Source organism: Methylobacterium sp. Leaf113 (assembly GCF_001423325.1).
Taxonomy (GTDB): domain Bacteria; phylum Pseudomonadota; class Alphaproteobacteria; order Rhizobiales; family Beijerinckiaceae; genus Methylobacterium.
Genome location: NZ_LMNJ01000002.1, coordinates 56,080 through 169,183, shown reverse-complemented (window position 1 = coordinate 169,183; position 113,104 = coordinate 56,080). Strand labels below are relative to the sequence as shown.

Sequence of the window (113,104 nt, the reverse complement as noted above, 5' to 3'; positions counted from 1 at the left end):
CAAACAGCTTGCCCGAGCGCTTCAGCGTCTCCAGCAACCGCTCGTGCACCGGCCGGAGCAGGAAGGCGGCGCGTCCGACCCAGTCGGCGAGCGTCGAACGGTCAAGGACGACACCCTGACGGGCGAAGATCTGCGCCTGGCGATAGAGCGGCAGATTGTCGGCGTATTTGGAGACGAGCACCTGCGCGACCAGCGCGTCGGTGGGCAGGCCGCCCTCGATCAGCCGGAGCGGTGCCGGGGCCTGCACGAACGCGTCCTCGCAGGCCCGGCAGGCGTAGCGCGGCCGGCGGATCACCAACACTCGGAACTGCGCCGGCACCACGTCGAGCCGCTCGGACACGTCCTCGCCAATCTTGTGCAGGGTGCCCGAGCAGCACGGGCAGGCGGTGCCGTCGATGTCGACGAGGGTCTCGACCCGCGGCAGATGAGCTGGGAGCGCCCCGCGGTTGGTGCGACGTTTGCCGACCCGGACCGCCTTCATGGCCGGCTCGGCCTCCTCGGCGGCAAAACCCGCGGCCTCGACCTGCTCGGCCTCTTCCAACCCGAGCAGGAGCTGGTCCTCGGGCAGGCTCTCGGCCCGGCGTCCGAAGCGGTGGCGCTGCATCGCCAAGATGATCTGGCGCAGCCGCTCGTTCTCGGCCTGCGCCTCGACGAGCTGCGCCTTGAGCGTCTCGGGATCGTCGGACAGGCGTGAAGCAGGCTTAGCCACGAAGCGGATTAAAGCATATCCGCCAGAAGCTTACCATCGTAATGGGGCCCGCGCCCTCGACCTTTTTGCTCACCCTGCGACCGCCGGAGCGATGACCGTGCGAGCCGCGTGAACACGCTTCCAGTCGAGCCCTTCGAGCAGGGCCGCGAGCTGCGCTGCCGTGAGGCGTACGACGCCATCCTCGATCTTCGGCCAGCAGAACTGACCGGCCTCCAGGCGCTTGGTCGCCAGAACCACCCCACTCCCGTCCCAGAACAGAAGCTTGGCCCTGTCCGCTCGCTTCGATCGGAACACGTAGACCGTGCCAGAGAACGGATCCGCGCCCATCGCATCCCGCACCAGGGCAGCCAACCCGTCCATGCCCTTGCGGAAGTCCACTGGCCGCGTCGCCATCATCACGCGCACCGCACCGGACGGTCCGATCATACCGTGGCCTTCAGCGCCCGGATCACCGCCGTGATCGTCGCTTCCCGCGCGCCCGCACCGATCCGAACGGTCACGCCAGCCAAGTCCAGCTCGATCTCGGCAGCAGGAGCGTCTCGATGCAAGGCCCGAGGCCGCGACCGTCGTGCCGCCGGAACCGGGACATTATCCTCGACCAGCGCCGGCACGAACGTCAGTGGCAGGGCGACAGGAAGCGAGGCTGCCGAACGCCGGGCCGCGCGAAGCCACGTGAACAGGTGCTGCGGGCTCATCCCATGCCGGCGCGCGATCACCGAGACCACCGCACCGGGGGCGGTCGCCTCAGCCAGGATGCGGTCACGCTCGGCCTCGGACCAGCGCCGACGACTGCCCACGCACGTGACAACCTCAAGCCGGCGGACCGACCGCGGCAACTCAACCATATCCTTAAGCATAGACACAAAACGATCCGAACCAGGGACCGTCAGCCTCCACCATCGTCAGTTCATCAAAAAGGGCGGATCCAGACACCGCTTACNCCATATCCTTAAGCATAGACACAAAACGATCCGAACCAGGGACCGTCAGCCTCCACCATCGTCAGTTCATCAAAAAGGGCGGATCCAGACACCGCTTACCGAAAGGCCGTCATATGCGAGAGTGGTCAAGGCTTAGGACCAGATCTGACTCGGAGCGGTGGTAAAGGATCGTTTCGCTTCGAGGTCTGCGACGAATTCATCCCATACAGTAGGCCCGAGCCGACGCGCACAGAACGAGCCAGCCATCGTTACAAACCCGGTCAGCACCGATGATAGATCGGCGATGTAGCCGTCCAATTGACTGGGTACCGTCGTGCCGTAACCCAGAAACACGGCATCCCTGTAATTGGCCTTACCCCTGTAGCGAATGGCTTCGTGCAGAAAGCTCACGTTACGTACGGCGAGCCGCCGGTCCCGCAACTCGCGGGCGGCGGCTGTGCGGAAATCTGCAACCTTGAGGTCTCGAAAGTCCCTACTGTCGCGAATGGACTCTTCCGTCTTCCACCGCCACCACTTCACGCAACCCGAGAGATAGGCGTGGACGGCTGCTTCAGCTTCGTCGCGATTGACCGGCGCGGCCGATGACAAGGAACGCTTCTCGACGGTCAGCATCTTCATGAGTTCCAGGTCGGCGTCCTTCCGGACCAGCGTAGACACGCGCATCTCAAACGGTGGCATGACGAGATCTCGCTGAGCAATCTGCCCGCTCCACTGGACGGCCGTACCCGTATGGTCATCTTGGAACGATCCGTCCTGCGCGGTCACCATTGCCGAGGCGGCTGCATAGATGCCGTAGTACCAGGCCACAATACCCACTCGTGCGATGTCGGCCTTGTTCTGCACATCTAGCATCGCCCGCAAGGCAGAGCACTGGTGTAGTGCGAAGAGAAGCTGCTCCAGAACAGTGTTCTGCTGATGTTCGGTGAGCTTGATTCTCTGGACCCCGGAGTAAAATGTGCGAGCGCTCGACGCACTCAGCCCATGATAGGTGGTCAGAAGAGCTAAGCCGCGCATCCAATTTATGGTCGACGGTAGAGCAAACAGGGAATCAGGATTCCCTTTTGGCTCCGAGATAGTGCCCGTGTTCGTTATCCGAGTATAGAGTGACATCACCGACCTCAACGCCTCGGCTCACTGTACCATGCCTAAAGCCCTTCGCAGCCCGCAGCCCAAGAGGCACCATACGATCCCGGAAATGCTCCAGAAGCGCTTCCTAGATTCCGACAAACGCATATGGTTTTATGATGAGAGGCGCCCTCATGAGGGCATACAGCGGACAGTCCGAGATAATCTTTTTGTCGAGACGCACGCCTATTCTACTATCGAAGAAGACGGATCCCGTAATGCCGATCAGGAGCTTATTTTCTCAAGACTAGAAGGACGAGCGGACCATTTGTTAGACAAAATCGTGGAAAACGCACGTCGCAACCATACGGCTGATCTTTCCGAAGAGGAGCGAGCGCTCGCGAACGAGTTCCTTATGTTCCAGATGAAGCGGGTGCCCGACTTCTTCAAGCAGGTGGCAGTCGACGCTGAGGGCCAGATCGAGACGTACATCGCCAAGTTCGAGGCTGACGGCGGGAAAATTTCAGAGTCCGAGAAGGCTTCTCTGAGGGACCCGGCGTTTGTGAAGAGGGCTGTACAGAACGCTCGGGTGTATGGAGTCGGACGTCAATCTGATCGCATTCTGTCCGCCTTCGCCGCGAAGGGTCTCACCGTCGCACACATCAGCCCGAATGAAGGAAGCTTCATCCTCGGAAGCCACCCCACGGCAAGGTACGCGGCCCCTGATGGCCGCAAGGATCTAGGGCATCCGGATGTGGAGTTGTGGCTTCCCGTCGCCAGCGACGTGGCTATCACGCTGTATGGCGAGTCAGGTACGGAGAGTCTCGTGAAGCTGAATAATGCGGGGGTCACAAAAATAAACAAGACGATTTTTGATCAGAGTACGGTTGTGGCTTCCGGTGCACGGAGCGTCCTAGATGCCCTTATTGGATCCTGAGGGTAGGCCGAACCCAGTTAAACAAAACCTTCATTGAGCGGCCGGAGATCGGAACCCCGATGGTAAGTGAGAGAACCAAGGTCGACGGGCCCAGCCCGATAGAACAAGTCCGGATCTACGCGAAAAGACAGCGTGAACGATTCCGATTCGATTCCAGCAAAATCGAACGCGCTGAGAATGTCTACGTCGCGTGGATCGACCTGATGGGTGCTGGGAATTTGATGTCGGTTTCGCTTGAAAAACCTGCAAATGCGCTGGTCCGACTACATATGGCCGTTGAACAAGCGACCCATCAACATACGTCCGCCTATACACTGCCTATTAACGACGGTGTATTCATAATATGTCCAAGTACATTTGAAATTCAGACTGTTGTGCAATCAATCATGATTGATCTTGCGGCGATATTCATTTCAACTCCAGACCCTCAAAACAAGTTTCTGCTCCGTGGTGCGATTGCTTACGGTCCAGTTTACCGAGGGGACGCGATCGCCGCAGGCCTCTCGCCCGCTAAACGGGTGAAACATCAACAGACGCTCAGTCGGGTCGCTTTCGGTCCAGCCATCATTCAGGCGTTTCGTAGTGAAAGTAATGCACCTCCTTATGGAATTGCAATACATGAGTCCGCACGTGCCTTTGCTCCTCCAAACAGTTCTCCTTTCCTCATGTCACACTGGCTCTGGTGGATAGCACATGCAGATCTCAAGCAGCCATCTGGAGCGCCGCCGCTATCCGTTTTGAAAGATGTTTTGTGCTCTGATATTCTATCACACTTTAAATGGTTGCGCTCGACGTTGATTATGCATGGTATAACCAACGAGAAAGTATCCCAGTGGGAACAGATGGTGCAGCAGTATTTTCGATATTGGCCGTCCAACAGCTGAGGGCATCCAGGTCGGCGCTCTAGTAGCGGCTGGACCCGCCTAAGGCCAATGAATGAGCGCGATGTGGATGTACTTTTCTGAGCGCACAGTCAGATTCGGCTTAGCACCCCGAGCCGAAGTTGCCGGACGGCTGACGAACGGCTGCTTTGGAGAAGCGCCGATAGCGGTCTGGACGGCTGGGTTGGGTCGATACCGGAAGGTCGCCTTGCTGAAACTGAATTATCCGCTGCCGGGCGGTAGGATGATTTCCGCTCATGATGTCAAGCAGACTTATGCCCCTTCTCTCATGGTGATGTACGGCCGACCACGAGCCGCAGCGGGTCACTCGGGCCACCCTCCAGCAGTACGGCTTGGGCCTCGATCGCGGAGAACCCGGCATGTCGCAGATAGAGGTCGATGAGTCGAGCGTGATCAGCCCCGCTCACGGCGCGCCAAATGGCGACCGCTTTGGTTGGAAAACAACGATTCGAAAAGGTTATGATCAGAGGCGCGCCGGGTACCAGCACACGCGCAACCTCACGCATCACAGCTACAGGGTTCTGCAGGTACTGCACCCCGACGCAGATGAGGGCGGCGTCGATGCTGTCCGTCTCAAGCGGCAGGATTGGATCGGTGTTGAGATCTTGGACGAAATGCTGCGTCAGGCGCGGGTTAGCGACAAGCTCTGAGTTGTTCAGGCCATGCCCGATCACCGCGCTATAGGCGACTTCCGCAGGCAGATGGCTGACCCAACTCGACATCAGATCGAGGACGCGTCCGCCGGGCGGCAGAAGCGTTCGATAAAGGTCGGTGACAGCTTCGATGGCCGGATCGTCGATATGCGTCACGAAGCGCGGCTGTGCGTAGAACAAGGCGTCGGGTGATTGATCCTGCTTGGCAAATGCACCGGGGGGTAATTCGGGGAGTGTGGTCATCGCCATTCCTGTTCACCCGTCACTCTGTCCGACCGACAGACAGATCGTTCGACGGTGCGGAACAACCGGGTTCCTAGCCCCAAGATATTGGGCCCGATCCTCTGCTTTGTCCTGGGGGTGATCGTCGCGCTCTGTCGTCGAGGGACCGTGAGCGATGAGCAACATGCGATCACCCGAGTGCGCGTCGCGCCCTCACCGGGCCTTGGTCACGATCCAGTCAATGATCGCGTCGGCCACCGCGCCGTTGTTCAGCTCCAGCATCATCATGTGCCCGTTGCCGTGAATGCCGTGCTCAGCAAGTGCAAGACGATCTGGCTTCGCACCGGCCTGGGCGAGAAATGCGCTCGTGCAATCGTCCATCGTTGCGCGGAACGAGGCTTCACCGGTGACGATGACGGCTGGCACCTTCGCAAGGTTCGGGAGCTGCCGGGCCGGCTCAGCCTGCAACCAGCAGCGGATCTGCCCCACTCGGGTCGGCTGCTCGGCCTGTACCACAGTTAAGTCGGCTGGCGAGCCCACAGTGGGCTCGAAGCGCAGCGGCAGGCGCGTAATGCCATAGGGCCGGGCTCGGGCCTCACCAACGCGCTCGTACCATTCGTCGCCGCCCTTGAACTTGATATCGAAAAAGGTTGGGCCGTTCGGCTCGACGGCGACGTGCGCCTTCACGAGGTCAGGCCGCTGGTCGGAAACAGCCCAGCCGAACACCCCAGCCTGTGAATGTGTGAGTAGGACCGAGGGGCCGATTTTCTCCAGCAGTGCGATCAGCGCCGGGTTAACCAGTTCCTCGCTCTTCAGCGCACTCGCGATGTAGGGCACCTGCGAGAGATAGAACTGATCGAAGGCGACGTTGCCTTTCACACCCGGGCCGCCCGGCCATTGGGTGTGAAGCATGGCCTGCGGGAACAGTGCGAACCGTTCCTGGCCCGTGAAGATGCTTTCCAGGTCACCCGGTGCGAGTCGGGCGTAGGGGCCGTAGACCTCCGGGTTGTCGCCTGACCGACCTCTGCCGACCTGATCGACGACGTAGACGGCAAAGCCGCGCTCGACGAAGTAATCCACCCATCCACGCCGGCCATCGGGCGTGGCAAGGAAGTTCACCCCAGTCTGGGCAGTACCGTGCACCATCACGACCGGGAAAGGCTGCGTGACATCGACTGGGGCATGGAACTGGACGAACATCTGTCCGGTAGCGAGGTCTTTCCCGCCGACAGTTTCGTACCGACCGCCAACGAAAAAGTAGCCCTCACGTTGGGTCGGTTTGAAGGTCGCCGGTACGTTGGGGGTAACCGGAGCAGGCTCGGTTTGGGCCGTCACTGTGAGCCCGAACAGGGCGCAAACCCCAAGTAGCGCTAACCTCCGCATCGACGTCCTCCCGTGGACGTCTGGCGCGCCCTTTGAAGAGTATCGACGGCGACTGTGCCTTGTGTCCATCCGTGAGGCTCGCGAAGCTCGACCACGCCCGCAGTTTCGATCACCTGCCCGCCAACGGAATTTCGTTAGAAAGCGTCGTTCAGGGCGCAAATCATTGTGGCAAGGTCGGCTATCGCCAAAGCCATCGCATCGCGCCTGTTAGGGTGGACTATCGCTGAAGCCGCCCTCAGTCCGCTGCCGACGGTACGTACGGGTTCAGCAAGGCGATGTGCGACCGCGTGCGAACCAGGATCGGCAACTCCGGCCAGTCGCGCCAGCGCAAGGTAAATAGGTCGTCGGCCTTGGCCTCGACGACCTCAGCCTCGAACCAACCATCCTCACCACCCCCATGTACCAGGACGGTACTTCCTGCAGTGATCTCGGACCAACTGACGGGTCGCTGCTCGGCGCTTTTCGAAGCTTCACAACCATCGCCTTCCGGCACGGCATCGGCATTAATGGGCGCGGTGTCGTCAGCCGCCGTAATGGCGGGGCCAGCCAATGCGCTCAGGCGCTCGTACAAGCCCTTTTTGACGAACGGCACGAAACCCTTGCCGCTTGCGAACACGCGCCCCAGCGGCAGCTGTGAGGCGATCGAACGATGCTCCTCGGTTTCGACTGCGAGGGTTCGCATGCCCATCAAGTCAGCCGCCTTGGTAGCGAGCGTAGCGTCGGCCTCGGCAAAGGCAGAAGCGTGCGGCTTGCCGTCCTTGTCTCGACCGAAGACAATCAGCGCGAGGCTGACTGCGGCTGTACCGGTTTCGGGCTTCTTCTCCATCGGTGATGACGTGTCGCTCATTTCATGCCCCTAAAATGCGAAAAAGGGCCCCGGATGGGACCCCCTTGCTGGTATCGGCGGATGTTGTTGTAGGCGCTAAACTGTACCGGGGTTCGTGGCATCCAGTGATGCACATGATGGTTCGGCACTTCAGTCATAGCCCCCATGCTGCAGGCAACATTGACCGCCCAAAATCATATTTATAGGAAAATATACTCTTCGTCAACGGCGTGTGATTTCTGCGCTGCGAGGTCTCAGAATATGCCGCCTGATGATCCAGCTATGAGCGCGAGCCAAGGCGATATCGCTTCAAGCGTCACGCTCACCTCAAAGCGATTCGGCATCCTTATCCCCGTTTCTCACAGGCTTGCGACAGGATCATTGACCTAGGAACCCAGATCCTGTGTTCTTGTTATGTTCTCATTAGGAGCAGCACGATGACAGCCTCGCAGATCGCCGAGATCGGAAGAATGACCGAGACCGAGTTGCTCGCTATCGCGTACGTCGAGGCCGCAGACGGCGACCTCGACATGGCCTTGCGGAATGCCCTGGAGGACCGCCTAGTTCTTGAGGAGGAACTCGTAGTCGCCAGGGGGTTAACGTCAACGAATGCCGCTTCGCCTTTTCAAGCGACCGTAACGCCGCGGCCGTGATCCATAAGCATTTGCGTCCAGAGTACCAGCGGCTACCGACCCGCCACTGATCTCTGTGGAGAGCTTCAACCGAAAGCCATCTAAAGCCCTTCATAAATACAGAAATTTTTTTGTGTCATGGGCTTCGAGAGGCAGCGGCTGGTCATGAATTGGGATGAAGAGCGGCGTCGCCTATCTGCGAATTGGCTAAACACAATTGCTTCAGGTGTTGTGACTGCTGGTACCTGTGGATCTTTTCTAGCCTTTGTCTTCGGAACCAACTCGGGCGCAACTGCTGTTCGCGTCATCGGTGTGTGGATCGGAGCACTTGTCGCAGGACTCATAATACATCTGGCTGCTCGTGCGGTACTACCACCGAAAGAGCGCTGATCACGTCAATAGCAAAGCATTCAATCCGTCGCCGGCAATTTCATCGATGATGCATGTGTCAGTTCGTTAACAAGCCACTCCCGCAGCTTCGTCCAGCGACGCTTCGTCTGACCGCTTTTGACGGCCATGCCGATGGCTTTGCGCTGCCCGATCAGCACCACGAGCTGCTTGCCCCGCGTTACGCCTGTGTACAGGAGGTTTCTGGCGAGCATGTTGAAGTGCTGCGTCACAATGGGGATCACCACGGCTGGGTACTCCGAGCCCTGGCTCTTATGGATCGTCGTCGCGAAGGCGGGCACCAGCGTGTCGAGCTCACCGAAAGGGTAGATCACCTCCCTTCCTTCAAAGGTGACGAGTACCGCCCCTTCCTCCTCGTCGATGCCGGTGACCATGCCAAGGTCGCCATTGAAGACGTCTCGGTCGTAGTCGTTCTGCGTCTCCATTACCCGGTCACCCGGCGCAAATCGCCAGCCGAAGCGCTCGACCTGTGCAGGCGGGTTGGGGTTCAGCACGCGCTGGAGTTCATGGTTCAGGTTGCGTGAGCCCAGCAAGCCGCGCAGCATGGGCGTCAGCACCTGCACATCGCGCACGGGATCAAGGCCGAAGGAGCGAGGAATGCGGTTGGTAACGACCTCGATCAGCTTGGCGACGCCGACCTCCGGGTCATCGATCTCGATGAGGTAGAAGTCCGCCTTCTCGCCTGGGCGGGGCCTCTCCGGCATCTGGCCGGAGTTGATCCGGTGCGCGTTGACGATGATCCGGCTCTCAGCCGCCTGCCGGAAGACCTCGGTCAGCCGTGCCACTGGTATCCGCCCGGAGGCGATCACGTCTGCTAGGACCTGCCCTGGTCCGACTGAGGGTAGCTGATCCACATCCCCAACGAGCAGCAGCCCAGCGTGGTCCGGCACCGCCTTCAGCAAGGCATTCATCAGCGGCACGTCCACCATCGAGGTCTCGTCAATGACGAGGAGATCGCAGTCGAGTGGGTTCTCTTCGTTGCGCGAGAAGCCGCCGTGCTTTGGATCAATCTCCAGCAGGCGATGGATGGTTTTCGCCTCCAGACCGGTCTGCTCGGTCATGCGCTTGGCCGCACGCCCTGTAGGGGCAGCGAGCAGCACCTGAGTGCCCTTAGCCCTGAGGATGCGTAGCACCGAATCGAGCGTGCTGGTCTTGCCCACGCCAGGGCCGCCTGTGATCACGCTGAGCTTGGAGCCCAGCATCAGCCGCACGGCCTCGATCTGCGAGGGTGAGAGAGCCTTACCGGTCTTCCCCTCCACCCAGGGCCTAGCCTTGTCGAGGTCGATCTCAGGCCACGGCGGCCTTCCCGACGCACGATCGATCAGGCGCTCGGCAATGATCCGCTCTGAGGAATGCAGCCCCATGAGGAAGATGCAGGTCTCGCCATCCACCGTGTCGGCGACTACGTCCTCACCGCGTAGCTCCAGCGCGATGGCGATGCGGATCAAGTCGGGTGCGACCTCCAGCAGCTTTTGGGCGAGCACGGCGAGGCGCACGGTGGGCAAGCCGCAATGCCCCTCGTCCATGGCAGTCTGGAGCGCGAACGAGACACCGGCTCGCAACCGCTGCGGCGCTTCCTTCTCTAGGCCGAGCTTCATCGCAATAGCATCGGCCGTTCGGAACCCGATGCCGCGAATGTCGCGTGCGAGCCTATAGGGGTCCTCAGTCATGACCTTGATGGAGTCCTGACCATAGGTCTTGAAGATGCGCACAGCCCTGGCGGTGCCCACACCGTGGGCGTGCAGGAAGATCATTATCTCCCGCACCGCCTTCTGCTCGGCCCAACCTTTCACGATCCGCTCGGCCCGCTTTGGTCCAATGCCGCCGACCTCCTTCAGGCGGTCAGGCTCAGCCTCGATGACCTCGAAGGTATTCTCTCCAAACAACGCCACGATGCGCTTGGCCATGGCTGGACCGATGCCACGCATGTAGCCGGATGCGAGGTACTTCTCGATGCCATCAACCCCAGTCGGTGGGGTCGCCTTGAGGGTGTCGGCCTTGAACTGCAGTCCGTGTTGTCGGTCCGAAAACCAGATGCCGGTTGCGGTGATCCATTCGCCTGCACCGATGGCAGGGGCATGCCCAATCACAGGCACGAGGTCGCGCTTGCCTCGGGCCTGAACCTTCAGGACACAGAAGCCGGTCTCGCTATTATGGAAGGTGACACGCTCCACCGTGCCCGCAAGCGTCTCTGACGGCGTGCCTCGCTCGAATTGTTTTTGCCCCGGCCTGGGGTTCATATCGTGGCTCCGGGTCGTCCGACACACACCACCCACGGCGCGGGTCAGCTTACCAGAGATCTATGTACTGATGTGCCGGATTGCTTCTATCCGAAGTTAGCGTTCAGACATGACGGCGCTGGGGCAGATCTAACGATGAGATCCGCTCCAGCTACACATCCTCAGGCCGGGGTGGCTTGAGCACCCTTCCGACGCTTGGCAGATTTGGGAGCTTCTGCTGACTTGTCGGCCGCTACTTTTTTGCGAGCAGGCTTGGGTTTGGAGGCGCTCGACACCGTCTCGTCAGCCGCGACATCCTTCGCCGCAGCCTTGCGACGCTGCTGACCGAGGCCGAGTGAGCGCGCCAACTCGGACCGCTGCGCTGAGTAGCTTGCGGAGGTCATCGGGTAGTCAGCAGGCAACCCGTGCTTTGCACGATAAGCCTCGGGCGTCAGACCACGAAGGGTAAGGTGACGGCGAAGGGTCTTATAGGGCTTGCCATCCTCGAAGCTGATGAGAGCGTCCGGCGTGACCGATTTTTTAATCTGCGCTGGGGTCTGCTTTTCGACCTTGGCGTCGTCGGTTTTAACCGCACCATTCGAGAGGCCGGCCAACGCGGTGTGAACGCCCGCGATTAGCGACGGCAGCTCAGAGATGGGAATTGAATTGTTAGACACATAAGCCGCCACGATGTCGGCTGCGAGTTCGAGATAAGCGGTCGAGATTGTTTCTGCATTTTCGGACATGAGAGTGCCTTTCTTCAAGCCTCTCTTCCGCAACTAGCTGACAGCTCGATAAACGCAAGCAGCGGCGGCAATTGATCTACAGAAATGAGAGGCGCTCACCGCACCCAAGCCATTTATTTTACCCTAAACACGATGCGGTCGCACGTGCTGTAGGCTGGGCAGTAGATCTGATCACAGCGCTGCCGATCGTCAATTTTGTTGCCGTTGCAGATGCCGTAGCCGCCCTCAGCACAGAAGGCCCAAATCGCAGCCTGCACGAAGCGCGAGAAATTGACGGGGTGGGCGGCGTTGAACTCGCGAGCATCGATGCGCCGGGCAAGGCCGCCAATGACGCTGGCGCACCCTGCAGGGCCATAACAGGCCGGACCGTAGGGGTGCTCGCACTCGAGCCGCCTGAGTATGCCGGTTCGATGCAGGAAGGCATGAACCAGCGAGTCGATCGCTATCATAGCGGCCCCGGTCGCAACCCAGCGTTCCCGACTAGGGTCGGCCCCAAGCAGCAGATCGGCCAGGAGCATCGACCAAACCTTCGGCCCCACCCCGTGAACTTCGCTTAGCGGGCTCAGGACGGCATCTTTCATAACGGCGGCACGGTCGGTCATCCCGAAACCCGGATCAGCATCAGCGAGCCTCCTATCGATCCATCCAACAAGGTCGCCGTGACAGGCATCTCGAATGAACAAGGCAAGCGAGTATGCAGCCTGGTTCAAGGTGCCCTTCCTCAACGGCAAAGCTGGCAGCGGACAGGAAGGCAGAAGATGAGGCTCGGCGCAGGTCCGTGCACTCTTCTGGTAGCCGCACCCCCTAAACTGCCAGTGCCCCTGCAGGTGGCTGCACGCAGGTCTTGTACGTAGACCTTCGCGAACACCTTCCCAGGTCGCTAACCCATGCTGGGCAGTGAAAGCGAACGCCACGCGATCCGAGATACCCTGCAGACCCACAAGGCTCATGACCCAATCATAAATCGGACCATTATCGTGGCGGCTAATGGCGTTCGAGACGCCATTACGAGCGAATCCATCTCGCAGACCGGCTAGGAAGGTCGTAGGAGCGAGCACCAGAGCGGGTCGAACCACGCTTAGTGCATGCAGCCAAGGGCCTTCAGTTTCGTCTTTCAAATCGAACACCTGGCTGCTGAAAAGCAGGTGGTAGCTCAGGGTTAATAAGCGGCGTCAACTCATCTAAATCAGTCCCAACAGTCATGCGTCTAATTGAGCGTTGACAGCACGGCACCATCTGCACAGCCATGCATGGCTGAAAGGCCAGTGCGTGACAGCTGTGACAGCAAAATTCATTAAGCCACAAAGGCATTCATCACCCTGGGGTTTTAATATAATTTGCTGCAACAGCTGCCACCAACCAATGGCCGGCCTACCTTGGGCAATCAGCCATCGAGACGTAGCTTCATCCCCTCCCAGACGCTGCCGGTGCGCTTTCGAGAATGTCTCAAATTCAGCCGCAGAAGTGCGGCCTTGAAGCCCTTGTCAGAGAGAATTGTCTCGCCGTGTTTCTCGCACCAGCGTTTGTAACGAGCGTAGACGTCACTCGCGGCTACAAAGTTCGCATGGTCTTGGATCAGTTCGTCGCCTAAGAACTTTGGCACATGATCGGCCTTCGCCATCCAGACATTGTTCGCCGCAACGATTGCTTCCGGCTTTCCAAGGCCCTCACGCTGCCAAGCTAAGCATCCCCTCACGGCCCATGCTAGAATACCAGAATACTCGAGCTTGAGCTTAGCTGTGAGATCGGGATCGCGCTCGTTTTCAGAAACGATCACGTTGAATGGAATCACCCTGACCCGCGCCCAGAATGCCGAGGCGGTTCCCCGCACCCCGGGCAAATCATTCGCAACGAACCACAGCTTAAACTCCGGTTGAAACTCGAAAAAATTTTGGCGCATGTAGCGGGCAGTGATTGGCTCACCACCTGTCATTGCCTTGAGTCGTGCCTCGTCGAGGGGGCGGTTCCAGTTCGCCTCTATCGCAGTCACCATCCGAGCGCCTGCCATTCGGGCTAAGTCGGCTGGAATCCCGTTGTCATACTGCTTTGCAAGGAGCGTTTCCGTGAGCGTGTGAAGGCCGTAGTCACCCAGCAGGTCGCGGAAGAGATTGACCAGAGTCGATTTGCCAGTTCGACCGGCTCCATAAGGGAAGAAGAAAACCTGCTCTGTGATGACGCCAGTTAAAGTAAGACCCAGCGCCTTTTGAACGTATGTTATTAGTTCTACGTCAGCACCGAGCGCTTGATCGAGAAATTCTTCGAAGCGAGGGCATTTTTCGCCCGCATCGAATTTAATAGGAACGATTTTCGTGACGAAATCGAACGGGTCGTGAGCTTTTAATAAGCCAGTGCGAAGGTCAATGGTGCCATTATCGACGTTTAACTGCAGAGGATCGGAGTCAAATTCCTTATCCTCGCGCATGAGGAGCGGCTTAGCTAGATCTAGCATTCGGTCAAGTGCGTTTCTGGATAAAGAAAACTTTGAAAAGCGTGTACGTAACGCACGCGCTTCATCTCGATCAAGATAACTTGCTTCAGCTGCAATGCGCCTCGCAGTCTCCTCAGAGAATCTCACCCGCTCCAGCCGAGTATCATGGTTCCAGCGCTTGCCATCGAACACAAGAAATCCTCGACCTGGCGTGTACACAAGGCGATGCTTGAACCGCTTTGCAAGACGCTGAGCATTGTCGGCATCGGTTTCACCTAGCGCTGCAAGTTCTTTGATATACAGATCCTCATCTTTTGGTGGGGAGGAGTCGAACGACAAAGCCGTGTCAGCTTGAACAGGACCTCGAGGATTGCTTTTCCCAGCTTCGATTCCGCTCCATATCGTTGCTGTGGCTTCGTCGCGAGCAAGCCCGATTGATAGGCTCACGTGTGTAAGCGCTGTACGCACCCCGTCCTCACTTAAGCAGTCGGAAGCAATCAGCTGCCCAAGCCGAAAAGCGGAGCGATTTAGTGCATCGTTACGCGTACCTGGTTGCGCCTGACGAAGTTTATAGAGCTCATCACAGAGCGCAGCTTCACCGTAAGAGCCGGGCGACTTTGCGCTTGCTGCTCCGCAGCCTCGGGAGCGATCCGGTTGGCAGTTTATCAGCTCCAGCAGGTACCCCGGAGCATCAGCGACAATTAAGCGTTGTCTTCGCCCTTGTAGTCCGCGTACGCGATATCGAGTGCCCAGATGGTGCAAACTACCAGCGGCAACTACATATCCGCGCTCGCCTCTTATATCGATCCCGTTCCCAATTTTTCTGACAGAATTTCTAATCTCATTAGTGCCCAGTCGAAAGTAATAATGCCTTCCATTTCCTGTATTTGCGGCTGAGCTTTTCGGCAAAGCTTGTTTGTCTTTCGTAATTTTTCTTAAGGTCTTAAACCCTTCGATGCCGTCAACATCTAATACGAATAAATCTGAGATCTTGCCTGTCGCAACACCTATATTGGCGTTCGGCCACATCTCCCACCAGGAAGAAATTGTTTGAAGATCTTTCGTAGCCTCGTGGACACCGCGTTTGAGTCTAGGATGCTTTCCCGAACGATCGCAGGTCACGCTCCCGCAGGAGCATCCACTGTCAGTCGGCTCGTAAAGGGGAAGCACAGCAAAGCCAGCGTTGGCATACAGAAGCGCTTGATGTTTGATTGGATTTATAACGTTTATTGGCATGACTCAAGATCCCACTTAGTAGGTTGTACCCAATTGGACATATACGACGACTATCCGACGCGTTGCGCCGACTTCTAGAACCGGGTTGGGCTAGTTTCTATTGTTCGGATTATAGCAGCGGTAAACCCTACTGCTTACCCGAAAGGAACAGCATTGCTCCCGCCTCTGTACATCCGCATCTTTGCAAAATGCTCAGATCTATTTCCGGAAATACTTCGATCAGCGACGAGTAGGCGCGGAATGCTGAACAGATGACTGATTGTTGTGAATATGTGTAGGGGCACCGTTCACACGTAACGATGCCTGCCCGAGTTGAACGTGCACCAAACAACTTTTACCGGTTTCAGGAACCTCAATGCTCACGCTGACGTCCATTCCTGTCGATTTGCCGGTGGGCATGACATCGTGTGTGATGGTGGAAGCTGCTTGAGGCCGCGGGATTCGAGGCCGATGTAACCGCTGTAAACTTTGTTCCGGTTGGCGGTCCGGTTCATCATCCATAGGAGCCGCCCCGGTTGCCACACCCCACCAAGCTTCGGTTGCTGCAATCACTGCGTCAGGCGGATCTAGCTTCCACCCTCGTTGCACCACTTGGCGTAAGCCTCTCAGCGCCCGATTCAAGACGCCGGAACGTTCGGATGCGTAGATACGGGCAAACAGGGTAGGGTCAGCTTCATGCTTCGTGAAGCTTCGACCGAACGGGATCACAGTTAGGCGACGCCGAAACCCATATGAAGTGTCGCGGAGGTGCGGAATCCGATTGCATAATAAAAGAGGCACGGTCCGGACCTCGAACTCAAAGGCATCGCGGTACTTCGGCTCGCCTGTCACGATCTTGGCTTCACTGATTGTTTTCAGCAGACCGTCAGGAAGCGTCGTACCAACTGCCACATCATCGTCGAGAAACAGAACCTTGTCAGCGAGATGGCTCATCATGAACGGATTACCAGCCAGCTTTCCAACCGGCATGGCTGCTACGCGATCACGGCCAAGAAGGCGGATAAGCATACCTGCAAGAGCGCTCTTTCCATCATTACCCGCACCCCAACCAACGAAAATGCGAGCATCGAGACGCGCCGGTTGAAGAACGTAACCGGTGAACTCGTCCCAGAACGCGGCAAGGGATGTCGGGTTTTCAGAGGCTGAGAAGATCTCGATCAGCGCGCGATCATAGAGTGGGCAGGTCGCCGCTGGATCGTAGACTACGTCGAGGCAGTAGCGGAGTCCTGAGGTTGGGCTGTGCGCCCGAAGCTCCACCGAGCCGTTCTCCCCAATCCACAGCTCCCCATTCGCGACGTTGATTATCGGTAGCGGCTCGTTGAGACGAGAGAGGTCGGGACTAGTTGCTCGGTGCATCTTCAAGAGGTCGATGACCTCGCGGATTGATGAGCGTGTGCGTTGGCCTCCCCACTTCGCTGCAGCGGGCAGATGGTGAAGGATCACTCCGCCGAGTTGGGCATCTGACAGCAGGGTCCATTGCGTTCCGGTGAAATAGCGAAATACGCCATCGGTATAGGTGAGGTAAGAGCCCCCTTTGTAAACCTTGCGGAGTACGTCCCGCATGAGGGCGACTAAGTCATCAGCCAGCGAGAAATGGGCAGTCGGGGTAAGATGAGGAAGCATGGCTACTTCACTCCCTGCTTTACCAGATTTTGAATCTCGCTTTGCCTCCAGGCAGTCATACGTGGACCGAGTTTGATCGGCTGAGGGTATATTCCTTTTTTTACTCCTGCCCACCAGCTGCTCGCGCTCACCGGGATCGGTCCGTCGGGATGGATTATTTGGCGAAGTCGGAGCGCTACATCGCCCTCAATACCTGTGCTCATGATGTCCTTCCGGTTCTAGTGGAATGACATCGCATTTAAGCGGACACGCTCGGCCGGTCGAGGATGTTGCTGTAAACAACATATGTTTCCACGTCGGACATATGTTCGTACGCGCAACATGTGTTTAGGAGCAGGGGACAAAGCCGGAGTTTGAAAGGTTGAGCAGGCATGGATGCTCTCGTGCCCGACGACCTCTGGCCGGTGATCTCACCGCTTCTGCCGCCCGAACCGGAGAAGCTGAAGGGCGGTCATCCGTGCTCCTCGGATCGCTCCGCGTTGGCCGGCATCATCCTGTTTCTACGCACAGGCATGCAGTGGAAGCACGTGCCCGGGAAACCCCTTGGCTGCACCGGCAAGACGAGCTCGCGGCGGCTTGGGGAGTGGCAGGCGGCGGGCGTATGGGCGAACCTGCATCGCGTGCTGCCGGAACAGCTTCAGGACGCGAACGCCTTGAACTGGTCACGGGCCGCTCTCGACATCGCCAGCGTGCCAGCCAAAAAAGGGGTGCAGCGAACAGCCCAAACCCAACCGACCGCGGCAAGCCCGGCACCAACCGTCACCTCATCCTGGACGCCCATGGGATATCACTTGGCCTAACTATGAAGGGGGCCAACTGCCACGATAGCCGCCCACAGGCTGCAAACCTCGACGCGGTGCCGGGCCTACGGATAGGCCGCCGCGGTCGCCCGCGTCGGAGGCCGGACAAACTGCACGCCGGAGAAGAGACTTTCTATTATTTAAATTAAATAAATTAGTTAAATATCGCGCAATCGAACATCGAAAGCATCTCTGACAATCTGTGTCTCTTCTCCGAATTCTGGCGGATCTATAAGGATCGGATCTATATTAGGCAAAAATTGGATTTGGTCGGCACTGCTTTCACGATAGTACATAGGTTCAATTATTGTATTGGCTGCATACACTGCTCGACCTAACCACGCCAACAAAACTGCTCCATGCTCCTTGAAGCTTATGTTTCCTTTACAAATCATCTGTAGAAAACTTTCATTTCCAATCGCTATAGAACTTGCTGCGTAAATCAGAGCAGCACTCCGAATATATGGTGCAGCTTTTTTTCTGCAGTTTACTGGATCAACGGTTTTTCGTGGCCTGTTATCCCGTAAAATTGGGTTGATACTAGTTCTACTTTCAATTTTTTTCAATAATCTCGATACTGCTACGCCCGATCTGGTGACGCCTGCTACTCTGAAACCAGCTGTATTTTGCAAGTACAGCGCATGATAATGACAGACGCGTACCATTTCTACTTCGAAGCCAATATTTTTGGAGGCAAAGCTAACGGCCTGCTGAAGTAAGTCTGGTGACCGCACATGTAAGATACGGTTCAACCCGCCCATGGGATAATAGAAGTCGCGGTAGAAATCGATACCAGGGCCACTGAGTCGCGCGACTATATCTGCAAGTAATGCGTCCTGTGGGAGTTGCGCCTTCCGATCTTCCTCAAGTTCAGCCATTCGTGAAATGCCCGCCAGGACCATGGCATCTTCAATGAGATGAACAGCGTATGGACACACCGTCCAGACGCACAATCCGGCGAACAGGATGTCCTTCAAAGCAAAGTAGGTCGGGTCAGGCTCGAGCAGGCGCTCTATCACCATCTTTGGATTGAAGTGGCCGAACGCATAATCGGAGAGCCTCGGCGTCTCCTCCTTGAGTGAAGAGCGAGCTTCAAGACCCGCCACCATCGTGCGCCAGGTGCCTGCGAGTTCTCGACTCCGGGATGAGGTTCTTTTCATCTAACCTCGTTTTCGTGGTCCGAAGGGTCCGAATCGCATCCCCGTTTTTGGAGATCGAACTCACAAGGAATTGCTTCGTATCATAAAAAATTTGCTGGAGTCGTTCATCTCCGTCCAGCCTCATGCAGGCTCGTCAACGGGACACGAACAGGACACAGGACATGTGGGAATGATGTAAGTGCTTGATATCGCTGGCGCGCCCTACGGGAATCGAACCCGTGTTTTCGCCGTGAAAGGGCGACGTCCTGGACCGCTAGACGAAGGGCGCTGCTGCGGTGAGCGGTTCTATAGGCGGCTTCGGCCGCGGGGGCAACGGGGGAGGCGACGCTAGTTTGCCGCTTGACGAAAACGGCCCCGGCCGGTTTGTCGAACCCCAGACGCGGCGCGCCTGTTTCAGGGGCGGCCGGAAAGCGGATCGACACCCCATGACGACGCGACGCGACGGCCCGCCGGGCCCGAGGACGAACAAGCCCGGCTTCTCGCGAGGCCCCTTCCGGCGTGGTCCCCCGCAGAACCAGCGCGGCGCCGCCAGCGTGGCGGCGGCGTCGGGCGACCACGTGGTGCTCTACGGCTGGCATCCGGTGGCGCAGGCGCTGGCCAATGAGGGGCGCAAGCTCCACCGTCTGCTCGCCACCGAGAACGCCATGACGCGGCTCGCCGAGGAGATCGGTCCCCTGCGGATCGATCCCGAGATGGTGCGGCCGAGCGCCATCAACGCCCTGCTCGGGCCGGACGCGGTACACCAGGGCCTGTACCTGGAGGCCGACCCGCTGCCGGGGCCGGACCTCGACGAACTCGGCGACGATGTGCTGCTGCTCGCCCTCGACCAGATCACCGATCCGCACAATGTCGGCGCCATCGTCCGCACCGCCGCCGCCTTCGGCGTGGCCGGCATCATCACCACGGCCCGGCACTCGCCCAACGCCACCGGCGTCCTGGCCAAATCCGCCTCGGGCGGGCTGGAGCACGTGCCGCTCATCGTGGTGCGCAACCTGTCGGACGCGCTGGTCGACCTCGGCAAGCGCGGCTTCACCCGGATCGGCCTCGATTCCGACGCCGAGACCGCCCTCGACAGCATCGGCCCCAAGCGGCCGGCGGTGATCGTGCTGGGGGCCGAGGGCAAGGGCCTGCGCCAGCGCACCCGCGACAATTGCGACGTGCTCGCGCGCATTCCGTTCAGCGGCGAAATCCGCAGCATCAACGTGTCGAACGCGGCCGCCATCACGCTCTACGCCCTGAGCCCGCGCGAGGCCTGACGCCCACCCGGGGCGCCCGGCCTCAGCGCCAGAACGGCTTGACGTCGAGCAGCTCGGCATGGGCCGCGGCGGCGGCCTTCAACAGGGCCTTGGCGCCGGCCTCGTTGTCGCCGGCGGCGAGGCCGGCCGCGAACACGGTCTCGCCGGGGATCTCCGACGGATCGGGGCCGGTGACCAGGCTGGACAGCACCATGTGGGCGGTGGCCTGGTCGTTCAGGGTGCCGAGGTGGTCCTGCAGGTCCGAGAGCGTCGAGACGAAGGCCTTGTGCCGCTTGTGGGCCTTCTTGCCGGCATAGAGGCTGCCGAAGAACTCGGCCCCGTAGCGCAGCTTCTTGGCCTCGATCCGTACCCGGTGCCGCTCCTCGGCCTCCAGGCGGGCGAGATGGCGGCCGCGCTTGCGGATGCGCCGCAGAACCTTGTCGAGGACCGTGGCGGCGAAGTCGCGGGCGGGCGCCTGCGGGTCGACGCCCTCCGGGACGGCTCCCTCCCGGCCGGCTCCCTCCGCCGCCGCATCCTCTGCCGCCTCGGCCTCGCGCCGGGTGCGCCAGGCCCCCGTCTCGAGCCAGGCGGCGATATCCAGGATGAGGCTGCGCCATTCCTGCGCCTCGAGGGTCGCGATCACGCCGTCATGGGCGCGGTCGCGCTCCGCCTCGAGGCGCCGGCGCAGGTCGTCCAGGCCAGCCTCGTCCGGGCGCCGGGCCATCTCGGCCGGCAGGGTCTCGGCCAGGAAGACGTCGAGGTTGCGGGCATGTCCGAACGGCTCGGAGATGCGCTTGATCTCCTCGCGCAGGGTCGCGGCCACCGGGTCGTTCGCCAGCATCGGCTTGAACAGGGTGAAGGCGGAGCGCAGGCGGCGCAGGGCGACGCGCAGCTGGTGCAGGGCCTCCACGTGCCGGTTGTGGAGGAAGACGTCCTCGTTGCGGCGCAGATGCGCGAGGCAGGCCTGCGCGATGGCCTGGAAGGCCTCACCCGTGGTGGCCTCCGGGGACAGCCGCACCGGCCGCGCCTTGCTCGGCCGCCGCAGGGTGCCGTCGAGGAGGCTGAAGCCGCGGGCCGACTTGCTGAGGGCGCCGAGGCGCAGCGGCACCGTCTCGGCCAGGGCTTGGGCCAGGGTGAACAGGTCGTCGGGGCGTCCCTCGATCAGTTCGAGTTCCAGCTCCCACAGGGGAGCGTCGCCGTTCCGGGTCTCGATCCGGCCCTCGTCGAATGCGGCCTCGATGCGCGAAGCCCCGTAGCGCACGATGCGGGTGCGCCGCTCGACGCGGGTGACGAAGGCGGGCGCGAGGTGGGCGTCGGAGGCGGCCTCCAGCACGGCGGGCACCGGCGTGTCGCCGAGAACCGCGAGATCCGGAGCTTCGTCCGCGACGGGCATCTCCCACTCGGCCCGGTCGAACAGCCCCGCTCCCGCCGAGGCGGCCTTCACGGTCTGGACGAATCGGTCGCCGTCGCGGCGCACGCGCAGGGTCAGGCCGGCGGCACGTAGGTCGCCCTCGGCCGTGTCGAAATAGGTCGAGGTGAGGAGAGCGGTCGCCGAGCGCGGCGCATCCTGGTCCGACGCGGCATCCTGAGGCGAATCCTGGAGGAACGGGTGCCGGCTCAGTTCGGCGAGGTCGCCCGCCTCGCACTGCAGCTTCAGCTCGATTTCCTGCGGCACATCCGATTCCTGCGGCACACCCATGACTCGTCCTATGTCTCGACCGAGATCCGGCGCGGATCGAATCCGTCGCCCGCGACGGACCGCTCGGCTCCTGCGTCCGGGCACAAACCCGGTCCAGCGCAACCGTTCCGCGCGCGACCTGAGTCGCATCCCCTCCACGTCTATGGCGCAGAGCGCCCCGGAAGGGCGACCGAAATCGTCACGAATTTCGTTCGCCCCCGGGATGTTGTGGTGTAGCGGGAAGCAACGGCCCGGAGGCCGGCGGGATGTCAGTGCGTTGGATGGGGTGATGAATCGGGACCGGCTGAGGGCCGACCGCCTGCTGGTCGAGCGGGGTGTGTTCGAGAGCCGGGCCCGGGCCCAGGCCGCCATCGCAGCCGGACTGGTGCGGGCGGACGACCAGCCGGTGGCGCGGGCTTCGGACCTGCTCGACCGCGACGCGCGGCTCGAGGCGACCGCCCCGCACCCCTTCGTTTCCCGCGGTGGCGTGAAGCTCGTCGCCGCCCTCGACGCCTTCGGGCTCGATCCGGCCGGCCGGGTCTGCCTCGATGTCGGCGCCTCCACGGGGGGCTTTACCGACGCGCTGCTGCGCGCCGGGGCCTCGCACGTCTACGCCGTCGATGTCGGGCGCGACCAGTTGCACGCGTCGCTGCGGACCGACCCGCGCGTCACCAGCCTGGAGGGCGTCGATATCCGCGCCCTCGACCGGACGTCGATCCCGCGCGCGCCCGAATTCTGTACGATCGATGTCAGCTTCATTTCCCTGCGCCTCGTGCTGCCGGCGATCCTGCCGCTGCTCGCCCCCGGCGCGGCGCTCGCAGCGCTGATCAAGCCGCAATTCGAGGCCGGTCGGGCGCGGGTCGGGCGCGGCGGGATCGTACGCGATCCGGCCATCCACGACGCCGTCTGCGCCGAGATCCAGGCCGTACTCGCCGCCGCCGGGATGCGTGTGCTGGGGCTGATCCCGTCCCCCGTCACCGGCGGCGACGGCAACCGCGAGTTCCTGATCGGGGCGAGACTGGGTCCGGAACCGCGCACTTCGAAGCGCCTGACTTCGGAAAACCCGGATTCGGAAAACCCGGCCTCGGACCCTCCGACCTTGAGACCCTTGGACCCAACTGCATGACCGAGTCCCCCGTGGAAACCCTCGAGATCCGCCGCCTCGGCGCGCGCGGCGACGGCCTGGCCGAGGACGGCACCGCCGTTGCCCTGGCCCTGCCGGGCGAGCGGGTCACGATCCGACGCGCCGGCACGCGCGGCGTCCTGGTGGCGGTGGAGCAGGCCTCGCCCGACCGGATCGCGCCGTTCTGCCCGTATTTCGGTGCCTGCGGCGGCTGCGCCGTCCAGCACCTGGCACCCGAGCCCTATCACGCCTGGAAGCGGGGGCATCTTCTCCAGGCCCTGTCGCAGGCGGGGCTGGCTGTCGCGCCGGAGCCGGTGGTCGACGCGCGGGGCGAGGGCCGGCGCCGCCTGACCCTGCATGTCCGCGCCGTCGAGGGGGCCGCCCAGGCCGGCCTCATGGCCGCCCGCAGCCACGACCTCGTCGCCATCGATCACTGCCCGATCACCGTCCCGGCCCTGCACCGGGCCCCGGCGGTCGCCATCGCCCTCAGCGCGCCGCTCGGCCACGGCCGCAAGCCCCTCGACGTCGCCTTCACCGCCACCGAAGCCGGCCTCGACGTGGATATCCGGGGCCACGGCCCGGCCGCCGAGGGGGTGCGCGCGGCCCTGGTGCGCCTCGCCGACGACCTCGATCTCGCGCGCCTGTCCCTGCACGGGGAGGTGCTGGTGGAACGCCGCGCGCCGGCGGTCGCCAGCGCGGGCCTGCGGCTGGTGCCGCCGGCGGGCGGCTTTCTCCAGGCCACGCAGGCGGGCGAGGCGGTCCTGACCGAAGCGGTGATCGCCGCCCTCGACAAGAAGACCAAGCGGGTGGTCGACCTGTTCTCCGGCAGCGGCCCCTTCAGCCTCGCCATGGCCCGGACCCGCGACGTCCACGCGGTCGAGGGCGATGCCGCCGCGCTGGCGAGCCTCGACCGGGCGGTCCGGGCGGTGCCGGGCCTGCGCCAGGTGACCACCGAGCGCCGCGACCTCTTCCGCCGTCCGCTGCTGCCCCTCGAACTCGACGCCTACGACGCGGCGGTGTTCGATCCGCCCCGCGCCGGAGCCGGTGCCCAGGCGGCCCGCCTCGCCGAATCGAAGGTGCCGCTGGTCATCGGCGTGGCCTGCGACGTCGGCACCTTCGCACGCGACGCCGCCACCCTGGTGGCGGGCGGCTACACCCTGGAGCGGGTCACCCCCGTCGATCAGTTCGCCTATTCCGGCCATCTCGAGGTGGTGGGGGTGTTCCGGCGTCCGCGTCCGCCGCGCAAGCGCCTGTGACATTCGCGGCCGGAGGCATCGGCGCGTGCGCGCTCGACAAGCCGCCGCTGGCCCTTAGATGGACGGACATGCGCGCCCCCATCTCCGCCTTCCTCCTCGTCCTCGTGCCCGCCCTGTTCCTGGCCGACCCCGCCGCGGCTGATTCCTGCGGCGACCTCATCGACCGGGTCGTGGCCGAGACCCAGGCGCGCCTGGTGAACCGGACGACGGATTTCGCCGAACTCGGCGCCGCCGACGGCATCGGCATGACCCTGGCGTGCGGCGACCTCTCGGCCACCGGCGTGCAGTACAAGGGCACGCCGCTGCCGGCCGGCTATTTCGCGCTGGTCGGACGGGCGGGACATGCCGTGACGGGGCTGGGCGCTGATTCGATCGCAGCAGCGGCCACCAAGGCCCACGAGGCGGCCACGACGACGCGCCACAGCAAGATCGACCTCGGGGCGGCCCTCGTGACCTGCTCGGTCTCGGAGATGGGCGGTCGCCCGGTCACGGCCTGCGCGGTGATCCAGAAGGGTGATCGCACCTGAGCGGCCGGCGACCGGGGGTTTCCCGCTCCGATCTACGACCGCATGGCGATGAGCATGTAGCCGGAATACGCCAGGGCGGCGGCCATCAGGAGATAGACGTTGGGTTCCATGGCGTCCTGTTAGGCCGTGGCTCCGGCGGGGGTCGAGCCGACGCGCTGCCGCTGCGGCATCCGGTTCCCTTCAGCACCTGTTAACCCTCTTCGGCGGAACCATGGGTCGGGCCCCGACGGTCTCCATCGCGCGCGGGTCCGATCCGTGCAGGTCCGATCCATGCAGGTCCAATCGAGGAGTCGATGCAGCTGAGCTTTCGCACCGCCCTGGCAATCACCGGTAGCCTCGCGACCCTCGCGCCTGCTATCGGGGTGGCGACGGCGGGCATGGCGCAGGCCCAGGAACCGCTGTTCCTGCGCATCCGTCCCGCCGGCGAGTCGCTTACCGGCCTCGGCGGCGCGGCGACCTCGGACGACGCGATCGCCCGGGCCGCGCGGGCCCGGAGCGAGGCGGTCTGGCAGCGGGCCGAGGCACGGTCCCGCATCGCCATCGCCTCCGTCTGCACGGGATGCCTCGCACCCCTGGGCCCGGCCACGCCGCCGATTCCGGTGCGCCCGGAGGCGGACGCACCGACTCCCATCGCGGCCGGTTTCGCGGCCGCGACCCCACCACCCCTCGCACAGGCAGACGTTCCATGACGCAGTCCCATCCGACCAGCGGCGCCGTTCCGGACCCGGATTGCCCGGTCTCCCTCGAACTCCTCGGACAGGTCTACCGGGCCGACGAGGACGACCTGCCCGAAATTCTCGACGCCATGTCGACCACCACGCGGGCGCGCCTCGCGGTCTACCTCTACGGCAAGAGCCACATGCACCAGCTCGGCCTGCGGGTGGCGCGGGCCTGCGAGCGCGAGGATCTGGTGCGGGTCGCCGACGAGATCGGCTCCGTGGTCTACGGCCAGTCCCGTCTGAAGCCGGCCCGCCCCGCCGTCCCGAGCCCGGCCGCCGCGCCGCCCAAGAAGATCAGCCTCGGCGGATCGGGCGCCAAGAAGATCAGCCTCGGCGGATCGGGCGCCAAGAACCGCCTGTTCGATTGATCCCCAGTCGACCGTCAGCGCGGCGGGAACGGATTGGCCCGACGGAAGCTTGACGCTGGCTTTGGGAGTGAGGCTGCATGTTCGGTTCGTGGTGGAAGCTCGGCATGGATGCGACCCTGCTGGCGATGGAATCGCAGCAGGTGATCGGTCTGCGCCTGGCGATGATGACTGCGGGCGGGGCGGCGGCTCAGATCGAGGCCGAGCGCATGGTCACGGAAAAGATCATGGCCGCCAACGAGGCGGTCCTGCTCATGGCGACCGGCGGCTCTCCCGCCCGGGTGGTCGCGGGCTACCGGCGCACGGTGCAGGCCAATGCCCGCCGCCTGTCCGAGCCCTCGGCCAAGGGACGCGGTTAACGCTGGCTTAACCATCCGGTTTCATCTTCGGCGGCACACGGGACCGCACGGATGAGGAAACCGCGATGAACCCCTTCGACCATCAGGTGCGCGAGCGCGCCTATTTCATCTGGGAGGACGAGGGCCGGACCTTCGGCCAGGCCGAGGCCCACTGGCTGCGCGCCGAGCGCGAGCTGCAGGCCGGCTTGCGTTCCGAGATCGCCGTGGTCCACAGCGTCGCCCCGGATCTGACCCTTTCGGCCAGCCCGGCCGAAGTTCTGTCAGGGACCCTGAAGGCCAAGGCGAGCCGGAGCCGCAGCGCCGGCGCCGCCGTCGAGGGCAAGGCCAAGGCGGCCGCCAAAGCCTCGGACAAGGCCTCGGCGAAGGATGCCGGCGCCGGAAAGTCCGCGTCGAAGAAGGCGGAGTCCAAGACTGCGTCGGCCAAAACTGCTGCGACCAAGACTGCTTCGTCAAAGGCTGCTGCATCCAAGACCCAGGCGGCCGACAAGGCCGGCACGACGAAGAGCGCTTCCACCAAGAGTGTCGCAACCCGGGCGCCCCGTGCATCCGCCCGTCACCTCGGTGCCGAGAGCGTCGCCACGGTGCACTGAGCTTCGCCCGAGGCTTCTCGGACTGCGATGAGAGCAAAAGCCCGCTTCCCCTGGGGGAGCGGGTTTTTTCGTATCCGTCGCGGCCCCGCCCCTGCGGCGGAACGAAGCGGAACCTTGACCGTTGACCGCGTCAAGACGGCGATGCGCCGGCCGGTTGCGCGCACCCTCCTGTCTCCACGAGGCATCATGAAGACCACCCTCTCGACCCTCCTGGCCCTCAGCATCGCGGGCCTTCCGATCGGCGCCGTGGCGGGTCCCGGCCCCCTGCGGGACGGCCCGGTGATCCTCGATGTCGACAGCACCGGCGGCGTCGGCGGCCGTGCCCCCTGGAGCCGGCCCTACGAGTACGATTCGGGCGGCGACAACGACCGGCGCCCGGAGTTGCCCTATTACCAGCAGGGCCGCGGCCAGCAGACCGGCGGTCCGGCCCGCAATCTCCTGCCCGACGACGGCCTGCACATCTTTCCGCGCTAGACCCGCCCGGCACGCCCCGGAAAACCGAGGCGACGGCGGAACAGTCGGGATCATCACCCGTTCGCCCCCGGTGCCTCGGCTGGTCGGCCGGAGGCCGGCTTCGGGACCGGGACGACGTGATGACCAAGACCGTGCGGGCGGTGATCTTCGATATCGACGGGACCTTGCTCGACAGCGTCGATCTCCACGCCCAGGCCTGGGTCGACGCCTTCGCGCATTTCGGCGTGACCGTCTCGCACGACCAAGCCCGGAGCCAGATCGGCAAGGGCGGCGACCAGCTCCTGCCGGTGTTCCTCGACGCGGAGCGGGTGGAGCGTGAAGGCGAGGCGATCGAGGCCTATCGCTCGGACCTGTTCAAGCGCGATTATCTGCCGAAGGTGAAGCCGTTTCCGGGCGTTCGCGCCCTCTTCCAGCACCTCAAGGGGGAAGGGATCACCCTGGCCCTGGCCTCGTCCGGCAAGGGCAGCGAGGTCGCGCATTATCAGTCGCTCCTCGAGATCGAGGATCTGACCGACGTCGTCGTCAGCTCCGACGACGTCGAGCGCTCGAAGCCCTTCCCCGACATCTTTCAGGCCGCCCTGACAAAGCTCGCGCCGCTCTCGGCCGAGGCGGCGATCGTCATCGGCGACACGCCCTACGATGCCGAGGCCGCGAATAAGGCCGGGTTGCGCACCGTCGGCGTGCTGTGCGGGGGATTTCCCGAGGCGGGTCTGAGCGCGGCGGGCTGCATCGCCCTCTACCGGGACCCGCAGGATCTCCTCGACGGCTACCGGGATTCTCCCCTGGCACGGTGAGGTCGATTCGCATCGCCTGAGCCGGCATCCGGGTCACAGGCGGTGCGGGATCTGCAGCGATCCACACATTTCCCACTTGATCCGTGTTTGTTCCGGTGCGCAGGACAGGATTGCGTGCCGGCTATGGATAGATGGCAAAAAACTCTGGCGCCCCGTCAAATGATGGCGTAGCGAGCCGGCCGTGATCGCGTCTGATCACGCCACGGATCCGCGGACCATGCCCCAGCCGGCCCAGACGAACCCGACCTCTCAGATGCCCTGCGAGCAGGCGCCCCTTCACTCCCTGATCGACGCGGCGGTCCAGGACCGGACCACGCCGATCAGCCGCCTGCTCCGCCTGATGTCGGCCCTGGATGCCGACACCACCGCCAACGAGAACCTTCGGCACGTCCTGCGCGCCCGCATCGGCGCCCCGCTCAGCGTGTGATTCCGACCCGCCGGGGCGCCATGAGGCCTCGGCGCTAGGTCCGGGGCCGTTCCCGCCGGCGCGGGGCGGCCGGATTCCGCTTCATGCAGGCGAAGTAGAGCTGACGACCGATCGCGTAGAGGCCGAGGCCCTTCGGATCGGGGGTGGAGAACACCTTGTCGCGGGCCTCGTCGCGGCAGGCTGCGTCCTGCGGGCTCTGGATCGGCGTCGAGGCGCCCTGGGCCAGCGCCCCCGTCGCCGCCACAGCCACCGCCATGGCAAGGCTCACGCAGCCCAAGATCCCCACACCGCGCGCTCGTATCGGTCCCGACATAAATCCCCTCATGGTCTGGTCTCGCGTCGTCCCGTCCGGACGCGCGGCCGGTTTCAACTTATGGCAGAATCCACGCGCACGCACTCGCCTGCTTGACGGCGAGGCATTCGAACGGGGCACCGCCGACCATGGCGCGATGCTCCGCCGCCCCGATCCGAGCCCGTGCGATCCGGCGACAGCCTGGATGGCCGGGAAGGGCGGCTTCGATCGCCGCGTGATCACCCCGCGCCATCAGAACCCGAAGCTCGACCAGGGTGTCGCAGCCGATGACATCGGTTGATTCGGCGGCCCGGGCCGGTGCCGCCACCCCGGTGGCTCCCAGAAAAAGGAAGCTTGCGAACAGACAGGGACGAATCATCGGCGGGCTTTCTCCAATGGCGCGGCTTTCTCCGGCGGTGCGGCTTTCTCCGGGGCACGCCCCTTGTCGCCGGATCGGGATTTGCCCGGCGTGGCGCCGGACGGCGCAACCGTGCCGGCGACCACCCATTGGCAGATGGCGGTGGTCCTCAGGGTCAGGCAATCGTAGGCGTTGCCGTTGAGCGAGAGGTGCTCCGAGATCCCCGAAACCGTCTCACGCGCGACGACGGCGCAGCCGAGGTGATCGGCCTTGTCGTCGGCCAGCATCGCGGCGGCCCCGCCGGCATCGTTCTTCGCCTGCCGCAGGAGCAGGCGTAGATTGGCCAGCGACGGGCAGCCGATGGCCGGGGGCGGCGCCACCGCCGCGGCCGGTGCGGCCGAGGCACCGGCCGGCACGACGGCGCCGAGGGCGAGGACGAGCAGGAGAAATCGCATCGGGTCTATCGGGCCGATCTGCGCGCGAGCCGCGCTCAACAGGGGGAAGGGGGCGCTCCGCTGCCGAGCGATAACGCATGGCGGCCGAATCCGAGCCATGATCGGCCTCAGGCACCGGCCCGGCGCAGCTTGGCGAAGCGCTTGATCGCGCGCTCGCGGCGCAAGCGGGACAGGCGCTCGATCCAGAAGACGCCGTCGAGCTGATCGATCTCGTGCTGCAGGCAGGCCGCCCGGAACCCCTCCGCCTCCTCTTCCCGCTCCGTCCCGTCGAGGTCGCGGTAGCGGACCCGGACCCGCACGGCGCGATCGACCACCTCCATCACCCCCGGCATCGACACGCTCCCCTCCGTTTGCGGGCCGCGCTCCGGCGAGGCCCAGACGATCTCGGGGTTGACGTAGGCGGTCACCGGCTCGCCCGGCTCCATCCGCAGCAGCACGAGGCGCTGCGGGCGACCGATATGCGGCAGGGTCAGCCCAAGGGCCGAAACCGCCAGCATCACCGCCTCGAGGTCGCGGGCGGCGGCCCGTAAGGCCGCGTCGACGTGCAGGACAGGCTCCGCGACACGGCGCAGGCCGGGATCCGGGTAGATCAGCAGGGATGCGGCGGTCACGGGATTGGGCGTGTCCTGACAGAGTGGGGGGACGGGCGAGCCGCAGCCTTCACGGTTGCGCGAGAGGCCGGCGAAAGCCGGGTCTCGAACACAGGCTGGCCCATGCCTTGCGGCGGGACACGTCAGATCAAACCCGCTCCGGAGACGCAATGGCCAACCGCGCGCACGATCCCGTTTCTCCCTCCATGTCCTCCTCCGTCGCCCGTCGCTTCCTGCGGCTGCACGAGTCCGGCGAGGTGATCCTGCTCGGCCTCACCACGCTTCTCGGCACGCTGTGGGCGATCGTTCTCGTCACCCATTTCCACGAGCCGATGAGCCGGTTCGGCCAGGCACTCTGGGTGATGCGCTGAGGCTGATGCGTTCGGGCTGATGCGCTGAAGCTCAGTATTCCCACTCGGCGCCGACACCCACCGCCGTGCGGCCGTCGCTGCCGGCCTCGCCCTGGATCTTGATGCGCCGGGTCACGTCGTAATCCACCGTCGCCGCCGTATCGGCCGGCTTGGCGCCGGCCTTCACGCCGACGCTGAGGCGGTCGCTGAGATAGCGCGAGGCGCCGAGCGCCGGTCCGCCGCTGGCGCCCGTGGAAACGTCGAGGCTGTCGAGCCCCAGGCCTTTGCGGGCCTGCTCGAACACGTCCACGCCGCCGGCCCCGCCGGAGAACTGCGCCACCGCCTGCGCCAGCTGCAGCGCCTGGAACGGCGACAGGCCGCCCGAGGCCTTCTTGAAGAGCAGGCGCGACAGCACCTCGTCCTGCGGCAGGCTCGGGTCCGAAGTGAGCAGGAAGCTCGGCTGGTTGGCCGGCCCGGTGACGGCGATGCGCGCCGTGACCTCGGCGGCCTTGGTCTCGGCGACGAAGTCGAGGTCGGGGGTAGCGATCTCGCCGCCGAAAACCAGGCGCCCGCGGGTGAAGTCGAGGCGCTGGCCGACCACGCTGAGGCGGCCGCGCCGCATCTCGAAATCGCCAGTGGCGACGGGGTCGCGCGAGGAGCCGGTCAGCCGGAGCGATCCGCCGAGTTCGGCATCGATGCCGCGGCCGCGCACGAAGATGCGGTTGGGCGCGTTCACCGCCACGTCGAGGGTGGCGTCGAAGGGCGCGGCGGCCTTGCCCTTGCGGCCCAAGGCCGCGATCTTGGCGCGGCGGTCGGCGCGCGCGGCGAGGCGGGCGCGGACGTCCGGCGGCGTATTGACCCGGCGGATCTCGGGCAGGGGCTGCACCGTGGCGGGCAGGCGGTCCGGCACCGAGACGTCGACCGAGACGAGGTCGATGCGGCCAGCCACCTTCGGCGTCCGGGCCAGCGGCCCCGTCAGCGCGAGATTGAGGCTCGCCACCGCCGTCATCAGCGGGCTGGAGACCAGTTCGGCGCGCTCGGCCATCACCCGGATGGAGCCGGGGAAGCCGGCGGCGGGATCGAGCGCCACCTTGCCGTCGCCGCGCAGGCTGCCGCCGTTGCGGGTCAGGGCGGTCAGGCGCTCCACCACCAGGGTGTCCCCGCGCCCGGTCACCCGGCCCTCGATGTTGGTGAGGCGGATGCCCTGGAGCGGGTCGGTGAAGGAACCACCCGTCAGGGTGGCGCTGCCCTCGGCCCGGGGGGCCGCGAGGGTGCCGGCCACGCCGGCATCGAGGGCGATGCGGCCGGCGACGCGCTGGCCGCCGACGCTGAGGAAGCTGTTGGCGAGCGCCGCGTCGAGGGTCCCGCGCAGCTTCACCGCCAGGGCCTCGCCCGGCGCCACCGGCAGCGAGCCCGTCACCGTCATCTCGGCCCCGCGTCCGGCGGACACCCGTCCGTCGATGCCGGCCCGTCCGTCGCTCACCGTGCCGCTCGCCCGCGCGTCGATGGGCGGGAGGCCGGCCTTGCGGGTCTCGGGCGTGACGAGGCGGGCGACCGTCAGGGCGTAGCGACCCTCGGGCCGGCTCGCCGAGCCGCGCAGGTCGGCCTCGCCGTCCAGGGTCCCGGTCAGGGCGAGGTTGGGCGAAGCGATCCGCGCCAGGGCCAGGGGCAGACTGCGGATACCGAGCTTGAGGTCGAGGGCCTGTCCGACCCGGCCCGACAGGCTGAGGCGGCCGCTGCCGGCGGCGACCACGAGATTGTCGATGACGGCCGAGCCCGCGTCGAGGGTCACGCTGGCGGGGCCGGCCAGGGCGAAACGGTCGCCGCCGCGCGCGGCGGAGAAGCGGGCCAGCTCGATGCGCGTGCGCTCGCCGGGCACGAGCCGGGCGGCGCCGTCGAGGTCGAAGCCCCGGGCTTTGGCCGTGAGGGTGATGTCGCTGGCGCTGGGCGAGCCCACAGCGACGAGCCGCACGGTGTCGAGGCTCTGGCCGGAGGCGAGGATGCGGTCGGCATTGACCCGCCCGTCGACGACCGGACGGCCGAGCAGGTCCCGCCCTTTCAGATCGGCGTCGAGGCGCGACAGGCCGAATTCGCCGAACCGGAGCGACGCCCCGTTCGCCAGGATGGCGGCATCCTGGCGCCCGCCCGCGCGGGACAGGGTGATGGCCGCTTCGACGTTGCCGCCCATGGGCGTCAGGGCCAGGGGCGCGAGATCGTCGAGGTTGCCGGCCTTGAGGGCCAGCGCCCCCTCGGTGAGAAGGGTGCGGGCATCGAGGGCGGCATGGCCGTCTAGGGAGACGGAGCCGAGGCCGAAGGCGAGGCGGTCGAGGATCCAGGCATCGGGCGACGGCCGGGCCACGTGGGCATCGCCGCGCAGGGCCTTGCCGCCCACCTCGCCGGACACCCGCAGGGTGCCGTCGAGGGCGCCGGTGACGTCCGTCAGCGCCGTCTCGACCCGGAGGTCGCGCAGGGGCCGCCCGAGGGCGCGGGCGTCGTCGGTGGTGAGCGTGGCTTTGAGGTCGGGCTTCTCCAGGGTGCCGGTGAGGCGTCCGTCGAGGAGCGCGCGGCCGGCGAGCTTCGGGTCGAGGGTCGAGAGGTCCTTCAGGTCGACCACCAGCTTGGCGTCGGCCAGGCGCGCGGTGGCGCGGCCCTCCAGGCGGCCGACGATCTCGGCTCCTTCGAAGCGGGCATTGTCGAAGGCATAGCCGTCATAGACCTGAGACAGGCGGCCGCTGAAGCGCGGCGAGGGACCGAGCGTGCGGTCGAGGGCCGGCAACGACAGGACGAGGCCCGAGGTGCGCAGATCCACATCGGCATTGACCGCCTTGCGGGCCGGATCGCCGCTCAGCGCCGCCCGCGCCGTCAGGGTGCCGGAGAGCGGCCGCCCGGCCACCTCCGAGAAGGCCGCGAGATCGGACAGGGCCGCGTCGAGCGTGCCCGTGAGGGTGTTCTGCCCGACCTTGCCGGCATAGGTCGCGCGGGCCGTCGGCCCGTCGAGCGTGAACGCGGCGACATCGACGACGCCGTCGGGCTGCAGCGTGCCGCGGAAGGTCAATCCGGCCCGCGATCCGATGGCCCGGCGCAGGGCCGGATCGGCGAGGCGCAGGCCGTCGACCTTGGCGTCGGCGGAAAGCGCGAAGCGCGCGGCCGCCGGGTCGGTGCCGGCCGGCACCATCGACAGAGCGGCGTCGATCCGCTCCAGGGCCGAGCCGCCGGCGCGCAGGCCCGCGGCCTTGAGGGTGCCGTTGACGATGGGACGCGCGATCGGTCCCTTCAGGCTGCCGTCGAACACCAGGGTGTCGAGTTCGGCATCCGCCGCCTTGGTGACGCCGCCCTCGGTGGGCACGGCGCGGGCGGAGACGAGGAAGTCGGCGACCCGATCGGCGGTCAGGGTACCCCGGGCCTCGAGGCGGGCCGTGCGCGAGGTGAGTTCCAGGCGGTCGATGCCGAAGGCGCCGCTGTCGGAAAAGCGCAGGCCACCGTCGAGCTTGGTCGTGCCGGAGAAGATCGCCGCGGCCGGGCCGGGCAGCAGCCCCTCGATCCGCGAGGCGAGGTCGAGGGCGAGCCGGCGCTCCGCACCGATGCGGGAGATGCGGGCGGTGCCCCGGGCGCCGAGATCGGGGCCGGCATCGAAGTCGAGGCGGGCATTCCAGGCGTCGAGGCTGCCACGCCCGTCGAGGTCGAGATTGATCGCCGGCGTCCCCGGCAGGTTGGCGGCCTTGGACAGGAGCCCACCGGCGGGCTCCACCAGGGTGGTTTTCAATTCCAGAATCTCGCCCTTCGGCACGAACAGCAACCGGGCGCCGAACCGGCCCTCGGCGTCGAGGCGGCGCACGGAGACGTCGAGGTCGAGGCCCTCGGACGGGGCACCGAGCTTGGCTCGGCCCTCGGCGGTGAGGCGGGCCGGCTGCCCGGCCAGAGCCTCGCCGAGGATCAGTTCGGCGAGCTTGAACGTCTTGACCTCGACCTTGACCGGCAGGTCGGGCAGCAGCGACCCGTCGGGCTCGGGCGTCGCCGAGACCGGAGCGGGAAGGGGGCGGCGCAGCACTTCGAGGCGCCCGACCTCCAGGCTCTCCACCTCCAGGCGGCCCGACAGCAGCGCCAGGCGGCGCCAGACCAGGCGCGCCCGGTCGAGCTTCAGCCAGACGCCGTTGGCGTCGCTGATCGCCACGTCGCGGATGGTGGCGTCCGACGACAGGGCACCGTCCACCGCCCCGATGGCGACCCGCGACCCCGGCGTCGACAGGGCCTTCGACAGCAGGCCGCCCAGCACGGTCTTCTCGCCGTCATCGGCACGGGTGAGGGTGGCGGGCGTCGCGGCGAAGACGGACAGGCACAGGGTGGCGGCGAGGAGGCGCGCTTTCCCGACCCTCCTTGCGGGGGAGGGTGACGCGCGTAGCGGGTCGGGAGAGGGGAGCGACGTGTCCGGACAGGGCGCCCCCTCTCCCGCCTGCTCCGCAGGCATCCTCGCCTGCAGAGGGGAGAGGGTCGCTATCCGCGCGATCGAGATCCCCGCATGGGAAGGCTTCCGAAATCCCATCAAAAGGACTGTCCCAGGCTGATGTACAGGGCCACGGGGCGCTCGCGGTTGCCCTTGATGCGGTCCATCGGGAAGGCGACGTCGACCCGGATCGGACCGATGCCGGTGTAGTAGCGCAGGCCCAGGCCGACCGCGTAGCGGATGCGCTCGTCGAAGTCGGGGACGCTGCCGGCGAAGGCCGTGCCGGCGTCGATGAACGGCACCACCCCGATCGTGTCGGTGACCTTGATGCGCGCCTCCACCGAGGCTTCGAGCAGGCTGCGGCCGCCGATCGGCAGGTTGAAGGGTCCGCGCGGCCCGAGCGTCCGGTAGGGGAAGCCGCGCACCGAGCCGCCGCCGCCGGCGAAGAAGCGGATATTGGCCGGGATATCCTCGAGGCTGGCCCCCGAGATCGAGCCGAAGCCGATGCGGCCGGCCAGGATGTAGCGGGCCTCGTCGTCGAAGGCGTAGTAGGTCGAGCCCTGCGCCTTGGCGACGAAGATCGACGGGTCGGAGCCGAGGATGCCCGCATAGGGCGTCGCCGAGGCGGTCAGGCGCACGCCCTCGGTCGGATCGAGCAGGTTGTCGGTGGAATCGTAGGACACCGAGACCGGCACGCCGATGAGGCGGTAATCGACCTTGCCGAGGGCATCCTGCGAGCGCCCCGCCTGTCCGTCGAGGCCGACCTGGGCGAAGAAGGTGTCGGAGAAGCGGTGGCGCAGGGCCACCGTGCCGCCGGCCGCATCGCTGACGTAGGATTGCTGCGCCTCGCGGCCCGCGAAGACGTTGGCGATGAAATCGTTGCGGGTGCCCCACAGGGCCGGCTTGACGAAGGTGGCCGAGAGCCGCCCGCCGAGGCCGTTCGAATCGATACCGGCGGCCTTGCGCTGCTTGGCGTAGAGATCGTTGCCAAGATAGTAGATGTCGGCATCGACCCGGAAGGTCTCGCCGCCGCCGAACAGGTTGCGGTTGGCGTAATAGGCCCGGATGCCCGGTCCATCGACGGTGGAGTAGCGGGCCGCGACGCCGATCAGGTTCTTCTCGCGTTCCGTGACGTCGACGAAGATCGGCAGGTTGCCGGAGGGGTCGAGGGTCTCGCCCTCGCGCACCCGGATCGAGCCGAGGCCCTCGACCTTGGCGACCGAGCGGCGAATGTCGGAAACCGCCTTGGGCGAGTAGGGATCGCCCGGCTCGGCGTAGATGAACGAGCGCACCACCGCCGGATCGATGTCCTTGGTGCCGCGCACCGCGACCTCGCCGAGGCCGGCGATCGGACCCGGATCGATGGTGTAGGTCACGTCCATGACGTGGGCGGCGTCGTCCACGACGGGATCGCGCGCGGCCGCCTTGGCGAAGGGATGGCCCAGTGCCCGGAAGCGGTCGACGATCTTCGCCTCGCGGGCCAGCACGGTGGCCGAGCGGGCCGGCACGTCGGCGCCGACACGGGTGAAGCGCTCCGGCAGGATCTCCTCGGGGAACGGGTTGCCCCGGAGGTCGCGAGCCGCGATCGAGCGCAGGGTGTAGAGCGGGCCGGGATCGACCACGATCTTGACCGGAACCAGGGCGCGGGCGCGCGACGCCTCCGCCGCGCGGGCGGCCGGGACGACGCTCGGCTCGCCGGCCAGCACCACGCCGTCGATGCGGATCGTCACCGTGCCCTGATAATAGCCGTAGCCGGACAGCACGTCGGCGAGGCGGCGCTGGTCGGCCTCCGCCCGGCGGACCAGGCCCTCGCCGTCCGGCGGCGCTTCCTGGCGCAGGCGATAGAGGGTTGAGGTGTCCTGCAGCGCCCGCAGGACGTCGTCATCGTCGATGCCGGAGATCTTCACCGTGTAGGGCAGGGCCGCGGCGCTCGGCGCCGGCGGCTCCTCCTCGGAGCCGAACAGCCCGAACAGGTCGAAGGCCGCCGCCGGCACGGCAGCGCCGCCCGCACCGGCGAGACCGGCGGCCAGCGGCCAGGCGGCGCGCGCCAGCCTCAGCAGCGTCACGTGTCGAACCCGCCCCCGAATCCGCGTCACGAATGGCTGTTCCCGACCGGGCCCGGCATCAGGCCCCGCGTTGAGCCCCGCGTCGGTCCCCGGATGCATCGTCGCTGACTCACGGACCCCGTCATTCCACCTCCGCCCCGACCGCACGGACCCAGGATCGGGCGCCGCCCTCTCCAAGCCGTTAAGGCCATGGCGGCCTTCGAAAGCCCGTTCGGGCCAGATCGTGAAAGCCGTCAACCTATCGATGCGGCGGCGTGGCAGCAACCGCGTCACCCCCCACCTCGCCCGGACGTGATGCCGCCGTCCCCGTCCTCCACCGGTTCGCAAACCCGGTCTGGCGAATCCCGTTCAGCAAGGCGCGATCGCGTAAGCCCCTGTGGCGGGATGCGCTTTCGTCGATCGGCGAGGGAACCCGATTCACGCCAGCGCCTTGTCCTCCCGTCGCAGGCTTCCGAATTTTGACCCCATCGCTCCATGGCCGGCTCCCACCGGGTAGCACATTCGTCATTGCGTCGAGCCTGCCCGCCAGGCCCGTCCACGGATGCCGCTGCGATCGCAATCCCATTCGAAGACCCTGCGCCTCGGGTGCCCGTGCGAGATCGCGCGGGTGCCGGGCAGCCGATGGCAGGCAAGATCACGCTCCACCCCAAAACGCTTCAGGAGGATTCCCATGAGCACGGGCACCGTGAAATGGTTCAACGAGACCAAGGGCTACGGCTTCATCCAGCCGGATGATGGCGGCAAGGACGTGTTCGTCCACATCTCGGCCGTGGAGCGCGCCGGCATGCGCAACCTCATCGAGGGACAGAAGGTGTCCTACGAGATCGAGAGCGACCGCCGCACCGGCAAGCAGTCGGCCGGCAACCTCCAGGCGGCGTGAGCCGCATCGACCGACTTGCGGCGTGAGCCGCATCGTTCAACTTGCGGCGTGAGCCGCATCGGTTGAATTTCGGCGCAGCGATGCCGAACTACTGAGGCATCGTTTCAACAAGCTGTCAGAAGCCGCTCGCCCACGGGCGGCTTCTGTTGATTCCCGCCAGTCCCTCAGGCATGGGGCTGCTGCGATTTGAACCACCCGAAACGATCATTCCCCCACGGCCCCATGCCGCGCGTGCACCACGCCGGATGCGGGCGACTCACCACATGAGAAAGGTCAGATGGGCGCTTTCGACTATCGGAATTTCGACGACCGCCGTAAGAACTCCCTCAGCGCCAAGCAGATGCTGCTGGAAAAATTCAAGGCCCGCCCCCCGGCCGACGATCCGGAGATGATCGCCAAGGCCCAGGCCCGCGCCGAGGTGGCTCGCGCCCGCGAGGAGCGCGCCCGAGAGCGGGAAGCCGCCCGGATCGCTGCCGAGAAGGCCGCAGCCGAGGCCAAGCGCGCGCGCGAGGAGGCGGAACTCGCCGCCCAGATCGCCCGCGAAGAGGCCGAGGCTCTGGCCGCCGCCGAGCGCAAGGCGGCGGAACTGGCCGAGAAGAAAGCGGCCCGCGATGCCCGCTATGCGGCCCGCAAGGCCAAAGCCCGCCGCTGACATCCGGCAACCGGCCGACATTTGGTTCCGGGCCGGCGCGCCGCTCCGGGCCGACATCACCCCGAAACGACAGAAGGGCCGGCGATCCCTCGCCGGCCCTTCTGTCGTTTCTGCACCGCCCGGCAGCGGGCGATGCGAACCGGTCGCGATCAGGCGTCCTTGTGATCTTCGGTCTCGCGGTCTTCGGTCTCCGAATCCGCAACCTCCGACTCTTCGACCTCCTGGCCCTCGTTGCCCTCGGTCTGCGGCTCGGCCTGCTCGCTGGTCTCTTCCTCGGGGCGCGGACCGGCCTTGAAGGTCCGGCGCGGCGCGTTTCCGCGCTTCATCTGGATCGGCTTCTCGATCGCACCCAGCCGCTCGGACAGCTGCTTGGCGCGCTCGTTGAAGTCATTGGTCGAGCGCGATTGCGACGCACCGCTCTTGAACGCGTTAGCCACTTGGGCCTCATGGAGTTGCCCAGGACACGGGGTCGTGCGGGGTTGGGTTCTTCTAGCACGCCCGCGTCGACACGTCGGCCTTTATCTTCGTGTGTCCAGGTTGAGACCAAGACCGGCGGAAGAAGGCCATCACAAGAGGGCCGTCAGAACCGGGCGGTCAGGAACAGCCTGACGTTGCGGCCCGGCAGCAGGATCTCGTCCTTCTTGAACGAGGCCGAGTTGCGGATGCGATCGTCGAGCAGGTTGCGGCCCTGGAGGCCGAGGGTCACCTCGCTCATGCCGTAGAGGCGCGGATCGAGGGGCTTGGTGTAGCTGACCTCCGCCCGCAGGTCGTCGTAGCCCGGCGTGACGGTCTCGATCGGGGCGATCTCGGTATGGGCGAAGGCATGGAGCAGGTTCACCCGGGCGAACCAGCCGTCGGCCCGCACGAACAGACCGCCGCCGAGGCGGTGGGGCGGGATGCGCGGCACGAAGGTGCCGTCGTCGAACTGGGCACGCACGAAATCATACTGCGCGTCGAGGCCGGCAAAGCCGTTGCCCACCCGGATCAGGTCGAGCTGCGCGCCGATCTCGGCGCCGTAGAAGGTGGCGTTGCGCTGAGAGTAGACGATCTGCTGCAATTCGTCGTCGCTGCCGCATGAGGCGAAATCGTCGCCGCAGCGAGTGCCGGTATCGCGCTTGTAGATGAACCCGGTGTATCGGGTGAAGTAGCCGGTCGCGTCGAGGCGCAGCGGCCCCTCGGCCCGGCGGATGCTGGCTTCCACCGTGCGGGCCAGCTCCTTCTTCAGAGTCGAGCTGCCGATCTCGAAGGTCTCGGTCGCGTCGTGCGCGCCGCGCGAATAGAGTTCGTAAGCGGTCGGCGCCCGCTCGACGAACGAGCCGTTGACGCTCGCCACGAAGCCGTAAGGCAGGTCCTGCAGGACGCCGAAGCTGGCGCTCTTCGGGGCGAACTTGCGGCGGCGCCCGAAGGCCAGGGGCTCTTCGCCCTCCACCGGCAGGTAGTCGCCGGGGAACGCCGTGGCGGTGCCGGTGGCGCGGTCGCCCTCGATGCGCCCGGCCGCCTGGAAGCGCAGGCCGCCGCCCACCGCCAGTTCCTCGAACAGGTAGACGGCATTGCTGCGGGAATCGGTCGGGGCCAGCAACCCGCCGGCCTCGCCGGCCGTCCCGAGGGTGCGCCGGCCGGCCTGAAGACCGAGGGCGCCCGTGAGTGTGCCGAACGGCAGGGCGACGGGCACGTGCTGGAGCTCGACGCGCCCCTCCGCCTCGCGGTTCTTGAAGGTGGCCTGGATGCCGTCGACCCCGTTCTCGCCGATACCGATCTCGTCATGGCGATAGACCGACCCGCCGAGCCAGAAGCGCACGGCCGCGATCGGTCCCTCGACGGGGCGGTACTCGCCCCGGGCCAGCAGGCGGTCCTGACGCGGATCGAGGCGGGTGCGGCTCTCGACGGCGTCGCCGCCGGGGATCTGATAGACCGCGTCGTAATGGCTGTAGGACAGGCCGACGAAGCCGCGCTCGCCGATGAACGACATGCCGACCGCGCCGCCCTGGCTCTCGTTGGCCGAGTTGCGCTGGATGCCGCCCGGAATGGCGTAGCTGTCGGCGGCGGTGCGGAAGCCGTCGGCATGGACCGCGACATTGCCCGACCCGCCATCCACCGTCACGGCGGCGAGGCGGCCATTGTCCACCGAGGAGTAGCCGGTGGTGGCCGAGCCCGACACGCCGTTGGCCGGAATGTAGGTCGGCACCCGGTTGTTCTCGGCGCTGACCACGCCGCCGATCGCCTGCGAGCCGAAGCGCAGGGAGGCCGGCCCGCGGATCACCTCGATGCGGTTGGCCACCAGCGGGTTGATCGGGACGCCGTGATCCTCGCCGAGTTCGGAGACGTCCTGGATGCCGACGCCGTTCTCCTGGATACGGACCCGGTTGTTGTCGAGGCCGCGGATGATCGGGCGGTTGGCCGCGCCGGGCGCGTAGCTCGTGCCCGAGATGCCGGGCCGGTCGAACAGCGCGTCGCCCAGGGTGCGCGGCTGGTCGCGGGCGATCTGCTCGGCCGTCACGACCGTGACCGGCGAGAAGGTGTTGGTGACGACGGGCAGCACGCCGATGGGCGGCCCGGAGATGGGACCCGTCACGGGACGGGTCACGATCGGGCTCGGCGAGGTGACGCTGAGTTCTTCCAGGGTCGCCTGCGCCTGCTGCGCGCCGGCCGGCTGAACCGTCATCCCGGCTCCCGCCAGCATCGCGCCGGCCAGAACTGTCCTTGATCGCTGAACGCGCATCTCGCCTCACACACAAACGTTATAATGTTTCGTGGCCGAAGTGTAATAGTATTACAATCGCGATGTCGCAGCCCGCCGCGCTTGATCGCTCGGTGTGGCACGGACGCATCATCGTGACGCATCGGTCTCTCGGATCACGGACGTCGTCCGACCGATCGCCGCGGACGGTTTGGTGTGCCGTGCCCGTTTCCCGTTCGGATGACCCGATCGACACGGTTCTGACGAGGCGACCGTCGATCAGGACAGTGGGATGGTGGTCATTTCCAGGTGATTTCGCGGTGCACCGGCTCCCCTTCTATGGGAAGGCTATTCTTTGAAGGCTACCGGATTGGCAACTCCGCGTCTTCAAGAGCTCGACGCGTCCCTCTCCCCCCTGTGGGGGAGGTTAGGAGTGGGGGTCGCTCCGCTGGCCTCGCCGGCTGTGAGACACCCATCCACCGCCTCCCCATAAGCTCGACGGATCTCAGGCTTGCCCCCAATCCACCGGGGAGGAGACCCCGCAGACATCCCAGCCCTTTTCGCCTGCACCCGCATCCGAGGCGTTCACGCGGAACCGGTATCGGCCCGGTCGCAGCCGGTTTCCTGCCGCATCGTGGCGATCGAGGGCCGTCCGCGAGCGCGGCCGATCTGCCCACTGCATTCCTGACCACCCACCGGGAGCCCGCGCGATGACGATCACGATCCGACCGGCCGGCCCCGCCGATGCCGACGCCGTCTGGGCGATCCTCGAACCGACGATCCGCGCCGGCGAGACCTACGCGCTGCCCCGCGACGGCAGCCGGGCGGCGATGCTGGCCTACTGGTTCGCACCCGCCCACCGGGTTCTGGTCGCCGAAGCGGAGGGCGATGTCCTCGGCACCTACACCCTGCGAGCGAATCAGGCGGGCGGGGGAGACCACGTGGCCAATGCGAGCTTCATGACCCGGCCCGACGCCACCGGGCGCGGCGTTGCCCGGACCATGGGCGCCCACGCCCTCGGCACCGCCCGGGCCGCCGGCTTTACCGCGATGCAGTTCAACTTCGTGGTGGCCACCAACACCCGCGCGGTCGCCCTGTGGACGAGCCTCGGCTTTGCCCAGGTCGGTCGCCTGCCGGGGGTGTTCCGGCACCCGGATCTCGGCCTGGTCGATGCCCTGGTGATGCACCGCGTCCTGTAACCACGCCCCGGGGGCGGAACCCCGGCCGGGTCGGGTCCATTGCGCAAGCATGACCGACGTTCCCGAACCCGCAGCCTCCCCGCCCGATGCCCGCCATTCCGCCGGCGGACTCCGGGTCACGGTCGACCTCAACCTCTGCCAGGCTTATGCCCAGTGCTGCTATGCGGCGCCGGACCATTTCGTGCTGAAGGGCCGCGAGGCCCTGCACTACGATCCCGCCCCGTCCGCCGGCGCCCGCGACGACATCGAGCGCGCCCGCATCGCCTGTCCGGTCCAGGCCATCCGCGTCGAGGATGCCGGGGCTGCCCGTCGATGAGCGATGCCGAGACGCGGGTCGTGGTGGTGGGCGCCTCGCTCGCCGGCCTTCGCGGCGCCGAGGCCCTGCGGGAGGCGGGCTTCGCCGGCCCCCTGACCATCGTGGGGGCCGAACCCCATCGCCCCTATGACCGGCCGCCCCTGTCGAAGGCCGTCCTCACCGGCGAGGTCGCCGCCGACGCCACGACCCTGCCGAACCTCGTCGCGCTGGAGGCCGACTGGCGCCTCGGGACTCCCGCCACGCATCTCGACCGGACCCGCCGGCTCCTCACCCTGGCGAGCGGCGAGACCCTGCCCTACGACCGTCTCCTGATCGCCACCGGGGCCTCGGCCCGGCCCTGGCGCGATTCCGCGCAGGCGGCGTTTCGGGGCGTCCACACCCTGCGGGGCCGCGACGAGGCAGAGGCCCTGCGGCGCGATCTCGCCGCCGGCCCCGGCCACGTCCTGATCATCGGCGGCGGCTTCATCGGCTGCGAGGTCGCGGCCGCGTGCCGGACCCTCGGCCTGCCGGTCACCCTGGCGGAGACCGGGCCGACCCTACTCGCCCGGGTGCTCGGCCGGCATCTCGGCGCGGTGGTGGGAGCCCTGCACGAGCGCCTCGGCACCACCCTGCGCAGCGGGGTGAAGGTCGAGGCCCTGGAGGATGACGGCACCGGCCGCGTCGTGCGCGCCCGCCTTGAGGACGGCAGCGTCATCGCGGCGGACGTGGTGGTGGTGGCCCTCGGGGCGGTGCGAAACACCGCCTGGCTCGAAGGCTCGGGCCTCGCCTTCGACGCGGGCGGGATCGATTGCGACGCGCAGGGCTACGTCCTCGACGCGGCAGACGCGCCCGATACCCGCATCGCGGCGGCGGGCGACGTCGCCCGCTTCCCCCACCCGCTCTATCCCGGCCGCCGCATCGCCCTCGAGCATTGGGGCCATGCCGTCGCGCAAGGGCGCCATGCCGGGCGCCTGCTCGCCGGGCTTGCGCCCGAGCCCTATCGCGACGTCCCCGCCTTCTGGTCGAGCCAGGGCGGGATCACGCTCAAGTCGGTGGGACTCACCGAGGGCGCCGACGGGTTCTGCATCGCCCGCGGCAGCCTGAAGGAGGGCCGCTTCCTGGCGGTCTACGGCCGCGAAGGCCGCTGCATCGCCGCCGTGGCGTTCGACTGCGCCCGCTGGCTCCCGGCCTATGCGGACCTGATCGCCGAGGGCGCGCCGTTCCCGCCGGAGCCCACCGGCGTCGATGCCGGCCCCTTCACCGTGCTGCCGCCCGACTTCCCGGAACCCGCCCGCAAGGATCGGTCATGACCGACGACACCCTGTTCGCGCGGATCAAGGATGAGGCCAACCGGCCCGACCCCTATCCGCTGTTCGCGCAGTTGCGCACCTGCCCGGTCTCGCGCCAGGAGGACGGCACCTACGTGGCCGCCACCCACGCGGCGATCACGCGCCTGTTGCACGATCCGCGGGTGAGTTCGGAGACGCTGCCGCCGGCCGACCGGCCCAGGACCGGCAACCCCCTCAAGGACTGGCTGGTCAAGCCGGTGCGCGACCACATCACCGACACCCACCGGCCCTTCATCTTCCGCGATCCGCCGGACCACGACTGCCTGCGGGCGGCGGTGATGCAGCAATTCACCCCGGAGCGGGTCCAGGCGATGCGGGCACGCTCGCATGTGCTGGTGGACGAGATCCTCGACAAGCTCGGCGACGCCACCAGCATCGATATCGTCGACGACCTCGCCTATCCGCTGCCCGTCACGGTGATCTGCGAACTTCTCGGCATCCCGCCCTCGGACGAGGAGCGCTTCCACGGCTGGGCGACGCAGCTCGCCACCGCTCTGGAGCCCGACACCCTCCAGGACGACGCATTGCGGGCCGAGAACAGCCGGACCTTCGATGCCATTTCCGAATACATGCAGGGCCTGATCGCCGAGAAGCGCAAGGACCCGCAGGACGACATGCTGTCGGGTTTGGCGACGGAAGGCGTCGACGGCCGCCCGCGCATGAGTGATTTCGACCTCATCGCCACCGCCATCCTGATGCTGGTCGCCGGCCACGAGACCACGGTGAACCTCATCACCAACGGCATGCTGACCCTGCTGCGCCACCCGGACGAGCTGCGCCGCCTGCGCGAGGACCCCGCCCGCGCGCCCCGCGTGGTCGAGGAGTTGCTGCGCTTCGAGCCCCCGGTCCAGTTCCGGACCCGCACGACCCTGTGCCCGATCACGCAGGACGGGGTCACCATCCCGGAAGGCGCGCCCCTGGTGCTGCTGCTCGCCTCCGGCAACCGCGACCCGGCGGTCTATGCCGAGCCGGAGCGCTTCGACCCGGACCGCACCGACAACCGCCATCTCGGCTTCGGCGGCAGCCTGCATTACTGCGTCGGCGCCCCGCTGGCCCGCTTCGAGGTCGAGGCCGCCCTGGTGGCGCTCGCCCGGCGCCTGAAGAACCCGCGCCTGACCGCCGACCCGCCGCCCTACCGGTCGGGCTCGGCCCTGCGCGGCCCGAAGCACCTGCGCCTCGCCATCGACGGTATCGCCCCCTAGGCGACACCGGGACGAAGCCATCGCGAAGATCAGGCGGGAACTATAGGCAATGGTCCGCGACATTTATGAGGCAATAGACTGATATTTTAACCGAATTTTACGAGCTATATTGTACGAAAGGTCTCACGGAAAAATCTTACCCAGCGAGACCCTGCAATGAAGTTTGGTATTCGCACCCGCCTGTATGCCGGCTTCGGCACGCTGATGGTCATCATCGCCGCCCTGGGCATTGCCTCGCGTCATCAGCTCGCCGAGCTTACCGACCAGTACGCGCGCCGCAATCGGGTCGAAACGAATACGCGCAACATCTACACTGTCACGGGCCTGACTGACCGGTTCATCGCCCAGTCGCTCGAATATAAGGCCACGGCCAAGCCGGACATCCTGGTCGCCCTCGAACAGACCCGCCGGAGCATCATCGAGACCGGCGACCTGGTGATGGGGAACACGATCTCGGAGGAGCGTCGAAAGCTCTATGCCCAGCTGCCCAACGGCGGCCGGAGCCTGGAGCAGGACGTCGTCCGGCTGGGGACGAGTGGTGCCACCCTGGTCGAGGCCCGCACCCGCCTGTTCGAGGGGGGCAACGTGCTGAGCCGCCTGAATCAGGACCTGCTGAAGGACATCCGGGCCAACGGCAGCGTGGCCCAGATCAGCCAGGCCCAGGCGTTCGAGAGCGCGGTCCTGCTGACGCGGATGTCGAACTGGCGCTTCCTGGCGACGCTCGACCCCAAGGGTCCGGCCACCTTCGCGGAGAACGCCCGGAAGGCCGTGGCCGCCGGCAAGGCGTTGCGGGGCCTCGATCCCGATCAGGCGTTCACCGTGGCGATCACCCGCAGCGAGGCCGCGCTCAACACCTATGTCGACGCCTTCCAGGAGGCCGCCACGGCCATGGAGGAGAGCCGGGTCGAGTTCGAGCAGAAGATCAAGCCCAAGATCGCCGCCATTGAGGCCGCCGGTATCCGGGCCCGCGCCATCACCGAGACGCGGATGAAGGAGATCGCAGCGATGACCGACTCGACCGTGGCCCTGTCCGAGCGGGTGCAGCAGGCCCTGATCGCCCTGGCGCTGGTTCTGGGCGGCGGAATGGCTTTCCTGATCACCCGGAGCCTGATCCGGCCGATTACCGGAATGACGCACGCCATGAGCCGCCTCGCCGCCGGCGAGACCGAGATCATCGTGCCGTCGCAGGACGCCACCGACGAGATGGGCGAGATGGCCAAGGCCGTCGACGTGTTCCGGCGGAACGCGATCGCCCGCCGCGACCTGGAAGCGCAGCAGGTCACCGAGCAATCCGCCCGCCAGCGCCGGGCCGACCGCGTCGACGAACTGGTGCAGGGCTTCGAGCGGACGATCGGCGATTCCATCGGCATCGTCACCGCCGCCTCCACCGAACTCGACGCCACCGCCCGGTCCATGACCACCGTGGCCGATGCGACCAGCACCCGGGCGATCGCCTCCAGCGCGGCGGCCGAGCAAACCTCCGCCAACGTGCAGACCGTCGCCTCCGCGGCCGAGGAGATGGTGGCCTCGCTGCAGGAGATCGATCGCCAGGTGAAGCAATCGAACGTGGTGGCCGCCGCAGCGACCCGGGACGCGCAGGCGACGGATGTGACGATGGCCCGGCTGACCGAGGCCGCAGACCGGATCGGCGAGGCCGTGACGATGATCTCGGGCATCGCTGGCCAGACCAACCTGCTGGCGCTGAACGCCACCATCGAGGCGGCCCGCGCCGGTGAGGCGGGACGCGGTTTCGCCGTGGTCGCCGCGGAGGTCAAGGAACTCGCCGGCCAGACCGCCCGAGCCACCAGCGAGATCGGCGGACACATCACGGCGATCCAGCAGGCGACTGGCGAGGCCGTCGCGGCGATCCGGCAGATCAGCCAGACCATCGTGTCGGTCAACACCATCACGGGCTCCATCGCGACGACCGTGGTCGAGCAGACCGCCGCCACGGGGGAGATCTCCCGCAACGCCATCGAAGCCGCCCGTGGCACTCAGGACGTCTCGATGAACGTGGCCGGGGTACTGGCCTCGGCCGGCGATACCGGCTCCGCCGCCCAGCAGGTTCTGATGGCGGCCGGGGAACTCTCGACGCAGTCGGTGAACGTCCAGCGCGAGGTCGCGACGTTCCTCCAGGCCATTCGGGCGGCCTGACCGGGACACGTCTCCATCGCACGCCGCGGCGCGAAAACGCTGCGGCGGCCCGGAAGCCCTGCGGCGGCATGCCGAGGAACCCACCCTTCGCCCCAGCCGAACCGCCGAGGTGGCGGCACGCCGGGGCCGTTCGGCCGTACCGATCCTAGTCCGAACGGGAACCCGATGGCCGGACGAACGGAGATGCGCGCGATCGATGCCGCCCCCCGCATCGCGTTGCCTGTCCTCGCGGGAGTTCGGACCGGTCCGACCCGTTCTTCACCGCAGCCGGCGTCGTTCATGCGCCATCCGCCGACATCTCGCAGGATCGTGCTGAAGCCGGACGAACCTGTCTTGGAGACGACGGCAGATCTCCTCTGACGGCGAGCAGGACATTGAACGTTACGGACCGTCAATCCCTGGGACGGGCGGTCGGGCAATCGGCTCCGCCCCTTCGTCCCAACTGATATGCGTTGTCCGCCGTATCGCCGGACGGGGAACGAACCCGGTCGCGCGAACGGCCGGACGGTTTCGCTCGGGTTTGGATGTTGGTTGCGGGGCAGGGAAGCTGGTGCGGGGCAGGGGAGCCGCATCAGGTCGGGATGCGGGACGTGTGAGCCACCCCGACCCGAGGAAGGCGGCAGACCGGGCGTCGACCCCTTCCACGGCGCCGGGCTGTCAATGGACCTGGGCTTCGATCCCGCTCCGATCCGGTCCCGCTCAGGGTTCCGAACGACCGAGGGCGGGTGCCGGTGCGGCGACGGGCGCGGGCTGCTCGATGATGCGGCGGGTGATGGTGCGGCCGAGGTCGATGGCGGGCGCTTCGATCCAGCGATAGACCAGGGCCGCCACCGCGACGGTGGCCAGAGCGGTCGCGCCCGCGAACAGGTGGATCGGGATCACCGCCTCATATCCGGCGAGCGCGTGCTCCAGCACGACCTGCACCACCGGCCCGAACAGGTAGATCGAATAGCTGATGGCGCCGAGATAGACGAAGACCCGGCCCTCGATCCGCAGCCCGACGCTCAGAAGCCAGAACAGCGCCATCGCGAGCCAATAGGTGATCGTGTACTTCATCCAGTTCTCCTGGAAGCCCATGTCCCGCCCGTAGGCGAGCACCGACACCAGGGGCACCGCGCAGACCAGCGCCCCCGTGACCAGGGCCAAGGCCCGGCCCCAGCCCGGGCGCCGCTCGAAGACATGGTAGCGCAGGCACAAACCCCACAGCATCACCGACAGGGCGAGGGGAACCGCCACCGGGACCTTGCGCTGGAAGTGATAGCGCAAGCCAGCCAGCACCACGGCGGCGGCGATCATCAGAAGGGTGGTGGCGACGACGCTGCCGCGCCGGTCGAGGTGACCCATGGCGAACAGGGCGACACACAGGCCGTAGAAGATCAGCTCGATCTGCAGGGTCCAATACAGGCCGATGATGTTCTCGACCCCGACGAATTGCTGCAGCATCGTGATGTTGGCCGGGACCAGCAGAGCCGGAATGTCCCGCCCGGCCCAGATGAACAGCACCAGCAGGCCGCACGGAATCGACAGCCAATAGGCGGGATAGAGGCGGAAGAACCGCGAGATCGCGAAGGCCAGGATCGGCCGGCGGCTCGGCTTGAACAGCGAGAACGGCACCACGAAGCCCGAGACCGCGAAGAACATCGTCACGGCGATCTTGCCGAGGTCGAGCCACTCCGTCAGCCCGGCCACGACGGCCTGCTCGGCGGGAAACGGCCCGAGCCGGGTCTTCAGCCCGAACTCGACGGTGTGCGCGTAGATCACAGCCAGCGCGGCCAGGCCGCGAATCGAATCGATGCTGTGGAGGCGGCGCATGGCGGACGCGAGTGTTGCGCCCCCGAGATTGAGGACCATCCGAGGCTTGCAGGTGGCGGCCGCGGAGACAAGGCGCATCCCTCCGCGTGGTAAATAGCGCACGGGATTCCGCGGTTCGTCCTGAGGCACGAGCGCCACACCGGGCGGCAAACGTCGGGCCGTCCCGGCAAAACCCGTGCTCGCCCCCTTCGGCGCCTTGCCGCCAGCGCAATTGACGGTGACGCAGGCCATAACGCGGGGCCTCGGCCCCGACCCAACTCCCCTTCGGATTTTGCCATCGATGCCGCGTTCGCTCCTGTCGACAGCCGCCATCCTCGCGCTCGCCGCCGGCCTCGGCGCCTGTGCCTCGCAGCGCCTCGAAGGCCCCGTGCGCGGCCGGGCCGCGCCCGGTCCCCAGGCCGCCCTCGAGCCGATCGCCCCGGCCATGCCGTCCGGACCCGTCACCTCCGAGCCGCTGGCCCCGCCGCCGGGCGCCTCCGCCTCCCCGGCCGACTTTCCGCCGCCGGTCGGCGCCAACGTCGCGGTCGCCCCCTCGACGCCGGTGATCGCGCCCGACCCGACGCCCGTCGCGCCACTGCCGCCGCCGGTGGTCGCCAGCGGCAGATCCTCGGTGGTCGGAACCTGGAACGCCAAGGACGCCACCGGCGCGAGCTGCAAGGTCTCGCTGTCGAGCGCCCCCGCTCTCGACCTCTACAAGGCCAGCGCCTCGGGCTGCCCGAACAAGGACCTGTCCAAGGTCACGGCCTGGGATTATCGCGACGGCGAGGTCTACCTGTACCAGCCGGGCGGCACCGTCGCGGCCCGTTTGCGCCAGGGTGGCGCAGCCCTCGACGGCGCACTTTCGAAATCCGGCGCCTCCCTCGCGATGGTGCGCTGACCGGCCGTGACCGCGACACGACCCTGTGGGTATTCCAAGGCCCGGAACACCCGTCAGGTCCGTCACCGCGACGCGTCGCTTCGGTATACCAAGGCCCGAAACGCGCGTCGCGTCCGTCACTCCGGACGCGGCACCGCCGCTAGGGATTGACCCGCAGGCCGAGCAGGAACGTGTTGGCGTGGAAGCTCGATCCCGCCGAGGAGCTGTCCAGGCGCTGATAGATGTAGCTGCCGCGCATCGCCAGCCAGCGATTGAAGCGATAGTCGAGGCGCGCCGTCGCCGAGAATCCGCGCTCGGTGATATTTACCCGGTCGTAGTCGTTCGACAGATACGTGACCCCGCCGATGAGCGAGAGATTGCGCAGGAGGTCGTGTTGGACTTCCAGGGTCGCGGTTTGTGTAAGAACTCCGCTCGAACCCGGTACCGACGTCTCGATGACGCCCGTGGCTGCATTGAGCCGCACCGTGGTGAGCGGGCTTGCGCTCCAGATCAGCGCCGCGTTCACGACCGGCGCCGTCAGGTCGCGCAGGGACGGGTCGACATAGGTCCGGTGCTGCAATCCGCCCGAGATTTCGCCGGTCACGAAACGGGTCAGCGCGAAGGTCGCGCCGCCCGCAAAAGTCACGCCATCGGAGTCGCGGCGAATTCCCGAGGAATCCACCCGTAGATCGTAGACGCGGGTATCGGCCAGGACATCGACGAACGGCGTGATGACTGGCGAGATCTCGTATCCGGCCCGGAGTTGCAGGCCGTACTGGTTCAAGTTGCGGTCGCTCTGACGCACGATGGTGCCGTCGGACAGTTGCGCATCCTCGAATTCGGACCGGTCGAGCAGGCCGCGCACCGACACCTGCACCCGGTTGAAGCGCTCGGTGACGCCGAGCGTGGTGCCGTAGCTCGCAATCAGCGGCCGGGTTGCCGTCGCGGCCGTTAGGTCGGGGGTGCCAGTGCGTTGTGTTTCCAGGAGAAAACGACCCTCGACATCGATCCGCGTATCGCGGTTCGCGTCGATCCGCAGCCGGGTCACGCCCGACCCGTTGGGGCGGCTCGCCCCCTCATTATCGGGGAAATCGACATAGCCCCCGCGCAAATCGCCGGTGAGTTCGCTCGACGACCAGTCGCTTCGGAAGCTCACCTCACCGTCCGTCCGCAGCGCCAGAGACGGCCTGGCCAGGCGGTTGGTGATCTGGTCGGGGTTGGTGTCGTAACCCATGCTCTGCTGCAGAGCGGGCAGGATCGTGAAAGTGCCGAACTTGATACCGAGCGGCGCGTAGGCCTCGTCGATGGTGATCGGCCGGCGCAAAGCCGTCGACAGGAAGAACCCCGGCGTCTGCACGCCGGCCAGGGGGAGCAGCGTCGGCAGCGGCACCCCGCTGACGGCGCTGCGCACCACTGGCGTCAGGCGCAGGTCGTAGCTCGGCACCTGCGTGATCGACCGGACCGGACGGACGGTGGCGCTTCCGAACCGGCGTGGCGGAATCGCTCGAAGTTTCAGGATGTTGGTCGGGCCGCGATTGTTGGCCCCATTGGTCCCGCCGGACGCGATGGCGCTGCCCGAACGGCTGCCGGCCAAGGCGCGCGTGGCGAGCCCGCCACTGCCGGCCCCGTCGTCGGTGGCGCTGCCGTTGCTGTTCAGGACGCCGCTACCCGAAATCGTGCTGCCGCGCAGGCCGGAATTGAGGGGCAGGACGTCGCCCACATTGGCCGTTCCGGACGCGCTGTCGGGGGCCCCCGACGGCAGGGTCTGCGCCGCAGCCGCCAAGGGGGGTAGTATCAGGAGGGCAGCCAGCGCGAAGCCCGAGCCTCGAACGCGCCATTCTGAAATCGGCCCTGCACCTGTCACGGATCGACGTCTTTCCGCTGACCTTCGCGCCGGATACGGCGCTTCGAGATGAGGACCGCCAGCGGGACCGTCTGGCGGGCAGTCCGTGGCCACGCTTGGCGTGAGCGGCCTGGCACCATGGTTAAAAGGGCTACAACGAGCACGGTTAATGGCCCGTCAACGCAGGCAGCCAGACCCGCATAGGCCCATCGGAGTCGCCTTCCGACCACAATCGCTGTTCATAGCCAGCCTACACCGTCGCGGCTCACGCGCGCGATCAGACCAGAAGGATACGGGCCGGGATGGCTCCAGCAGACACCGCCTTGGCCGCGCGCCATCCCATCGACGCCGCCGGGAATTCCCCGTCTGCCGCCGTGGCCTCCGCCCTGCGCACCATCGAGACAGAACGCGACGGTCTCGCCTGCCTGATGGACTCGATCGGCAATGGGCTCGGCGACGCCTTCACGGCGGCCGTCTCGCGGATCGCGCGGGCTCAGGGTCGCGCCATCCTGACGGGCATGGGCAAATCCGGCCATATTGGGCGCAAGATCGCCGCGACGCTGGCCTCCACGGGGACCCCGGCGCTCTACGTGCATCCAGCCGAGGCGAGCCACGGCGATCTCGGCATGATCCAGCCGGAGGATGTCGTCGTGGCCTTGTCGTGGTCGGGTGAAACCACGGAACTCGCCGACATCATCGGTTACGCGCGGCGATACCGGGTCGGCCTCGTCGCTATTACGGCCAATGCGGGATCCACCCTGGGCCGCGAAGCCGACGTTTGCCTGACGCTGCCGAAGGCGCGTGAGGCTTGCCCGAACGGCCTTGCCCCAACGACCTCCACGGCGATGCAACTGGCGCTCGGCGACGCGCTCGCGATCGCTCTTCTGGAGGCGCGCGGATTCTCGGCACGGGAATTCGGCATCTATCATCCGGGCGGACGCCTAGGCGCCTCCCTGCGACAAGTCCGGGAGGTGATGCACAGTGGCTCGCAGTTACCGGTGGTCGCACGCGGGACATCCATGCGCGCCGCCATTGCCGAGATCGACGCCAAGGGCTTTGGATCGGTGCTTGTGGTCGAGGCCGACGGTCGGCTCGCCGGGATCGTCACCGACGGCGACCTGCGCCGCAACGTGTTCCGCAGTGACCTCGACAGTCTTGCGGTCGAGGCCCTGATGAGCGGCAGGCCCCGCACCATCGCGCCCGAGACACTCCTGGCGAAGGCGCTCGAAATTCAGGAATCGATGAAGATCACCGCGCTGATCGTTGTTGAGAACGAGCGCCCGGTCGGCCTCGTGCACTACCACGACCTCCTGCGCTCGGGCGTTGCCTGACTGATCAGATCTGCCGCCGAAGCCAGCGCCCGACCCGCTGGAGGGGCGATACCCGTCCGGCATGCCGTCGGACCGCGTCCTCCTCCGCATCCCGGGTATCAAGGGTATCGAAGGCCCGCGCGCGTGCCAGCATTTCGACGGCGACGGCGGTCGGATCTGGCAGGGACCAGTCAAAGTGGAACCCAGCCTCTTCACCTGTTTCAGCGCCGATGGCGGAGTAGTAGCGCGCCTGGGTTCCGTTCAGGGCATCGAGGAGCAGGAAGTTGGCGTTGATATGCGCCGCCCAGTTCAGGCCGAGAATGCGCCGGCCCGGCGCAGCAAAGACAGCAGCGTGGAAGGCCGACCCTGCCGTCCCGAGCACCATGCGCCGCTCGGATAGCAGGCGCACGAGTTGGGACAGGCGCAGACTCTCCGGATAGACGATGTCGACGCCTCCGCGCTCCAGCGCCTCGCATAGGACCTGCTCGTTGCGAAGGCGCGAGATTCCGGTGCCCAGACGCGTTTTGGACAGGTAGACGGGTCGCGATTCTGTATCGACCAGGGCCGGGTCCCAGAAAGGCTGTCCGACGAAGCGCGCCAGGGTGCCGTGCACGTCGTGGACGAAGTCCTGCTCGCGTAAGCTCGGCCCAGGCACCATGAGGCGCGGAATGCGGGTCGGCCGCTCGAACGTCGCGAGATCGTCGAGCGTCATGTCGAACCGGGAGAGAATCTCGATCAGGAAGGGCAGCGCCGCCCAGGTCTCGCGCCGTATTTCAGGTGGCCCGAGCGGATGACACAGTAGGCGCGGCTTCGGGCCGTCCCAGGTGAGGAGCGGCCACAGTCGTGCAAAGGTGCCAAAGAGGAAGTGGCCATAATGGGTGATCAGCGGTCCGACGTAGAGAGTTGGTCGATCCTCCGCACAATCGGTGACCTCCGATACGACCGGTTCACCACTCGCCTCGATCGTGTTTCCGGCAGCATCGAGCAGGCCCCAGCGGCCGTCTGTGGTCACGGGTTGATACACGGCATCGGTGACGACCCGAACGCTGGGAAGGGCGTCACGATGCTCCGTCCGCCCCCAGACCCTACGGCAACGCTGAAGTGTCACACTCATGGATGGACCGGACCTTCCGGTTGAGACCTTGAAGGCATCGGTCCGGCAGCCTCGCCACGGTCCGACAGACGCTTCATGGTACCGAACAGCTATGTGGCACGAGGGCTCGGTTCAAAGACGACCTTTCGGGCAGGTCCTTGTACACCTATAGTTTCTCCCACATGTCCACGCCGCTTCGTCCTGTCCGCCGCCTCGATCCGATTCTCGTCGACCGCATCGCAGCGGGCGAAGTGGTCGAACGCCCTGCCTCGGCCGTCAAGGAACTCGTCGAGAATGCCATCGATGCTGGCGCGCGAAGCATCGAGGTGACGATTGAGGCCGGCGGACGGCGGCTCATCCGCGTCGTCGATGACGGCGCGGGGATGAGCGCCGACGACTTGGCTCTTGCGGTGGAGCGCCACGCCACATCAAAACTCCCGGGCGGCGATCTGACCCGTATCGAGACGCTCGGATTCCGCGGCGAAGCGCTGCCCTCGATCGGCGCCGTCGCCCGCCTGACGCTGACGAGTCGCACGGTCGAGGCCGAAACTGGCGCCACCCTGACGGTGGATGCCGGTGTGAAGGGCGAGGTTCGGCCGGCACCGAGCGCGCGCGGAACCCGCATCGAGGTGGTGGACCTATTTTCCGCCACCCCGGCGCGCCTGAAGTTCCTCAAATCCGACCGGGCCGAGACGACGGCGATCGGCGATATCCTACGCCGGCTTGCTGTGGCGCAGCCGCAGATCCGTCTGGCGTTGCGCTCGGAGTCTGGAACACCGGCGGTCTTCCCCGCGGAGGCCGAGACCGATCCGGCCGCGACTCTGCGGCGGCTGACCGCGGTGTTTGGGACTGATTTCGGCACGAATTCGCTGGTCCTCGACATGGCGCGCGAAGGCTTTGCCCTGTCGGGCCATATCGGCCTTCCGAGCTACCATCGCGGGGCGGCCAACCAGATCCACTTCACCGTCAACGGCCGCCCGGTTCGTGACCGACTCCTGCTTGGTGCCGTTCGGGGTGCCTACGCGGATACCATGAGTTCGGATCGGCATCCTGTCCTGGCACTTACGATCCGGTGCGATCCGGCCCTGGTCGACGTCAACGTGCATCCGGCTAAGACAGAGGTACGCTTTCGCGACCCAGGCCTGATCCGAGGACTGATCGTCAGCGCGATTCATGAGACGCTGCGGCAGGCAGGCCTACGCGGTTCGACCACAAGCGCCGCCCGAACCCTTGACGCGCTACGCCCGGCGAGCCTCCAGGTTCATACCGGCGCGAGCCCATATCCGGTACCCAGCCCGAGCCAAGCCCGAGGACTTCCATCCTTCGCGGCTCCGATCGGCTACCGCCAGGGCTCGTACCAGTCCGACGCCTTCACGGGGTTCGGGGAAACGCCCCAAACGCTGATCGACGAAGCGCCTGCGGCCCAACTCAGCGGCCTAACTCAGGCTCAGTTCGCCGAAGATTTCGCGGCGCCCTCGGCCGATCTTCACCGGGAGGCAGAGTTGCCCGAGACAGTCGGGCATCCGCTCGGCGCGGCGCGGGCGCAACTGCACGAAACTTACATCGTCGCCCAGACCGCCGACGGATTGGTGCTGGTGGATCAGCATGCGGCGCATGAGCGGCTCGTCTACGAGCGTCTGAAGCGCGAGCGGGCGCTTGGCGGCATTGCCCGCCAGGGCTTGCTTATTCCTGATGTGGTGGAGATGGCGCCGGGCGATGCGGAGCGTCTAGTTGCGGCGGCACCGGACCTGGACCGACTCGGCCTCACCCTGGAAGCTTTCGGTACCGGTGCGGTCTTGGTGCGCGAGGTGCCAGCGGCCCTGGCGAATGCCTCGATCCGCGGTCTTGTCACCGATATCCTCGATGCGATGACCGAGAGCGGGCTTGAAGACAGCAGTCCCGACGGAACCGATGGCAGCGGTGGCCCCCTCGGGCGGCGCCTCGACGCGATCCTGTCGCGCATGAGCTGTCACGGCTCGATCCGAGCCGGGCGCCGCCTCCGCCCTGAGGAGATGAACGCCCTGCTGCGCGAGATGGAGGCGACGCCGCTGGCAGGTACCTGCAATCATGGCCGCCCGACCCTTGTGGAGCTGAAGCTCCACGACATCGAGCGGCTGTTCGGCCGGCGTTAGTCGCGCGGTCTGTGTCCCTCAGGCCGCCGGCAGGTTGGCGGCGGCCTTCAGAGCTTCGGCGACCGCCTTTTCGCGGGCCTCCGGACCGAGCGCGATACCCTCGGCCACAATAATTTCCGGCTTGGTAACGCCGATGAAGCCAAGGACGGCGCGAAGATAGGTTTCGGCATGCTCCGCCGCCGCATTCGGGGTGCCGGACCCGTAGAGGCCGCCCCGCGCCACGGCGACGATGACCCGCTTTTCGGGTACGAGACCGACGGCGCCAGTCTCCGTGTATTTGAAGGTCCGGCCCGCCACGAGGATGCGGTCCACCCAGGCCTTGAGCTGCGAGGAAATCGTGAAGTTATAGAGCGGCGCACCGATCACCACGATGTCGGCAGCGAGGAATTCCTCAAGCACCTCGCGCCCCAGGGCGACGTCGTTCTGAATGTCGGGGGTGTTGCTCGCGTTCGGCTGCTGGCCGGCCAGGTAAGCACCCGACAGGTGCGGGATCGTGGTCGCCGCCACGTCGCGATAGGTGACGTCGAGATCCGGCGCCCCAGCCTTCAAGTGCGAAACGATCGCGGCCGAGACGGCGCGGCTGACGGAGTGATCCCCCAGGATGCTGCCGTCGACGTGCAGAAGCTTCATGTTCAATCCCCGGCATCAGAAGTGTACCGAGGCGCTATAGAGGACCAGACCCGCGCGAGCGCAAGGAGGCACATTCGTGAAACCCGGGCACATTGAGGATACCGCGACAGCGCGCGATCACCGCCCCGCCGACTGTCGAATCGTCGGGACCGTGCTGGCACGCATTGGTGACAAGTGGAGCATCCTCGTGGTGATGACGCTGACGGATGGACCGCGGCGCTTCAACGAGTTGAAGCGAACGATCGGCGGTATCTCGCAGCGGATGCTGACCTTTACTCTGCGCGGCCTGGAGCGGGACGGACTGGTATCGCGAACCGTACATCCGACGATCCCGCCGCGCGTGGATTACGAACTGACGGCGTTGGGTCGCTCGTTGCAGGACCCCGTTCAGGCCCTGGGAGCCTGGGCCTTCGCCAATCTGCCGGCAATCCAGGATGCGCGGACGCGCTTCGACGGCGAGCAGATCTCGTGACCGCCCCACTCCGTCAGGTCCAGTACAGCACCCGCGCACGTGACAATTCGCGTGCAACGGCAGCCGTGATTGTCTCGCGCATCTGTCGCATCAGGTCACGCGGGTAGACGTATTTCAGTGAACCGAACTTGGTCATCTTCCGGGTGCGTTCGTCCTCTCGCATCGGAAGGTCAGAGCCCGGATACCAACCCTGCAAAACGTCTTTCGAACCGGGAGTGAACCGATGCGTGATCAGTTCGACGGTCAGATCGACGTCGGGCAATCCGGCGAGGGCATCGGCAACGTCTCGCAGAAGCGCGGCATAGGCGTCCGGCCAGTTCGGCACGGGGAGGATCGGCGCGATCGTGAGCCCGACCGGGTAGCCGGCGCGCGCCACCGTCGCGAGAGCGCCGAGACGCTCATCGAGGCTGGCGGTGCCGCCCTCGTAGCGGGCTGCCGCGCGGGCATTGACCGAGAAGCGGATACGGGTGCGTCCGCGATGCGGCAGGTCCAGCAACGGCGCCACGGAAGCGAACTTGGTGGTGAAGCGTAGTTGTACCGGCGCGTCCCACGCACCGAAGTACTCAATCGCGGCGGAGAGTGATCCCGTCAGGTGTTCAATGCCGAGAGGGTCGGTATAGCACGAGGCCTCGAAAGTCGTTCCCTCCTGCGCGCGCTCTTCCTGGGCTGACGTTATCCCGCCTTGGCCGAGATAAGCCAGGAGGTTGCCGAGGATCGCGTCGAGATTGGCGTAGGCCCGGGTCACCGGCGGACCCGAGAGCGAACCCGCGAGGTAACAATACTGGCAATGCGCCGGGCAGCCTTCCGCGAGGTCGAAGCGCCAATCTGCGCTCGGCGGAATCGGCTGAAGTTTCAGCTTGGTGGGCGGGGCGACGACGATCGCGAGGGTCGCCTTGGCCTCGCGATAGGCGATGCGCGGATCCGGATTACGTAGGCCCGTCAATCGGTTGGCACTCAGATGCTCGACCGGCAGCCCGAACGCGGTGGCGCGTTCCACCATGGCACGGCCATGGGCGTGCTCAAGGGCGGCGGGGGTCACGAGGACGCGGCGCGGCCGCCAGAGGCGGGTCGGGCGCGGCGCGATAGGAGGTGCGGACGGAGCCCATTCCGCGGCGTCGGCTCGGGGTTCGGCGAGGACCATGCGGGGTGAACGCATCGGCCGCCTCAGGGGTCCGAACTGCGCAAAAGTGCCGCCGGTATACACCGAGGGTCACGTCGAGGTCGCGCTGGTATACGACGCAGAACGCGAAACGTCGTAGTCGCGTCTCAGCCGGTATAGCGCGCATAGGCAACGGCCGTGTCGCCGTAGACCCGGCGCTCCAGCTCGGTGAAGCCGGGTGGCAGAGCGACGTGCACGCTGGCCGCCTCCTCGACCACCGCGAGGGCGCCGGGCGCGAGCCAGCCGCCGGCCGCTGCGCCGGCCAAGGCCGACGGGGCGAGATCGCGCTGGTAGGGGGGGTCGCAGAACACGAGGGTGAAGGTGCCGCTGGTGCCGACCGGGCCGAGCCGGGTGGCGTCCCGCCGGAACAGGCGGGTCGACCCCTCCGCCCCGAAGGCCTCGATGTTCTCGCGAATCAGAGCCCGGGCCTCGGCACCCTCGTCGACCAGGAGCGCGTAGGCGGCGCCGCGCGACAGGGCCTCGAAACTCAGCGCGCCGGTGCCGGCGAACAGGTCGAGGACCCGGGCTCCGGCGACGGCATCGTCATACGCGTGGGCGAGGACGTTGAAGATCGCCTCGCGCAGACGATCCGAGGTCGGACGAATCGCGTCGGTCTTCGGCGTGGAGAGGCGGCGCCCGCGATGGTCGCCGCCGACGATCCTCACCGGCTCCCACCGCGGGGCGGACGACCGCCGCCGCCGGGCCTGCTCCCACCCGACTTGCTGCCGCCTGCGCCGCCCCGGCTAAAGCCACCCGGCTTGCCACCGCCGGGCTTAGCGAACCCGCCGGGCTTGCCGAACCCGCCTGGCTTGCCGAACCCGCCGGGCTTGCCACCGGCCTTGAAGCCACCGCCCGGCTTGCCGGCTCCCTGGAAGCCGCTGCGCTCGCCATCCTGGCGCGCGGAACCGCCCTTGAAGCCGCCGCGATCGCTGCGGTCGGCGCCCGAGCGGTCGTTACCCCGAAAACCGCTGGGCTTGTCGCTCTGGAAACTGCGGGGCTTGTCGCCCTGGAAGCCGCTGGGCTTGTCGCCTCGGAAACCGCTGGGCTTGTCGCCCCGGAAACCACTCGGCTTATCGTCCCGACGGTCGTCGCGGGCCGGCGCGCCACGGGAGGCCGGGCGGGCGCCGCGGGCGTCGTCGCCTTCGGAGCGGTTCGGATGGGTGCGGAAGGGGCCACGCGGGCGGTCCTCTCCGCCGCGTGGCGGGCCGCGACGCTCGGCGCCGTCCTGAGGCCGGAAATTCCCCCGTTGGCGGTCGTCCTCCCGGCGCGGCGGCCGGCCCTCACCGCCGAAACTGCGGGCGGGACGGTCGCCGGCGGAACGGTCCGAACGGTCTTCGGTCTGCCGGAACGGGCGGGCCTGCGCCTCGGCACGGGGGAAGCGGCCCTCGCGGGGCGCGGCCTCGTCACCCCGGCGTCGTCCGGCGCTGTCGCGGCGGTGCGGCTCGGCAGCGGATTCCTGCGGGCTCGACTTCAGCCGCTCCACGAGGACGCGGCGCTCGCCGGTGCTGATGGCGCCGACACGCTCGCGGCCGCGGACGGCTGCGGCTTCGCGCTCGGCCTTCGGATCGGCACCCCGACGCGGGATCTTCACCCGGCGCGGTGCGTCCTCGGCACGGGCCTCGTCCTCGGCCCGCCAGACCGAGCGGCGCGGACCGGCGCTGTTGCCGCCGGTGGGCACCCGGGCGGGCTTGGCCGGCGCCATCGGGCGATCGCCGCCGCGGGCGCCGCGCGGCGCCCCGTCGTCGCTGCCATAGGAGTCGCGGCGCTGGGCGGCCGAGGCGCTGCGGGCGGGCTGCTTGGCCTGCTGCTTCGGCGAGCCGAAGGGCGCGATCGGCTCCCGCACCGGGCTCTCGAAATCGACGCCGGCCTGCTCCGACAGGGCCGGACCGAGCTGTTCCTTCAGCACCTTGGTGCGAATTTCTTCCGCCAGGCCGGCTTCGAGGTCGCCGAGCTGGAACGGCCCGAACGAGAGCCGGATCAGCCGGTTCACCGCCAGTCCGAGATGCTCGAGGATGCGCTTGACCTCGCGATTCTTGCCCTCGCGCAGGCCGAGGGTGATCCACAGGTTGTCGCCGGACGACCGGTCGAGGGTCGCCTCCACCGGCCCGTAATCCATGCCGTCGATGGTCACGCCCCGGCGCAGCTTGTCCAGCTCGGCCTGGGTGGTGTCGCCGTGGGCGCGCACGCGGTAGCGGCGCAGCCAGCCGGTATCCGGGTGGGCGACGACCTTGGCGAGACCGCCATCGTTGGTCAGGAGCAGAAGCCCCTCGGTGTTGATGTCGAGGCGTCCGATCGCCACCACGCGGGGCAGGTCCTCGGGCAGGTTGTCGAAGACGGTCTGGCGGCCCTCGGGATCGCGCGCCGTGGTCACGAGACCGCGGGGCTTGTGGTAGATCCACAGGCGGGTGCGCTCGCGGGCCGGCAGCGGCTCGCCATCGACGGTGATCCGGTCGTCGGGCGTGACGTTCATCGCCGGCGAGGTCAGCACCCGGCCGTTGAGGGTGACGCGGCCCTGCTCGATCATCGCCTCGGCATCGCGACGCGAAGCGATGCCCGCACGGGCAATGGCCTTGGCGATGCGGTCGCCCTCGGGCGTCCCGGCGTCGCGGGACGGTCCATCGGCGGAGGCTGCCTCGGGCTTCGCGATCGGCGCCTTCACCAGCGGGGTCTTGCGGCGCAGGGGCGCGTCGCCGCCGCGCGGCATGGCGGCGTGCCGAACCTTGGGCTTTTCCTCGGCCGAAGGCCCGGGAATGCCCGCATCGGTCGCCGGCGCCCAGGCCTCGGCCTTCTCGGTGGATTTCGGTTCCGGGGCTTGCGGCGGGGTCACCGCGTCAGCGGCCTTCGCCTTGGCGCGCTTGGCTGTTTCGGGCTTGGCTGTTTCGGGCTTGGCTGTCTCGGGCTTGGCTGTTTCGGATTTGGCAGTCTCGGGCACGCTCGCCACCGGCTCAGCCGTCTGCGTTTCGGGCTGAGACGGCGCAGCTTTCGGCGCCTTGGATTTGGCGGCTTTGGATTTGGGGGATTCCGGTTTGGCCGCCTCGGAGGCGGGGGCCTCGGATTCGGGCGTCGCCCCCTCGCTCGACGGCGCCGCCTTCAGCTTCCGGGGCTTGGTCGTCGCGGACTCGTTCGCGCCGGGTTCATCCTTCGCCGCCTCCGACTTCGCCGACTTGGCTTTGTCGGACTTGACCACTTCGGACTTGGCCTTCTCGGACACTGCTTGGCCGGACACTGCCGTGTCGGATTTGGCCTTCGCCGGTACAGGGGCGACGATCTCAGGCGTCGAGGTATCGGCTGTTGCGTTGCCGGCCTTGGCAGACTTGCCGGCTGCAGCCTTGGTCTTGGAGGCTTTCGCTTCGGATGCGTCGGTCATCGAGGGGCCAGCCTTCGAGGAACCAGCCTTCGAGGAACCAGCCTTGGCATCGAAAACCTTGCCATCAGACGCCTTGCCGCCGGCCCCTTTGGCGTCAGACGCCTTGGCGCTCGAAGACTTCGTCTTCACGGGCTGGCTCGCGGAGGCCGCGGGTGGCGCAGCAACGGGCGGAGTCGCGCCGGTCTCGGGTGCTGCCTTCGTCGAGGCCTTGGCCTTCGAACGGGAAATCTTGGCAGGCGCGTCCTCGGACCCGCCCATCGTCTTATCAGTCTTGTCGGTCATGCCTGCCCCATAACAGAGCGGACGCGTTGTTGCGAGTGATCCCGCGCGCTTGAGCCGCGGGTTCGCGCTAAGACCGGGCCCCACACGCGAAAAGGCGGCTCGCGCCGCCTTTCCTGTCCCGCCTGACGGCGCCGCCCGCGTGAGGGGGCGCGCGGTCTGGAGGTGCTTAGAGCTTGCTCTTCACGGTGTCGGCAGCGTTCTTCACGCCGTCCTTGGCATCGCCGACCGTCTTCTGGGCTTCGCCCTTCAGCTCCTGGGCCTTACCCTCGGCCTTCAGCTTGTCGTTGTCGGTAACGTTGCCGATACCCTGCTTGACGTTGCCGACGGCCTCGTTGGCGAGACCCTTGATCTTGTCGGTGGTGCTGCTCATCGTGCGCTCCTCGTCTGTCGTTGGCAGCCGAACCATTCATCGATCCAGCCGCATCGGGCTTTCCAACGGCCACGTCACGGCGATGTTCCAAGGCGTAACATTCGCATGGGTTAACGTTGGTTTCCGTGGTTTGCCGAACGCGCTACGCTTTTCCAGATGTCCGAACCGATCCCCGTCGTACCCCCGACCCACCTCGACGCCGACGACCCCTTAAGCCTCGCCTTCGATGCCGCGCGAAAGGCGGCGGCGGAGGGCGAGGTCCCGGTCGGGGCCGTGGTGGTGAAGGACGGGGCGGTGATCGCGGTGGCGCACAATCGGCCGCTGGGCCTGCGCGATCCAACGGCCCATGCGGAGATCCTGGCGATCCGCGCGGCCTGTCTCGCCCTCGGTGACGAGCGCCTCAGCGGATGCGACCTCTACGTGACGCTCGAACCCTGCGCGATGTGCGCGGGGGCGATCTCCTTCGCCCGTATCCGGCGCCTGTATTTCGGGGCCTACGACGCCAAGGGCGGTGCGGTGGAGCACGGACCGCGCTTCTTCGCGCAGCCGACCTGCCATCACAGCCCCGAAATCTATGGCGGCTTCCGCGAGACGGAAGCCGCCGACCTGCTGCGCAGCTTCTTCGCAAACCGCCGCGAGCGCTGAACCCTCAACTTCCGCCGGCGCCCCCGCCGCCGCCGGTGTTGGCGATCGGCTTCTGGTTCTGCTCGGCATTGCCGGAGGCGGCCGAATTGTTCGAGATGCTCGACGCGCCGGTGGCTCCGGGCGCGATGGTCCCGACCGAACCCGGACCGCCATTGTCGATGCCGCCGGGCTTGACCACCGGGCCGCCCGCGACCCCGGGCGCCGTCAGGCGTGGCGGCCCGGGCTGCTTGATCTCGGCCGGCGCATTGCCCTGGGCGAGGGTGAAAGACGTGCTGGCCAGAACCAGCGCGAGCGTGGTGGGGATGATCCGCATGAGGTCCCTCCGAGCTGAGTGTGACACCATCAGTCTCAGACCAACACAGACCATCCCCGGCGGTTTCAAGCTTTGCCGGCGTCGGATGCGCCGGCGTCAGGCCGCTGCCAAAGGTTTCGAGACGTCCTCCAGGGATTTGCCTTCCGCCGCCGTGCCGAACAGGCCGCCGACAATAGCCGCCACCGCCATCAGGGCCGCGCCGATCAGGTAGCCGATCAGCACGTTGTCGCGTGAGCCGGTCTCCACCAGAGCGCCGAACAGGAGCGGACCGGAGACACCGCCGATGCCGGTGCCGAGCGCATAGAACACCGCGATGGCGAGCGCCCGGATCTCCAGCGGGAAGGTCTCGGCCACGGTGAGATAGGCCGCACTCGCCGCTGCCGAAGCGAAGAAGAACACCACCATCCAGGCCGCGGTCTGGCCCACCGGCCCGAACACCTCGATCTTGAACAGGTAGCCGGTGATCGTGAGCAGAACCGCCGAGATGCCGTAGGTGAAGGCGATCATCGGGCGTCGGCCGATCGTGTCGAACAGACGTCCGAGGAGCAGCGGACCGAGGAAGGAGCCCAGCGCGAACGGCAGCAGGTACCAGCCGACATGGTCGCCCGGCACGCCGTAGAACCGTTGCAGCACCAGCGCGTAGGTAAAGAACAGAGCGTTGTAGAAGAACGCCTGCGCCACCATCAGGGCCAGACCCACCAGGGTCTGTTTGCGATGGCCGACCAGCATGGTGCCGAACACCTCCTTGAGGGGGGTGTGGCTTCGGGTCCTCAGCTTCATGCGCTTGCCCTCGTCGATGGGCGGCAGGGTGTGGCCCTCGTCGGTGAAGCGCTTCTCGATGCCGGTGACGACGCGGTCGGCCTCGGCGACGTAGCCGTGAGTGGCGAGCCAGCGCGGGCTTTCCGGAATCCAGGTCCGCAGGAGGAGGATCACCAGGCCGATGCCGCCGCCGACGAAGAAGGCGATGCGCCAGCCCCAGGCCGGGTCGATCATGCCCGGACGCAGCACCACGATGGACAGGAACGAGCCCATCGCGGCGCCGATCCAGAAGGAGCCGTTGATCACGAGGTCGGTCCAGCCGCGCACGCGGGCCGGGACCAGTTCCTGGATGGTCGAGTTGATGGCGGTGTACTCGCCGCCGATGCCGGCCCCGGTCAGGAAGCGGAACAGGCAGAAGCTGTAGATATCCCACGACAGCCCCGTCGCGGCGGTCGCCGCGAGGTACAGCGCCAGGGTGATGAAGAAGAGTTTCTTGCGGCCGATGCGGTCGGTGAGCCAGCCGAAGCCCAGCGCGCCCGTGACGGCGCCGACGAGGTAGGAACTGGCCGCGAGCCCGATGTCGAATTCGGTGAAGCTCATGGGCTCGGCCCGCAGCGCCCCCACGAGGGAGCCCGCCAGTGTCACTTCGAGGCCGTCGAGCACCCAGGTGATGCCGAGCGCCACGATGACGAGGACGTGGAAGCGCCCCCAGGGCAGGCGGTCGAGCCGGGCGGAGATGTCGGTGTCGATCACGGTGCCCATCGGGACCCGTTCCGGCGCCGCGCCTTGCGCGCCACCCCGTTCCGCCACGGCTCTGGTTACCATCGAACCCTCATTAACCTTGTATCACGACAGTTGTTGGCAATCCGCGCCGCGCCCCGGGAGTTCCGCCAAGCTTCGCCCGAACGGTTAAAGACTTTTGGCTGAATTCGGGATGTTCGACCGGACGCCCCCGATGCCTTCCCGCTTCTTCCGCCGACCCTTCCACCTGATCCTCGCCCTCACCGCCTTCGGGGTCATGCCCGCCGCGGCGTCGGAAGCGGGGCGCGGTCCCACTTCGGGCAATCCCGATCCGTGGCGCCTGCGAACGAGCGACGTGGCCGTGGCGACCCTCGACGGGCGCGCCGGGAAAACCCGGCCGGCCTCCGCGATCCCGGAGGCGCGGCGCGTGGTCCGGGTGGTCTATCCCGGCCTTACCGAGCCGCGCTGAGACGCGGGTCGAGGGCATCGGCGAGGCCGTCGCCGAGGACGTTGAGCGCCACCAGCGTGGCGACCAGGAACCCCGCCGGGGCGGCGAGCATCCAGGGCGCCGATTCGATGGCGCGCGAGCCCTCGGCGATGAGGGCGCCCCAGCTCGTGGACGGCTCCTGCACGCCGAGGCCGAGAAAGGACAGGAAGCTCTCCAGCAGGATCACCCGGGGCACCAGGAGGGTCGCCGCCACGGTGACGGGTCCGAGGGTGTTCGGCACGATGTGCCGCCGCAGGATCGCCCCGGTGGAGAGACCGAGCGCCTCGGCCGCCCGCACGAAGTCGCGGTGGCGCAGCGACAGGGTCTGCGCCCGGGTGATGCGGGCCATGTCGAGCCATTCCACCGCCCCGATGGCGACCAGGATCAGCCCGAGCCCGGCCCGGAAGAACACCAGCAGCAGGATGACGAAGAACACGAATGGCAGGGCGTAGAGCCCGTCGACGAGCCGCATCATCGCGGCGTCGACCCGGCCGCCGGCATAGCCCGCCACCGCCCCGTAGGTGACGCCGATGAGAAGGGCGACGCCGGTGGCGACGAGGCCGATCAGGAGCGAGACCCGGCCGGCGACGAGGCTGCGGCTGAGGAGGTCGCGCCCGAGCATGTCGGTGCCGAGGGGAAACACCAGCCGCCGCACCGGCGCCTCGACCACGAGGCGGCGCCCCTCCGCCGCGCGCGAGACGACGGTGGCGGGGCCGAACAGGTCCGAGCGGGGCAGGTAGCTGAGCGCCCGCTCGTTGATCGGGGTCGCCGCCGACAGGGTGACGTGCAGGACCCCGTCCGCGACCTGGATGTCCTCGGCCGTCACCCGCATGCGGAAGGCGAGGCGCTCCACCGCGGGGGCGATCGTCTCAGGGCGCGGATGGGGCGAGAGCGACGGCGGGGTGCGCACGAGGTCGGGATAGATCCGCGCCGGATCGTGCCCGGTGAGCAACGGGCCGACGAGGCACGCGAGGGCGATCAGCACCAGGACCGCGAGGGCCGCGACGGCGCCCGGGTCGCGGACGAGGCGCCCGAGGGCGCGCCTCACCGGGCGGCCCTGTGGCGCGGGTCGAGGAGGCCGGAGAGGAGGTCGGCCACGAGGTTGAGAACGATGACGAACAGCGCCACCAGCACGACGGTGCCCATCACCAGGGTGTAGTCGCGGTTCAGGGCCCCATCGACGAAGTAGCGGCCGATGCCGGGCAGGCCGAAGATGGTCTCCACCACCACCGACCCGGTGAGCAGGGAGGCCGCCGTCGGCCCGAGGATCGCCACGACCGGCAGCAGGGCGCCGCGCAGGGCGTGGCGGGCGATGCGCCGGGGCGGCAGGCCCATGGCGCGCTGGGTGCGGATCGGCTGGGCCGCCAGGACCTCCGCCATCGACGCGCGGGTGAGCCGGGCGAGCGCCCCGATCTGGGGCAGCGCCAGGGTGATCACCGGCAGGACGAGGTTGGCCGGGGCGCCGTTCTCCCAGCTGCCCACCGGCAGCCAGCGTAAAGACAGGCCGAAGACGATCTGCAGCAGGGGCGCCACCACGAAGGTCGGCACCGCCAGGGTGAGACCGGCCAGCAGGCCGACCAAGCGGTCGACCAGGCTGCCCCGGCGGAAAGCCGCGAAGGCGCCGAGCCCGATGCCCAGCACGAGGGCGAGCGCCAGGGCGAGGGCGCCCAACGTCATCGAGACGGGCAGGCCACGGGCGAACAGGTCGCCGACGGTGAGATCGCGAAACGAGAATGACGGCCCGAAATCGCCGGTCAGCAGGGCGGCGAGGTAGCGCCCGTATTGGACGATCAGCGGCTGGTCGAGGCCGTAGACCCGGGCGAGGTTGGCCATGGCGGCCGGGGGCAGGGGGCGTTCGAGGTCGAAGGGGCCGCCGGGGGCGAGCCGGATCAGGAAGAAGCTCACGGTGACGACGGCGAGCAGGGTCGGGACCGTCTGAACCAGACGGCGCAGCACGAAACCGATCACGCGGTCAGCCTCAGGAAGCGCGTCGGCGACGCGTTGCGCAGGTTCGGGTGATACCCGGCAAGACGCGGGGCGATCAGCGCCTTGGAGCGGGTGTGCATCACCGGAATCCAGGGCAGCTCGGTGACCACGATGGCCTCGGCCGCGTAAAGGAGGTCGGCCCGCCGGCCGATGTCGCGCTCGGCGGCGGCCTGCCGCATCAGAGCATCATAGGCCGGGTTGCCGTAATGGCCGGGGTTGAGGCCGTCATTGCCGGTCTCCAGCAAGAACAGAAAGTTCTGGGGATCGGAATAGTCGGCGATCCAGGACATGCGCGCCACGTCGAAGTCGCCGCCGTCGCGCAGGTAGGCAAAGTGAGTCTTGGCGTCGGTGTAGACGAAGCGGGAGACCACCCCGATGCCGCGCCACATGTCGGCGATGGCGAGCGCGGTGTTGCGGTTGTTATCGCTGGTGTTGAAGCGATACTCGACGCGCAGGGGCTTGGCCTCACCGAAGCCGGCGGCGGCCAGGAGCGCCCTCGCCTCATCCTCGCGGTCGATCGGCAGGGCGTCGCGCCCGGCGGTCTCGGGCGGCTGGCGATAATGGTCGAGGCCGGGCGGGCAGAGGGAGTAGGCCGGGTCCATGGTCTCGCCCCAGAGTTTCTGGGCCAGGAACTCGCGGTCGATGACCAGCGAGAGGGCGCGCCGCACCCGGACGTCGTCGAACGGGGCCTTGCGGGTGTTCACCGCCAGCGCGTAGAGGCCGAGCGCCGGGCCGAGCACCACCTGATCGGCGAACCGGACCTTCAGCGAGGCGATCTGGTCGCCGGGCAGGTCGGCCAGCGAGTCGATCTCGCCCGCCGCGTAGCGCCGGACGGCGCTCGACAGATCCGGGGTCGGCAGGAAGGCGACCTGCGGGATCGCCACTCTGGCCGCCGCGTGGAAATGCGGGTTGCGCTCCAGGGTGATGCGATCGTTCGGCACCACGTCCCGCAGCCGGTAGGGGCCGTTGGTGACGCTGTTGCCGGGACGCGCGAAGGCGTCGCCGTGGCGCTCCAGGGAGGGCGGGTGCACCGGCAGGGCGGTCTGGTGGGTCAGCAATTCGAGCAGGTACGGCGTCGGCTGCTCCAGGGTCAGCACGAGGCGCCTTGCCTCCGGTGCGGCGGCCCCGAGAGCCTCGGGCGGCAGCGCGCCCCGGTTCACCGACCGGGCGTTCTTCAGGGGGAACAGGACCTCGGCGTATTTCGCCGCCGTGGCGGGGGACAGGATGCGCCGCAGGGCGAAGACGAAGTCGGAAGCCAGAACCGGATCGCCGTTCGACCAGCGCCCGTCCGGTCGGAGTTCGAAGTCGTAGGTGAGGCCGTCGTCGGAGACGGACCAGCGGATCGCGGCGCCCGGGATCAGGGCGCCGTGATTGTCGTAGGTCAGCAGGCCCTCGGAGAGGTCACGCAGGATATGCGCCTCGGCGACGGTCGAGGATTTGTGCGGGTCGAGGGTCTCGGGGTCCGCATCGTTGCCGCGCCGATACACGTCGGCCGGTGCGGCGGCGGCCCGGCCGACGCCTCCGGCGGCCAGGAGCGCCGCACCACCGACCAGCCATTGGCGCCGATGCGGGCGCATGCGCGGATCAGGCGCCGGTCTGCGCGATGAGGCCCGCCGCCTCGATGCCGGCCACCGCGCAGAGCTCGTCATTGTCGGAGGTGTCGCCCGAGATGCCGACCGCGCCGATCACCGCGTCGCCGGAGCGGATGAGGACGCCGCCCGGCACCGGCACGAGGGCGGCGGGGCCGACGAGATGGCTGACCGCGGCGACGAAGTAGGCCTGCTCCTCGGCGCGCTTGTGGATCGCGCGGCCGCCGAGGCCGAGAGCGAGGCAGCCATTGGCCTTGCCCATCGCCACCTCGGTCCGGCGCAGGGAGGTGCCATCCTCCGCGCCCAGCGCCTTCAGGGCACCGCGCGCATCGTAGACCACCACCGCCAAGGGCTTGAGCGCGTGGGCGCGGGCGGTCTCCAGGGCGGTGGCGACGATGGTCTGGGCAGCGGCGAGGGTGAGGTCGGACATCGGGGCTCCGGGTTGTTCTCAAACGGGCGTACCCCTCGACTAACCCGGAGCGACGCGAGCGACCAGGGGCTCAGCGCCCGAGCCGGGCCAGGAAGGCGTCGTAGCGGGCGGTGACCGCGTTCAGACGCTCGAAATGCGGGAAGGCGCCGGTCTCCAGCACCTCGACGGTCCAGCGCGGATCATCCCGGAAGCGGTCGGCATGACGGTAATCGACGAAGTCGCCGCGGGTGCCGTGGACCATCCAGACCGGCCGGTCGAGCCGGGGATAGACCTGGCCGGTCTCGGTGGCGAAGAGGTGGCCGGCGAGGAACGAGAAGGGTGCGAATTCGGCGCCCGGCTGGTGGGCCGAGACCTGGTCGTAGGCGAGCAGGCCCTCGTCGATGTCGCGCGAGCCCCAGGTCTTCTCGAGGAAGAAGCGCATGCTGGGGCGGCTGACCAGGAGGTCGAACAGGGCCCGGCCCCAGAGGGGACAGGCCGCCACCGCGCGGGCCGTGTCGCTGCCGGACGGGTTGCGGCGCGCATAGCGCTTGTCGAACCCGGTCGGGCTGATCAGGCCCAGGCTGCGGTAATCGTCCGGCCGCTCCAGGGCGGCGCGCGCGAGAAATTCCGCCGACAGCGACAAGGCCACCGCATCGATGGCCGTGCCGGGGTGGCGCCGCCGGATCTCCGCCGCCATGGCGTGGATCGCCTTCGTCATCAGCTCCGGCGTGTAGATCCGGTCGCTGCGCTCGGAGAAGCCGAAGCCGGGCAGGTCGAGGGCGTAGACCGGACGTTCCTTGGCGTAATGGCGGTAGAGCGGCCGGACCTCGTAGGCGTTGGCCGCCGCATTGACCGAGTGGATCAGCAGCAGCGGCACGCCCTCGGCGGGTCCGGCCGCAGAGAAGCTGAGGCCGCCGGCCGCGCTGGCCAGGCATTCCTGCCGGCCAGGGAGGGCCGGGTGCATGCGGCGGCGATGATCGATGCCGAGGCGACTATAGGCGATCCAGGCGCCGGCAGCACCGAGCGGCAGCAGCGCCAGCAGAGGCCCGATCCGGCGGCGGGGTCGATGGGGCATCGTCGGGTTCCCTCCGGTTGCACGCGGTCGGAAACGCCCCGGCGGCCGGGAATGTTGCCGGGCCGGAGGCGGGATGGAGGGGAAAACGCGCGGGTGTCTGCGGCAGCAGAACGCGTCCCTCTCCCCCTTGTGGGGAGAGGTTGGGAGTGGGAGTGGCTCCGCCGGCCTCAGCAGGTCGAAGGTCACCCGACCACCCCCGCCTCCAACGCCTCCCCGCAAGCTCGACGGATTCTGGGCAGGCCGGAGATCCACTGGGGCGGAGAGCCGCGTCACATCAAAGTATGAGCCATCGATCCTGTCGGGTGCGGTCACGCGGCGTGAGCACGGTGACGCGGGTGATCAGCCAGTGACCCGAGACGGATCGAGGAGATCCCAGGCGCAGGCGAGGGTGATTCGAACGCGGTTCCCCTCTCCTGGAAGGAGAGGGAGCGCGGTCGGCTCGCACGGTCCCGGGCGATTGACGGACCTCTGCGCCTTACGGGCTGCTCGATCCGTCGGCGGGCGGATCGGTGGCCCGCATGAGCGCGACACGGGCGGAGATGCGTGCGTCGGCGCCATCCCCAGAAAGGCGAAGGCCACCGCGCCGTCATTCCAGGGCTCCAGAGGCGAGACCGGCCCCGAAAGGGGCGCGGCAAGGGTCTGCAATCCCGAGCCGGCCACGGTGCAAAGTCCTACCCCCTGTGTTTCCGGCTCCCGGGCTCCGCTGCGCGGCCCCGGGATGACGCAGTGGAGCAAGCGGGTTTTCGAATGGGAAACATCCCACCCCGCAGGGAGCGGCGCGATTCCCGCTCAGGCCGTCGCGCCCTCGATCTCGCCGCTGAGTTCCAGCCACTCCTCCTCGGCCGCCTCCAGGGCGGCGGCGGCGTCCGAGCGCATCTTGGCGATTTCGCCGGCTTTGGCCGGGTTGGCCTGGAAGGCGGTGCCGTCGGCCAAGGCCGCGTCGATCTTGGCCATGGCGTCGGTGAGCTTCTTCATTCGCGCCTCGACGCCCTCGAGCTTCTTGCGCAGGGGCGCGAGGGCGACGCGGCGGTCGGCGTTGGAGCGCCGCTCCACCGCCTTGGCGCTGCCGGTCGACTCGGCCGTGCCCTTCTCGGCCTCGCGCTCCGGGCCGGCCAGCACGAAGCGGCGGTAATCGTCCATGTCGCCGTCGAAGGCCTTGACGCTGCCGTTCGAGACGAGCCAGAGCCGGTCGGCGCAGGCCTCCACCAGGAAGCGGTCGTGGCTGACCAGGATGACGGCGCCCTCGTAATCGTTGATCGCCTCGACCAGGGCCTGACGGCTCTCGATGTCGAGGTGGTTCGTCGGCTCGTCCAGGATGAGCAGGTGCGGGCCGCGGAAGGCCGCAAGGCCCATCAGCAGGCGCGCCTTCTCGCCGCCAGAGAGCTGAGATACCGGCGTCTCGGACTTGGTGCCCGAGAAGCCGAGGCGGGCGGCCGCCGCGCGGGCCTTCGATTCCGGCACGTCCGGCATCAGGTCTCGGACATGGGCATAGGCGCTCTCGGCCGGGCGCAATTCGTCGAGCTGGTGCTGGGCGAAGTACGCGACCTCCATCTTGGAGGAGCGCCGCATCTCGCCGCTCAGGGGCGGAAGCCGCCCGCCGATGAGCTTGCAGAAGGTCGACTTGCCGTTGCCGTTGGCGCCCAGCAGGGCGACCCGGTCGTCGGGGGCCAGGCTCAGGTTGAGGCCCGAGAGCACGATCCGGTCCGGGTAGCCGGCCTGCACCCGCTCCATGGCGACGATGGGCGGCGACAGCGGCCGCTCCGGGCTCGGCAGGCGGAAGGCCGGCACGTCGTCCTCGATCACCGAGGCGATGATCTCCATCTTGGCGAGCCGCTTGACCCGCGACTGGGCCTGCCGGGCCTTGGTGGCCTTGGCCTTGAAGCGGTCGACGAAGCTCTGGAGATGGGCCCGCTCGGCATCCTGCTTGGCTTTCGCCTTGGCCTGGAGCACGCGCTTCTCGGCCACCTGCCGGGCGAAGGACGTGTAGCCGCCCTTGTAGATGCTGAGCTTGCCGCGATCGAGGTGCAGGATGTGGTCGACGCACTCGTCGAGGAGGTCGCGGTCGTGGGAGATGATCACGGCCGTGCGCGGATAGCGCTCCAGGTAGTCGTAGAGCCAGATCGTGCCCTCGATGTCGAGGTAGTTGGTCGGCTCGTCGAGCAGCAGCAGGTCCGGCTCGGAGAACAGCACGGCGGCCAGCGCCACGCGCATGCGCCAGCCGCCGGAGAAATCGGCGCAGGGCCGCCCCTGCGCCTCCGCGTCGAAGCCGAGGCCGTGCAGGATCGCCGCCGCGCGGGCCGGCGCCGAATGCGCCTCGATGTCGACCAGCCGGGTTTCGATCTCGGCGCGCCGGAGGCCATCGGCCTGCTCGGCCTCCGCCATCAGGCGGGCGCGCTCGGTATCGGCGGCGAGCACCACGCTGTGCAGGGTTTCGGGGCCGGCGGGGGCCTCCTGCGCCACCGCGCCGATGCGCATGCCCTTGGGCATCGACACCGTACCGCCCTCGGTGGGCAATTCGCCGAGGATCGCCCGGAACAGGGTGGTCTTGCCCGCGCCGTTGCGGCCGACCAGCCCGACCCGGGCGCGGTCCGGAATGACGAAGGTGGCGCCGTCGAGGATCAGGCGCTCGCCGATGCGGTAGGTGAGATCGTTGACGCGGAGCATGGCGCGCTTTTGCGGGGTCGGGGCGTCAGTGGCAAGCGGGCGCCGCATCGCGCCCCGCTTCCGGCAGGGTTGGCGCCGTTGGCGCGCGTTTCGCAGAACTGGCGCGCGTTTGGCATCCACGCCTATTGGCAGGTGGGACGAGCCGGACAGCTTGACCCAGGAATTGCACGGCGTATCGATCAGGTCCGACAAACGAGGGGGCAGGACGCGTGACCACAGGACGGCTGACGACCATCCCGTTCTTCAAGGAGCCGGGAATCGAGCTGTCGGTCTACGAGACGCGCTGCCACTGGCGTCGCTTCGACGAGAACGAGGTGCTGGTCGATTACGACGACGTCTCCACCGACGTGTACTTCCTGGCCTCCGGCGAGGTCCGCATCCTCAACCGCTCGCAATCCGGCAAGGAAGTGATCCTCGGCGAGATGCGCGGCGGCGCCTTCTTCGGCGAGCTGGCGGCTTTGGACGGCATCGGCCGCTCGGCCAACGTCACGGCGCTGACCCGCGGCGAGGTCTGCGTCGTGCCCGCCCCGGTGTTCCGGCAGATCATCTTCGCCTCCGAGGCCATCGCCGACCGGTTGTTCCGGCTGCTGGCCAAGCGCGTGCGCGAACTGAACACCCGCCTGATGGAGCACGCGCTGCTCGATCTGCGCCACCGGCTCTATGCCGAGCTGCTGCGCCTGTCGGTGCCGCGCGCCGGCGGCGACGGCGAGCGGGTGGTGACGCCGCCGCCCTACCACCACGTGCTCGCCGCCCGCATCGGCTGCCGCCGCGAGCAGGTCACGCGGGAATTCACCGTGATGGCGGCCGACGGCCTGATCGACCGGACGCGCGGCGCCCTGGTGATCCGCCGGCCCGACCTGCTGGAGGCCCGCGTCGCGGAAGCGCTGCGCGAGGACGGCTGAGGCGCCGGCGCACGCGATGGCGTCGACGCCCGATCCCGCCGGCCGGCTGACCTGCACCGGCCTCGGCAAGCGCTTCGGCGCCCATGCGGCCCTGGCCGACCTCGACCTGACCCTGGAGCCCGGGGAGTTCGTGTGTCTGCTCGGACCCTCGGGCTGCGGCAAGAGCACCCTGCTGCGCCTGATCGCCGGCTTCGAGACCTCGACCGCGGGCACGATCCGCCTCGGCGGAGCCGACATCACCGCCGATCCGCCGCACCGGCGGCCGGTCAACATGATGTTTCAATCCTACGCCCTGTTTCCGCACCTCAGCGTCGCCGCCAACATCGCCTACGGGCTGAACGGGCTGGGGCGCGCGGCCCGTGCCGAGCGGGTGGCCGAATTGCTGCGCCTCGTGCGTCTCGACGGCTTCGCGGCCCGCCGGCCCGACACCCTGTCGGGCGGCCAGCGCCAGCGGGTGGCGCTGGCCCGGGCGCTGGCGCGGGAGCCACGGGTGCTGCTGCTCGACGAACCGCTCGGCGCCCTCGACCGCGCCCTGCGCGAGGAAACCCAGGGCGAATTGCGCGCCCTGCAGAAGCGCCTCGGCACGGGCTTCCTCGTGGTCACCCATGATCCGGCCGAGGCCCTGGCCCTGGCCGACCGGATCGGCGTGATGAAGGACGGCCGCCTCGTGCAGATCGGCGACGGCGCCAGCCTGTACGAGCGCCCGGCGAACCGCTTCGTCGCCGCCCTGCTGGGGGATGTGAACCTGATTCCCGGTCGGGTGCTGGCGCGGGAGCCCGGCGGGCTCGTCACCCTCGAGACCGCGCTCGGGCCGTTGCGGGCCTCGAGTGTTGCCTCGGATCTGGCCGTGGGGGAGGGGGTGATCGCCCTTCGGCCCGAGCGCATCGCCCTGGCCGGCGCCCCCTCCGGACACGATCCAGCACTGGCCGGACAGGTGGTCGAGACGACCTATCTGGGCGACCGGGTTCGGGTTCAGGTCCGCCTCGCCGACGGGTCGGTCTGGCGCGTCAGCGCACCCACGGGATCGGACACCCCCGCCATGGGGCAGACCGTCGCCGTGACCTACGCGCCGGAGCGGGCCTGGCTGATGCCGGCGGCGGGGTGAGTATGAAGCGCCTTCTGCCGGTCCTGCCCGCCCTGTGGCTCGCCGCCTTCGTGCTGCTTCCGGTGATCCTGACCCTGAAGATCAGCCTGTCGACCCCGGCCACCGCCCAGCCGCCCTACCTGCCGGTGCTCGACTGGAGCGCCGGGATCGAGGGCTGGGGCAGCTTCCTCGAAGCCCTCGACTTCACCAATTTCGAGACTCTGGCGAGCGATGCGCTCTACCGCGACGCCGCCCTGTCCTCCCTGACCCTGGCGGGCCTCGCCACCGCGATCCTGGCACTGGTCGGCACCCCGATCGCCCACGCCATGGCCCGCGCCCCCGCGCGCCGGCAGCCGCTCCTGGTGGCGCTGCTCATCGTGCCGTTCTGGACGAGCTTCCTCATCCGCATCTACGCCTGGATCGCGATCCTGAAGCCCGAGGGGCTGCTGAGCGCGGGCCTGATGAAGCTCGGGCTGATCGGCCAGCCCCTGGAAATCCTCAACACGCAAGGGGCGGTGCTGATCGGGCTCACCTATGCCTACCTGCCCTTCATGGTGCTGCCGCTCTACGCCGTGTTGGCAAAGAGCGATCCGCGCCTGCCCGAGGCCGCGGCCGATCTCGGCGCCGGGCCGGTGCGGGTGTTCTGGACCGTGACGCTGCCGCTGGCCCGCCCCGGGCTGGTGGCCGGGGCGCTGCTCTGCTTCGTACCGATGGTCGGCGAATTCATCATCCCGGACCTGCTCGGCGGCTCCGACACCCTGATGCTCGGACGCGTCCTGTGGAGCGAGTTCTTCTCCAACCGCGACTGGCCGCTCGCCTCCGCGGTGGCGGTCCTGGTCCTCATCCTGGTCGTCGGCCCGCTGATCCTGTTTCGCGATGGCGATGCCGCCACGGCGCAGGGTGGCGCGGAGGCGAGCCGATGAGGGCGCTCGACCGCATCGCCCTGATTCTCGGGCTCGGTTTCCTGTACGGCCCAATCCTGGTGCTGGTGGCGTACTCGTTCAACGCCTCGGCCCTGGTGACGGTCTGGGGCGGGTTCTCGACGCGCTGGTACGGCGTGCTGTTGGCCGACATCCCCTTGCGGGAGGCGGCCTTGGTCTCGCTCGTCGTGGCGCTGGCGGCCGCCAGCCTCGCGACCGTTTTCGGAACCCTGGCGGCCCTGGCCCTGGACCGGGGCGGCCGCTTCGCCGGCCGGCGCCTCTTCACCGGTTTGATCTACGCGCCGCTGGTGATGCCGGAGGTGATCACCGGGCTGTCCCTGCTGCTGCTGTTCGTGGGCTTCGGGCTCGACCGGGGCATCCTGACCCTGGTGGTGGCGCACGCGACCCTCGGCCTCGGCTTCGTGGCCGTGATCGTCGGCGCGCGGCTGCACGGGCTCGACGGCGCGCTCGAGGAGGCAGCGGCCGATCTCGGGGCGAGCCCGGCCCGCGTCTTCGCCACCATCACGCTGCCGCTGATCGCCCCGTCCCTGGCGGCGGGGTTCCTGCTCGCCTTCACCCTGTCCCTCGACGACCTCGTGATCGCGAGCTTCGTGTCCGGGCCGGGGGCCACCACCCTGCCGATGCGGCTCTACAGCCAGGTCCGGCTCGGGGTGAACCCGGAGATCAACGCGGCCTCGACGCTGCTCGTCGGTCTCGTCACCGCCGTCGTCCTCACCGCCTCGTGGCTCAGCGGTCGCAAGGGCCTCGCCTGACCGGCGGCTGGGTCGCCGCCCCGGCCCGTCACGGCGCGTAGGCGCGGGCTCCGGCCGGGAGCGCCCATCCGGCGGCGGGGCTGCGCGGGCCGTTCGGCGGCACCATGGCGCCGCCGCGCAGGTCGGGCTCGGTCTCCCGGGTCAGGCTCTGGACGTCGAGGCCACCGAACGGCCCGGCGATGCGGAAGCGCATCGGTGCCCGCTTGGCGCCCTCCGGTTGGCCGCCGCGCGCGGTGATCTCCGCCAGGGTGTCGCAGCGGCGGTCCGGCAGGGACACGGTCCCGCGCAGGGAGGCGGCCATCAGGACGCCCTCCATCGTGCCTTCGGTGATCTCGCCGACGCCGTCGCGGAAGCGCAGGCCGAGGACGGCGCGGTCGAAGGCCGTGCGCCCGACCTGCCGGACCGGCGTCCGATGGCGCAGGGCCGCCTCGGTCAGGTCGAACCCGACCAGGGTGCCCCCGTCGATCGCCAAGGTCGCTTGGCCGTCGAGTTGACCCAGGAAGGCCTGCAGATCGGCGCCGGAGGCCTCGGCCTGGAACTGACCCTGCGCGGCGCCGAGAATCCAGGGCTCCGGGCGCAGGTCCGCCGGGACGGCGGCGAGGTCGAGCCGATCGAAGGCGCCCTGCAACCGCGCATCGGTCGCGGCCGGGTTTCCAGGCACGGCGGCCAGGACGAGGCGCCCCTTCAGCGTGCCGCCGGCCAGGGTGGCGCGGCCGAGGGACGCCTCGATGTTTCCGGCGCGGACCAGGACGCTCGCCGCCAGATCCTCCGCCAGGACCGGTCCGAACCGGGCGGCCCCCGCCGAGATCCGAAGGTCGAGGTCGCCGCCGGTGTAGGGGCCGAGGGCGAGGGGACGCGTGCGCCAGTCCGGCGCGCCCTCGGGGACGGAGGTGATTCCGGCGGTCCGGAGCACGTCGGCCAGGGCCGGGGCGAGATTGAGCGTCTCGGCCGCCAGGGTCGCCTGCACCGCCGGCCGATCCGGGCCGAAGACGATGGAGCCGGCCCCTTCGAGCTGGTTGTCGCCGAACGACACCCGGACGTTGGGCAGGAGGAGGCGGCGCCCGTCCACCTCGAAGCTTCCCGATAGACCGAACGCCCCGACGAAGGGCGAGAGCGCAACGGTGCCGCCGGCCCAGGCCAGGGTCTCCGGCAGGGACCGCGTCTCGAACTGTCCGAGGCCGGTCAGCGTCAGGCCGTCGGCGCGGGCGAGGCCGTTGCCCTCGGCCGTCAGGGTTCCGGCGGACCAGGTCGCGGAGAGCGCAAAGGGGGTCACGCCGCCGTCGAGGAGGTCGACGACCCGCAGGCCCGAGAGGGTGAACCGGGTCGGCATCGCGCTCCACTGGAAGCTGCCGGACAGCTCGGCCTGTGCGCTCCAGAGCGGCCAGGACAGCGTGAGGTCGAGGTCGCGGGCGGTCTGGGGCGATCCGTCGCGCGGATCGAAGCCCGTGACGGTGGCGCGCGACAGGCTGATCCGGCGCGGATGCGCGGCGCCGTCGGCCGCGAGGCGGGCCTGAAGCAGGCGGATCGGCTCGGCCCAGCGTGAATCCCCGTCGCCGGCGGGCAGATGCACCGCCGCCCCGTCGAGCGTCAGGGTGTTCACGTCGAGGCGCCCGGTCAGCAGCGCGAGAAGGTTGAGCTGCAGCGACAGCGTACCGCCCTGCGCCAGGACCGGCCCGTCGCGGCCCCCCGACGCGAGGGTCACGTTCCGGAAGCCGAGGCGCGGCAGCGGCAGCAGCGTCACGTCGGTCGGACCTTCGGCCGTCAGGGCGAGCCCGTAGGCGCGCACGAAGTCCCGGGCCACGATGCCCTTCAGCCGCGGCGTCGAGACCGACCAGGGCAGGCAGGCCGCCACCAGGGCGGCTCCGAACGCCCCGAGGCTCAGTATCGATAGGATGCGGCGCAGCGGCATTCCACTCCATCCGGCGCCTGACCCGAGCGACGCGGTGCGCGATCGTCGCGGGGAAAGGCCCATCGGCCCCGGGCAGCCGCGACGCCGGATGAACCGGCGACCATCCCTGATAGTCCTCGACGGCCGGCTTGTCTCCCCGAGCCGGCCGGCTGCGGGAGTCTCATCCACTGCGCAGAAGGATGCACGCCGAAGACGCATGTACGTCGCCGAGGGGGTGAACACGCACATCGCCGGACACCGCTTGCCCGCCGGAGTTCGACGCGCTCAAAGGCCGGGCGGCATGCCGCGCCCTGTGAAATGTAACGGCGGCCTCGTCACAAGGGCTTGGCAGGACGCGACTTTCGCGTGACGGTCGCGCCGACGAAGAACAAACCCACCAGGAGGGCTTCCATGAAGAAGGTTTATCCGGACGCCACGGCGGCGCTCGCCGGCGTGCTGAAGGACGGCATGATGATCATGTGCGGGGGCTTCGGCCTCTGCGGCATTCCCGACGCCCTGATCGACGCGATCCGCGAGTCCGGCGTGAAGGGCCTGACCGTGGTGTCGAACAATGCCGGCATCGACGGCGTCGGCCTCGGCAAGCTCCTGGAGACCCGACAGGTCGCCAAGATGATCTCGTCCTATGTCGGCGAGAACAAGGAATTCGCCCGGCAATACCTCGGCGGCGAACTGGCGATCGAGTTCAACCCGCAGGGCACCCTGGCCGAGCGCATCCGCGCCGGCGGCGCCGGCATCCCGGCCTTCTACACCAAGACCGGCGTCGGCACCCTGATCGCCGAGGGCAAGGATGTCCGCGAATTCGACGGCGAAGACTACGTGATGGAGCGCGGCCTGTTCGCGGATCTGGCCATCGTGCATGCCTGGAAGGGCGACACCGAGGGCAACCTGATCTACCGGAAGACGGCGCGGAACTTCAATCCGATGATGGCCACCGCCGCCAAGGTCACGGTCGCGCAGGTCGAGCACCTGGTGCAGCCCGGCGAGATCGACCCCGACACCATCATCACCCCCGGCATCTTCGTGAAGCGCATGGTTCACGTGCCGGTGCGCGAGAAGCGCATTGAGCAGCGCACCACCCGCACGCGCGGCGAGCCCGCCGTGCCCGCCGCCGCCGTCTGAGAGTCGACAAGGAGACCACGATCATGGCCTGGACCCGCGAACAGATGGCGGCGCGCGCCGCCAGGGAGCTGCAGGACGGCTTCTACGTGAACCTCGGCATCGGCATCCCGACCCTCGTGTCGAACTACATTCCGGACGGCATGTCGGTGCAGCTGCAATCCGAGAACGGCATGCTCGGGATGGGGCCGTTCCCGTACGAGGGCGAGGAGGATGCCGACCTCATCAATGCCGGCAAGCAGACCATCACGGCGCTGCCGACCACCAGCTACTTCTCCTCGGCCGAATCCTTCGGGATGATCCGGGGCGGGCACATCAACCTGTCCATCCTCGGCGCCATGCAGGTGGCCGAGAACGGCGACCTCGCCAACTGGATGATCCCCGGCAAGATGGTGAAGGGCATGGGCGGCGCCATGGACCTCGTGGCCGGCGTCAAGAAGGTCGTGGTGGTGATGGAGCACACCGCCAAGGGCAAGGACGGGTCGGAGAGCCCGAAACTGCTCGAGGCTTGCGACCTGCCGCTCACCGGCACCCACGTGGTCGACATGGTCATCACCGATCTCGGCGTCTTCCTGATCGACAAGAAGGGCGACGGCGGCATGACGCTGGTCGAACTCGCCGACGGGGTCACCGAGGACGAAATCCGCAGCAAGACCACCGGGCGGTTCACCACCAAGCTCGCCTGATCGCCGCAGGCAGCCTCGCTCGCAAACAAGCCTCCAAACCCGCCCGACGCACCGTCGCGGCGGGTTTTTGCCGTCCGGCCGGTCCCCGCTCGTGCTCGGCGCCCTAGCTGACGCAGGACGACAACAGGGGAGCGAACCACATGGCGGCGATTTCGAAGCAGGTTCTGGACGAAGGCCGGGCGGCCAAGGCGGCGGGGCAGCCCGACGACGCGAATCCCTACCCGGCCGGCTCGCAGAATAGCGCGGATTGGCTCGAAGGCTATACCGTCGACGAGCCCGAGCAGAACACCGACCGGGCCGAGAGCGACACCTGAGCGGAGCCCAAGGAGCGGGGCGGTCCAAGCCGCCTCGCGCGCCCGTCGCCGGTGCCGGACCGGTGGCGCCAGCCGCCCCCCTCGGGGCACGATCTCGCGGCCGCGTCCACGGCCCGTCGAGACCGGATCATCGGGCCATGACCACAGCTCTGGATTGCACGCGAACCGGCCCAGGCTGAATAGTCCGCCGGTCAAACGGCACCTTACTGAGATGACGCTAAATGTTTGTCGCGCTCGGTGAAAATCATCGTGCCGGGATGAACAAATGAGACACGGCCGCGTTTGTCCACCACATACCAAGAACTCCACCACATACCAAGAACTTGGAGACAACGCAGCATGTCCATCAAGACCTTTGCCATCGCCAGCTCCCTTGCCCTCGCCCTGACGGGATCGGCCTTCGCCCAGACCGCCGCCGGCGGCGGGTCTGCGGAAGGCAACATGAACAACCCGGGCAGCGTGAAGAGCAACAGCGAGAAGTCGATGGAGCGCACCGGCGCGCCGGCGAGCACGGGCTCCACGATGGCGCCGGCCGGAACCTCGGGCGGCCCGAGCACCGCGACGGTGGGTGCGCCCGGCGGCAGCACCGGCGGCAACGGCGAGACCGGCAGCGGCGCGGCCCCGAGCGGCAAGTAAGCGCGCGATCAGCTCAGCGCTGAATCAACCGGCCCGGTCGTTCGCGACCGGGCCGCCTCGTGACATTCGGCCCCGCAGCCTGAACCGCTGTGGGGCCGTTTGTCGTCGGGCCGTCAGGCACCCGTGTAGCCGAGGGACGCGGCGGCCGCCTTCAGGCGACCGAAGGCCTCGGCATAGGCCGCGCGCCGCGCCTCGCCGCCCTTGAGGGTGCGGTCCGGGCTGAGATTGTCCTCGGTGTCGGACATCTTGATCAGGATCGCGCCGAGGTTGCCCTTGGCGATCAGCGCGGCGATGCGTGCGTCGTAGGGCATCGGCTCCGGCGGCTTGGTCAGCATCACGACCATCGCGATCACCGCATCCGGGAAACCTTTGGCGCGCAGGGCCACCGGCGTCGTCGGGGTGTCTTCCAGGACGTCGTGCAGGATCGCCGCCTGCATCACCTGCATCGGATCGAGGGCGAGGCGATCCACCGACTTGGCATGGCCCGCCCGCGCCACGGAGGCGTTGGCGACGCGCTCCAGGTGCCGGATATAGGGCTGCCCGCCCTTATCGATCTGTCCCGCATGCGCGACGATCGCGAAGCTGTGGGCCTCGAAGATGGATGCCATGACGCGTCCTTCCGCAGGGCCGCCGCCGGGCGCGGAAACGCCCGCCTTTGACCGCTTCCGCCGTGTCTGCCCCGATTCCGCGGGACCGTAAACCATCCCGCGCGCGGACGATCGCCGCATCGCGCGGGGCCTCTGGAACGCGATGGCCCGGAAACGGGACGCCGCCGTCCGGCAGCGTTAGCGGCCCATTAAGCGGAACCATCGAAATCAAGGGATCATCAGGGGGCGTTCCCCGGCCTTCGGGCACAGCGTGAGGACAGTGGCGTATGGGCAGCGTTCCGGCGACGATGGACAATGTGGTTCCCTTCCGACGCGCCCTTCGCACCCAGCACACGGAAGCGGCCGCACCCCGGGGTGGTCTGGCGGCACGCCGCAGCGAGCAGCGCGCGCTGATGGATTCGGTCTACGCCACCGGCAGCCTCCCGGTGGCGGCCGGCGACCGGGAGACGAAGCTCATCGCGGCCCGGCTCCAGGTCTACGGCTTCGTAACGATCGAGGAGATCGCGACCGACGGCACGGCGCGCCGCCTGCGTCCCTCCGAGGCCATCCGGGCTCGGACCGATTCGCCGTGGCGCCTCACCAAGGCGAGCTACGGCGCCGGGGCCGGCCTCGCCGTCACCATTCCGGCGATCGACGGCTTCCTGTTCGACCAGCCCTCCGGCGTTCCCGCCTGAGGCTCGACGGAGGTCGCCGGACCCGGCTGTGGCGGCCGGGAGACATCGGCAATTTCCTCGCCGGCACCGTAGTCGAGATCATCGAATTTTCAGGGCGGCCGTGACATGAGTGGGTTCGTTCCACACCCGGCCATACCGCCATGCTGTCCGCCTCTGAAAACCTCGTCATCCAGCACCGTGAGATCGTCGCCGTCCTGGCGACGTACGGGATCTTCTTCGCCGGCGTGATGGCGGTGGCCTGGCTGATCGCCTGAGGCCAGGCGTGCGGGTCGCGCCGTCGCGGGCGCGGAACCCGCGGGGTTTTGCCCCGGTTTCTCGCCCGACTTTTCGGGAGACGACACCATGGCCAAGGCCGACGACCACGCCGAAACCTTCGCGGCCTTCCACGAAGCCGTGAACATGACCCCGGCCAAGCTGGAAGCCTACCTGGAGACGGACGAGAGCCAGTCCGTCGGACAGAAGACGGGCGGCGGCGAAGCCACGGGCCATCGCGAGGGCCGGCGCATCGTCGCGCTGCTGAGGACCAAGAAAGCCGATCTCAGCGACGACGATTACGCCCACATGGCGAAGGTCGTCGGCTACGTCCACCGCCACCTGAAGCAGGGCGGCCCGGAGGACAAGAGCGCGGTGAAGGACTCGCCCTGGCGCCTGTCGCTGATGAACTGGGGCCACGATCCGCTCAAGCACGACTGACCGGACCGGATCGGCCGTCGCGATGTCTCGCGAGCAGGGTGTTGGAAAAAACCACCGGCAGCCCCCGCGCCTGGGGGTAACCTGGTGGAGCTGAGCGGGATCGAACCGCTGACCTCCGCAGTGCGATTGCGGCGCTCTCCCATCTGAGCTACAGCCCCGTTCCGGGGTGGCGGCCTTTTAGGCTTGCCCACGTCGACCTGTCAATTCCAGAAATCCTGCAGCTTTGCGTGCGCGTGATGCGTCCCGCGAGCGCGGGCCACGAGGACATCGTTTCCGCGCATGAACGCCTTCATCTGGCTCTTCGACACCGTCGTGCAGCTCTACATCTACGTCCTCATCGCCAGCGCGGTCCTGAGCTGGCTCGTCGCGTTCAACGTGGTGAACGTGCGCAATCCGATCGTGTCGCAGATCGGTGAGGTGCTCTACCGCCTCACCGAGCCGGTGCTGCGCCCGATCCGCAACATTCTCCCGAACCTCGGCGGCGTCGACCTCTCGCCGATCGTGCTGGTGCTGCTGCTGCTGTTCGCGAGCCGCCTGCTGCACGAGTTCGTGCCGACCCAGACCGTCGTCTATCCGGGCTGACCCGGCACCGTGGCGGCGAGCCGGTCCCGGCTCGCCGCCCAGCCCGACACAACAAGAAACGCGAGCCGCCGCGCCGTTCGAGGGACGCCCGAATCATGAAGACCAATCCCGGCCGCTTCTTCGAGGATTACCGCCTCGGCGAAACCATCCGCCATGCCACCCCGCGCACGGTGACCCTCGGCGACGTCGCGCTCTACACCGCGCTCTACGGCCCCCGCTTCGCCGTGCAATCCTCGGACGCCTTCGCGCGCGCCATCGGCTATCCGCAGAGCCCGCTCGACGACCTCCTCACCTTCCACGTGGTCTTCGGCAAGACCGTGCCGGACATCTCCCTCAACGCGCTGGCCAATCTCGGCTACGCCGAGGGCGGCTTCCGCCGGCCTGTCTATCCGGGCGAGACCCTCTCGACCGTGTCCGAAGTCATCGGCCTCAAGGAGAGCTCGAATCGCCAGACCGGCGTGGTCTACGTGCGCTCCACCGGCTCGGACGCCCAGGGCGAGACCGTGCTGAGCTATTGCCGCTGGGTGCTGGTGAAGAAGCGCGACCCCGAGGCGACGATCGCGCAGGAGCACGTGCCGACCTTCGCCAAGGTGGTGGACCCGGCCGACCTCGCGAGCGCCCTGCCGCCCCTGAATCCGGGCGCCTACGACGTCGAACTCGCCGGCTCGCCGCACCGCTTCGGCGACTACGTGGTGGGCGAGAAGATCGACCATGTCGACGGCATGACCGTGGAGGAGGCCGAGCACCAGATCGCCACACGCCTGTACCAGAACACCGCCAAGGTGCATTTTGACGGCTACGCGGCCAAGGACACCCGTTTCGGTCGGCGCCTGATCTACGGCGGCGTCGTGATCTCGCTCGCGCGCGCCCTCAGCTTCAACGGTTTGGGCAACGCCTTCGCGCTGGCGGGCATCAATGCCGGGCGCCACGTGGCCCCTCTGTTTGCCGGCGACACCGTCTATGCCTGGAGCGAGGTGCTGGAGACCGCCGACCTGCCCGGCCGCACCGACATCGGCGCCCTGCGCCTGCGCACCGTCGCCACCAAGAACCAGCCCTGCGGCAACCACCCCGACAAGACCGGCGACGGCTACGACCCGTCGGTCATCCTCGACCTGGATTACTGGGCCTTCATGCCGCGCTGATCCGCGTCGAAATTCGCGACCAGAAAGTCGACGAAGACGCGGAGCTTCGGCGACAGGTGGCGGTTCGAGGGCCAGACGAGCCAGAAATCGCCGCCCTCGGCCAGAGCCTCCGGAAGGACTTCCGTCAGCGCGTCCTGTGACAGCGCCTCGGCGGCCAGGAAGCGCGGCATCGCGGCGATCCCCAGACCCGCGATGGCGGCGGCGCGCAGGGCCTCCATGTTGCTGGCGACGAGGGGGGTCGGAAAGGCGTCGGCGGCCGTCGCGGCCATGCCGCGCAGGACCCAGGGCTGCGGGTTCGCCGCCGATGCCTGCCGGAAACGCAGGCAGGCATGGGCGCTCAGATCGTCGACGCCACGGGGGGTTCCGGCCCGCGCGAGGTAGGACGGCGCCGCGCACAGCACCATCCGGAAACCACCGATCCGGCGCGCCACCATGCGCGAATCCGCTGGCACGCCGCTGCGGATCGCGGCATCGAAGCCTTCCTCGACCAGATCCACCATCCGATCGCTGAAATCGAGATCGAGCCGGATGTCGGGATAGAGTCGGGCGAAGCCCGGCATCAGCGGCACCAGGAAGCGATACCCGATCGTCGGCAAGCTCAGTCGCAGCCGTCCGCGTGGGGACGACGCCAGCGCGCCGACGGCGAGATCCGCCTCGGCCAAGGCATCGAGCGCCCTGCGGCACGGTTCGAGGAACAGGGCGCCTTCCGCCGTGAGGCTGACGCTCCGGGTGGTGCGCTGGAGCAGGCGGACGCCCAATTCGGCTTCCAGCCTGGCGACGCTCTTGCCGATGGCCGACGGGGACAGCCCGAGGGTGCGGGCGGCGGCTGCGAAGCTGCGGGCATCGGCGGTGCGGACGAAGGCGGTGAGGGCGGCGAGGCGGTCCATGTGCGGAATCATAGCGTATCCGTCCGCAGTGCCAGTCCCAGGCGAGCCATTGTTTCCAAAGTTGCGGCGATGGACGTTGTGCGCCCGCATCCCGACCGGAAACAGCCATGGACCACGCGACGCCCCCCTACGCCTTCGTGGAGAACGTTCCCCATCCCGAGGATCTCGTGCGCCTTGAGGGAACCGCCTGGATCGTCGTCAGCAGCATGCCGTCGCCCCGGGGCGGCGGCGGCCGCCTCTCCGTCGTGGATACGGAGCATCCGGACCGCCCGCCTTTCGCCCTGTTTCCCTCGGCGGACATGCTGACGGGCGCCCCCGTCGCCGGCACGTTCTCACCCCACGGCATCAACACCCGGGCCACCGGCCCGGGCGCGTTCGAACTCTACGTCGTCGATCACGGCGCGGGCGAAGCGGTCGACATCTTCGATCTCGCGGTGACGCCCTCCGGCCCGCGCGGACGGGCCGTGCGCCGGGTGGCGATGCCGCCGGGCACCTGGGGCAACGGCATCGCGCCGACCCCGGAGGGCGGCTTCGTCGTGACCAGCATGTTCGATCCCGACGATCCGGACTTCCTCGCGAAGTTCGAGGCCGGCACGCCCACCGGCGGGGTCTGGCACTGGTCGCCCGAGGGCGGATGGGCTTCGATCGCCCCACGCCCGCTCTCCGGTGCCAACGGGATCGAACTCACCCGCGATGGTCGCTTCGTGATCGTGTCCGAATGGGCGACGCGCCGGCTCTGGCGCTTCCCGCTGACGGGGGAGGGCGGCATCACCGCTGTCGATCTCGACTTCCTTCCGGACAACCTGCGCTGGGGATCGGATGGACGCCTGCTGCTGGCAGGCCAGAACGCGACGCCGCGCGCGGTGTTCGGCTGCGAGGCCGCCGGACGGCCGTGCCCGATGGCCTTCACGGTGGTGGAGGTCGATCCCGAAACCCTGGCGACCCGTGTCGTCGTGCGCGGCGGGGATTCCCGCTTCGGCGGCGCGACCGGAGCCCTCGGGGTCGGCGGCGAGGTCTGGGTCGCCAGCTTCACCGGCCAGCGCGTCGCTCGCTACCTTCGGCCCGGCCGCCCGTGACCCGACCGGCTCCGTGCCATGGTTGCGAAGGCGGCAGGATGTGTTCAGGTTGGCTTGTTCACATTGAAGTCATCCGCCTGCACGCGAAGGACGACGCGCCGTGGCAACCGAGACGACCAAAGGTCCGGCCTCCTATTTCCCGTCGATCGAGAAGACGTATGGCCGGCCCATCGCCTTCTGGCAGCAGATCGTTCTCGACAGGCTTCCGGCGAGGCACATGGAACTCGTCGCGATGCTGAAGACCGAGCATGGCATGGGCCATGGACACGCCAACGCGATCGTGGCGCATGTCCTGGCGACGCGGAAAGCGTGACGCCATCCCGCCGAGACACCGACGTGCAGCGAAGCTCGCGAAGCCCTCGGCTTTACTGGCGACCGCGTTCGGCGATCACCCCCCGAACCATCCGGCCACGGCGCGGCGCAGCGGATTGGCCGGGTCGGACAGGAGGCGCAAGGCCATCAGGCACGCGATGGTGACGAGAAGGGGACGGATCAGGCGGGCGCCCATGCGGATCGCCAGGCGCGAGCCGATCTGCGCGCCGAGGAAGGCGCCCACCGCCATCACCAGACCGATGGCCCAGACCACGTGGCCGCCGAGCGCGAACAGGGCGAGGCTGCCGAGGTTGCTCGCCGCGTTGGCGAGCTTGGTGTGGGCGGTGCCCTTCACCACGCCGAGCCCCAGCAGGGTGACGAAGCCGATCATGTAGAAGGCCCCGGCACCGGGACCGAACACGCCGTCATAGAAGCCGACCGCCGGCGCCCAGGTCAGGGCGAACCAGTTCGGCGTGATGCGGGCGGTGGCGTCCTCGTTGCTCATGCGCTTGGCGGTGGCGAAATAGATCGCGATCGCCACCAGAAGGATGGGCACGGCCGCGTCGAGAACCGGCCGCGGCAGCAGGCTGACGCAGAGCGCGCCCGCGATGGAGGCGCAGCCGGCGCTCACCGCGATTTTCCAGGCGTCCGGCCAGTGGATCAGGCGGCGGCGGGCGAAGGCGAGGGTGGAGGAGACCGCGCCGGCGCTGCCCTGGAGCTTGTTGGTCGCGATGGCGGAGACGGGATCGAGACCGGCGAGCAGCAGAGCCGGCAGGGTCAGGAGGCCGCCGCCGCCCGCGATTGCGTCGACGCAGCCGGCCGCCAGCGCGACCGCGAACAGACCCGCGATCAGGCCGATATCGACTCCGAAGATCATCCCGTCCTCACGTCTCAGGTCCAGCGAGGCCGGCCGGCGGCGGTCTCGCCGGGGTGGTGGCCGTCCTCAGTTGCGGACGACGACCTTGGTGCCGACCTTGGCGCGATCGTAGAGGTCGACGATGTCCTTGTTCGTCATGCGGATGCAGCCGGACGAGACGGCGGCGCCCATCGTCTCGGGCTCGTTCGAGCCGTGGATGCGGTAGAGCGAGGAGCCGAGATAGAGGGCGCGGGCGCCGAGCGGGTTGTCCTGGCCGCCGGCCATGAAGCGCGGCAGGTCGGGCCGGCGCGCCAGCATCTGCGCCGGCGGGCGCCAATCCGGCCATTCCTTCTTCATCGTCACCGTCTTCTCGCCGGACCACGAGAAGCCCTGGCGGCCGACGCCGACGCCGTAGCGCACGGCCTGGCCGCCGCCGAGCACGTAGAAGAGCCGGCGCTGACTCGTGGAGACCACGATGGTGCCGGGCTTCTCGGCGCCCTTCCAGGCGACGGTCTCGCGCGGGATCGCCTGCTCCTTGAAGATGTTCATGAAGTCGGCGATCGGCCCGCTGTCGAACGGGTTGCCGGCGAAGGCCGGTCCGGTCGCAAGGGTCAGGGCCGCCGCCAGGGCGGATGCGGCGAGAGCGCGGCGCGTCTGCATGGTCTGTCCTCCAGCCGATAACCGGGGGAGCGCAGGCGCGAGCGCCCGGCGTGTCCGGAAGGCATGTGGTCGAGGGCGAGAGCCTTGGCGGGATGGAAGAGGGCGGTCAACCGAGCCGGGATCGAAGGCGCCGCCCCTGTGTGATCCCGGCAACGCCCGCGACTCGGGCTCTCCGCTCCGCCCGTCCGCCCTGACACAATGCCGCAGGAACTTGCGGCCAAGGCCCTTTGACCCCAGACTCGGAACCGTGAGTTCCGCAGATTTCCATACCGCGCGCGCCGCCGAACCGGCTTCGCCCGAGCGCGTCCCGGCTTCGCCCGGGCGTCTCCGGGCTTCGCCGATCCTGGCGCGCCCGGTCCTGCGGGCTCTCGGCGTGCTCGCGTCGGGTCTCCTCGCGATGCTGCTTCTGGTCTGCGCCGTGCTGCCGCTCCTGCGGATGGCGGGCGAGGTCCCGCGCGGTTTCGAGCGTCAGGCCGTGATGGCCTCTTCGACGCTGCCGCCGAATCGGGACACGAACCTGCGCATCTCGGCCGCGATGATCGACCTCGACGACAGCTACGGCAACGTCGCGGCCCTGCGCATCCCGCAGGCGACCGAGCACCGGATGGATCGCCTCGTCCTGCCGCGCGTCCTGCCGGCGCCCGCCACACGGGCGGTCGCGCCCCCCGATCGGCCCCCCAGGCTCGTGCTTCCGGCCTGAACCGTCTGCCGCTTTCCGGCGGACGCGGGATTCGACCTGACTTTTTCGTGTCGAATACAACCTGCGTCGTCGGAACGCCCAGATTGTGCGCCATCCCAGCCTCGTCATCGGACGATTCGGACCGGGTCCGGCCGATCCGCGCCCCCTGGGCACGGGCCAAGCCGCCGCACCTGTGACCGCCACCACCCCACGTCCGGCCATGCAGAATGGCCCGGCGCTTGCCATGGCCCCAGCCGCGCGCGGCGATCAGGGGGCCCGGACCTTGAACGCGGCGATGCCGGCCCGTGTCTGCGGGCCATCCGCCGGAATTGCGCAGGAGCGACGCGATCGTGACGTCTTTCAACCACCGCCTGTTCGGGGCCCGGCCGACCGCGCTCGCCGCGGGCATCGTCCTGGTCGCCCTATCGGCCTGCAATCAGAAACAGCAGGCGGCGGCCCCGGTCCCCGGACCGGTGCCCGAAGTCAGCATCGTCACCGTCCGCGAACAGCCGATCCCCTACGTGCGCGACCTGCCGGGCCGCGTCGCGCCGCTGCGCATCGCCGAGGTGCGCTCGCGCGTCTCCGGCCTCGTGGTGAAGCGCACCTTCGAGCAGGGCAGCTTGGTCAAGGAAGGCGACGTTCTCTACAAGATCGACCCGGCCCCGTTCGAGGTCGAGCTGCAGAGCGCCGAGGCCGCCTTGGCCCGGACCGAGGCCGCGCAGGTCCTCGCCGGACAGCAGGCCGACCGCCTGGAGCAGCTGCTCTCGCGCCAGACCGCGAGTCAGGCGCAGTACGACGCCGCCTATGCGGGCCTGAAGCAGGCCCAGGCCGAGGTCGCGGGCGCCAAGGCGACGCGCGACCGGGCCAAGCTCAATCTCGGCTACACCGATGTCCGCGCCCCGATCTCCGGCCGCATCGGCCGCGCGCTGCTCACCGAGGGCACCCTGGTGGAGCAGGGCGGCGCCGCCAACCTCGCCACCATCCAGCAGCTCGACCCGATCTACGTCGACATCACCCAGTCGGTCGGCGAGCTGAACAAGCTGCGCCGGGATCTCGCCAGCGGCGAACTCTCGCGCCTCTCGGCCGACACCGCCAACGTCCACCTCATCATGGATGACGGGACGCTCTACGGCTCGGCCGGCAAGCTGCTGTTCTCCGATGTCACCGCCGATCCGAGCACCGGGCAGGTGACCCTGCGCGTGCTGTTCCCGAACCCGCACGACGAGCTCTTCCCCGGCATGTACGTGCGTGCCCGCATCAAGCAGGGCATCGACACCGATGCGCTCGCGGTGCCGCAGCAGGCGATCCAGCGGACCAACGACGGCAAGGCCGAGGTCTGGGTGGTGCGCGACGACAGCAAGGTCATGCTTCAGCCGGTGGAGGTCGGCCCGGTGGTCGACAACCAGTGGGTCATCCGCTCCGGCCTGAAGGCCGGCGACCGCGTGGTCGTCGAGGGCGTGCAGAAGATCACCGCCGGCCAGCAGGTGAAGACCGTCGAGCTGCGGGTCGCCACCGCCGACGCCGAGCCGAAGCCCCGCGACACCGAAGTTCCGGAGCCCGAGGCCGCCGAGGTGCCGGGCGCGCCCAAGCCCGCGTCGCCCCAGACGGCGGCACCCAATACGGCTGCCCCCAAGCCCGTGTCGCAGGTGCGCTGAACCATGGCTCGCTTCTTCATCGACCGGCCGGTCTTCGCCTGGGTCGTCGCCCTCTTCATCATCCTGGGCGGCCTGCTCACGATCCCGCAATTGCCGGTGGCGCAGTATCCCGTGATCGCGCCGCCCTCCATCGCGCTCTCGACCGCCTATCCGGGCGCGTCGGTGGAGAACCTCTACACCGGCACCACCCGGCTCATCGAGGATGAGCTGAACGGTGCCGCCAACATCCTCAGCTTCGAATCGGCCAGCGACGCCTTCGGCGTGGTCGAGATCACCGCGCAATTCCAGCCCGGCACCGATTCGAGCCTCGCGGGCGTCGAGGTGCAGAACCGCCTCAAGCGCGTCGAGGCCCGCCTGCCGGCGGAGGTGCGCCAGCAGGGCACCCTGGTGGAGGAGGCCTCCGCCGCGACCCTGCAGATCATCACCCTGGTCTCGCCCGACAAATCGATGGACGAGATCGCCCTCGGCGACTTCCTGATCCGCAACGTCATCAACGAGATCCGCCGCATCCCGGGCGTCGGGCGCGCGACGCTGTATTCCACCGAGCGCAGCCTGCGCATCTGGATCGATTCCGACAAGCTGCGCGGCCTGTCGCTCAACGCCTCCGACGTGTCGAAGGCGATCTCCAACCAGAACGTCCAGATCGCGTCCGGCGCCGTCGGCGCGATGCCCAGCCCGCAGAGCAACCCGGTCAACTTCCCCATCATCGTGAAGGGCCAGATGACCGCGCCGGAGGAGTTCGGCGCCATCGTGCTGCGCGCCAATTCCGACGGCTCCAACGTGCGCCTGCGCGACGTCGCCCGGATCGAGCTCGGCGGCGAGGACTACAAATTCACCACCCGCCTCGACGGCGGCGAGGCCGCCGGCATCTCGGTGACCCTGGCCCCCGACGGCAACGCCCTCCAGACCGCCTCGGCCATCCGCGCCAAGATGGAGGAGCTGTCGCAGTTCTTCCCGTCGAACGTGAAATGGGACATCCCCTACGACATCACCCCGGCGGTCGAGGCCTCCATCGAGAAGGTTCTGCACACCCTGGTCGAGGCGGTGGTGCTGGTCTTCATCGTGATGTTCGTCTTCCTCCAGAACATCCGCTACACGCTCATCCCCACCATCGTGGTCCCGATCGCCCTGATGGGCACCTGCACGGTGATGCTGCTCGCCGGCTTCTCGGTGAACGTGCTCACCATGTTCGGCATGGTGCTGGCCATCGGCATCCTCGTCGACGACGCCATCGTGGTGGTCGAGAACGTCGAGCGCATCATGAACGAGGAGGGCCTCTCCCCGAAGGAGGCCACCCGCAAGGCGATGACCCAGATCACCGGCGCCATCATCGGCATCACGCTGGTTCTGATCGCGGTGTTCATCCCGATGGCGTTCTTCCCCGGCTCGGTCGGCATCATCTACCGCCAGTTCTCCATCGCGATGGTGACGTCGATCGCCTTCTCGGCGCTGCTGGCCCTGTCGCTGACCCCGGCCCTGTGCGCCACCCTGCTGAAGCCGATCGAGAAGGGCCACGGCCATTCCAAGGGCGGCATCTTCGGCTGGTTCAACCGGGTGGTGGACCGCGAGACCGCCCGCTATGGCCGCGGCGTCGCCGGCCTGATCAAGCGCTCCGGCCGGGTCATGCTGGTCTACCTCGCCCTGGTCATCGGCCTCGGCTACGCCTTCCTGCGCCTGCCGGAGGGCTTCCTGCCGGTGGAGGACCAGGGCTTCTTCACCGTCGACATCCAGACCCCGCCCGGCTCCTCTTTCAACCGCACCGAGGCGGCGGTGAAGAAGGTCGAGGAACACCTCCTGGCGCAGCCGGGCGTCGCCACCGTGACCGTGGTCAACGGCTTCTCGTTCTCGGGCCAGGGACAGGTCACCTCGCAGGCCTTCGTCACCCTGAAGCCCTGGGGCGAGCGCGATGCCGACAACTCGGCCGCCAAGCTGATCGAGGGCACCAACAAGGCGCTGGCATCCTACAAGGACGCGGTGATCCAGGCCCTCGAGCCGCCGCCGATCGACAACCTCGGCAACGCCTCCGGCTTCAGCTTCCGACTCCAGGACCGCGCGCAGAAGGGCTACTCGGCCCTGATGGCGGCCCAGGAGCAGTTGCTGTCGCTCGCCCGCAAGAGCCCCGTCCTGCAGAAAGTCTATGTCGAGGGCCTGCCCCCGGCGCCGCAGGCGGAACTCGTCATCGACCGCGAGAAGGCGGCCGCCCTCGGGGTCGATTTCGAGGAGATCAACAACACCATCCAGGTCAATCTCGGCTCGGTCTACACCAACGACTTCCCCAATCGGGGCAAGATGCAGCGCGTCATCGTCCAGGCGGAAGACGCGCAGCGCCTGAAGGCGGCCGACATCCTGAATTACGGGGTGAAGAACGCCTCCGGCACCATGGTGCCGATGTCCTCCTTCGCCGACCTGAAATGGGGCGTCGGCCCGGCCCAGATCATCGGCTTCAATGGCTACCAGTCGGTCCGCATTACCGGCGAGCCGGCCCCGGGCTACACCTCGGGCGACGCGCTCAACGAAATGGAGCGGCTGATGGAGCAGCTGCCGAAAGGCTTCGGCTACGCCTGGACCGGTCAGTCGCTGCAGGAGAAACAGGCGGGCTCGCAGGCCTCGCTGCTGCTCGGGCTGTCGATCCTGATCGTGTTCCTGTGCCTCGCCGCGCTCTACGAGAGCTGGTCGATCCCGTTCTCGGTGCTGCTGGTGATCCCGCTCGGGGTGATCGGCTCGGTGGCGGCGGTCTACCTGCGCGGTCTGCCCAACGACGTCTACTTCAAGATTGGCATCATCACGATCATCGGTCTCTCGGCCAAGAACGCGATCCTGATCGTGGAATTCGCCAAGGACCTGTGGAAGCCCGGGACCTCCCTGGTGGACGCGACCATCGAGGCGGCGACGCTGCGCTTCCGGCCGATCGTGATGACCTCGCTGGCCTTCATCTTCGGCGTGGTGCCGCTGGCGATCGCCACCGGCGCGGCCTCGAAGAGCCAGCAGGCGATCGGCACCGGCGTGCTCGGCGGCATGGTCTCGGCCACCGTGCTGGCCGTGCTGTTCGTGCCGGTGTTCTTCGTGGTGGTGATGCGGATCTTCCGGCGCAAGGACGCCACCGAGGGCATCCGGTCGGAGGCCGAGCCCGGTGCCGTGCACGTGCCGCACCACGCACCCGCCGAGTAGGACGGCGCCACCCTGAGGCCGCTGCGCGGCCTCAGGGCAGGCTACGAACATCGGGCAATGGACAATCAAAAAGGGCGCGCGGTTCAGAACCGCGCGCCCTTTTCAGTGGGTCTTACGAGGAAGGGGAAAAGCTACACCTCTCGGGCGATCATCATCTTCTTGATCTCCGCGATGGCCTTGGCCGGGTTCAGGCTCTTCGGGCAGGCGTTGGCGCAGTTCATGATCGTGTGGCAGCGATAGAGCCGGAACGGATCGTGCAGGGCGTCGAGGCGCTCGCCGGTGCTCTCGTCGCGGCTGTCGATCAACCAGCGATAGGCTTGGAGCAGGGCGGCCGGGCCGAGGAAGCGATCACCGTTCCACCAGTAGCTCGGGCACGAGGTGGTGCAGCAGGCGCAGAGGATGCACTCGTACAGGCCGTCGAGCTGCGCCCGGTCCTCGGGGGTCTGCTTCCACTCGCCCTCGGGCGCGGGCGTCTCGGTCTGGAGCCAGGGCTCGATCGAGGCGTGCTGAGCGAAGAAGTTGGTCAGGTCCGGAACGAGGTCCTTCAGCACCGGCATGTGCGGCAGCGGGTAGATCCGCACCGCGCCGGTCTTCTTGCCCTTGGCGTGCTCCTGGCACTCGTCGATGCCCATGGTGCAGGCCAGCGCGTTCTGGCCCTCGATGTTCATGGCGCAGGAGCCGCAGATGCCCTCGCGACAGGAGCGGCGGAACACCAGGGTCGAGTCGACCTTGCTCTTGATCCACAACAGGGCGTCGAGCACCATCGGCCCGCAATCGTCCCGGTCGACCTGGTAGACGTCGACGCGCGGGTTCTTCCCGTCGTCAGGATTCCAGCGATAGATCCGGAATTCCTGGAGGTTGTTGGCCCCCGCGGGCCGAGGCCAGGTCTTGCCCTCGGTGACCCTGGAGTTCTTGGGAAGGGTGAATTCAGCCATCAGGAACCCCTGTGCATATCTGGAGAGAATGGAGAGGCCCGGGCGCGTTCGAGACCTGCGGACAGGTAGCTGACGAGCGAGAGCACGTAATTCCGGTCCTCGGGGCCGATCAGGCGTTCCGCCTGCTCCCGGATGTCGATCCAATCACCACCGTCGAAGCCGCGTCCGAGCCAGCAGACAGTGACGAGATCTCGCAGATCCGAAATCGGCAGATCTGCAATCAGGCTTTTGAGTCGTAGGAAGTCCGGCGCCTCGACGGCAGGACCGGAAACGTTTGCCGGAACGAAAACGTAGCGCTCGGTCAATGCCGCGGACGACCCGCGTAGAGGTTCGAAGGTTGCAACGACCTGAGCGCTCAAGCTGACGATGCCGTCGATGCGATCCTGTGGAATCGCAACCCATGCCTGACTCCGTGATGCCGCCGACACGGCGTTCTCAAGGCCAAGCAGCAGATGGCCGAAATTGCGTTCGGTTGCTTTCTCGATCAGCTTCAGATCGGCGGTGACGACGCATGATCCCGCCTGTTCAGCACAGGCGAGGAAGATGCAGTCCTGAACGGGGTGGCTCATGGCCACGGCGATCTCCAGTGCCCTTTGGAACAGAACGAGGGTCGGGGAAATGGATACGAACAGGTGCGGAAGGGCCGCACAGCTTTCTTTGGCCACCTCCCAATCCGCCTCTCCGAGGCGAATCTTCTTTTGCAGCGCCCTGGCGAATTCCGTGAAGATCAGGTCGGGGGCCTGAAGCGTGGCCTCCGTCGCAAGCAGCGCCACGGCGGTGTCGTGCCCTGATTCCGGAAGGAACCACTTCACCGCCACCGACGTGTCGATCACGAACTTCACCTGTCGCGATCCTCCCGGATCAGGTCCACACTGTCGGTCTGCATGATCGATTTCGGAACCATCGCGGCAATCCGCGCGACGCGCGCCACCCGGTCCTGCAGTACCACCGCACGCTCCGCAGCGAGGCCGTCGCGCAGCAGGGTGAGAACCTCATGCTCGATCGAACGACCATGTCGCCTCGCCCGAGACGAGATCTGCTGGACAGTCTCGTCGTCGACGTTCCTGATCATCAGTTCGCCCATGGCGAGGGCCTCCAGTCCGTGGTCCTCAATACACCCGTGCCTTCGGCTCGATGTACTGGATCTCGTTCGACATCGTGTAGGTGTGAACCGGGCGGTAATCGATGCTGACCTGCTTCGACGTGTCGTCCATCCAGGCGAGCGTGTGCTTCATCCATTCCTTGTCGTCGCGGTCTGGGAAGTCCTCGCGGGCATGGGCGCCGCGGCTCTCCTTGCGGTTGGCCGCCGATTCCATGGTGACGACGGCCTGACCGATCAGGTTGTCGAATTCCAGGGTCTCGAGGAGGTCGGTGTTCCAGATCAGCGAGCGGTCGTTGACGTGGATGTCCGGAATGCCGTCGGCGACCTTGTGGATGAGGGTCTTGCCCTCCTCCAGAACCTCGCCGGTGCGGAACACCGCGCAGTTGTTCTGCATGGTCTTCTGCATCTCGGCACGCAGCTGCGCGGTCGGGGTGCCACCGTTGGCGTAGCGGAAGCGGTCGAGGCGGGCGAGCGCCTTGTCGGCGGAGTCCTTCGGCAGGTCCATCTGGCGGGCGCCCGGCTCGACGATCTCGGCGCAGCGCAGCCCGGCGGCCCGGCCGAACACCACGAGGTCGATCAGCGAGTTCGAGCCGAGCCGGTTGGCGCCGTGCACCGAGACGCAGGCCGCCTCGCCCAGCGCCATCAGGCCCGGCACCACCGTATCGGGGTTGCCGTTCTTCAGGGTCAGCACCTCGCCATGATAGTTCGTCGGGATGCCTCCCATGTTGTAGTGGACCGTCGGCAGCACCGGGATCGGCTCCTTGGTGACGTCGACGCCCGCGAAGATCTTGGCCGATTCGGAGATGCCCGGCAGGCGCTGGTGCAGGATGGCTGGGTCGAGATGGTCGAGGTGCAGGTAGATGTGGTCGTTGGACTTGCCGACGCCGCGCCCGGCCCGGATTTCCATGGTCATCGAGCGCGAGACCACATCGCGGGAGGCGAGGTCCTTGGCCGAGGGAGCGTAGCGCTCCATGAAGCGCTCGCCCTCGGAATTGGTCAGGTAGCCGCCCTCGCCGCGGGCGCCCTCGGTGATCAGGCAGCCGGCGCCGTAGATGCCGGTGGGGTGGAACTGCACGAATTCCATGTCCTGCAGCGGCAGGCCGGCGCGCAGCACCATGGCGTTGCCGTCGCCGGTGCAGGTATGGGCGGAGGTGGCCGAGAAGTACGAGCGGCCGTAGCCGCCGGTGGCCAGGATGGTCTGCTGGGCGCGGAAACGGTGGATCTCGCCGCTGGCCTGGTCGATGGCGATGACGCCGAGGCAGCGGCCCTCCTCGTCCATGATCAGGTCGAGGGCGAAGTACTCGATGAAGAAGTTGGTGTGGTTCTTCACCGCCTGCCCGTAGAGGGTGTGCAGCATGGCGTGGCCGGTGCGGTCGGCCGCCGCGCAGGTGCGCTGGGCGGTGCCCTTGCCGTAATCGGTGGTCATGCCGCCGAACGGGCGCTGATAGATCTTGCCCTCTTCGGTTCTGGAGAAGGGCACGCCCCAATGCTCCAGTTCGTAGACCGCCGCCGGGGCGTTGCGCACGAGGTACTCGATCGCGTCCTGGTCACCGAGCCAGTCCGACCCCTTCACGGTGTCGTACATGTGCCAGCGCCAGTCGTCCGGTCCCATGTTGCCGAGGGAGGCCGAGATGCCGCCCTGGGCCGCCACGGTGTGCGACCGGGTCGGAAACACCTTGGAGATGCAGGCGGTGCGCAGGCCGGCCTGGGAGCACCCCACGGTGGCGCGCAGGCCCGCGCCGCCGGCGCCGACCACCACCACGTCGAAGGTGTGGTCGTTGATGGTGTAGGCGGGGGCGCCGTTGCCGTTGGTGGCGGTTCCGTTGGTGGCCATGGGCAGATCCTTCGGGTTCGGGATGCGGGTCAGACGAGCGTGCCGGGCTAGACGAGCTTGCCGAGGCTGACGCGGAGGATCGCGTACAGGCAGGCGACGGCGACGATGACCGCGTAGAAATTGTTGGCGAAGAAGGCCGCGAGCTTCAGTCCCTTGTGGTGGACGTAATCCTCGATGACGACCTGCATGCCGATCCTCATGTGGAGCGTGACCGAGATCACGGCGAGGATCAGGATGAGCGCAACCGCCGGGTGCGACATCAGGGCGATCGCCTCGGGGTAGGGGCGATTGGCCATCAGCGCGACGATGACCACGAACGCGATCATCAGGGGAGCGTTGGAGGCGGCGGTGAGCCGCTGCAGCCACCAATGGCCGGCGCCGTGGCCGGAGGCGCCGAGGCCCTTCACGCGGGCGCGTGGCGTACGCATGGTGACGTTGGTGTTCTGGCGGTTATCGACCATCGGGACGGCTCCTCAGCGCAGCACGAGGGCGAGCGCCCAGATCAGGACAGTCAGGATCACGGAGCCGATGAGCGTGCCGCGAGCGAGCCACATGCGGCGCTCCCGGTCGAGGCCGTGGCCGAAATCCCAGATGAAGTGGCGCAGGCCCCCGAGCATGTGGTGCATCAGGATCCAGGTGTAGACGAACAGCACGAGGCGCCCGACGATCGAGCCGAAGAACCAGGCCACGGTGCCGTAGGCGCCCGGACCCGATGCGAGGGCCACCAGCCAGATCGCCACCAGGGCCGAGCCGCCATAGAGGGCGGTGCCGGTGATGCGATGGAACACCGACATCGCCATGGTCCAGGTCCAGCGGTAGATCTGGAGATGGGGCGAGAGCGGTTGGGCGACCGTGGGACGGACGGTGGGAGCCATCGTGCGGAAGGTCCTCGACTGGGCGACGCCATCCTTTTTTCAGATGGGCCACAAGAAAAATTTGGACTGTCTCTAAAGTGCTAGCGGGCACCCGCCAATGCGCAACCCCGGCTTGCTGCAGTGCACATGCGACACAGCCGCCGATTCGTCATTCGTCCATCGGACCCTCATGGCAGCCACCCGAGCGCACGCCACCAGAGATAATCCAGGGGTGCGACGACGACGAGCGAGGCGAAGCCCATGGCCAGGGTCAGCTTCGTCGCGGCCCGTAGCGGCACCGTTCCGAGATCGATCGCGAGGACGATGGGCGGCGCCTGATACGGCAGGAACAGGGTCGAGTAGCCCACGACCTGGATCATCACCACGGCCATCAGGTCGAGGCCGCCGGCCCGGGCCATCTCGCCAGCGAGCGCGGTGTAGAGCGCGGGCGCGCCGTTGGCCGTGACCGCGATGGCCAGGACCGACGCCAGCCCGGTCAGGATCGCGAAATTCGCGGCCGGGGCGTCGGGCGTCAGCGGCGCGACGTGGAGCAGGGCGTGGCCGAGGCGGGCGCCGAGCCCGGTCTCGTTGACGGTGGCGACGAGGCCGAGGAGCGCGGCGACGTAGAAGCAGGTCCGCAGATTGACCGCGCCGAAGGCCTCGGCCGGCAAAACGCCGATGCGCGGCATCAGGCACAGGATCGCCGCGACGAGGCCGACCCAGGCGGGGGCGATGTGGTGCAGGCTGTCGGTGACCCAGAAGGCCAGGGTGGCGGCCAGGATCACGGCGAGGCGCCGGGCCTCGGGGCGCAGGGGTTCAGGCGGTAAGGGCTCGGTCGCCGAGGCGGCGCCGGTCGAGCCCGGGTCGAGCCGATCCGGAAACAGCCAGAGAATGGCCAGGACGAGAAGGGCGCCCTTCGCCAGCGCCAGGACCGGTGCGTGCAGCAGCAGGTAGGGCAGGTAGGCGATGTGCAGCCCGTACTGCGTCTCCGCGGTGCCGGCCATCACGAGATTCGGCACGTTGGCGGGCAGGATCGCGGCCGAGAGGAGGGGGGTTGCGAGGCCCACCGCCAGCACGGCGCCGTGGCGGCCGGCCCGGCCGGCACCGAGGCCGAAGGCGTCGCAGAGGGCGAGGACGACCGGGACCAGCAGGGCGATGCGCCCGAGATTGGACGGCATCACGAAGGCGACGGCGAAGGACAGGGCGACGATGCCCGCGATGAAAGCCGGGTAGGAGGCCGAAAGATGGCCCGAGAGGCTTCGCGCCAGACGGTCGCCGAGGCCGGACCGCGTCATGGCGAGCCCCACCACCATGCCGCTCAGGACCAGCCAGAACGCCGAGGAGGCGAACCCCGAGAACACGGTCGCGGGGGGCGCCAGCCGGAACAGCATCGCGCCGGCGAAGAACAGCATCGCGGTGACGATCTCGGCGACGAGGCCGCTCGCCCACAGGCCCATGCAGAGCACGAGCAGGAGCGCGGTCACCGCGACCGTCGCCTCCCCGCCCATGAACGTCCCTGCCGGCATCGACCGCTGCCATCCCGATGATGAGCCGGGACACTGCTCCTACCTTGGAGCGGTTCGCAATTCGAGATTTTCCGATTCAGCCTTCGCGTGCGGCGAAGGCTCAGAAGCGCGCGGGATCGAGTTCGAAGGTCGGCGGCAGGGCTTCGAACCATTCGCCATAATAGGGATCGCGCGGGAGCTTCGCCGCCCAGCGATCCCGGAAGCGCCGGTGCTCGGCCGGGTCGACGATGCGTGCCCGGTTGCGACTCTCGTAATGGTAGAGGCTGGCCTGCGGGCAGTAGACGCTGCGCAGGTTACGCTCGCGCAGCCGAAGACACAGATCGACGTCGTTGTAATTGACCGCGAAGCCTGCATCGAACCCGCCGATGCTCTCGAAGTCGGCGCGGCGCACCATCACGCAGGCGCCCGTGACCGCGAGATAGTTGCGCGTTCCCACCGTGGAGAAGAAGTGCCCGGGATCGTCGCCCGGATAGCCGCGCCGGACATGGTCGGGCGTCGCGTCGACGATCGAGACGCCCGCGTGCTGGATCTCGCCGGTCTCGAACAGGAGCTTGGGGCCGACCGCGCCGACGCCGGGGATCTGCAGCTGCGCCAGCAGGGCCTCGATCCAGTCGGGGGTGATGACGGCGATGTCGTCGTTGAGGAAGACCAGGACTTCGCCGCTCGCCGCGGCGGCGCCGAGATTCATCTTGGCGGCCACGTTGAAGACCGGCTCCGCCCAGGTGACGCGCCGGGCGCCGTGGCGGGCGAGGGCCGCCTCGGTTGCCGGGCGCAGGTCGCCGTTGTCGACCACCACGAACTCGATGTCGGGGTAGGTGCTGAGGGCCGCCACGCTGTCGAGGCAGGCGGCGAGGAGATCGACCGCCTTGCCGCCGACGAGGCTGTCGCGCCCGGCGGTGGGAATCACGATCGAGACGCGGGGGCGCGCGGTCAGCCTGCGCCGCATCTCGAAACAGCCCTTGAACGCGCTCGGGCGGGCGAAGTCGAGCTCGCCCGTGCGCCGGGCACGGTCCTCCAGACCTCGGATCGCCGCGGCGATGACGTAGTCCTTGTTGTCCATGGTCTGGGCGGTGGAGCCCGGAATCGCGCGCCAGTGATAGAGCACCTTCGGCACGTGCACGACGTTGCGGACGTGCTCGGTGTAGCGCAGGGCGAAGTCGTAATCCTGCGCGCCGTTGCAGGCATCGCGAAAACCGCCGATCCGCCGGACGATGTCCATGCGGTAGAGCGCCAGATGCGCGGTGTACATGCAGGCTTCGAGGGCTTCCGGCGACCAGTCCGGCTTGAAGAACGGCTCGTAGCGCACGCCGTCGATCGAGATCTTGTCCTCGTCCGAGTAGATGAAATCGACCGTGTCGTCGGCGTTCAGGACGCGGGCGAACGCGTAGAGCGCGTTGTCGGGGATCAGGTCGTCGTGATCCATCAGCGTCATGTAGGCGCCGGTCGCCAGCGCCATGGCGTCGTTCGAAGCGCCCGAGATGCGGCCGTTGGTGGCGCGGCGATGGATCTTGATGCGCGGATCGGCGGCGGCGTAGGCCTGGAGCATCGGCCAGATATGCGGTGCCGGCGAGTTGTCGTCGCAGAGGCAGAGTTCCCAATCCTCGTACGCCTGCGCCTGCACCGACGCGATGGCGGCCTCCAGCCAGCGCTTCGGTGTATCGTAGACCGGCATGACGATCGAGATGCGCGGACGCAGGCGAAAGCCCGCGATCTCGGCGCGCATCGCCGCCACGCTGAGACGGGACGGGGTTTCGACCTTCTCGATCCAGGCGGTGTAGGAGGCCGGCACGGGGCGCGGCCGGGCGCTGGCGCGGAAGTCGCGCCAGAGGTCGCGCACCGGTCGTTTGCGCGCGGTGGCCCGGATCGCGGACACGATGCCGGTGGCCGTGCGCGCCTCCGCCGGCAGCCGGTCCAGAAGTCGACGGGCGGTCTCCAGTGTGGCGCCGACGACGCCGAGATGCGTCAGGCTGACATGGCCGAGGTGGAAGCGGCCGGCACCGCTCATCGGATCGAGGCGCAGGCCGCGGACGCGACGGGGCAAGTGCACCAGGTTGTCGATGCCGGCGGCATCGGCCTCGAGCGGGATGGTCAGCGTCTCGCGAAACCCCTTGCCGTCATCGACGTAGAGGATCGGGACGAGCTTGGTCCGGTCGAGGGCGGTGAGGTCGGCGCGGATGCGGACCCAGCCGCCGCGATGACGCCTGCGTCCGGCCGCCGGCCAGAGCCGGAAATGCGGGTCCGACCCGGTCGCGCGCCACGTGTCGGGGGAACCGTCCGCCTCGATCTGGCTGAACGGGTCGAGGCGACAGCGTAGAATGCGCGGCAAACCCGGATCCTCTTCGATGCGGGCTCAGGGCTGGCCGAGCCGGCCGGCAGGCCCTGAGCCCGCCGCGCCCGGGGTTTAGGGCATGCCCGCCGGCCCTCGCAAGGGCGGCCGGGGCCGCCTCAGGCCGACTCGGCCGCGAGGTAGGCGCGCCAGCCCCCGTGCCGGGTGATCTCGGGGGCGCCCGCCACCGCATGCGCCTCGCACAGGAAGCCCGAGACGGATTCGCCGTCGGCCAGGGTGATCTTGCCGATGCCGAGCGGCGCCGGGATCGCGGCGGCGAAATGCCCGAAAGCCGCCGGATCGAGGCCCCAGACCTCGACCTCCAGGCCAGGGCCATCGAAGCCGGGTGCGCGCACGAGGCCGGGCTTCGGCGGCACCGTGCCGGGCAGGGCGTAGAGCCGGTAATCGGACGCCGTCCGGGTGGCGCGCAGGAAAGTGGCGCCGAGATCCTGAAGTTGGTGGTTCAGCGCGAGCCCGGTGAGATGGGCGCCGACCACCACCAGGGGGATCTGCCCGGAGGCGACGGGCGGAACCCGGCTCGCCTCGGGTAGGGCGCGCCCGCGCTCGATGCCCATGCCCGCGCCCGCGCCCAGCGCGCGATGCAGCGCATCGGCCCAGGGTGCCAGGGCCTCGTCGCTGAAGCCCGGGCCGACCAGCATCACGCCGGCCGGCAGCCCGTCGCGGCGGAACCCGGCCGGGACCGCGATGGCGGCCATGCCGAGCAGGTTGGCGAAATTGGTGTAGCGGCCGAAATGACTGTTCCGCGCGATCGGCTCGGCCTGCATCTCGGCCACCGTGTAGATGGTCGGGGAGGTCGGCAGCAGCAGCACGTCGAGATCGGCCAGGATGGCGTCGGTGCGGCGTTTCAGGGCCTCGAAGGCGTAGCGGCCGCGGAAGGCGTCGACCGCGCTGTAGCGCTTCGCGGATTCGACGATGGCGCGCACGCTCGGGTCGAGGGCGTCGGGGTGGTCGGCGTAGAATTCGGCGATGGCCGCCAGCCGCTCGGCGACCCAGGGGCCGTCATAGAGCAGCGCGGCGATAGCGCGGAACGGCGCGTAGTCGAACGGCACCGCGACGCCGCCGAGGCGCTCGAGCCGGGCGATGGCGCCGTCGTAGAGCGCCGCCGTCTCGGCATCGCCGTAGAACTCCCGCTCGGCGGGGCCGAGCACCCCGAAGCGCAGGCCCGTGCCCGGGAGCGGATGCGGCCGCGCGGTCCGCGAATAGGGATCGGCCGGATCGAAGCCCTCGGCGATCCGTCGCACGGCGATGCCGTCGCCGACGGTGGCGGAGAAGATCGTGATGCAGTCGAGGCTGCGGCAGGCCGGGACGAGGCCGGTGGTGCTGAGCGCCCCCGGCGTCGGCTTGATGCCCACGAGATTGTTGAAGGCCGCCGGCACGCGGCCGGAGCCGGCGGTGTCGGTGCCGAGACTGAAACAGGCGAGCCCCGCCGCCACGGCCACGGCCGAACCGGAGCTCGATCCGCCGGAGACGAAGTCGGGGTTGAACACGCTGCGCGGGGCACCGTAGGGCGAGCGGGTGCCGTTCAGGCCGGTGGCGAACTGGTCGAGGTTGGTCTTGCCCGTCACCAGGGCGCCAGCGGCCTTCAGGCGCGCCACCACCGCGGCATCGCGCTCCGGCACGGAGGCGAAGGCCGGGCAGGCGGCGGTGGTGGGCAGGCCCGCCACATCGATGTTGTCCTTGACGGCGAAGGGCAGGCCCCAGAGCGGCAGGGAATTCGGCTCCGGGTGCGCCTGCATCAGGGCGCGGGCCGCCGCGATCAGGTCGGCGCGCGGCACCGGCGTGATGAAGATGGCCGGGTCGGACGCGGCCGCCATCCGCTCGGCGACGAGCTCGGCGAGACCGACCGGGTCGAGGCTCCGGTCGGCGAAGGCCGCGCGCAGACTCGCGATGTCCAGGATCGTGGGCAGCATGGGTTCAGATCTCCTCGATCACCGCGACCAGGTCGCCGCCGCGCAGGGTCCGGCCGGGCTGGGCCCGGATCTCCCGCACGGTCCCGGCCACGGGCGCGACCACGGCGATTTCCATCTTCATCGATTCCAGGATCGCCACGGTGTCACCCGCCGCGATCCCGTCGCCCGGGGCTACCAGAAGCTTCCAGACATTGCCCGGCACCGTCGTCGGCACGCCGACGCAGCCGGCCGGGATCGCATCCTCCGTGCCGTCCGAGATCGCCTCCTCGGCCACGAAGCTGTCGAGCCCCTCCGCCTTCCAGCGCTGGCGCTCGGCCTCGTAGGCTGCCTGCTGGCGCGCCTTGGCGGCCGTGATCTCGGGCGCGTTCGCCGCCAGTTCGGCGCGGTGCGCCGCGTAGGAGAACGTCCCGTCCTCGATCGTCACGGGATAGGCCCCGTGCGGGAAGGCGGCGCGCGCCTCGGTCAGTTCGGCCGGCTCGACCGGGAAGAACCGGATGCGATCGAAGGGGCGCAGCAGCCAGGGATGGCCCGGCACGAACTCCCGGGTGGTGCGCCAGGTGTTCCACATCTGGATGGTGCGGCCGAAGAGCTGGTACCCGCCCGGCCCCTCCATGCCGTAGATGCACATGTAGGCGCCGCCGATGCCGACGGCGTTTTCCGGCGTCCAGGTGCGGGCGGGATTGTACTTGGTGGTCACGAGGCGATGGCGCGGGTCGACCGGCGTCGCCACCGGTGCCCCGAGATAGACGTCGCCGAGCCCCATGACGAGGTACTGGGCGTCGAAGATGATGTCCTTTACCGCCTGCTCGTCGGCGAGCCCGTTGATCCGGCGGATGAACTCGATGTTCGAGGGGCACCACGGCGCATTGGGGCGCACCAGCTCCTGGTACTTGCGCATGGCCAGCGCCGCCTGCGGATCGTTCCAGGACAGCGGCAGGTGGACGATCCGGCTCTCGACCGTGACGTCCTCCACCCGCGGCAAGCCGGCCTCGATCTCCCGCAGGGCGCCGAGGAGGCGCTGCCGGGGCAGGGCCGCGCCGTCGTAGTGGATCTGCAGCGAGCGGATGCCGGGGGTCAGATCGATCAGCCCCGCCAGCCGCGCCTCGGCGACCGCCCGGGCCAGCAGGTGGACGCGCATCCGGATGCCGATGTCGAGGGCCATCGGCCCGTACTCGACGAGCAGGTTGTCGTCGCCCTGGCGGCGGTAGACCACCGGGACGGGACCGGATTCGTCCCGGGCCAGGACGGGCGAGCCGCGCCGGATCGCAGGCGTCGGGAGGGCGGCGGTTGGCTCCACCGCCGCGTCGTCCTCCGGCCGTGCCACGGCCTCGAACCGCACCCGGTCGCCGGGACGGAGCTGACCCATCTTCCACAAATCGTCGCGGGCGATCACCGCCGGGCAGACGAAGCCGCCGAGGCTAGGGCCGTCCGGCCCGAGCAGGATCGGCATGTCGCCGGTGAAGTCGATGGCCCCGATGGCGTAGGCGTTGTCGTGCAGGTTGGACGGGTGCAGGCCGGCCTCGCCGCCATCGGCCCGGGCCCAGCGCGGGGTCGGCCCCATCAGGCGGATGCCGGTGCGGGCGGAGTTGAAATGCACCTCGTAGGTCGCCGAAAACAGGTCGGCGATGTCGGCGTCCTGGAAGAAGTCCGGCGCCCCGTGCGGGCCGTAGACCACCCCGAGCGTCCAGTCGTGGGTCAGCGGCGCCGGCGCCGGGGTCTCGGCCGGGACTTCCGGGACTGCCCCGAGATGCAGCACGTCGCCGGCCTTCAGCACGCCGGTGGCGTGACCGCCGAAGGCCCCGAGGGCGAAGGTGGCGCGCGATCCGAGCACGATCGGCGCCGTGAGCCCGCCGCGCAGGGCGAGATAGCTGCGCTGTCCGGGGCCGGCGATCGCCCCGAGGACGAGGGTCTGGCCGGCCCGCACGGGGAAGGCGGCGTCGTGGGGCTGCGCGATGCCGTCGAGGGTCGCCGGCATCCGCGCCCCGCACAAAGCCGCGATCGTGTCGGCGTGGAAGCGCAGGGTCGCGCCGGAGACGGTGAGCTCGAGAGCACAGGTGTCGGGCGGGTTGCCCACCCGGGCATTGGCCGCGCGGAACGAGCGCGCATCCATCGGCCCGCTCGGGGGCACGCCGACGTGCCAGAGGCCGATGCGCCCGGGCAGCTCCTGCAGGCTCGACTGGGCACCGGGCAGCAGCACCTCGACGCTGCGCGGATGAAAGGCGAAGTCGCGCAGCGCGGTGGTGGCGACCCGGCCCTCGGCGAAGAAATCGGAGCCAGCGATGGCGCGCAGGTAGTCGCGGTTGGTCTCGATGCCGGACACCGCCGTTCCGTCGAGGGCCGCGCGGAGGGCCGCGAGCGCGGCCGGACGGTCGGCCCCGGTGACGATGATCTTGGCGAGCATCGGATCGTAGAACGGCGTCACCTCGGTGCCGGTCTCGATCCAACCGTCGATCCGGGGGCCTTCGGGAAAGCGCACCTCGGTGAGCAGGCCGGCGCTCGGGGCGAAGTTGGCGTGCGGGATCTCGGCATAGAGCCGCGCCTCCATGGCGGCGCCCCGCGGCACCAGCGGGCCGGCATCCGCCAGGACGTCCTCGCCGGCGGCCTGGCGGATCATCCACTCGACGAGGTCGATGCCGAACACCGCCTCGGTCACCGGATGCTCGACCTGGAGGCGGGTGTTGACCTCCAGGAAGGCGAAGTCCTCGCGCACCGGATCGTAGATGAACTCCACCGTTCCGGCCGAGGCGTAGGCCACGCTCGCCCCCAGGGCGACGGCCGCCGCGTGCAGGCGGGCGCGCACCGCATCGGGCAGGTTCGGCGCCGGGGTCTCCTCGATCACCTTCTGGTTTCGGCGCTGGAGCGAGCAGTCGCGCTCGCCGAGCGCCACCACGCGGCCGCGGCCGTCGCCGAAGATCTGCACCTCCACGTGCCGGGCCTCGCCGACGAAGCGCTCGAGATAGACCCGGGCGTCGCCGAAGCTGGCCCGCGCCGTCCGCTCGACGGCGGCGTAGTGCTCGGACAACTCCGCGGCGGAAGCGCAGAGGCGCATGCCGATGCCGCCGCCGCCGGCCGTGCTCTTCAGCATCACCGGATAGCCGATGGCCTCGGCCTCGCGCAGAGCCGTCGCGAGGTCGGGCAGCAGGCCGGTGCCGGCCAGGAGCGGCACTCCGCTGGCCCGGGCGAGGTCGCGCGCCGTGTGCTTGAGTCCGAAGGCGGAGAGGTGCTCGGGCTTGGGGCCGATGAAGACGATGCCCTCGTCCGCCAGCCGCTCGGCGAAGGCGACGTTCTCGGACAGGAAGCCGTAGCCCGGATGCACCGCCTGCGCGCCGGTGGCCCGGCAGGCGGCGATCACGGCCTCGACGTCGAGGTAGCTTTCGGCGGCGGGCGCCGGACCGAGACGGACTGCCCGGTCGGCCTCCAGCACGCCGCGGGTGAAGCGGTCGGCATCGGAATAGACCGCCACCGAGGCGATCCCCATGCGGCGGCAGGTTCGCACGATGCGGCGGGCGATCTCGCCCCGGTTGGCGATCAGGAGGGTGTCGAACATCAGGCCGCGTCCCGGATCGTGACCCGGATCGGCGTCGGGTTGAAGCCGTTGCAGGGGTTGTTGATCTGCGGGCAGTTCGAGATCACGCAGATCACGTCCATCTCGGCCGTGACCTCGACATAGTCGCCGGGCGCCGAGACGCCGTCGACGATGGCGAGATCGCCGTTCTGCTCGATCGGCACGTTCATGAAGAAGTTGATGTTCGGCGGGATGTCGCGCTTGGTCAGGCCGTACTTGGCGACCTCCAGAGCGAAGTTCTCGCGGCAGGCATGGAGGTACTGCGTGGCGTGGCCGAAGCGGACGGTGTTGCTCTCGCACGAGCAGGCCCCGGCCGAGGTGTCGTGCCGCCCGCAGGAATCGGCGGTGACCCGGGCCATGATCCGGCCCTCGCTGGACACCAGGGGCGTGCCGACGGTGACGTAGGCGGCGCCCTGCACCCGCACGGTGTCCTGGGAGGAATAGCGCTCGCCCATGTCGTCAGCCCGGTAGAACAGGGTGTCGACCGCCTGGCAGCCCTCGCTGTCGGTGATGCGGATCGTCTGGCCCCGGCGCACGAAACCGGACCAGGGTGCCTGGGCCGGCACGGTGACGTCGAGGATCACGGTGACGTCGAGGATGGTGGGTGCATCGGTCATCGTCGTCTCCCCTCAGAACCCGGCCCGGGCGTTGTTCTCGAAACCGCGCACGGCCTCCGGCGTGGCCGTGCGGCACAGGTCGTCGGCCCCCGGGATGGGCGCCCGGAAGCGCGTGACCTGGACCGGGTTCGGCGCATAGGTCGGAGCCGGATCGAGGGGATGCGGGCAGTTCGACAGGGTGACGGTCAGGTCCATCTCGGCACGCAGGTCGACGAAGTCGCCGGCCCTGCGTCCGGCCTCGTTCCACACGAGGCGGCCTTCCGGCCCGACGCCGACGGGCGCGAAGACGCTGACCAGGGCCGGGATGTCGCGCCGGTCGAGCCCAGCCTTCAGGGCGGCGAGGACGAGGTTGTCGCGGGTGTTGCGGTGGGGGCCGCCGGGATAGCGCGCGGCGTTGGACGCGGCGTTCGACCCCCCGGCCAGCGAATCGTGGGCGCCGCAGGAATCCTCCGTCAGCGCGAGCATCACCCGGCCCATGTCGGAGAACAGAACCCGGCCCTTCTGCAGGGCGGTGGTCCACTGCACCTTGACGGTGTCGGCGTAGTTCAACCGCTCGGACGGGTCGGCCGCGCTCCAGGCCACCAGGGCGACGCTTGCCGGGCCGTGCGCGAGGGCGATGCGCAGGGCTTCGCCGCGCGCCAGATGCGTCGTCCAGTACCAGCCTCCCGGGATGGTCTCCACATGGAAGGCCGCGCCGGGGAGCGGCAGCCCGTGCGGGGAGGGCGGCGGCAGGGCGCGGGGCGCCTGATCCTGCCCGGCGCGCTTCAGCGCTTCGTAGCGCTGCCGGTACGCGGCGATCGTCTGGTCTGTGGTGGTCATGCCCGTTCCTCAAACGTCCGCCGGGTCGTCCCGGCCGATGGTGAGCCCTGTTCGCGGGGCCGGGTCGTCCCGGCCGGGCAGGTGAGGGGGTTTCGGAGGGCGCCTAGAACAGGTGGCTGTAGCGCTCGATCTCCCAGGCGCTGACGGTCAGATGATAATCCTGCCACTCGGCGGTCTTGTAGCGGATGAACTCGTCGCGCAGGGCCTTGCCCAGGGTCCGTTCCACCAGGGGATCGGCCGCGAAGGCCTCCACCGCCTCCATCAGGGTCTGCGGCAGGAAATCGATGCCGCGGGCGGCGCGCTCGGCGTCGGAGAGATCGTAGAGATTGTCCTCGTTCGGCGCGCCGGGATCGATCCGCTCGCGCACGCCCTCCAGCCCGGCGGCGAGCACCAGGGCGGCGGCGAGGTAGGGGTTCACGGCACCGTCCGCGTTGCGGCTCTCGCAGCGCCCGCCGCCGGCCGGCACCCGCACCGAATTGGTGCGGTTGTTCGAGCCGTAGGAGTTGAACACCGGCGCCCAGGAGAAGCCCGCCATCGCGCCCTGGCGCACGAGGCGCTTGTAGCTGTTCACCGTCGGAGCGAAGGCGGCGCAGAGGGCGCGGCCGTGCTTCAGCACGCCGCCGATGAAGTGATAGCCGGTCTCGGTCAGACCGAGGCCGCGCGGATCGGCCGAAGGGTCGCACGCGAAGGCGTTGCGGCCGGTCTCGCGGTCGAACAGCGACATGTTGAAATGGGCGCCGTTGCCGGTGCGGTCGGCGAAGGGCTTCGGCATCATGGTGGCCAGCAGACCCTCCTCCTTGGCGTAGTGCTTCGCCATCATGCGGAAGAAGGTCAGCCGGTCGCACATGGTCAGCGCATCGGCGTAGTTGAAATCGAACTCGAACTGGCCGCAGGCATCCTCGTGGTCGAAGGAATACAGGTCCCAGCCGAGGTCGTTGATCGTGGTGGCGACCTTGTCGAGCCAGGAGAAGTTGTCGGTGAAGCCGCGGACGTCGTAGCAGGGCTTCACCAGCTTATCGTCCGGCACCGGCGTGTGCAGCGAGCCGTCCGCCGCCTGCCGCAGCAGGAAGATCTCGCACTCGATGCCGAGGTTGAAGCCGAAGCCCATCGCCTCCGCCTGGGCCAACACGGATTTCAGCGCGACACGGGTGGAGAGGGGGTAGGGCTTGCCCTGGAAGGTGAGGTCGGCCGGGGTCCAGGCCAGCTTCGGCTCCCAGGGCAGCTGGATCACGTGGGCGAGGTCCGGCACCGAGGCCAGTTCGTCCTCGTTGGGGGCCTGGCCGAGGCCGTCGAGGGCGTAGCCAGTGTAGCGCTCGGAGCCGGCGGCCATCTGGGGCAGGTGGTCGATGGGCACGACCTTGGCCTTCTGGGCCCCGTGGATGTCGACATAGGCGCCGATGACGTATTTCACGCCCTTTTCCCGCAGGTCGTCCTGCAGCGCGCGGATATGGGGGTCGATGTCAGTCGTGTGAGCCACGGGCTCGCTCCTCTGGACCGGATGGGTCGTCGGGTGGGGACAGGGGCGGTGTCTCGGCGAGGCCGCGCCGGACGAGAGCGGCGAGGTCCGCGACCATCCAGCCGAACAGGCGCTCGCCCTCGGCGAGGCTCGCCTGCGACGGACGGCCGGTGACGCCGTTGCGGCTGGTGCGGTTGACCGGGTGGGCGAACACTAGCCCCTCGGTCCGGTCGGGATCGTCGGCGGCCGTGATCCGGTCCGGGCGGACCAGGGCCGGGGCGGTCGCCATCATCAGCGCGGTCTCGGCGGCATTGGCGTGCCAGTCGGCGGCATCGGCAAAATGGGCCGCGCGCACCCGCTCGCTGATCGTCGCCGAGTTGACCAGGGCAACCATCAGGTCGTCATGGACGGCGCGCAGCATCTCCAGGGCACAGCGCAAGGGGGCCGCGTTGGTGACGTGGGCGTTGACCAGGAACAGGCGCCGGACGCCCGAATGATAGGCGGAGGTGCCGATCTGCGTCACCACCTGGGTCATCACCAGGGGATCGAGGGTGATGGTGCCGGGCCAGCGCCGGCTGTGGCCGAGCGAGCAGCCATAGGGCAGGGTCGGCAGCACCGGCACGCGGGTCTGCGCCGAGACCGCGTGGGCGAGGCGCTCGGCCAGCACGAAATCCATGCCGCAGCCGAGATGCGGTCCGTGCTGCTCGGTGGCGCCCACCGGCAGGATCGCGGCCTGCGACGCGGCCGCGAGGTCGCCCGGGATCTCCTCCCAGGTGCGGTCGGCCCAGAGCAGGGCGGAGGCGTCCATCACTCGACCTCGTCGCCGGCCGGCGCCATGCGGGTGACGAGGGCGGTGGCGGCGGGCTCGTCGGCATCGGCCTCCGCCTCGTCCTTCGCCGGGTGGATCAAGGCGTCGAGCCGGGCGCGGGTGGCGCGGAATTCCGGCCCCAGCATCTGGTCCGGGCTGCGCGGGCGCGGCACCGGCACCTCGATGAGTTCGGCCACCTCGCCCGGATGCGCCTTCAGCACCAGGATGCGGTCGGCGAGGTGCACGGCCTCGTCGAGGTCGTGGGTGATGAACACGATGGTGATGTCGATCTTGCGCCAGATCTCGATGAGGTAGGCCTGCATCCGGGCCCGCGACTGGGTGTCGAGGGCCGAGAACGGCTCGTCCATGAGGAGGATGCGCGGCCGGGTGGCGAGGGCGCGGGCGATGGCGACGCGCTGCTTCATCCCGCCCGAGAGCTGGTGCGGGTAGGCGTCCGCGAAGGCCTCGAGGCCGATCAGCGCCAGCCATTGCCGGGCCTCGCGCTCGGCCTCGCGCCGGGGGGTGCCGTTCTCCTCCAGGCCGAAGGCGACGTTGCGCAGGACGCTGAGCCAGGGGAACAGCGTGTAGCCCTGGAACACCATGCCACG

Annotated in this window: 104 protein-coding genes, 2 tRNA genes and 1 pseudogene (2 of these 107 running past the window's edge); 47 read left to right on the top strand and 60 right to left on the bottom strand. The window is 68.0% G+C overall.

Annotated elements, in window-relative coordinates; translation table 11 throughout:
* The 4 genes from tnpC to ASF60_RS03585 form a co-directional block, all read right to left on the bottom strand.
* A protein-coding gene (tnpC, locus tag ASF60_RS03600) for an IS66 family transposase (protein WP_056180492.1) crosses the window boundary here: on the bottom strand, positions 1-709 show its beginning. 815 nt of this gene lie to the left of the window's left edge; only the first 709 of its 1,524 coding nucleotides appear in the window; the start codon lies at positions 707-709; the stop codon falls past the left edge of the window.
* Between the two features lie 69 nt (positions 710-778).
* Positions 779-1,135 carry an IS66 family insertion sequence element accessory protein TnpB gene (gene tnpB, locus ASF60_RS03595; RefSeq protein ID WP_056180489.1) on the bottom strand — a complete coding sequence of 119 codons (357 nt, stop codon included), beginning with the start codon at positions 1,133-1,135 and terminating at the stop codon, positions 779-781.
* Complete coding sequence (tnpA, locus tag ASF60_RS03590) at positions 1,132-1,506, bottom strand: IS66-like element accessory protein TnpA (RefSeq protein ID WP_162241290.1); 375 nt, start codon at positions 1,504-1,506, stop codon at positions 1,132-1,134. The genes tnpB and tnpA overlap by 4 nt, the downstream gene beginning before the upstream one ends.
* A 276-nt stretch (positions 1,507-1,782) precedes the next feature.
* Complete coding sequence (locus ASF60_RS03585) at positions 1,783-2,664, bottom strand: hypothetical protein (RefSeq protein WP_056180484.1); 882 nt, start codon at positions 2,662-2,664, stop codon at positions 1,783-1,785.
* 127 nt (positions 2,665-2,791) lie between these two features.
* Between ASF60_RS03585 and ASF60_RS03580 the strand changes: the two genes are divergently transcribed.
* Both ASF60_RS03580 and ASF60_RS25455 read left to right on the top strand, forming a co-directional pair.
* Positions 2,792-3,652 carry a DUF4238 domain-containing protein gene (locus ASF60_RS03580; RefSeq protein ID WP_082507726.1) on the top strand — a complete coding sequence of 287 codons (861 nt, stop codon included), beginning with the start codon at positions 2,792-2,794 and terminating at the stop codon, positions 3,650-3,652.
* 203 nt (positions 3,653-3,855) lie between these two features.
* Positions 3,856-4,536, top strand: coding sequence for a hypothetical protein (locus tag ASF60_RS25455; RefSeq protein ID WP_244478312.1), 681 nt, complete (start codon positions 3,856-3,858; stop codon positions 4,534-4,536).
* Positions 4,537-4,820: 284 nt separating this feature from the next.
* On the opposite strand, the gene ASF60_RS03575 is transcribed toward ASF60_RS25455, so the two are convergent.
* The 3 genes from ASF60_RS03575 to ASF60_RS03565 form a co-directional block, all read right to left on the bottom strand.
* A complete protein-coding gene (locus tag ASF60_RS03575) occupies positions 4,821-5,450 on the bottom strand; it encodes a class I SAM-dependent methyltransferase (RefSeq protein ID WP_056180564.1) in 630 nt (209 codons plus the stop codon).
* Between the two features lie 192 nt (positions 5,451-5,642).
* Positions 5,643-6,812, bottom strand: a complete 1,170-nt coding sequence (locus tag ASF60_RS03570) for an alpha/beta hydrolase (RefSeq protein WP_082507724.1) — start codon at positions 6,810-6,812, stop codon at positions 5,643-5,645.
* Between the two features lie 235 nt (positions 6,813-7,047).
* A complete protein-coding gene (locus ASF60_RS03565; RefSeq protein ID WP_156633818.1) occupies positions 7,048-7,659 on the bottom strand; it encodes a hypothetical protein in 612 nt (203 codons plus the stop codon).
* Positions 7,660-8,075: 416 nt separating this feature from the next.
* On the opposite strand from ASF60_RS03565, the gene ASF60_RS03560 reads away from it, so the two are divergent.
* On the top strand, positions 8,076-8,291 hold the full coding sequence (locus ASF60_RS03560; protein WP_056180475.1) for a hypothetical protein: 216 nt from the start codon (positions 8,076-8,078) through the stop codon (positions 8,289-8,291).
* A 389-nt stretch (positions 8,292-8,680) separates the two neighbouring features.
* Here ASF60_RS03560 and recD2 read toward each other — a convergent pair whose 3' ends face one another.
* From recD2 to ASF60_RS23395, 6 genes are all read right to left on the bottom strand, one after another.
* On the bottom strand, positions 8,681-10,918 hold the full coding sequence (gene recD2 / locus ASF60_RS03555; RefSeq protein ID WP_056180472.1) for an SF1B family DNA helicase RecD2: 2,238 nt from the start codon (positions 10,916-10,918) through the stop codon (positions 8,681-8,683).
* Between the two features lie 161 nt (positions 10,919-11,079).
* Entirely contained in the window at positions 11,080-11,643 is a 564-nt protein-coding gene (locus ASF60_RS23405) for a MucR family transcriptional regulator (protein ID WP_082507723.1), read from the bottom strand.
* A gap of 113 nt (positions 11,644-11,756) precedes the next feature.
* A complete protein-coding gene (locus ASF60_RS24240; RefSeq protein WP_244478311.1) occupies positions 11,757-12,353 on the bottom strand; it encodes a hypothetical protein in 597 nt (198 codons plus the stop codon).
* A gap of 674 nt (positions 12,354-13,027) precedes the next feature.
* Positions 13,028-15,307, bottom strand: coding sequence for a phage/plasmid primase, P4 family (locus ASF60_RS23400; protein ID WP_082507722.1), 2,280 nt, complete (start codon positions 15,305-15,307; stop codon positions 13,028-13,030).
* A 219-nt stretch (positions 15,308-15,526) separates the two neighbouring features.
* The gene (locus tag ASF60_RS24235; protein ID WP_156633816.1) at positions 15,527-16,930 is read right to left on the bottom strand and encodes a DNA primase family protein; all 1,404 of its coding nucleotides are present in this window, start codon (positions 16,928-16,930) and stop codon (positions 15,527-15,529) included.
* 2 nt (positions 16,931-16,932) lie between these two features.
* Positions 16,933-17,133 (bottom strand): helix-turn-helix transcriptional regulator, encoded by a 201-nt coding sequence (locus tag ASF60_RS23395; protein WP_082507721.1) that lies wholly within the window; start codon positions 17,131-17,133, stop codon positions 16,933-16,935.
* 168 nt (positions 17,134-17,301) lie between these two features.
* On the opposite strand from ASF60_RS23395, the pseudogene ASF60_RS03540 reads away from it, so the two are divergent.
* A pseudogene (locus tag ASF60_RS03540) lies at positions 17,302-17,849 on the top strand (IS5 family transposase); the annotation flags it as partial.
* Between the two features lie 39 nt (positions 17,850-17,888).
* On the opposite strand, the gene ASF60_RS24230 reads toward ASF60_RS03540, so the two are convergent.
* Together ASF60_RS24230 and ASF60_RS03535 are read right to left on the bottom strand one after the other, a co-directional pair.
* Entirely contained in the window at positions 17,889-18,890 is a 1,002-nt protein-coding gene (locus ASF60_RS24230; RefSeq protein ID WP_156633814.1) for a hypothetical protein, read from the bottom strand.
* A 192-nt stretch (positions 18,891-19,082) separates the two neighbouring features.
* Positions 19,083-19,158, bottom strand: a tRNA-Glu gene (locus tag ASF60_RS03535).
* Between the two features lie 157 nt (positions 19,159-19,315).
* Between ASF60_RS03535 and rlmB the strand changes: the two genes are divergently transcribed.
* Positions 19,316-20,146 carry a 23S rRNA (guanosine(2251)-2'-O)-methyltransferase RlmB gene (gene rlmB, locus ASF60_RS03530; protein WP_244476781.1) on the top strand — a complete coding sequence of 277 codons (831 nt, stop codon included), beginning with the start codon at positions 19,316-19,318 and terminating at the stop codon, positions 20,144-20,146.
* A 22-nt stretch (positions 20,147-20,168) separates the two neighbouring features.
* Here the strand turns inward: rlmB and ASF60_RS03525 are convergent, their stop codons facing one another.
* Positions 20,169-21,824, bottom strand: a complete 1,656-nt coding sequence (locus tag ASF60_RS03525; protein ID WP_056180463.1) for a CYTH and CHAD domain-containing protein — start codon at positions 21,822-21,824, stop codon at positions 20,169-20,171.
* A 268-nt stretch (positions 21,825-22,092) separates the two neighbouring features.
* Between ASF60_RS03525 and ASF60_RS03520 the strand changes: the two genes are divergently transcribed.
* The 10 genes from ASF60_RS03520 (at position 22,093) to ASF60_RS03475 (ending at position 28,437) form a co-directional block, all read left to right on the top strand.
* Positions 22,093-22,929: a TlyA family RNA methyltransferase gene (locus ASF60_RS03520; protein WP_082507720.1), complete on the top strand. Its 837-nt coding sequence runs from the start codon at positions 22,093-22,095 to the stop codon at positions 22,927-22,929.
* Positions 22,926-24,182 carry a class I SAM-dependent RNA methyltransferase gene (locus tag ASF60_RS03515; RefSeq protein ID WP_056180460.1) on the top strand — a complete coding sequence of 419 codons (1,257 nt, stop codon included), beginning with the start codon at positions 22,926-22,928 and terminating at the stop codon, positions 24,180-24,182. Before ASF60_RS03520 ends, ASF60_RS03515 begins: the two co-directional genes overlap by 4 nt.
* Before the next feature lie 68 nt (positions 24,183-24,250).
* Positions 24,251-24,709 (top strand): hypothetical protein, encoded by a 459-nt coding sequence (locus ASF60_RS03510; protein ID WP_056180457.1) that lies wholly within the window; start codon positions 24,251-24,253, stop codon positions 24,707-24,709.
* A gap of 293 nt (positions 24,710-25,002) precedes the next feature.
* On the top strand, positions 25,003-25,398 hold the full coding sequence (locus ASF60_RS03505; protein ID WP_082507719.1) for a hypothetical protein: 396 nt from the start codon (positions 25,003-25,005) through the stop codon (positions 25,396-25,398).
* Complete coding sequence (locus tag ASF60_RS03500; protein WP_056180454.1) at positions 25,395-25,796, top strand: hypothetical protein; 402 nt, start codon at positions 25,395-25,397, stop codon at positions 25,794-25,796. The genes ASF60_RS03505 and ASF60_RS03500 overlap by 4 nt, the downstream gene beginning before the upstream one ends.
* 77 nt (positions 25,797-25,873) lie before the next feature.
* Positions 25,874-26,152 carry a hypothetical protein gene (locus tag ASF60_RS03495; protein ID WP_056180451.1) on the top strand — a complete coding sequence of 93 codons (279 nt, stop codon included), beginning with the start codon at positions 25,874-25,876 and terminating at the stop codon, positions 26,150-26,152.
* A gap of 65 nt (positions 26,153-26,217) precedes the next feature.
* Positions 26,218-26,742 carry a DUF2934 domain-containing protein gene (locus ASF60_RS03490; RefSeq protein ID WP_056180448.1) on the top strand — a complete coding sequence of 175 codons (525 nt, stop codon included), beginning with the start codon at positions 26,218-26,220 and terminating at the stop codon, positions 26,740-26,742.
* 186 nt (positions 26,743-26,928) lie between these two features.
* Complete coding sequence (locus ASF60_RS03485; protein ID WP_056180551.1) at positions 26,929-27,216, top strand: hypothetical protein; 288 nt, start codon at positions 26,929-26,931, stop codon at positions 27,214-27,216.
* A 119-nt stretch (positions 27,217-27,335) separates the two neighbouring features.
* Positions 27,336-28,010, top strand: a complete 675-nt coding sequence (locus tag ASF60_RS03480; protein ID WP_056180444.1) for an HAD family hydrolase — start codon at positions 27,336-27,338, stop codon at positions 28,008-28,010.
* Positions 28,011-28,227: 217 nt separating this feature from the next.
* Complete coding sequence (locus tag ASF60_RS03475; RefSeq protein ID WP_056180441.1) at positions 28,228-28,437, top strand: hypothetical protein; 210 nt, start codon at positions 28,228-28,230, stop codon at positions 28,435-28,437.
* Between the two features lie 34 nt (positions 28,438-28,471).
* On the opposite strand, the gene ASF60_RS03470 is transcribed toward ASF60_RS03475, so the two are convergent.
* Entirely contained in the window at positions 28,472-28,705 is a 234-nt protein-coding gene (locus tag ASF60_RS03470) for a hypothetical protein (RefSeq protein ID WP_338011490.1), read from the bottom strand.
* A 55-nt stretch (positions 28,706-28,760) separates the two neighbouring features.
* Here ASF60_RS03470 and ASF60_RS24225 point away from each other — a divergent pair, with 55 nt between their 5' ends.
* Entirely contained in the window at positions 28,761-29,030 is a 270-nt protein-coding gene (locus ASF60_RS24225) for a hypothetical protein (RefSeq protein ID WP_156633812.1), read from the top strand.
* A gap of 74 nt (positions 29,031-29,104) precedes the next feature.
* On the opposite strand, the gene ASF60_RS03460 is transcribed toward ASF60_RS24225, so the two are convergent.
* Positions 29,105-29,542, bottom strand: a complete 438-nt coding sequence (locus ASF60_RS03460; protein WP_156633810.1) for a hypothetical protein — start codon at positions 29,540-29,542, stop codon at positions 29,105-29,107.
* 107 nt (positions 29,543-29,649) lie between these two features.
* Complete coding sequence (locus ASF60_RS03455; protein ID WP_056180432.1) at positions 29,650-30,153, bottom strand: peptide deformylase; 504 nt, start codon at positions 30,151-30,153, stop codon at positions 29,650-29,652.
* A gap of 149 nt (positions 30,154-30,302) precedes the next feature.
* Between ASF60_RS03455 and ASF60_RS03450 the strand changes: the two genes are divergently transcribed.
* Positions 30,303-30,503, top strand: coding sequence for a hypothetical protein (locus ASF60_RS03450; RefSeq protein ID WP_056180429.1), 201 nt, complete (start codon positions 30,303-30,305; stop codon positions 30,501-30,503).
* A 31-nt stretch (positions 30,504-30,534) separates the two neighbouring features.
* Here the strand turns inward: ASF60_RS03450 and ASF60_RS03445 are convergent, their stop codons facing one another.
* Positions 30,535-34,947 carry a translocation/assembly module TamB domain-containing protein gene (locus ASF60_RS03445; protein ID WP_082507718.1) on the bottom strand — a complete coding sequence of 1,471 codons (4,413 nt, stop codon included), beginning with the start codon at positions 34,945-34,947 and terminating at the stop codon, positions 30,535-30,537.
* Between the two features lie 74 nt (positions 34,948-35,021).
* Entirely contained in the window at positions 35,022-36,953 is a 1,932-nt protein-coding gene (locus ASF60_RS03440; protein ID WP_244478313.1) for an autotransporter assembly complex protein TamA, read from the bottom strand.
* A gap of 706 nt (positions 36,954-37,659) precedes the next feature.
* On the opposite strand from ASF60_RS03440, the gene ASF60_RS03435 reads away from it, so the two are divergent.
* Positions 37,660-37,869 carry a cold-shock protein gene (locus ASF60_RS03435; RefSeq protein ID WP_056180426.1) on the top strand — a complete coding sequence of 70 codons (210 nt, stop codon included), beginning with the start codon at positions 37,660-37,662 and terminating at the stop codon, positions 37,867-37,869.
* Between the two features lie 277 nt (positions 37,870-38,146).
* On the top strand, positions 38,147-38,521 hold the full coding sequence (locus ASF60_RS03430) for a DUF6481 family protein (protein WP_056180422.1): 375 nt from the start codon (positions 38,147-38,149) through the stop codon (positions 38,519-38,521).
* A 149-nt stretch (positions 38,522-38,670) separates the two neighbouring features.
* Here ASF60_RS03430 and ASF60_RS03425 read toward each other — a convergent pair whose 3' ends face one another.
* Entirely contained in the window at positions 38,671-38,958 is a 288-nt protein-coding gene (locus ASF60_RS03425; RefSeq protein WP_056180420.1) for a hypothetical protein, read from the bottom strand.
* Positions 38,959-39,101: 143 nt separating this feature from the next.
* On the bottom strand, positions 39,102-41,183 hold the full coding sequence (locus tag ASF60_RS03420; protein ID WP_244478310.1) for a TonB-dependent receptor: 2,082 nt from the start codon (positions 41,181-41,183) through the stop codon (positions 39,102-39,104).
* Between the two features lie 725 nt (positions 41,184-41,908).
* Between ASF60_RS03420 and ASF60_RS03415 the strand changes: the two genes are divergently transcribed.
* The 5 genes from ASF60_RS03415 (at position 41,909) to ASF60_RS03395 (ending at position 47,397) form a co-directional block, all read left to right on the top strand.
* Positions 41,909-42,397, top strand: coding sequence for a GNAT family N-acetyltransferase (locus ASF60_RS03415; RefSeq protein ID WP_056180413.1), 489 nt, complete (start codon positions 41,909-41,911; stop codon positions 42,395-42,397).
* Between the two features lie 49 nt (positions 42,398-42,446).
* Positions 42,447-42,713: a ferredoxin gene (locus ASF60_RS03410; RefSeq protein ID WP_056180410.1), complete on the top strand. Its 267-nt coding sequence runs from the start codon at positions 42,447-42,449 to the stop codon at positions 42,711-42,713.
* On the top strand, positions 42,710-44,002 hold the full coding sequence (locus ASF60_RS03405) for an NAD(P)/FAD-dependent oxidoreductase (RefSeq protein ID WP_056180407.1): 1,293 nt from the start codon (positions 42,710-42,712) through the stop codon (positions 44,000-44,002). The genes ASF60_RS03410 and ASF60_RS03405 overlap by 4 nt, the downstream gene beginning before the upstream one ends.
* Positions 43,999-45,243 carry a cytochrome P450 gene (locus ASF60_RS03400; protein WP_056180402.1) on the top strand — a complete coding sequence of 415 codons (1,245 nt, stop codon included), beginning with the start codon at positions 43,999-44,001 and terminating at the stop codon, positions 45,241-45,243. The genes ASF60_RS03405 and ASF60_RS03400 overlap by 4 nt, the downstream gene beginning before the upstream one ends.
* 156 nt (positions 45,244-45,399) lie before the next feature.
* Entirely contained in the window at positions 45,400-47,397 is a 1,998-nt protein-coding gene (locus ASF60_RS03395; RefSeq protein ID WP_056180399.1) for a methyl-accepting chemotaxis protein, read from the top strand.
* A 699-nt stretch (positions 47,398-48,096) separates the two neighbouring features.
* Here ASF60_RS03395 and ASF60_RS03390 read toward each other — a convergent pair.
* Positions 48,097-49,209: an acyltransferase family protein gene (locus ASF60_RS03390; protein ID WP_162241288.1), complete on the bottom strand. Its 1,113-nt coding sequence runs from the start codon at positions 49,207-49,209 to the stop codon at positions 48,097-48,099.
* Between the two features lie 280 nt (positions 49,210-49,489).
* Between ASF60_RS03390 and ASF60_RS03385 the strand changes: the two genes are divergently transcribed.
* Complete coding sequence (locus ASF60_RS03385; RefSeq protein ID WP_056180395.1) at positions 49,490-50,086, top strand: AprI/Inh family metalloprotease inhibitor; 597 nt, start codon at positions 49,490-49,492, stop codon at positions 50,084-50,086.
* Positions 50,087-50,225: 139 nt separating this feature from the next.
* On the opposite strand, the gene ASF60_RS03380 is transcribed toward ASF60_RS03385, so the two are convergent.
* Entirely contained in the window at positions 50,226-51,848 is a 1,623-nt protein-coding gene (locus ASF60_RS03380) for an outer membrane beta-barrel protein (RefSeq protein WP_244478309.1), read from the bottom strand.
* Between the two features lie 362 nt (positions 51,849-52,210).
* On the opposite strand from ASF60_RS03380, the gene ASF60_RS03375 reads away from it, so the two are divergent.
* The gene (locus ASF60_RS03375; protein WP_056180388.1) at positions 52,211-53,239 is read left to right on the top strand and encodes a KpsF/GutQ family sugar-phosphate isomerase; all 1,029 of its coding nucleotides are present in this window, start codon (positions 52,211-52,213) and stop codon (positions 53,237-53,239) included.
* A 4-nt stretch (positions 53,240-53,243) separates the two neighbouring features.
* Here ASF60_RS03375 and ASF60_RS03370 read toward each other — a convergent pair whose 3' ends face one another.
* On the bottom strand, positions 53,244-54,230 hold the full coding sequence (locus ASF60_RS03370; protein ID WP_162241287.1) for a glycosyltransferase family 61 protein: 987 nt from the start codon (positions 54,228-54,230) through the stop codon (positions 53,244-53,246).
* A 263-nt stretch (positions 54,231-54,493) separates the two neighbouring features.
* Here ASF60_RS03370 and mutL point away from each other — a divergent pair, with 263 nt between their 5' ends.
* A complete protein-coding gene (mutL, locus tag ASF60_RS03365) occupies positions 54,494-56,443 on the top strand; it encodes a DNA mismatch repair endonuclease MutL (RefSeq protein WP_056180539.1) in 1,950 nt (649 codons plus the stop codon).
* An 18-nt stretch (positions 56,444-56,461) separates the two neighbouring features.
* Here the strand turns inward: mutL and ASF60_RS03360 are convergent, their stop codons facing one another.
* The gene (locus ASF60_RS03360; RefSeq protein ID WP_056180536.1) at positions 56,462-57,073 is read right to left on the bottom strand and encodes an FMN-dependent NADH-azoreductase; all 612 of its coding nucleotides are present in this window, start codon (positions 57,071-57,073) and stop codon (positions 56,462-56,464) included.
* A gap of 76 nt (positions 57,074-57,149) precedes the next feature.
* Between ASF60_RS03360 and ASF60_RS03355 the strand changes: the two genes are divergently transcribed.
* The gene (locus tag ASF60_RS03355; protein WP_056180383.1) at positions 57,150-57,545 is read left to right on the top strand and encodes a winged helix-turn-helix transcriptional regulator; all 396 of its coding nucleotides are present in this window, start codon (positions 57,150-57,152) and stop codon (positions 57,543-57,545) included.
* Between the two features lie 13 nt (positions 57,546-57,558).
* Here ASF60_RS03355 and ASF60_RS03350 read toward each other — a convergent pair whose 3' ends face one another.
* From ASF60_RS03350 to ASF60_RS03330, 4 genes are all read right to left on the bottom strand, one after another.
* The gene (locus ASF60_RS03350) at positions 57,559-58,686 is read right to left on the bottom strand and encodes a spore photoproduct lyase family protein (RefSeq protein WP_056180379.1); all 1,128 of its coding nucleotides are present in this window, start codon (positions 58,684-58,686) and stop codon (positions 57,559-57,561) included.
* 125 nt (positions 58,687-58,811) lie between these two features.
* Positions 58,812-59,369: a 16S rRNA (guanine(966)-N(2))-methyltransferase RsmD gene (gene rsmD, locus ASF60_RS03345; protein WP_056180376.1), complete on the bottom strand. Its 558-nt coding sequence runs from the start codon at positions 59,367-59,369 to the stop codon at positions 58,812-58,814.
* Entirely contained in the window at positions 59,366-61,408 is a 2,043-nt protein-coding gene (locus ASF60_RS03340) for a pseudouridine synthase (protein ID WP_082507729.1), read from the bottom strand. Before ASF60_RS03340 ends, rsmD begins: the two co-directional genes overlap by 4 nt.
* A 1,111-nt stretch (positions 61,409-62,519) precedes the next feature.
* A complete protein-coding gene (locus tag ASF60_RS03330) occupies positions 62,520-62,723 on the bottom strand; it encodes a CsbD family protein (RefSeq protein ID WP_056180530.1) in 204 nt (67 codons plus the stop codon).
* 156 nt (positions 62,724-62,879) lie between these two features.
* Between ASF60_RS03330 and ASF60_RS03325 the strand changes: the two genes are divergently transcribed.
* Positions 62,880-63,368, top strand: coding sequence for a nucleoside deaminase (locus tag ASF60_RS03325; protein WP_056180371.1), 489 nt, complete (start codon positions 62,880-62,882; stop codon positions 63,366-63,368).
* Between the two features lie 4 nt (positions 63,369-63,372).
* On the opposite strand, the gene ASF60_RS03320 is transcribed toward ASF60_RS03325, so the two are convergent.
* Both ASF60_RS03320 and ASF60_RS03315 read right to left on the bottom strand, forming a co-directional pair.
* A complete protein-coding gene (locus ASF60_RS03320; protein ID WP_056180368.1) occupies positions 63,373-63,681 on the bottom strand; it encodes a hypothetical protein in 309 nt (102 codons plus the stop codon).
* A 96-nt stretch (positions 63,682-63,777) separates the two neighbouring features.
* Positions 63,778-65,265 carry an MFS transporter gene (locus ASF60_RS03315; protein ID WP_056180365.1) on the bottom strand — a complete coding sequence of 496 codons (1,488 nt, stop codon included), beginning with the start codon at positions 65,263-65,265 and terminating at the stop codon, positions 63,778-63,780.
* Positions 65,266-65,395: 130 nt separating this feature from the next.
* Here ASF60_RS03315 and ASF60_RS03310 point away from each other — a divergent pair, with 130 nt between their 5' ends.
* A complete protein-coding gene (locus ASF60_RS03310) occupies positions 65,396-65,650 on the top strand; it encodes a hypothetical protein (protein WP_156633803.1) in 255 nt (84 codons plus the stop codon).
* Here ASF60_RS03310 and ASF60_RS03305 read toward each other — a convergent pair.
* The 6 genes from ASF60_RS03305 to ASF60_RS03280 all read right to left on the bottom strand — a co-directional run bounded on the left by ASF60_RS03305 (position 65,634) and on the right by ASF60_RS03280 (position 73,391).
* Positions 65,634-66,716, bottom strand: a complete 1,083-nt coding sequence (locus tag ASF60_RS03305) for an ABC transporter permease (protein ID WP_056180359.1) — start codon at positions 66,714-66,716, stop codon at positions 65,634-65,636. The two genes, ASF60_RS03310 and ASF60_RS03305, sit on opposite strands and share 17 nt — an antisense overlap.
* The gene (locus tag ASF60_RS03300; protein ID WP_056180356.1) at positions 66,713-67,636 is read right to left on the bottom strand and encodes an ABC transporter permease; all 924 of its coding nucleotides are present in this window, start codon (positions 67,634-67,636) and stop codon (positions 66,713-66,715) included. The genes ASF60_RS03305 and ASF60_RS03300 overlap by 4 nt, the downstream gene beginning before the upstream one ends.
* Entirely contained in the window at positions 67,633-69,231 is a 1,599-nt protein-coding gene (locus tag ASF60_RS03295; RefSeq protein ID WP_056180353.1) for a peptide ABC transporter substrate-binding protein, read from the bottom strand. The genes ASF60_RS03300 and ASF60_RS03295 overlap by 4 nt, the downstream gene beginning before the upstream one ends.
* Positions 69,232-69,238: 7 nt before the next feature.
* On the bottom strand, positions 69,239-69,673 hold the full coding sequence (locus tag ASF60_RS03290) for a GlcG/HbpS family heme-binding protein (protein WP_056180351.1): 435 nt from the start codon (positions 69,671-69,673) through the stop codon (positions 69,239-69,241).
* 70 nt (positions 69,674-69,743) lie between these two features.
* On the bottom strand, positions 69,744-70,727 hold the full coding sequence (locus ASF60_RS03285; RefSeq protein WP_056180349.1) for an alpha/beta fold hydrolase: 984 nt from the start codon (positions 70,725-70,727) through the stop codon (positions 69,744-69,746).
* 789 nt (positions 70,728-71,516) lie between these two features.
* Entirely contained in the window at positions 71,517-73,391 is a 1,875-nt protein-coding gene (locus tag ASF60_RS03280; RefSeq protein ID WP_056180346.1) for an ABC-F family ATP-binding cassette domain-containing protein, read from the bottom strand.
* Between the two features lie 209 nt (positions 73,392-73,600).
* Here ASF60_RS03280 and ASF60_RS03275 point away from each other — a divergent pair, with 209 nt between their 5' ends.
* From ASF60_RS03275 to ASF60_RS03260, 4 genes are read left to right on the top strand one after another with little or no spacing between them, the layout of a single operon-like run.
* Positions 73,601-74,293 (top strand): Crp/Fnr family transcriptional regulator, encoded by a 693-nt coding sequence (locus ASF60_RS03275; RefSeq protein ID WP_056180343.1) that lies wholly within the window; start codon positions 73,601-73,603, stop codon positions 74,291-74,293.
* Positions 74,294-74,309: 16 nt separating this feature from the next.
* A complete protein-coding gene (locus ASF60_RS03270) occupies positions 74,310-75,398 on the top strand; it encodes an ABC transporter ATP-binding protein (protein ID WP_056180341.1) in 1,089 nt (362 codons plus the stop codon).
* 2 nt (positions 75,399-75,400) lie between these two features.
* Entirely contained in the window at positions 75,401-76,300 is a 900-nt protein-coding gene (locus ASF60_RS03265; protein WP_056180337.1) for an ABC transporter permease, read from the top strand.
* Positions 76,297-77,070 (top strand): ABC transporter permease, encoded by a 774-nt coding sequence (locus ASF60_RS03260; RefSeq protein ID WP_056180333.1) that lies wholly within the window; start codon positions 76,297-76,299, stop codon positions 77,068-77,070. Before ASF60_RS03265 ends, ASF60_RS03260 begins: the two co-directional genes overlap by 4 nt.
* Before the next feature lie 28 nt (positions 77,071-77,098).
* Here the strand turns inward: ASF60_RS03260 and ASF60_RS03255 are convergent, their stop codons facing one another.
* Positions 77,099-78,979, bottom strand: coding sequence for an AsmA family protein (locus ASF60_RS03255; RefSeq protein WP_056180328.1), 1,881 nt, complete (start codon positions 78,977-78,979; stop codon positions 77,099-77,101).
* Between the two features lie 390 nt (positions 78,980-79,369).
* Here ASF60_RS03255 and ASF60_RS03250 point away from each other — a divergent pair, with 390 nt between their 5' ends.
* The 4 genes from ASF60_RS03250 to ASF60_RS03240 all read left to right on the top strand — a co-directional run bounded on the left by ASF60_RS03250 (position 79,370) and on the right by ASF60_RS03240 (position 81,731).
* Complete coding sequence (locus tag ASF60_RS03250; RefSeq protein ID WP_056180324.1) at positions 79,370-80,098, top strand: CoA transferase subunit A; 729 nt, start codon at positions 79,370-79,372, stop codon at positions 80,096-80,098.
* Positions 80,099-80,121: 23 nt separating this feature from the next.
* Positions 80,122-80,781 (top strand): 3-oxoacid CoA-transferase subunit B, encoded by a 660-nt coding sequence (locus tag ASF60_RS03245; RefSeq protein ID WP_056180321.1) that lies wholly within the window; start codon positions 80,122-80,124, stop codon positions 80,779-80,781.
* Positions 80,782-80,921: 140 nt separating this feature from the next.
* Positions 80,922-81,095 (top strand): hypothetical protein, encoded by a 174-nt coding sequence (locus ASF60_RS25060; protein WP_200940895.1) that lies wholly within the window; start codon positions 80,922-80,924, stop codon positions 81,093-81,095.
* Positions 81,096-81,434: 339 nt separating this feature from the next.
* On the top strand, positions 81,435-81,731 hold the full coding sequence (locus tag ASF60_RS03240; protein WP_056180319.1) for a hypothetical protein: 297 nt from the start codon (positions 81,435-81,437) through the stop codon (positions 81,729-81,731).
* 113 nt (positions 81,732-81,844) lie between these two features.
* Here ASF60_RS03240 and ASF60_RS03235 read toward each other — a convergent pair whose 3' ends face one another.
* Positions 81,845-82,339, bottom strand: coding sequence for an HD domain-containing protein (locus ASF60_RS03235; RefSeq protein ID WP_056180315.1), 495 nt, complete (start codon positions 82,337-82,339; stop codon positions 81,845-81,847).
* Between the two features lie 266 nt (positions 82,340-82,605).
* Here ASF60_RS03235 and ASF60_RS03230 point away from each other — a divergent pair, with 266 nt between their 5' ends.
* Both ASF60_RS03230 and ASF60_RS03225 read left to right on the top strand, forming a co-directional pair.
* The gene (locus ASF60_RS03230; protein ID WP_056180313.1) at positions 82,606-83,013 is read left to right on the top strand and encodes a hypothetical protein; all 408 of its coding nucleotides are present in this window, start codon (positions 82,606-82,608) and stop codon (positions 83,011-83,013) included.
* A gap of 342 nt (positions 83,014-83,355) precedes the next feature.
* Positions 83,356-83,706, top strand: coding sequence for a DUF3140 domain-containing protein (locus ASF60_RS03225; protein ID WP_056180310.1), 351 nt, complete (start codon positions 83,356-83,358; stop codon positions 83,704-83,706).
* 82 nt (positions 83,707-83,788) lie between these two features.
* On the opposite strand, the gene ASF60_RS03220 is transcribed toward ASF60_RS03225, so the two are convergent.
* A tRNA-Ala gene (locus ASF60_RS03220) sits at positions 83,789-83,864 on the bottom strand.
* Between the two features lie 121 nt (positions 83,865-83,985).
* On the opposite strand from ASF60_RS03220, the gene ASF60_RS03215 reads away from it, so the two are divergent.
* Both ASF60_RS03215 and ASF60_RS03210 read left to right on the top strand, forming a co-directional pair.
* Positions 83,986-84,288, top strand: coding sequence for a YggT family protein (locus ASF60_RS03215; protein ID WP_056180307.1), 303 nt, complete (start codon positions 83,986-83,988; stop codon positions 84,286-84,288).
* 95 nt (positions 84,289-84,383) lie between these two features.
* Entirely contained in the window at positions 84,384-85,430 is a 1,047-nt protein-coding gene (locus ASF60_RS03210; RefSeq protein WP_056180304.1) for a MaoC family dehydratase, read from the top strand.
* Here the strand turns inward: ASF60_RS03210 and ASF60_RS03205 are convergent.
* Positions 85,406-86,317 carry a LysR substrate-binding domain-containing protein gene (locus tag ASF60_RS03205; protein ID WP_056180528.1) on the bottom strand — a complete coding sequence of 304 codons (912 nt, stop codon included), beginning with the start codon at positions 86,315-86,317 and terminating at the stop codon, positions 85,406-85,408. The genes ASF60_RS03210 and ASF60_RS03205 overlap by 25 nt on opposite strands.
* Before the next feature lie 107 nt (positions 86,318-86,424).
* Here ASF60_RS03205 and ASF60_RS03200 point away from each other — a divergent pair, with 107 nt between their 5' ends.
* Positions 86,425-87,393: an SMP-30/gluconolactonase/LRE family protein gene (locus ASF60_RS03200; RefSeq protein WP_056180301.1), complete on the top strand. Its 969-nt coding sequence runs from the start codon at positions 86,425-86,427 to the stop codon at positions 87,391-87,393.
* Positions 87,394-87,493: 100 nt separating this feature from the next.
* Positions 87,494-87,706 (top strand): DUF4287 domain-containing protein, encoded by a 213-nt coding sequence (locus ASF60_RS03195; RefSeq protein WP_056180297.1) that lies wholly within the window; start codon positions 87,494-87,496, stop codon positions 87,704-87,706.
* A 75-nt stretch (positions 87,707-87,781) separates the two neighbouring features.
* Here ASF60_RS03195 and ASF60_RS03190 read toward each other — a convergent pair whose 3' ends face one another.
* Positions 87,782-88,582: a TSUP family transporter gene (locus tag ASF60_RS03190; RefSeq protein WP_056180294.1), complete on the bottom strand. Its 801-nt coding sequence runs from the start codon at positions 88,580-88,582 to the stop codon at positions 87,782-87,784.
* A gap of 66 nt (positions 88,583-88,648) precedes the next feature.
* Positions 88,649-89,221, bottom strand: coding sequence for a L,D-transpeptidase (locus ASF60_RS03185; protein ID WP_056180290.1), 573 nt, complete (start codon positions 89,219-89,221; stop codon positions 88,649-88,651).
* Positions 89,222-89,468: 247 nt separating this feature from the next.
* On the opposite strand from ASF60_RS03185, the gene ASF60_RS03180 reads away from it, so the two are divergent.
* The 3 genes from ASF60_RS03180 to ASF60_RS03170 all read left to right on the top strand — a co-directional run bounded on the left by ASF60_RS03180 (position 89,469) and on the right by ASF60_RS03170 (position 94,723).
* Entirely contained in the window at positions 89,469-89,921 is a 453-nt protein-coding gene (locus ASF60_RS03180; RefSeq protein WP_056180286.1) for a hypothetical protein, read from the top strand.
* Positions 89,922-90,250: 329 nt separating this feature from the next.
* A complete protein-coding gene (locus ASF60_RS03175) occupies positions 90,251-91,555 on the top strand; it encodes an efflux RND transporter periplasmic adaptor subunit (protein ID WP_244478308.1) in 1,305 nt (434 codons plus the stop codon).
* A 3-nt stretch (positions 91,556-91,558) separates the two neighbouring features.
* Positions 91,559-94,723 (top strand): multidrug efflux RND transporter permease subunit, encoded by a 3,165-nt coding sequence (locus ASF60_RS03170; protein WP_056180284.1) that lies wholly within the window; start codon positions 91,559-91,561, stop codon positions 94,721-94,723.
* A gap of 131 nt (positions 94,724-94,854) precedes the next feature.
* Here the strand turns inward: ASF60_RS03170 and ASF60_RS03165 are convergent, their stop codons facing one another.
* The 15 genes from ASF60_RS03165 to ASF60_RS03095 all read right to left on the bottom strand — a co-directional run.
* Positions 94,855-95,658 (bottom strand): succinate dehydrogenase iron-sulfur subunit, encoded by an 804-nt coding sequence (locus tag ASF60_RS03165; RefSeq protein WP_056180281.1) that lies wholly within the window; start codon positions 95,656-95,658, stop codon positions 94,855-94,857.
* Positions 95,658-96,500 carry a type II toxin-antitoxin system VapC family toxin gene (locus ASF60_RS03160; protein WP_056180277.1) on the bottom strand — a complete coding sequence of 281 codons (843 nt, stop codon included), beginning with the start codon at positions 96,498-96,500 and terminating at the stop codon, positions 95,658-95,660. Before ASF60_RS03160 ends, ASF60_RS03165 begins: the two co-directional genes overlap by 1 nt.
* Entirely contained in the window at positions 96,497-96,742 is a 246-nt protein-coding gene (locus tag ASF60_RS03155; RefSeq protein WP_056180274.1) for a FitA-like ribbon-helix-helix domain-containing protein, read from the bottom strand. The genes ASF60_RS03160 and ASF60_RS03155 overlap by 4 nt, the downstream gene beginning before the upstream one ends.
* Before the next feature lie 25 nt (positions 96,743-96,767).
* The gene (gene sdhA, locus ASF60_RS03150; protein ID WP_056180270.1) at positions 96,768-98,594 is read right to left on the bottom strand and encodes a succinate dehydrogenase flavoprotein subunit; all 1,827 of its coding nucleotides are present in this window, start codon (positions 98,592-98,594) and stop codon (positions 96,768-96,770) included.
* Positions 98,595-98,641: 47 nt separating this feature from the next.
* A complete protein-coding gene (gene sdhD, locus ASF60_RS03145) occupies positions 98,642-99,055 on the bottom strand; it encodes a succinate dehydrogenase, hydrophobic membrane anchor protein (protein WP_056180265.1) in 414 nt (137 codons plus the stop codon).
* Positions 99,056-99,067: 12 nt separating this feature from the next.
* Positions 99,068-99,469 carry a succinate dehydrogenase, cytochrome b556 subunit gene (sdhC, locus tag ASF60_RS03140; protein WP_056180262.1) on the bottom strand — a complete coding sequence of 134 codons (402 nt, stop codon included), beginning with the start codon at positions 99,467-99,469 and terminating at the stop codon, positions 99,068-99,070.
* 167 nt (positions 99,470-99,636) lie between these two features.
* Positions 99,637-100,956 carry an SLC13 family permease gene (locus ASF60_RS03135; RefSeq protein ID WP_056180258.1) on the bottom strand — a complete coding sequence of 440 codons (1,320 nt, stop codon included), beginning with the start codon at positions 100,954-100,956 and terminating at the stop codon, positions 99,637-99,639.
* 118 nt (positions 100,957-101,074) lie between these two features.
* Entirely contained in the window at positions 101,075-103,300 is a 2,226-nt protein-coding gene (locus ASF60_RS03130; RefSeq protein ID WP_244478307.1) for a glycosyltransferase family 2 protein, read from the bottom strand.
* Between the two features lie 119 nt (positions 103,301-103,419).
* Positions 103,420-105,231, bottom strand: a complete 1,812-nt coding sequence (gene atzF, locus ASF60_RS03125) for an allophanate hydrolase (protein WP_056180255.1) — start codon at positions 105,229-105,231, stop codon at positions 103,420-103,422.
* 4 nt (positions 105,232-105,235) lie between these two features.
* Positions 105,236-108,778, bottom strand: a complete 3,543-nt coding sequence (uca, locus tag ASF60_RS03120; protein WP_056180252.1) for an urea carboxylase — start codon at positions 108,776-108,778, stop codon at positions 105,236-105,238.
* Entirely contained in the window at positions 108,778-109,413 is a 636-nt protein-coding gene (locus ASF60_RS03115; protein ID WP_056180249.1) for an urea amidolyase associated protein UAAP2, read from the bottom strand. Before ASF60_RS03115 ends, uca begins: the two co-directional genes overlap by 1 nt.
* A 12-nt stretch (positions 109,414-109,425) precedes the next feature.
* Positions 109,426-110,232 carry an urea amidolyase associated protein UAAP1 gene (locus tag ASF60_RS03110; protein ID WP_056180245.1) on the bottom strand — a complete coding sequence of 269 codons (807 nt, stop codon included), beginning with the start codon at positions 110,230-110,232 and terminating at the stop codon, positions 109,426-109,428.
* Positions 110,233-110,335: 103 nt separating this feature from the next.
* Entirely contained in the window at positions 110,336-111,709 is a 1,374-nt protein-coding gene (gene glnT, locus ASF60_RS03105) for a type III glutamate--ammonia ligase (RefSeq protein ID WP_056180242.1), read from the bottom strand.
* On the bottom strand, positions 111,693-112,496 hold the full coding sequence (locus tag ASF60_RS03100; RefSeq protein ID WP_056180239.1) for a creatininase family protein: 804 nt from the start codon (positions 112,494-112,496) through the stop codon (positions 111,693-111,695). The genes glnT and ASF60_RS03100 overlap by 17 nt, the downstream gene beginning before the upstream one ends.
* On the bottom strand, positions 112,496-113,104 hold the 3' portion of the coding sequence (locus ASF60_RS03095; protein ID WP_056180236.1) for an ABC transporter ATP-binding protein. The gene runs 330 nt beyond the window's last position; 609 of the gene's 939 nt are visible here — the last part of the coding sequence; its start codon lies beyond the right edge, outside the window; its stop codon occupies positions 112,496-112,498. Before ASF60_RS03095 ends, ASF60_RS03100 begins: the two co-directional genes overlap by 1 nt.

Excerpts from the sequence above, each read along its gene's own strand:
- ASF60_RS03310 (WP_156633803.1), top strand. The coding sequence starts at position 65,396 with ATGCCTTCCCGCTTCTTCCGCCGACCCTTCCACCTGATCCTCGCCCTC.
- ASF60_RS03215 (WP_056180307.1), top strand. The coding sequence starts at position 83,986 with ATGAACGCCTTCATCTGGCTCTTCGACACCGTCGTGCAGCTCTACATC.
- ASF60_RS03390 (WP_162241288.1), bottom strand. The coding sequence starts at position 49,209 with ATGCGCCGCCTCCACAGCATCGATTCGATTCGCGGCCTGGCCGCGCTG.
- ASF60_RS03400 (WP_056180402.1), top strand. The coding sequence starts at position 43,999 with ATGACCGACGACACCCTGTTCGCGCGGATCAAGGATGAGGCCAACCGG.
- ASF60_RS03520 (WP_082507720.1), top strand. The coding sequence starts at position 22,093 with ATGAATCGGGACCGGCTGAGGGCCGACCGCCTGCTGGTCGAGCGGGGT.
- ASF60_RS03570 (WP_082507724.1), bottom strand. The coding sequence starts at position 6,812 with ATGCGGAGGTTAGCGCTACTTGGGGTTTGCGCCCTGTTCGGGCTCACA.
- ASF60_RS23395 (WP_082507721.1), bottom strand. The coding sequence starts at position 17,133 with ATGAGCACAGGTATTGAGGGCGATGTAGCGCTCCGACTTCGCCAAATA.
- ASF60_RS03290 (WP_056180351.1), bottom strand. The coding sequence starts at position 69,673 with ATGTCCGACCTCACCCTCGCCGCTGCCCAGACCATCGTCGCCACCGCC.
- ASF60_RS03210 (WP_056180304.1), top strand. The coding sequence starts at position 84,384 with ATGAAGACCAATCCCGGCCGCTTCTTCGAGGATTACCGCCTCGGCGAA.
- ASF60_RS03565 (WP_156633818.1), bottom strand. The coding sequence starts at position 7,659 with ATGAGCGACACGTCATCACCGATGGAGAAGAAGCCCGAAACCGGTACA.
- ASF60_RS03135 (WP_056180258.1), bottom strand. The coding sequence starts at position 100,956 with ATGGGCGGGGAGGCGACGGTCGCGGTGACCGCGCTCCTGCTCGTGCTC.
- ASF60_RS03420 (WP_244478310.1), bottom strand. The coding sequence starts at position 41,183 with ATGACGGTTCAGCCGGCCGGCGCGCAGCAGGCGCAGGCGACCCTGGAA.
- ASF60_RS03110 (WP_056180245.1), bottom strand. The coding sequence starts at position 110,232 with ATGACCACCACAGACCAGACGATCGCCGCGTACCGGCAGCGCTACGAA.
- ASF60_RS03100 (WP_056180239.1), bottom strand. The coding sequence starts at position 112,496 with ATGGACGCCTCCGCCCTGCTCTGGGCCGACCGCACCTGGGAGGAGATC.
- ASF60_RS03265 (WP_056180337.1), top strand. The coding sequence starts at position 75,401 with ATGAAGCGCCTTCTGCCGGTCCTGCCCGCCCTGTGGCTCGCCGCCTTC.
- ASF60_RS03315 (WP_056180365.1), bottom strand. The coding sequence starts at position 65,265 with ATGGTAACCAGAGCCGTGGCGGAACGGGGTGGCGCGCAAGGCGCGGCG.
- ASF60_RS03415 (WP_056180413.1), top strand. The coding sequence starts at position 41,909 with ATGACGATCACGATCCGACCGGCCGGCCCCGCCGATGCCGACGCCGTC.
- ASF60_RS24235 (WP_156633816.1), bottom strand. The coding sequence starts at position 16,930 with ATGCTTCCTCATCTTACCCCGACTGCCCATTTCTCGCTGGCTGATGAC.
- ASF60_RS03255 (WP_056180328.1), bottom strand. The coding sequence starts at position 78,979 with ATGCCGCTGCGCCGCATCCTATCGATACTGAGCCTCGGGGCGTTCGGA.
- ASF60_RS03445 (WP_082507718.1), bottom strand. The coding sequence starts at position 34,947 with ATGCCTGCGGAGCAGGCGGGAGAGGGGGCGCCCTGTCCGGACACGTCG.
- ASF60_RS03435 (WP_056180426.1), top strand. The coding sequence starts at position 37,660 with ATGAGCACGGGCACCGTGAAATGGTTCAACGAGACCAAGGGCTACGGC.
- ASF60_RS03505 (WP_082507719.1), top strand. The coding sequence starts at position 25,003 with ATGCAGCTGAGCTTTCGCACCGCCCTGGCAATCACCGGTAGCCTCGCG.
- ASF60_RS03205 (WP_056180528.1), bottom strand. The coding sequence starts at position 86,317 with ATGGACCGCCTCGCCGCCCTCACCGCCTTCGTCCGCACCGCCGATGCC.
- ASF60_RS03500 (WP_056180454.1), top strand. The coding sequence starts at position 25,395 with ATGACGCAGTCCCATCCGACCAGCGGCGCCGTTCCGGACCCGGATTGC.
- ASF60_RS03450 (WP_056180429.1), top strand. The coding sequence starts at position 30,303 with ATGGCCAACCGCGCGCACGATCCCGTTTCTCCCTCCATGTCCTCCTCC.
- sdhA (WP_056180270.1), bottom strand. The coding sequence starts at position 98,594 with ATGGCCACCAACGGAACCGCCACCAACGGCAACGGCGCCCCCGCCTAC.
- sdhD (WP_056180265.1), bottom strand. The coding sequence starts at position 99,055 with ATGGTCGATAACCGCCAGAACACCAACGTCACCATGCGTACGCCACGC.
- ASF60_RS03340 (WP_082507729.1), bottom strand. The coding sequence starts at position 61,408 with ATGCCGCGCGGCGGCGACGCGCCCCTGCGCCGCAAGACCCCGCTGGTG.
- ASF60_RS03460 (WP_156633810.1), bottom strand. The coding sequence starts at position 29,542 with ATGCGATTTCTCCTGCTCGTCCTCGCCCTCGGCGCCGTCGTGCCGGCC.
- ASF60_RS03480 (WP_056180444.1), top strand. The coding sequence starts at position 27,336 with ATGACCAAGACCGTGCGGGCGGTGATCTTCGATATCGACGGGACCTTG.
- ASF60_RS03155 (WP_056180274.1), bottom strand. The coding sequence starts at position 96,742 with ATGGGCGAACTGATGATCAGGAACGTCGACGACGAGACTGTCCAGCAG.
- ASF60_RS03260 (WP_056180333.1), top strand. The coding sequence starts at position 76,297 with ATGAGGGCGCTCGACCGCATCGCCCTGATTCTCGGGCTCGGTTTCCTG.
- atzF (WP_056180255.1), bottom strand. The coding sequence starts at position 105,231 with ATGCTGCCCACGATCCTGGACATCGCGAGTCTGCGCGCGGCCTTCGCC.
- ASF60_RS03515 (WP_056180460.1), top strand. The coding sequence starts at position 22,926 with ATGACCGAGTCCCCCGTGGAAACCCTCGAGATCCGCCGCCTCGGCGCG.
- ASF60_RS03575 (WP_056180564.1), bottom strand. The coding sequence starts at position 5,450 with ATGACCACACTCCCCGAATTACCCCCCGGTGCATTTGCCAAGCAGGAT.
- ASF60_RS25455 (WP_244478312.1), top strand. The coding sequence starts at position 3,856 with ATGGGTGCTGGGAATTTGATGTCGGTTTCGCTTGAAAAACCTGCAAAT.
- ASF60_RS03560 (WP_056180475.1), top strand. The coding sequence starts at position 8,076 with ATGACAGCCTCGCAGATCGCCGAGATCGGAAGAATGACCGAGACCGAG.
- rlmB (WP_244476781.1), top strand. The coding sequence starts at position 19,316 with ATGACGACGCGACGCGACGGCCCGCCGGGCCCGAGGACGAACAAGCCC.
- tnpB (WP_056180489.1), bottom strand. The coding sequence starts at position 1,135 with ATGATCGGACCGTCCGGTGCGGTGCGCGTGATGATGGCGACGCGGCCA.
- uca (WP_056180252.1), bottom strand. The coding sequence starts at position 108,778 with ATGTTCGACACCCTCCTGATCGCCAACCGGGGCGAGATCGCCCGCCGC.
- ASF60_RS03325 (WP_056180371.1), top strand. The coding sequence starts at position 62,880 with ATGTCCGAACCGATCCCCGTCGTACCCCCGACCCACCTCGACGCCGAC.
- mutL (WP_056180539.1), top strand. The coding sequence starts at position 54,494 with ATGTCCACGCCGCTTCGTCCTGTCCGCCGCCTCGATCCGATTCTCGTC.
- ASF60_RS03495 (WP_056180451.1), top strand. The coding sequence starts at position 25,874 with ATGTTCGGTTCGTGGTGGAAGCTCGGCATGGATGCGACCCTGCTGGCG.
- ASF60_RS03245 (WP_056180321.1), top strand. The coding sequence starts at position 80,122 with ATGGCCTGGACCCGCGAACAGATGGCGGCGCGCGCCGCCAGGGAGCTG.
- ASF60_RS03410 (WP_056180410.1), top strand. The coding sequence starts at position 42,447 with ATGACCGACGTTCCCGAACCCGCAGCCTCCCCGCCCGATGCCCGCCAT.
- ASF60_RS03375 (WP_056180388.1), top strand. The coding sequence starts at position 52,211 with ATGGCTCCAGCAGACACCGCCTTGGCCGCGCGCCATCCCATCGACGCC.
- ASF60_RS03280 (WP_056180346.1), bottom strand. The coding sequence starts at position 73,391 with ATGCTCCGCGTCAACGATCTCACCTACCGCATCGGCGAGCGCCTGATC.
- ASF60_RS23405 (WP_082507723.1), bottom strand. The coding sequence starts at position 11,643 with ATGTCCGAAAATGCAGAAACAATCTCGACCGCTTATCTCGAACTCGCA.
- ASF60_RS03285 (WP_056180349.1), bottom strand. The coding sequence starts at position 70,727 with ATGCCCCATCGACCCCGCCGCCGGATCGGGCCTCTGCTGGCGCTGCTG.
- ASF60_RS03270 (WP_056180341.1), top strand. The coding sequence starts at position 74,310 with ATGGCGTCGACGCCCGATCCCGCCGGCCGGCTGACCTGCACCGGCCTC.
- ASF60_RS03235 (WP_056180315.1), bottom strand. The coding sequence starts at position 82,339 with ATGGCATCCATCTTCGAGGCCCACAGCTTCGCGATCGTCGCGCATGCG.
- ASF60_RS03115 (WP_056180249.1), bottom strand. The coding sequence starts at position 109,413 with ATGACCGATGCACCCACCATCCTCGACGTCACCGTGATCCTCGACGTC.
- ASF60_RS03580 (WP_082507726.1), top strand. The coding sequence starts at position 2,792 with ATGCCTAAAGCCCTTCGCAGCCCGCAGCCCAAGAGGCACCATACGATC.
- ASF60_RS03320 (WP_056180368.1), bottom strand. The coding sequence starts at position 63,681 with ATGCGGATCATCCCCACCACGCTCGCGCTGGTTCTGGCCAGCACGTCT.
- ASF60_RS03585 (WP_056180484.1), bottom strand. The coding sequence starts at position 2,664 with ATGCGCGGCTTAGCTCTTCTGACCACCTATCATGGGCTGAGTGCGTCG.
- ASF60_RS03190 (WP_056180294.1), bottom strand. The coding sequence starts at position 88,582 with ATGATCTTCGGAGTCGATATCGGCCTGATCGCGGGTCTGTTCGCGGTC.
- ASF60_RS03525 (WP_056180463.1), bottom strand. The coding sequence starts at position 21,824 with ATGGGTGTGCCGCAGGAATCGGATGTGCCGCAGGAAATCGAGCTGAAG.
- ASF60_RS03360 (WP_056180536.1), bottom strand. The coding sequence starts at position 57,073 with ATGAAGCTTCTGCACGTCGACGGCAGCATCCTGGGGGATCACTCCGTC.
- recD2 (WP_056180472.1), bottom strand. The coding sequence starts at position 10,918 with ATGAACCCCAGGCCGGGGCAAAAACAATTCGAGCGAGGCACGCCGTCA.
- ASF60_RS24225 (WP_156633812.1), top strand. The coding sequence starts at position 28,761 with ATGGTCTGGTCTCGCGTCGTCCCGTCCGGACGCGCGGCCGGTTTCAAC.
- ASF60_RS03395 (WP_056180399.1), top strand. The coding sequence starts at position 45,400 with ATGAAGTTTGGTATTCGCACCCGCCTGTATGCCGGCTTCGGCACGCTG.
- ASF60_RS03230 (WP_056180313.1), top strand. The coding sequence starts at position 82,606 with ATGGGCAGCGTTCCGGCGACGATGGACAATGTGGTTCCCTTCCGACGC.
- ASF60_RS03165 (WP_056180281.1), bottom strand. The coding sequence starts at position 95,658 with ATGGCTGAATTCACCCTTCCCAAGAACTCCAGGGTCACCGAGGGCAAG.
- ASF60_RS03485 (WP_056180551.1), top strand. The coding sequence starts at position 26,929 with ATGAAGACCACCCTCTCGACCCTCCTGGCCCTCAGCATCGCGGGCCTT.
- ASF60_RS03250 (WP_056180324.1), top strand. The coding sequence starts at position 79,370 with ATGAAGAAGGTTTATCCGGACGCCACGGCGGCGCTCGCCGGCGTGCTG.
- ASF60_RS03170 (WP_056180284.1), top strand. The coding sequence starts at position 91,559 with ATGGCTCGCTTCTTCATCGACCGGCCGGTCTTCGCCTGGGTCGTCGCC.
- ASF60_RS03200 (WP_056180301.1), top strand. The coding sequence starts at position 86,425 with ATGGACCACGCGACGCCCCCCTACGCCTTCGTGGAGAACGTTCCCCAT.
- sdhC (WP_056180262.1), bottom strand. The coding sequence starts at position 99,469 with ATGGCTCCCACCGTCCGTCCCACGGTCGCCCAACCGCTCTCGCCCCAT.
- ASF60_RS03295 (WP_056180353.1), bottom strand. The coding sequence starts at position 69,231 with ATGCGCCCGCATCGGCGCCAATGGCTGGTCGGTGGTGCGGCGCTCCTG.
- ASF60_RS03405 (WP_056180407.1), top strand. The coding sequence starts at position 42,710 with ATGAGCGATGCCGAGACGCGGGTCGTGGTGGTGGGCGCCTCGCTCGCC.
- ASF60_RS03240 (WP_056180319.1), top strand. The coding sequence starts at position 81,435 with ATGTCCATCAAGACCTTTGCCATCGCCAGCTCCCTTGCCCTCGCCCTG.
- ASF60_RS23400 (WP_082507722.1), bottom strand. The coding sequence starts at position 15,307 with ATGCCAATAAACGTTATAAATCCAATCAAACATCAAGCGCTTCTGTAT.
- ASF60_RS03490 (WP_056180448.1), top strand. The coding sequence starts at position 26,218 with ATGAACCCCTTCGACCATCAGGTGCGCGAGCGCGCCTATTTCATCTGG.
- ASF60_RS03330 (WP_056180530.1), bottom strand. The coding sequence starts at position 62,723 with ATGAGCAGCACCACCGACAAGATCAAGGGTCTCGCCAACGAGGCCGTC.
- ASF60_RS25060 (WP_200940895.1), top strand. The coding sequence starts at position 80,922 with ATGGCGGCGATTTCGAAGCAGGTTCTGGACGAAGGCCGGGCGGCCAAG.
- ASF60_RS03225 (WP_056180310.1), top strand. The coding sequence starts at position 83,356 with ATGGCCAAGGCCGACGACCACGCCGAAACCTTCGCGGCCTTCCACGAA.
- ASF60_RS03185 (WP_056180290.1), bottom strand. The coding sequence starts at position 89,221 with ATGCAGACGCGCCGCGCTCTCGCCGCATCCGCCCTGGCGGCGGCCCTG.
- ASF60_RS03350 (WP_056180379.1), bottom strand. The coding sequence starts at position 58,686 with ATGGTCCTCGCCGAACCCCGAGCCGACGCCGCGGAATGGGCTCCGTCC.
- ASF60_RS03385 (WP_056180395.1), top strand. The coding sequence starts at position 49,490 with ATGCCGCGTTCGCTCCTGTCGACAGCCGCCATCCTCGCGCTCGCCGCC.
- ASF60_RS24230 (WP_156633814.1), bottom strand. The coding sequence starts at position 18,890 with ATGAAAAGAACCTCATCCCGGAGTCGAGAACTCGCAGGCACCTGGCGC.
- ASF60_RS03430 (WP_056180422.1), top strand. The coding sequence starts at position 38,147 with ATGGGCGCTTTCGACTATCGGAATTTCGACGACCGCCGTAAGAACTCC.
- ASF60_RS03475 (WP_056180441.1), top strand. The coding sequence starts at position 28,228 with ATGCCCCAGCCGGCCCAGACGAACCCGACCTCTCAGATGCCCTGCGAG.
- ASF60_RS03510 (WP_056180457.1), top strand. The coding sequence starts at position 24,251 with ATGCGCGCCCCCATCTCCGCCTTCCTCCTCGTCCTCGTGCCCGCCCTG.